This is a genomic window from Novosphingobium resinovorum (assembly GCF_001742225.1).
In the GTDB taxonomy this organism is placed as follows: domain Bacteria; phylum Pseudomonadota; class Alphaproteobacteria; order Sphingomonadales; family Sphingomonadaceae; genus Novosphingobium; species Novosphingobium resinovorum_A.
In genome coordinates this window covers 460,089-575,431 of sequence record NZ_CP017076.1, presented here as the reverse complement: position 1 = coordinate 575,431, position 115,343 = coordinate 460,089, and the positions used below count along the sequence as shown (strand labels likewise).

Sequence of the window (115,343 nt, the reverse complement as noted above, 5' to 3'; positions counted from 1 at the left end):
GTCGCCCGCCGCGCGGGGGTCGGCAAGGTAACGGTGTCGAGGCTTCTCAATTCCCCCTCGACAGTTGCGCCCGCCACGCGCGAGGCGATCAGGCGGGCGATCGAGGAACTGGGCTATCTGCCTTCCAGCGCAGCCCGGGCGCTTGCATCGAAGCGTAGCCACCTGATCGGAGCCGTAGTGCCCACGCTCGACAATCCGATCTTTGCCAATTGCCTGGACGGCTTGCAGAAGGAGGTGGCGGCCGCCGGATCGACGCTGCTGCTCGCGACCAGTAATTATGACGGTCTGCGGGAAGCGGAAGCGGCGCGGATACTCATCGAACGCGGCGCCGAGGCGATCATGCTCGTCGGTGCCGCGCGCGATCCTGCCCTTTATGCGTTGCTCGACCAGCAGGGCGTACCCTATTGCCTGACCTGGACCGCTGATCCGGATATCGACGCAAGCTGGGTCGGTTTCGACAATGCGGCGGCCAGCACCTCGGTCATCCGATATCTGTTCGAATTGGGCCATCGCCGTTTTGGCGCGATCGCCGGCGTTACCGCAGGTAACGATCGCGCCTTCGCCCGACTGCAGGCCCTCGTCGATTTCACGGCCGCGCATGGCTGTACGCTGGCCGTGAGCGAACAGCGCTATACGGTCGATCGCGGAGCGGTTGGCCTTTCCGAAATCCTCGCGGACCAGCCGACCGCGATCATTTGCGCCAACGACATTCTGGCGATCGGCGCGATGGCGGAGGCGCAACGGCTGGGATTTCGGGTTCCGGACGATATCTCGATCGCCGGCTTCGACGACATGGAAATCGCCGCCTGCATGAACCCGCCGCTGACGACGGTGCGGGTGAATGCCTCGGAAATAGGGCGGGCGGCCGCGCAAGCCCTGCTCGGCCAGATTGGCGGCGAGAGCAGATCCATGAAGCTGGTCGAAACCAACCTGATCGTCAGGGCATCTTCGGCGGCTCCACGCAGTTTACCGGATACGACGCTGGCATAGTCGCGCTCGAATATCCTGCCCGCCTTGCCCGAGCGGCTCTCCAACGCGGCCCGGCGGGAACTGGAAACATTGGGCGTCCGCGTGCTGACCGAGGTTCCCGTTACCGAAGTGACCGCCGATGCACCAAGAGCGGCGAACATATCCCGGCAGACCTCATGGTGTGGGGCGGCGGGGGTTCGCGCCACGCCGATCGCCGGCAAGCTCGGCACGTTGGAACTGACGCGCACGGGCCAGATCCTCACTACCCCTACGCTGCGGTCGGTCTCGGACCCGCGCGTTTTCGCGATCGGCGACTGTGCATCCTGCACGCTGCCGGGAAGCGAACGTCCTGGCTTCGGCCATTTTCCTGCCTCAAGCCTGAGGGGTAAATAGCGCCTTCAGGTCAGGGCGCTGGGCGTAGAAGGCCGCCAGTCGCTCTGCCCGACGGCCGGGTGTTCTGGCGGTGCCGATACGAAGGCCGAATAGCTTTAAAAGTCCACGCAGTTGGTTGGCCATGGATGTCCGCGCGGTGATGAGCTGGGCACGGATGCGCAGCTCGGCCCGGGCGATATGCGTGGCCAACGCCATCATGTGGACTCGTTTGAACCAGCCGGTGCGTGCCAACTGAGCAAGTCCCTCTGCGTCGTGGACATCGCCCTTGTTCACACGTGCAGATAGGACGCCCTTGGCGCGCCGCGCACATATACACTCCACCGCGACACCACGCTCGGCCAGTCCATGATAGAGAAAGGTCGATCGCGTTTCTGTTTCCAACACTACGCGCACGAGATCCGCGCAATGCCGGGGCAGCCACTTGGCCAAAACATCGGGATCGCTCGCGACAACATCGCATCGGAAAAACTTTACCATCGGCATCGACCACGCAGATATGCGTCGTCTTGTCACTCACGTCTAATCCTGCATCGACATCGGGCACCCTCCTGCATTGAAGCGCCAAGGCGACTTCGTACCATGCACGAGGGTGGCTACGTGAATTATGCGGTGTCCTATGATCCGGCGTTCGCTCCCCGTCAGTCACGCATCAGCCCCAGCGTCAGACAGCAGCCTGATCCCAAAGCCGCATCAACGACGTAATCGCTGCGTCAATCTGCGATAAAGGTACGCCATCTCTGGCTTCGACTGACATACCGCTCAGGAAGGTGCTAAACATCCGTGCCATTGCGGCCGTGTCAGTACTTGGTGACAACTCTCCGTTCGTTCTGGCTCTCTCGACATGCCGTTCGATCCCTTGGCGGTTGCGTTGACGCTCCTGTACCAGGATCGCCTCGACCTGCCGATTTTCTGGCGAGCAATTGTTGGCGCCAAGCATGATCAAGCAGCCTGGGGGATGCGACTGCGCCGTTTGCATAGCGGCCGATTTGCGCAATGCCGTCTCGATCGCATTGCGCGGGGCGAGCGTATCGTCCTTGAGGCTTGCGGTCACTTGACCATAGGATCCGATATAACGGTCCACGACATCCTGGAACAGCGCCTCCTTGGACGTGAAAGCCGCATAGAAGCTGGCCGACGATAGCCCCCCCATGCTGGACCTGAGCTGCGACAAGGATGTCGGCTCATAACCTTGGGCCCAGAAAAGCGTCATGGCCGCATCGATGGCGCCGTCTCGGTCAAAAGTGCGTGGGCGTCCTGTGCGCGGCATGCCATCCTCATTTATGGACTGATCAATCTATAAATCATTGCCATTCGGCTGTCACCTGCGTAGTTGTGGATCGATCAATCCATAAGTGTGAAGGTTTCCATGCCGAACGAAGAATGCAACCGGGCAAGTGATCCCATGCCAGTTTCCGCACTTCTCGCGCTTGCGATGACTGGCTTCATCTGCATCGCCACCGAAACCTTGCCGGCTGGACTGCTGCCGCAAATATCCTCGAGCATGGACATTTCATCAGCGCTCGCGGGACAAACTGTTACCGCTTATGCCGTCGGTTCGCTGATCGCTGCCATTCCGCTCAGCATTGCGACGCAGGGGTGGCGGCGGCGCAGCGTGTTGTTGCTGACGATTGTCGGTTTCCTCGTCTTCAATTCGATCACTGCACTCTCGCACGACGTTGTGCTCACGATGGCCGCCCGCTTCATGGCCGGCATGTCGGCGGGGTTGGCCTGGAGCCTGCTGGCGGGATATGCGCGCCGGATGGTTGCACCCGAACAACAGGGCCGAGCGATGGCGATTGCCATGGTTGGAACGCCTGTAGCCTTGTCACTCGGTGTTCCCTTCGGAACTTGGCTGGGTGCCGCAGTCGGCTGGCGTTCTGCTTTTGGTGTGATGTCACTGCTGACGATCGTGCTGATCTTGTGGGTGCTGGCGAAGGTTCCCGATTATCCCGGTCAGGCCCGCAGTGCGCGAATGCCGCTTTACCGCGTTCTCACGACACCGGGGGTCCGTCCCGTCCTGGGCGTCGTCGTCAGCTGGATGCTCGCACACAACATCCTTTATACCTACGTGGCGCCGTTCGTGACGCCTGCTGGCCTGGCAGACCGTGTGGATCTCGTCCTGCTCACATTTGGCATGACCGCGTTGGCCGGAATATGGGTGACCGGGAAGCTGGTGGACCATTTCCTGCGGTCGACCGTGCTGGCGAGTCTTGCTTTGTTTGCACTGGTCACGGTGACACTTGTGCTGGGCGCTAGGTCCGTCATCGTCATCTACGCCTGCACTGCGATCTGGGGGCTGACTTTTGGCGGCGCGGCAACTTTGCTCCAGACCGCCCTCGCAGATGCTGCCGGCGACAGCGCGGACACGGCTCTGTCGATGAATGTCGTTGCCTGGAACGGTGCGATCGCAGCGGGAGGCCTTGCTGGCGGTTTTATGCTTGAGACTTGGGGTGTCGCAGCATTTCCCTGGGCCATGCTCGCGTTGACATGCGTTGGCTTCGTGGTTGCATGGTCATCACGTGCGCACGGCTTTCCCACAGGAAGCCGCACGGGAGACATGACGGTCATAAGTCATTGATTTTATGCGTCTGCTTGGGTGGCGTGCCTCGACTTTCGGCCTCCCTTGCTTGAGCGAGCGAAGCTGCGGGAATGACAGCTTTCGCCTAGGTCGTGAACTGAATGGCCACTCTTGCCGTAACGGGCCATGTCGATACGCTGTACCTTCTGAAAGTCTGCGAAGACACGAGGAATCCTGACTGCACCGCTTTCAAGCGTGGTCCTCACAACCGACGGCGCATCGAAGTAGACGACCTCAATTTCGTGGTTAGCCATATTTTTCCATTGCGGATGAATTGGCCCGCGGGCGCCAAGTGGGTTGGCGAGCAGCAATCCTGTCAGGAGCGGAATGCGCACCCGCAAGGCAGGAACTGTCATAGAGCGATTGTGATTCCCCTCGGCGCTGCGCAGTTTAGGCAACCCTTAAACGAGGTGGAATCGCTCGTGCGCCCCGGCTGCTCCCAGAGGTAAGTTGTGATTTGCCAATGTTTGGCCATCGACCTTTATTGGGCGGCGGCCCTCGACCTATAAGGCGCATGACACAGGGAGCGCCCAGGCCGGTATGGTGCTTCGCAACCCGTGTATATTAGCTGGCACGCGAGGAACCTGTCGATGCGTATTCTCTTGGCCGAGGACGATCCCCAGGCGGCCGAATTTGTCGCGCGTGGGCTTCGCGATCTCGGTCATAGCGTCACCGTGGCCGCAGACGGCCGTGATGCGCTCCAGATAACCCAGTTGCACGACCACGATGTCCTCGTGCTGGATAGGATGATGCCCGTACATGACGGGATACAGGTCTTGCGAGCCTTGCGTAGCGCGCAGGTGCATGTTCCCGTGCTGCTGCTTACCGCACTGGGCCGCATAGAAGACCGGGTCGAAGGACTGGAAGCGGGCGCGGATGACTATCTTGTCAAGCCGTTCGCGTTTGCGGAACTGGCTGCGCGCGTCCAGGCGCTGGGTCGCCGCAGTTCAAACGCCGGTGGTAGCACGACCCAACTCATGTGGGGGGTACTTCGGATGGATTTGCTCAGGCGCGAGGTGACTTGCGGCGGCGAGCGGATAGCGCTCCAACCACGCGAATTCGCCCTGCTTGAAGAACTGATACGGGGTGGTGGCAAGACCATTACCCGGACCATGCTGCTGGAAACGGTCTGGGAATTCCATTTCGACCCGCGAACCAACATTGTCGAGACGCACATGAGCCGGCTGCGCGGCAAACTTGCGGAAGGCGGCGCGAAAGACATCATCGAGACCGTTCGCGGAGTCGGCTACCGGATGCGCGCGGTGTGATCCGCTTGCACAAGAGCGCGACACTGCGCATGGCGCTCGCCTACACAGCCTGTCTCACCCTGGGTGTCATGGGGCTGTGGGGCGGCGCCTTCTGGACCATGCGCCACGCCTTTCAGCAACAGCTCGACGTGGATCTCGACGACGAGGCCGACCGTCTCCTTGCCGAATTCCGCAAGGGCAGCACACCGGCGCTGGTCGGAGCGGTCGGCTCCCGCGTTCGGCTGAACACCAGCGACGAGTGAGAACGGCGGAGCAATATTCGGCCACGCTAGCGGCGGGATAGTCCTGCTGCGGGCGGCGTAAAAGTCGTCCACCTTGAAGCCTTTCTGCCAAGTCAGGGAGGTGTGGGGATCTACAGCGTGGAACTTTATCTTCAGGTCCGTTTGGCTTGCGCGGATGGCATGAGCCAACGGGCGGCGGCGAAGCGTTTCAATGTGTCGCGCGATACGGTGCGCAAGATGCTGTCGTTTTCATCGCCGCCGGGTTACCGGCGTCAGTCTGCACCGCAGCGCCCGAAGCTGGACGGGTTTGTGGGGATCATCGATGGATGGCTTGAGGGGGATCGCGGTGTCCCGCGCAAGCAGCGCCATACGGCGAAGCGGGTATTCGACCGTTTGCGCACCGAACATGGTTTTACCGGCGGCTATACGATCATCAAGGATTACATCCGGGAGCGCGAGCAACGCAGCCGGGAGATGTTCGTGCCGCTGGCGCACCCGGCGGGAGATGCGCAGGCCGATTTCGGGGAAGCGCTGGTGGAGATCGGCGGGGTGGAGCAAAAGGCTTACTTCTTCGCGCTCGATCTGCCGCACAGTGATGCCTGCTATGTGCGAGCCTATCCGGCGGCGGTGGCGGAGGCCTGGGTGGACGGACATGTCCATGCCTTCGCGTTCTTCGGCGCGGTGCCGCGCTCGATCGTCTATGACAACGATCGCTGCCTGGTGGCGAAGATCCTGCCAGACGGCACGCGCAAGCGTGCCACGCTGTTCAGCGCTTTCCTGTCGCATTACGTGATCCGCGACCGCTATGCCCGCCCGGGCAAGGGGAACGAGAAAGGCAATGTGGAAGGGCTGGTTGGTTACTGCCGCCGCAATTTCATGGTGCCGATCCCGAAGTTCCCGACCTGGGAGGCGTTCAACCTGTGGCTGGAGGAGCAATGCCGCAGGCGCCAGCAGGACAAGGTGCGCGGGGAGAGCGAGACGATCGGTGAGCGCTTGCAGCGCGATTTGGCGGCGATGCAGCCTCTGCCCGCTACACCCTTCGAGGCCTGCGATCAGACCGGGGGGCGGGTCTCCTCGCAATCCCTGGTGCGCTACAGGACCAACGATTATTCGGTTCCGGTGGCCTGGGGCCATCAGGAAGTCTGGATCAGGGCCTATGTCGATGCGGTGGTGATCGGATGCCGCAGCGAGGTCATCGCCCGTCACCCGCGTTGCCATGCCCGCGAGGAGGTTATCTTCGACCCGCTCCATTATCTCCCGCTGATTGAGCAGAAGATCAACGCATTCGACCAGGCGGCCCCTTTGCAGGGCTGGGACCTGCCCGAAGCGTTCGGGACGCTCCAGCGGTTGATGGAAGGGCGCATGCACAAACATGGCAGGCGCGAATATGTACAGGTGCTGCGCCTGCTGGAAACGTTCACCATCGCCGATCTCCAGGCGGCGGTGGAACAGGCCATCGACCTTGGCGCCATCGGCTTCGATGCCGTCAGGCACCTGGTCCTGTGCCGGGTCGAACGCGTGCCGCCCAGGCTGGACCTGGACGTCTATCCCTTCCTGCCACGCACGACGGTCGAGAAGACCTTTGCCAGAGCCTATATGAGCCTGCTGTCCGACAGGCAGGAGGCCGCATGAGCGATCAGGCACCGGAGATTCTTCTCGCTCACCATCTCAAGGCACTCAAGCTGCCTACGTGCCTGCGAGAGCATCACAAGCTCGCCCGGCAATGTGCCGCTGAAGGCGTCGATCATATCCGCTTCCTCGCCCGTCTCGTCGAGATGGAGATGATCGACAGGGAGCGTCGTATGGTCGAGCGGCGCATCAAGGCCGCGCGCTTCCCCGCCGTCAAAAGCCTCGACAGCTTCGACTTCGCCGCTATCCCCAGGCTCAACAAGATGCAGGTGCTCGAGATGGCGCGCTGCGAGTGGATCGAGCGGCGTGAGAACGCCATCGCTCTGGGGCCATCGGGCACCGGCAAGACGCACGTAGCTTTGGGGCTCGGGCTGGCAGCATGCCAGAAAGGACTGTCGGTGGGCTTCACCACTGCGGCGGCGCTGGTCAGCGAGATGATGGAGGCGCGCGACGAGCGGCGTCTCCTGCGCTTCCAGAAGCAGATGGCCGGATACAAGCTGCTCATCATTGACGAACTGGGCTTCGTACCGCTCTCCAAGACCGGTGCCGAACTGTTGTTCGAGCTGATCTCCCAGCGCTATGAGCGCGGCTCCACCTTGATCACCAGCAACCTGCCCTTCGACGAATGGACTGAAACCTTCGGATCCGAGCGCCTCACAGGCGCGCTCCTCGATCGTCTGACCCATCACGTCAGCATCCTCGAGATGAACGGCGAAAGCTATCGCCTCGCTCACAGCCGGGCCCGAAAGGCCAAAACCAGACCCTGAAAATCAAGCCAATGCCGGGGGGAGTGGCCTTCGGGCTACGCCCTCACGCCACTCCCCCCGGCATGTAACACCGTGGCCTGGTTTTACGCCGCCGAATGGCCGACTTTTGCTCCGCCGTTGACAGCCGTCCTCGCAGAATGATGGTTTCGATTAGTTTCGATTAGTTGCGTTTGAAGTTTCGTTGCGCTACCCGTCGAGACGAAAGGAAGCGATGTGAAAGCGATTCGAGATATCGTGCTGCGGCACAAGGCGGGCGAACGCATCGGCGTGACTTCGGTATGCTGCGCGCACCCGCTGGCGATCGAAGCGGCGCTGCGCCACGCGCTGGCGACCGGCCAGGACATCCTCCTCGTCGAGGCGACCTGTAACCAGGTGAACCAGGACGGCGGCTATACCGGCATGACCCCCGCCGATTACCGCGACTTCGTGCGCGCCATCGCGCAACGCGTCGGCTTCCCGGTCGAACGGCTGGCGCTGGGCGGCGATCACCTCGGCCCCAATCCCTGGACCGCGCTGCCTGCGGCCGAGGCGATGGACCGGGCGGAAGTGATGGTCGCGGCTTACGTGCGCGCCGGGTTCGGCAAGATCCATCTCGACTGCTCGATGAGCTGCGCCGACGATCCGGTGCCGCTGCCCGAACGGACCATCGCCGAACGTGCGGCGCGCCTGTGCCGGGCCGCCGAAGATGCCTTCGAGGTCATGGCCGCGGACGCGCCGGTCTATGTGATCGGCACCGAGGTTCCCGTGCCGGGCGGCGCGGCGGAAGACCTCGACGAACTGGCCGTCACTGATCCGGCCGACGCCATCGCCACGGTCGAGATGCACCGCGCACTGTTCGCCGAGGCGGGGCTGTCCGCTGCATGGGACCGCGTGATCGCCACCGTCGTCCAGCCGGGCGTCGAGTTCGATCACGACAAGGTCGTCGATTACCGTCCCGAGCGCGCCACCGGACTGAGCCGCGCGATCGAGCCGGTCGCGGGGCTGGTCTACGAAGCGCATTCGACCGATTATCAGACCGCCGAGGCGCTTGCCGCGCTGGTGCGCGATCATTTCGCGGTGCTCAAGGTCGGCCCCGGCGTGACATTCGCGCTGCGTGAGGCGCTCTGGGCGCTCGATGCGATCGAGGCGGAAACCGTACCGGCTCCTCGCCGTGCGGGGCTTCGCGAAGTCGCGCTGGAGCGCATGCGCGCCGAGCCGGGTAACTGGCGCAAGTATTACCATGCGCAAGGGGCGGCGCTGAGCCTGCAGCTGCAGTACAGCCTTTCCGACCGCATCCGCTACTACTGGCCCGACGCGCGCATCGTCGCCGCGCAGGAGCAGTTGTTCGCCAACTTGCGCGACATGGTGCCCTCGCTGCCGCTGGTCAGCCAGCACTTGCCGCTTGCCTATGCGGCGGTGCGCGCCGGGACCGCGTCGCTCGATCCCGCAGACCTTGTCATGGCGCATATCGCCGCCACTCTCGACGCCTATCATGGAGCTTGCCACCCCGATGCCTGACGCCCTGCTGGTTCCCGGAACGCCGGGCAACGACGCCGAACCCTGGACCCGCCGGGAGATCGCGCAGCAGCCCGAAACGCTGCGCGCGACACAAGCGATCCTGAGCGCGAACAAGGCCGCGATCGAAGCCTTCACCGGCCCGATCCTGGCCAACCCTCATGCGCGCATCGTGCTGACAGGAGCAGGCACCTCGGCCTTCATCGGCGAGTGTCTGGCTCCGTGGCTCTCGGGCCTGCTCGGCCGTTCGGTGGAGGCGATCGCGACGACCGACATCGTCAGTTCGCCCGCGCTTTACCTGCGCCGCGAGGTGCCGACGCTGCTCGTCTCGTTCGGGCGCTCGGGCAGTAGCCCGGAAAGCGTGGCCGCCGTCGATCTGGTCGACGCGCATGTCGATCGGGCCTATCACCTCGTCATCACCTGCAATGCCGAGGGTGAACTGGCGCGGCGCAGTGGTGGCAACACCCATGTCGTCGTGCTGCCCGAGGCGACGCACGACCGGGGCTTTGCGATGACGTCCAGCTTCAGCGCGATGATGTTCGCCGCGCTCTCGATCCTGAGCGGGATCGCGGCGCTGGACGGCCGCATCGAGGCGATCGCCTCCGCCGTGGCCGCCACTCATGCGCAGAGCAGGCCGGTGGTGGAGAAGCTCGCCGCGCGCGGTTTCAAGCGGGTCGTCTACCTCGGCAGCGGCCCGTTCAAGGGACTGGCGCGCGAGGCGGCGCTCAAGCTGATGGAACTGAGCGACGGCGCGGTAGTGACGGCGTTCGACACTGCGCTGGGCTTCCGCCACGGCCCCAAGACGATCATCGATGCGCAGACGCTGGCGGTGGTCTTCGTCTCCAACGATCCGCTGACCCGGCTTTACGACCTTGACATCATCGCCGAGCTGAAGGCTGACGGGCACAGCGGCGCGGTGGTCGTGGTCTCGGCCGACCCGGATGACCACGCCGACGTATCGGTTCCCGGCCTGCTGGGCGCGGCGGATGCGGACCTGCTGTTCCCGTTCATCGTTCCCGCGCAGCTTTTCGGCCTTGCCGTTTCGATCGAACTGGGCCTCACGCCTGATCGCCCGAACGCCAGCGGCACCGTCAACCGCGTTGTCCAGGGCGTGCGGATACACGCGCAACCAGTATGAGCGGCGGCGTCTTCCTCGGCGTTGATGGCGGCGGCACCAAGACCGAGTTCGTTTGTATCGACGGCGGCGGAGAGGTGCTCGCCACCGCTCTGACGGGCACGACCTATCATCTCCAGGTCGGCTTCGACGAAGTGGTGCGGCGGCTCGAAACCGGCGCCGCGCAAGTCTGCGCGGCGATCGGCATCACGCCGCAGGGCATCGACCATGCGTTCTTCGGCCTGCCTGCCTATGGCGAGGACCGTGACATCGATCCGCGCATCCACGCGGCATGCGGCGCGGTGCTGGGCCATGATCGCTACGATGTCGGCAACGACATGGTCTGCGGTTGGGCCGGATCGCTGGGCGGCGAGGACGGCATCAACATCGTCGCCGGGACCGGCTCGATCGGCTATGGCGAACGGCAGGGCAAGGCTGCCCGCGCCGGTGGCTGGGGCGAAGTCTTCAGCGATGAGGGATCGGCCTACTGGATCGCCATCAAGGGGCTTGCGCTGTTCACCCGCATGAGCGACGGACGCACTCCGCGCGGGCCGCTCCACGAAACGCTCCGCACAGTGCTGTCGCTCGAGGACGACCTCGACGTGTGCGGGCGAATCATGGGGCCGCCAGGCATGGGGCGTAGCGAGATCGCGGGTTTGGCCGGACTGGTCTCCGATGCCGCCATGGCCGGGGACGAGGCGGCGGGGGCCATCCTCGACGAAGCGGCGCGCGAACTGGGGGACATGGCCCTGGCACTGCGCGCGGCGCTTGGATTTGCGGAAGGCACGGCTGTCCCGCTATCGTGGTCGGGCGGCGTGCTGAGCCGTGAAGCCCGGGTCCGCGAAGAGTTCCTCCGCATCGCAAGCGCCCATGGCTTTTCCCTGCACGAGCCGATGTTCTCGCCCGGCTATGGTTCTGCTCTTTATGCCAAAAACCTGGGGCTTCGAAACGCAAGCCGATAGGGTGTTGCAGGGACTGCGATGTCCCCCAAAAAAAGCGGCGGGCCTTGGCCCGCCGCATGATCCTCTGGAGGGAGGTTGAACCGTCAGAACTGGGTGCGCTTGGTGTAGCCGTTGTCGACCACGATGTTGGCGCCGGTCATCGCCTTGCATGCGGGCGAGACGACGAAAGCCACCGCCTTGGCGAGTTCCTCGCCGGTGGTGAACCGGCCCGAGGGCATGTTGGCGAGCGTGGCGTTGTAGAAGTCCGGCATGGCGGCTTGGATCTTGGGCCAGGGGCCGTCCTCGGTCATGACCGGGCCCGGGGTGATGCAGTTCACGCGGATGCCTTCGCCCGCCAGCGCCTGCGCCAGTGACGAGGAATAGTTCATCACGGCGGCCTTGAGGGCGTTGTAGGGCTGGACGCCCATGAATTCCTCGACCGCGCCGGTCGAGCTGAAGCACACGATCGCGGCGTTGTCCGACTTGGCAAGGTGCGGGCGGGCCGCCGCGATGCCGCGCCGCATCGGCAGGATGTCGGCCTGGATCACGGCTTCCCACGCGGCGTCGGTGTCTTCGCCGAGGTTGGTGGACGTGAAGCTGATGAAGATGTCGCAGCCGCCGAGCGCCTCAGCCGCCTTGTCGACGAAGGCGGGGACGGCATCGACCTGCGTGACGTCAAGCGCCTCGCCGTAGGTCTTCACGCCTGAAGCGGCGACCTCCGACAGCACGTTGTCCACCTTGTCCTGCGAGCGGCCGCAGATGGCGATGTCGCAGCCTTCGGCCGACAGCACATGCGCGACTACGCGGCCGATGCCGCCGTTCGCGCCCACGAGGATGGCCTTGAGGCCCTTCAGTCCGAGATCCATGTTTTGCGCTCCTCTGCCACGCGCGTGGTTTCTTGTCAGATGCCGTGGTGTCGCCGCTCGGGCGCGGCATGGCCACTATTTCTTTGGTCAGGAATGACCGCAGCCCCGCCGTGCTAGCGCGGGGGCCGCAACAATTCGACGGGAGAGTGTCATGAAGCGCCTCGAAGGAAAGCGCGCCGTTGTCCTCGGCGCCAGCAGCCCCGACAACATGGGCCAGCATATCGCCCGGCGCCTGATGGACGAGGGCGCCAGCGTGCTCGTTTCCGGCCGCAAGGAAGACGTGCTGGCCGATTTCGCCGCGCAGCATGACTGCAAGTGGAGCGCCTGCGACCTGACCGAAAAGGCCAGCGTCGATGCTCTGGCGGACAGCGCCGCGCAGCAGCTTGGCGGCATCGACATTGCGGTGAATGCCACCGGCTGGGGGCTCCTGAAGGGCTTCCTCGAAACCACGCATGACGAACTGATGGCGATGACGATGCTGCAGTATGTCGGGCCTTTCCACTTCTACCAGGCGATGGTGGGCAAGATGGCGCGCAGCAAGGGCGGGCGCGGGGGCTCGCTGATCCAGATCAGCTCCGCGACGGCGACGATCATGCTCAACGACCACGCCGCCTACATGGGCACCAAGGCGGGTGCCGACCACGTGATCCGCTGTGTGGCGCACGAGTTCGGGGCGGAAGGCGTGCGCGCGAATTCGATCTCGCCGGGGTTGACCGACACGCCGATGACTTCGGACGCCAAGCAGGTGCCGGGCCTGTTCGACGCCTTCCTTGCGGGCTATCCGCTCGGCCGGATCGGCACCAGCGACGACATCGCGGCGGCCGTCGTCTGGCTCTCCAGCGACGAGTGCTTCATGACTGGCGAGAACCTGCAGGTAAATGGCGGCTTGACGCTGCGCCGCAACCCGATGAAGAGCGAAATCGACGCGGCCGTCGCAGCCGCCATGGCTGCGGGCTGAGAGTTTCCTGGGGAGGAAGGGCCGGCGGCGGTATCCAAGGATGCCGTCGCCAGTTCCGGTTCCTATTCCTCCTCGAGCTTGCTCGGGGAGGGGGACCGCCGCGAAGCGGTGGTGGAGGGGGAGAGTCCGGAAAATTCCCCTTCCGTCAGCCCTGACGGGCTGCCACCTCCCCGAGACAAGCTCGGGGAGGAATTAGGGCACCAGCGCCTTCACATCCGCGCGGAGCAGGTCCTTGCGCACTTTGCCGGAAGCCGTGCGCGGGAAATCCTCGCGGAATTCGAACCTCTCGGGAATTTTCTGCTTCGCCAGCCCGCTGTCGGCGATGTGTGCGGCGAGCGCCTGCGGGCTCGGCGCCTCGCCATCGGCGATGACGTAGGCGCAGACGCCTTCGCCCAGGCGCTCGTGCGGCATGGCGACGACGGCCGCCTCGCGCACGGCGGGGTGGGCGTGCAGGACGTCCTCGATCTCCTTGGCAGAGATGTTCTCGCCGCCCCGGATGATGAGGTCCTTCTTGCGGCCGGTGATGGTGATCGCGCCGTCTTCGCTCCGCACGCCGAGGTCGCCGGTGCGGAAGAAGCCATCCGTGGTGATCGCCTCGCGGGTCTGCGCCTCGTCGGCATAGCCCAGCATCATGCCGGGGCCGCGCGCGAGGATTTCGCCTTCCCAGCCGTCGGGCAGGTCGCGGTCCTCGTGATCGACGATGCGCACCTCGTAATCGACAATGGCGCCGTCGGTCGTCGCGGCCAGCGCCTCGACGTTGGGCCAGCCGAACGTCACCAGCGGCACTTCGGAGGCGCCGAAGACGCGGAAGGCGCGGCAGTGGTCGAACGCGGCATTGGCGGCGGGGATCAAGTCCGCCGGAACCGCCGCGCCGCCGCAGGCGAAGAAGCGGAAGCTGGGCAGGCGATTGCCGCTCGCACGCGCGGCGGCCGCCAGCTCGACGAGGAACGGCGTGGCGGCGACGGTGCCGACCGCCTGATGCTGGTCGATCAGGGCGAGTGCCTGCTCCGCGTTCCAGCTTTCCATCAGCACCGTGCGGATTCCGCAGATGAACGGCGCCTCCAGCCCGTTGGCATAGCCCGAGACATGCGTGACGGGGGAGGGCATCAGCGTCGCCTCGCCTTCGGTCAGGCCCCAGTAGTGCCCGCTCTCGCGCAGGATGCGGGCGATCGAGACGTGGCTGTGCAGCACGCCCTTCGGCCGTCCCGTGGTGCCCGAGGTGTAGAGCACCATCTTCACGCCCAGCGGATCGACTTTTGGCCGCGCGAAGGAGAGGGCGCGCCCTTCCTCGATCAGCGCTGCGTAATCGTCCGAACCTTCGCCGCGCACGGTGAAGACATGAGCCAGGTCCGGCAGCACGCCTGCGAGTCGCCGCGCCATCGCCGCATAGTCGAACTTGCGGAACGAAGAGGCGACGAAGAACGCCCGCGCGCCGCAGTCCGCCAGCATCAACGAGACTTCATGGTCGCGGTAGATCGGCACGATCGGGTTGACGACGAGGCCCGACATCGCGGCGGCCAGGTTGATCACCATCGCCTCGCGCCAGTTGGGCACCTGGAAGGCGATGACGTCTCCCGGCCGCAGGCCGCGCGCATGCATCGCGGCGCTCAACGCCTCGGCATCGGCTACGGCCTGCGCGCGGGTGACGGTCACGTCGCCTTCGATCAGGCACACGAAGCCGGGGTCGGCCTCGGCCAGCGCGCTCGCCTGCTCGGCGATCGTGCGTTCGTCCCACAAGTCCGTTCCGGCGTAAGCAGCCAGATGCGGCGGTGGGGTTTCAAGCCATGCCCACGGGGGGCTCTTCCTCTCCATCATGATCCCCTGAGTGCCGCACTGTGCGCCCCCCTGTCGCCTATCACCTTGCGCAGCTTGTGGCGACCGGGCGGCTCGCGCAGGATCGACGTATAAATTACCGGGAGAAGACCGTGGAACGCGTAAAGCGCATTGGTGACGTGGCCGAGATCATGCTCGACTACGTGGCGAACAAGAAGACCTTCCAGACGGCGCGGCCGCTGCGCGTGCCCACCGGCAGCTATACCGACAAGGACCAGTTCAAGGCCGAGCTGGAGCTGGTCTTCAAGCGCGTGCCGCTGATGCTGGCCTTCACCGCCGAACTGCCGAATCCCGGCGACTACAAGGCGATGGACGCGGTCGGTTCGCCCGTGCTCATCAACCGCGACAAGCAGGGCAAGGTCCGCGCCTTCCTCAACGTCTGCTCGCATCGCGGCGCCCCGGTCGCGCCGGACGGCAAGGGCAACTGCTCGCGCTTCACCTGCAAGTACCACTCCTGGACCTATGGCGCCGACGGCAAGCTGATCGGCATTTCTGAGCCGGGCACCTTTGGCGAGGTGGACAAGGGCGCGATGGGCCTGCGCGAACTGCCGTGCGAGGAACGCGGCGGCATGATCTTCGTGTGCCTGACGCCCAACGCGCCGATGGACCTCGATCACTATTTCAAGGACTTCCTCGAGGATTTCGACGCGCTCGACTTCGCGAACTGGACGTACCTCGGCAATCGCACGATCCACGGGGCGAACTGGAAGATCGCCTTCGACGGCTATCTGGAGGGCTACCACTTCAAGTCGCTGCACCCCGAGACGATTTTCCCGCGCACGCCGTCGAACTGCACGCATTACGAGGGCTTCGGGCCGAACATCCGCATCGGCTTCCCGCAGCATTCGATCGCCGAGCAGCTCAGGGACGTGCCCCGCGAGGAATGGGGCAACCGCGAGAACTACGGCTACGATTTCGTGCGCATCTTCTTCCCCAACGTCTCGATCTTCATCGCGCCGGAGATCACGCAAGTCGCGCAGCTGTTCCCCGGACCGACGCCCGCCGAGAACCGCACCGTGCTGAACTACCTGCGTCGCAATCCGGTCAAGGATGAGGCGGACCGCGAGGCGGTGGAAGCGGCGATGAACTTCTTCCGCGATGTTACGTATGAGGAAGACTATGTGATCGGCCTTGAGATCCAGAAGGGCCTCGAATCGGGCGCGCATGACGACCTGACGTTTGGCAAGAACGAACGGGGGAACCAGTACTTCCATGAGTGGCTGAACTGGTATCTGGCGGATGATGCCTCCTTGCCCGAACCGGTGATGTGATACGCGCCCACCCCTGTCCCCTCCCGCAAGCGGGAGGGGGATGATAGACCTGCGCCTAGCCCTCCCGCTCGCGGGAGGGCCGGGAGGCTTGAGAGCGCAGCGAACTAGCCGGACGGGGTGGGTTTGGGAGAGAAAACAATGCATAAACTATCCCTCGCCTCCGGCGTCCTGCCCGAATTCGGCGCCGTGGACGTGATCGAGGCAGGTGCCGCTGCCGGGTTCGACGCGGTCGGCCTCTGGGTCGATCCGCTGGAATGGACCGCGCAGCATACCCGCGATGCGCGCGCAGCATTGCAGCGCACCGGCCTGCCGGTGCTCGACGTCGAGGTCGTGTGGATCCGCCCCGACACCACGCTCGACGATCACCGCAAGGTGCTGGAGGTTGGCGCGCAGCTCGGCGCGGCGAACGTGCTTTGCGTATCCTCGCACGAGGAGGGCGAGACGATCGAGCGCCTCTCCGCCCTGTGCCGCCATGCCGAGGGATCGGGAATGCGCGTGGCGCTGGAATTCGGCATATTCACCGAGGTGAAGACCCTGAGCCAGGCGCTCGGCATTCTCGACCGGGTGGGGCATCCCTTGCGCGCGGTGCTGGTCGATCCGATCCACGTCGACCGCTCCGGCACGACGGTCGGGCAGATCGCTGCCATCGATCCGGCGCTGCTGCCTTACGCCCAGTTCTGCGACGCGCGGGCCGAACGGCCCGATCCGGCGAACTTCGACGCGGTCATCACCGATGCCATCGATCTCCGCGAACAGCCGGGCGAGGGCGCGTTGCCGCTGGCGGCGATGCTGCAGGCCTTGCCGCAAGGCATTCCGCTGTCGCTGGAACTGCGCTCGGCTGCGCTACGCGAGGCGTTCTCGCACCCGGCGCTGCGGGCGAAGGCGGTGCTTGACGGGATGCGCGAGTGGATGGGCGTGCTGGCATGACGGTGACCGTGATCACGCTCCTCAAGCGCCGCGAAGGCATGAGCGTCGAGGACTTCCGCGCCTACTACGAAAGCAGCCACCGCGTGATCGGCGAGCAGGTGCTGGCGGGCTACGCCACGCGCTACGTGCGCCGGTTTCTTTCGCCGATGGACGGGACGGACCAGCCGTTCGATCACGACGTGGTGATGGAAATCGACTTCCCCGACGCGGCGACGCGCGATGCCTGCTTTGCTGCGCTGGGCGATCCGCAGGTCGCCGCGATGATCGCCGAGGACGAGGAAAACCTGTTCGACCGCAGCCGTGTCCGCGCCTTCACCGTGACCGAGAGTGCATCGGTGATGCCGCCGGTCGGGTAGCTCGGTAGGGGCGGGCCGTCAGGCGGGCCGCAGGGTGCGGACCTGATCTTCCAGCATCTTGAGCATGTGCGGCACCATCGCCTCGGCGAGCGCGCCGGTCATCAGGCCGGTCGCCATACCCTCGATGAGCGTCTGCGACAGGGCCATGGCCTGCGCGAAATGCTCGGGCTCGGACTGCCATTCGGGGAAGAGGGCGATCGCCTCGGCATTGAAACGCTCGCGGTATTCGACCTGCAGCGGGCGCATGATCTGGGCAAGATCGGCATCGGTGCGCGCGGCCATCGCCAGTTCCTGGAAGGCGACGAAGGCGGGCTTCTGAACCTGCTTCCAGTACGCCGTCACCATCGTCGCGGGTTCATGCTCGGTGATTTCGGACGAGCGGCGGAAGGCCCGCAGGCGTCGCTCATGGAGTTCGACGATGGTGGCGCGGATCAGCGTCGCGCTGTTCTCGAAATGGTGGAGCATCGCCCCGCGCGACAGTCCGGCTTCCACCGCGACCAGCGGCGTTGTCGTCCCGGAATAGCCGACCTTGACGAGGCACTGGATCGTCGCCTCGATCAGCCGTCCGCGCGTCTGCGCGCTCTTGATCGACTGGCGGGTGGGCGCGCTTTCGGCGGTCTTGCGGACTGGGGCGCGCTCGGGGCGCTTGCGGGCGGGGCTGGCGGCCAAACTGATTTTCCGTGTGCAATTGCGAAGAGATTGCGCTCCTCCTGCCTTGTCCGGGATGGATCGGGCAACAGGAAAGATGCAAACCCGCATGCGATTTCATGCAAATGCGCTGCGACATGGTAGCGTAGCATGACCGTCGTAAGCGCTCGGCGACCCATTCGAAGGTGCGCATCCATGATCCGTCTGCTGTCTGTCCTTCCCCTTTTTGCCTCGGCGGCGGTACTCGCCGATGCGGCACCCGTGGCGATGCGGATGGCCGCGCCCGAGGCGCATCAGGGCGCCGCATCGGACGGCACGTTCGTCTACGCGATCGACAACGACCGCATCGGCAAATACCGCCTCTCGGACGAAAAAAAGGTGGACCAGTGGCAGGGCGAGCGCCGCCTGTTCCCCCACATGAACAGCTGCACGGTCGTTCAGACGAAGCTCTACTGCGCCGCCTCCAACTACCCGGCGGTGCCGCAGACCAGCGCGATCGAGATCTTCGACACCCGCCCGCTGCGCCATTCCGGCACCATCAGCCTCGGTTTCGGCCCGGGATCGCTGACCGTGATCGACCGGCACGACGGCAAGTGGTGGGCGGTCTTCGCGAACTACGAGGGCAAGGGTGGCGAGCCGGGGCGCGACTATCGCTACACCGTGCTGGCGCGGATGGACGAACAGTTCCGCATCGAGCAGACCTGGGCCTTCCCGGAGGAGGTTCTCGCCCGCATGGCGCCCAAGAGCTGCTCCGGCATGAGCTGGGGCGCGGACGGGCTGATCTACGTGACCGGCCACGATCGCCCCGAGCTCTACGCCTTGCGCCTGCCGGAAGCCGGCTCGCGCCTCGAACTGGTAGAGACCTTCGCCATCGCCACGCCGGGGCAGGCGATCGACTGGGATCCGAAGGCGAAGCGCCGGCTCTGGTCGATTGCCCGCGACCGCAGCGAGATGGTCGCCAGTGACATCCCCGAGGTCGCTTCGAAGCGCTGAGGTTTCTTCGCCAGTCGGACACTGGCGCGCTACTCGTGGGACATGGGCCTCAAGCCGCGATCAATCTTCCGGTCATGATCATCCAGCCCATTCAGGAAGCCGTCGTCAGCACCTTCGACATCGAACGCCTGGCGGCGCCTTTAATGCAGGTGTGCGGCTATGACCGCGTCGACTTGCCCGATGCTCCGCCTTCCCAGTTCGCGGCATGGCATGTTCCGCAACAGTGCACGCGGATCGAGCAGGCGCTGTTCGTGCCGCAGAACACCGTATCCGGGCGCGGCGCGCTCAGGCTGGTGCGCTTCCACGGGGTGGAGCAGAAGGTCATGCGTTCCAGCCAGCGGACCTGGGACACCGGCGGCATCTTCGACGTCGATATGTTCTCGGCCGACGTCGATAAGGTCTATCGCGGGCTGCAACGCCACGGCTGGACGGCGTTCGGTGAGCCGGTGGACTACAGCGAGGCGCACTTCTCGGTCCGGCAGGTCGTGGCGATCGGCCCGGACGGATTGAACCTCGCGGTAATCCAGCGCTATTCGCCCGAAGTGCCGGGGCTCGATCCTTCGGGCAGGCTTTCGCCGGTGTTCAATTCGACGCAGATGGTGGCGGATATCGAAGGCGCCATCGCGTTCTACGTGGACGTGTTGGGCTGGCACAAGGACCTCGACTTCATGGTCGAGGGCGTGGCCGAGCCGGGTGCCGATGTGCTCGGCCTGCCGCTGCCCGCCGCGATCGGGGCGCAGCGCCGGGTGGTGATCTTCAACCCGCCGGGCCCGTCGGTAGGCGGAGTCGAGTTGATCCACAACGCCGCGATGTACGGCCGCCGCTGCGACGCCGACTGCGCGGCGCCCAATGTCGGCATCCTGTGCCTGCGCTTTGAGGTGGACGATGCCCATGCCTATGCCGCCGCGATCGCCGGCCGGGGCGGGTCACTCCATATCGAGCCAGCGGCGTTCGTGATCGCGCCTTACGGAACCGTCACGCTGTTCGCGGTCCGCTCTCCCGAAGGCGCGATCGTCGAATTCTTCAGCCACGGGGGCTGACAGTGCTGCGGCGTCATTGTGACGATTGATATTATAAATACGTTCTCTTATGCAGTTGCCCATGAAGAGGCCCGGCAAGGATACGATCTCGACGGAAGACGGGCGCTATGCGACGTCTACCCGTTCCAATGCAGGAGCGATTGCCGTGGTTCTGGTGCCTTGCGTGATTTGCGCGGTGATCTGGTGACAAGCGCCTTCATCGCCGTGGACTGGGGCACGACCAATCGCCGCGCCTATGTGATCGAGGGGGGTGAGATCGTCGCCGCCGAGCGGGACGACAAGGGCATACTCTCGGTCCCGGAGGGTGGTTTTCCTGCTGCCGTCGCGGACTTGCGCGCACGGCACGGCGGGTTGCCGATGCTGCTGGCGGGCATGGTCGGCTCCAACCGTGGCTGGCATGACGCGGGCTACGTCGCCGCGCCTGCCGGAATCGCCGAGCTTGCGGCGGGGCTTGTCTCGCCGGTCGAGGGCGTCGCCATAGTCCCCGGCGTCTGCCGCGACAGGAATGGCCGACAGGACGTGATGCGCGGCGAGGAAGTTCAGCTTCTCGGCGCCGTTGCGGCAGGGCTGGCGCCTGCCGAGGCTCTGCTGTGCCAGCCCGGAACCCACGCCAAATGGGCGGTCATGCGGGGCGGCGCGCTGGCCGACTTCACCACCGCCATGACGGGCGAGATGTTCGCCATGCTCAAGGCCCATTCGCTGATCGGCAGCGAGATGACCGGAGAAGTCGATGCCGACGCGGAGTTCCGCAAGGGCGTCGAGGCCAGCGCCGACGGTGACCTGCTCGCTGCGCTGTTCGGCGTGCGCGCGGCCTCGGTACTGGGTGCGCGGGCTCCCGGCACGGCGGCGGCCTATGTCAGCGGCCTGCTGCTCGGCACCGACTGCCGCGCCCGGATCAAGCCGGGGGAGACCGTCTACCTCCTCGCGGATGGGCTGCTCGCGCGGCTCTATTCCGCCGCCATTTCAATCGCCGGGGGAGAGGCAGTCGTCGTCGACAGTCACGCTGCCTTCATCGCCGGCATCACCCGCATCCGGGATATGACTCCATGATCGACCTTGCCACCGCGCTTGCGCAGCTTCCCCTCGTCGCGATCCTGCGCGGCATTCGCTCCGACGAAATCGAGGCCGCCGCCGACGTTCTGGTCGAGGCGGGCTTCCGCCTGATCGAAGTGCCGCTCAATTCGCCCGATCCGCTCGTCACCATCGAGAAGCTGGCGCGGCGCGTCGGCGACCGGGCGATCGTCGGCGCGGGCACGGTGCTGACGGTCGGGCAGGTCGCCGAGGTGCAGGACGCGGGCGGCGCGATGATCGTCTCGCCCAATACCGACGTCGCCGTGATCGCCGAGAGCGCCCGTCGCGGCCTCGTCTCGCTGCCGGGCTACTTCACGCCGAGCGAGGCGTTCGCGGCGCTCGCGGCGGGGGCAAGCGGCCTCAAGCTGTTTCCGGCCGAGGCCGCCAGCCCCGCGGTGGTCAAGGCCCAGCGTGCCGTGCTCCCCAAGGACGTGCCGCTGCTGGCGGTGGGCGGCATCTCGCCGACCAATATGGAGCCCTGGCGCCAGGCGGGCGCGGACGGCTTCGGCCTTGGCTCGGCGCTCTACAAGGTTGGCATGAGCACCGCCGAGATCGCCGCGAACGCCCGGGCCTTCGCACGGGCGTGGGCGGAGATGGAGAGCCGCGCGTAATCCGGGGTCAGGCCGTCTCCAACAGCGGCGCGCGCCGGTAGAACGCGAGGTCCTGCATTTCGTAGGCCGCCGGGGTGTCCGCCGTGCGCGCGTCGTGGAGCCGTTTCCAGTGCGCGAAGAGGCCCATGATGTGCGGCGGGTCGCCGTGGATCTCGGTGAAGCCGCCGTTCAGCGCACGGGTATCGAAGTAGGCCGCGTTGACCTCGTCCGCCCATAGTTCGGTGGCCAGCGGATAGCCCATGTCGATCCAGCGCTGCCGTTCGCCCGCGAAGTCCGAGACCAGGTAGGCGATGTGGTGGAAGCCTTCCTCGCCTTTCGCGAACATGTCGCGGTAGATCGAGGGCTTGTCGTCGTGCTGCTCGATGAACTGGATCATCATGTCGCCGAGATAGCCGAAGGCATAGGAAACGTCCGCTTCCTCGGTGGTGCCGCGATAAGTGAACTCGTCGCAGTGGTGGTGGCGGACCATGCAGAACGGCCCGGCGCCGAAGGCGTCGGACCACTTCTGCGCGGCCTCGTCGATGCTGTTCACGAACCAGGCTTGCTGGAACAATGCGCGCTTCATGGCCTCTCCTCTTTCCCGTGGTGCCGTAGACCGGCAACCACAGGGTCGAGGAGTCCCCGCCCGGCCGCAACCGGGCAAAAGGGGAGGTCGGGCCAGAACTAGAACAGACCCGGCACCTCGCGCTGCGGGGTGCTGGGCCGCGCCGGGGCGAGGATGTCCCGCTTTTCGGACGTGTCCGGCGTCACCGCCATGCGTGCCATGCTCTGGCCGATGATCGGCGTGCAGCTCTGGCCGGACAGGAACTGTAGCGCCACGCGGGTCGAATCCTCGCGCGGGTCGCCCATGTCGTAGCTGATGTCGTCGTTGCTGGTGCAGGTGCTCTTCATGCGGTCGGCCAGACCGTTGAAATAGTCGCCTTCGCCCGCGCTGTTCTGCGTCTTGAGCGCCACGATGCGCAGGCGGTCGTCGCATGAGGGCCGGTCGATCGCGATCTGTCCCACCGGCTTGCCGTAGGTATTCGCGCCGATCAGCGCCACGTCGGCATTGAGGTAGGGAAGGAAGCTGTTGATCACCAGCTCACTCGCCGAGGCGGTGCCGCCCGAGGTGATGAAGGCGATCTTCGTCGGCGCGACCGATTCGGCCTGCGCCGCGAAGTAGGCCGTGGTGTTTTCGGCGGACTTTTCCGGCCGGAAGACGGTGTGGGAGAAGACGTCCGACGCGGTGCGGTTGGCGCCCATCAGGTTGCCCATCAGCTCGGCCACGGAGATCAGCCCGCCGCCGTTGTAGCGCAAGTCCACCACCAGCTGCGTCACGCCCGCCGCACGGAAGGCGGCGAAAGCGGTGCGCATCTGCGGCTCGGCGGTGGAGATGAAGGTGCGCAAGTTGAGATAGCCGACCTTGCGCCCGCCCTGGTCGATGACCTTGTAGCCGTAAGTGCTGGACACCGGCTGCAGCGCGAAGTCGCGCTTGGCGACGGTGATGTTGCGCGTTCCGCTGGCGTCGCTGATCTGGAGCACGCGGGTAACGCCCGCCTCGTCCGGGCCGAGCGCATCGGCGACCGCGTTGACGCCGCCTGCCACCCAAAGCGACTGCACGGTCTGCAGGTTGCCCGAACTGGTGCCGATGGCGAGGATTTCGGTGCCGCGCCGCATCCCGGCAGTCGCCCCCGGACCGGTTTCGAACGCCTCGATCACGAACAGGCGGCGGGCGGCGGAATTGACGCCCAGGCGGACGCCGAGCCCGGCCGAGGAGCCCTGCTCGTAATAGGCGTTCTCTTCCGCGATCGAGGTGCGATAGGTGAAGAAGCGGTCCCGGTTCTGGGCGCGGGCATTGGCGGTCAGCGAATCGATGTAGTCGTCGAGCGTGGTGTAGGCTGCGGGATTGGCATTCGCGGGCAGGGTCTCGGGGAAGAGATACCATTCGCGCAGCTGCGCTTCCGCCCAGTCCTGCCGTTCGCGCAGCGAGCACCCGGCCACCGGCGTGGGTGTCGAAGTGGGGGCAGGGGTCGGCGTTGGCGTCGGCGTGGAACCGCCTTCGCTCCCGCCGCTTCCGCCGCCGCCACATGAAGTCACCAGCAGAGCCAGCACGCACGCGCATGCCGTCCACGTCTTGTTCGATCGCACCAGTAGTCCCCCGTTCGAAGAGCGTGGCAGTCGCAACCACGCCCTAAGCCATTGTAGAGGCGGTATTACACAAGTGCGTCTTTGGTCAGGTTAAATATTTGTCACGGGATTGTTTTTTGGAGAATTACGGCATGAAGAACCCGCCGTTGACGTCCAGCACCGTCCCCGTGACGAAGGCGGCACGCTCGGAGATCAGGTACTCCACGCCCGCGACGATGTCGTCGGTCTCGCCCAGACGGCCGACGGGGATGTCGTCGGTGTATGTGCCCTTGTCGCCGAAGCCTTCGCTTTGCGGGGTGACGATGCGGCCCGGCGCGATGCAGTTTGCGGTGATGCCGTGGGCGCCGACCTGCCCGGCGAGTACGCGGGTAAAGCCGATCACGCCTGCCTTGGTCGCGCCGTAGTGCGCGCCCGACAGGCGCGAGCGCATGCGGCCGCCTTGCGAGGAGAAGTTGACGATACGGCCCCATCCGCGCGGCTTCATCACCGGCAGCACGGCCCGGCACATCAGGAAAGTGCCGGTGAGATTGACCGCGATCACGCGGTGCCATTCGTCGATATCGGTCTCCTCGACAGGCAGCGAGCGGCCGCCGTGACTGGGACTGATCCCGGCATTGTTGACCAACACGTCGACATGGCCCCACTCGGCGGCGATGCGCCCCACGCAGTCCTCGACGCTGGCCGGGTCGGCCACGTCGCAGCGCAGGGCGAGGCTGCCGGGCAGGGCATCGGCGACGGCATCGAGGCCCTTGACGTCGAGCAGCGCCAGCCGGTGCCCCGTTTGCGCCAGCCTCTCGGCGACGGCGCGGCCTATGCCTTGCGCGGCGCCGGTGACAACGGCGACCCTGGCTTCATTCATGTCATGCTCTCCCGGGAAAATCGCGGGCCTGACCCGCGTGATAGTGGCGATGCTGCACTGCAAGGGCTTGCGCCGGGGGCAGCAAGATGGTCATGATCGGCGCGGCGGGCCATGGGGCCTTGCCGAAGCAGCGCGGCCGGGACAGGAGGGTAACGCCATGCACGACACCATCCGATCCGATCCCAATGACACCGCAGCCAGCGAGACCGGAACTGCGCCGGAGCGCGGGCGTCGCCGCCACGTCACTTCCGCCGCGACGCGGATCAAGATCATCGAGGCCGCCGAGAAGCTCTTCGCCGATCGCGGGATCGACGGCGTCGCCCTGCGCGAGATCGCGGCGGCGGCAGGGCAGGGCAACAATACCGCCGTCCAGTACCACTTCGGCACCAAGGAAGCGCTGGTCTACGCGATCTTCGACTACCGCACCGAGATGTTCGAGCCGCTGCGCGCCGCCATGCTCGACCGCGCCGAGGAAGCGGGGCTGCTCGGCGATGCGCGCACGCTGCTGGAGATCATGTGCCTGCCGCACCTGACGATCAGCGACGAGAACGGGCGGCATCCGTACTCCGCCTTCCTCGCCCAGTACCTCACCCGCACCCGTGCGGAAGGCATTCCGCACCCTTACGACGATCCTGAGGTTCCTGTGCCCGCGCTGCGCCGGGTGCGCCGGCTGATCGTCGAGCGCGTGAACTACGTGCCGCCGGTGGAGCTGCGTTTGCGCGTGGGGCTGTGCAAGCTGATGTTCCTCAACATGCTGATGCGGCGGGACAGCGGCTTTCCGCACTTCGATCAGGGCATCACGCTCGATGCGCTGGTGGACGATACCATGGTGCAGATGACCGTCGCGCTGACCGCGCCTTACAACCATCGTCATGCGCCGCTGTTCGCCGACATGATCAAGGCCGACTGACCTTCACGTTCGTCCGTTGAGCCCGCCTCCTCATGTCCGTCATTGCGAGCGCAGCGAAGCAATCCAGGGCGGTGTAAAGCTGCCCTGGATTGCTTCGCTGCGCTCGCAATGAGGATGAAAGGTGACGTGCTGCCAAGGAGGTTTGAAGCCATCCGGTCTTACGCCGCCTCGTCCAGCATCCGGCGATACGTGGGCAGGGCGCGGGCGATGAACACCGTCGATGCTGCCGCCGCGACGGCGCAGGTGATGGCGAGAGAGTCGCCCACGCGGCCCTCGTCGCCGAAGACATGGTCGGTGATGAGCGCGACGAACGTAGGTGCCAGCGCCAGCCCGGCCACGCTGACGACGAAGACGTAGATGGACGAGGCGATGCCGCGCATCCGGTTGGGCGTCACCAGCTGCAGCGCGGAGGACGAAAGCGCCTGCGGCAAGCTGTAGAGCACGCTCGCCGCCGTCGCGATGGCAAAGGCGGTCCAGTAATCGGTGGCGGCCATGAGCGCGAGGCTGAGCGGCACCATCGCGACCGAGGCGCCCAGCGCGACCAGAAGCAGGTTGTCGCGCCGTCCCATGCGCTCCACCGCGCGGGCCACCCAGGGGCTGACCAGCACGCTGAGCGATCCGGTGATGAGCACGGCAATGCCGTACTGCACACCCACTTGCGCGGCGGAGACGCCGAACTTGCGGATCAGCACCGTCGGCATCCACGCGGGGAAGGCGTAGAGCGGGATGATGAACAGCGGCATGCCCAGGTAGAAATTGCCGTAGAACCCGCGCCAGCGCCGGAACGTCGCCCAGATTTCTGCCGACGACATCGTCTGTACCTCGGCACTTGCGGTAGAGGCGCGGCGGGCGGGTTCCTTCACGAAGACCAGCAGCAGCGCGATCAGCACGCCGGGCAGGCCCGCGCAGAAGAAGACCAGCTGCCACGGCTTCATCGCGCCCAGCAGCGGGATCGCAGACAAGTCCCAGCCTTCCGCGCCCTGCAGCAGCAATCCGCCGAAGATCAGCGCGAGTCCCCCGCCAAGATACGGCCCCATCATGTAGACGCTGAACGCGCGCGGGATCAGGCGCGGCGGGAAGGCGTCGGCGATGATCGACCATGCGGCCGGGGTCAGGCAGGCTTCCGCTCCGCCGACGCCGAAGCGGGCGAGGAACAGCTGCCAGTAGCTGTGCGCAAGTCCGCAGGCGCTGGTGCCGATACTCCACAAGGCGATGCCGAACATCAGCACGCCCTTGCGACTGCCGACATCGGCGATGCGTCCGAACACCGGGCTCATGACGACGTAGGCCGATGTGAAGGCGAGGCCCTGCAGCAGGCTGAGGCGGGTATCGTCGAGCCCGAACTCGGCCTTGATCGGGCCGACCAGCAGGTTGAGAACCTGCCGGTCGATGAAACTGGCGGTGTAGGCCAGGGTGAGGACGAAGATCAGATACCAGCCCGCCCGCGATCCCCCCTGCGGTTCGGGGGCGGCCTCCGGGTAATCGGCGCCGGCTTCGCGGATGGGCGTCACGACCGTCACTTTGCGAGGCCGGCCGGGTCGATCTTGCGTTCCGGCGTGAAGCCGCGCAGCAGTTCGAATTTCTGGACCTTGGTGGCGCTCATCGGCCAGCTTTCGACGAACCGGACGTAGCGCGGGATCTTGTAGCTGGCGATCCGGCCTGCGCAGTGGCGCGCGACGTCCTCTTCGCTCAAGGCTTCGCCGGGGTTGAGTTCGATGAAGGCGGCGGCGACTTCCATCAACCGTTCGTCCGGCACGCCGACGACTTGCGCCATGCGGATCGCCGGGTGCGTAGCGAGGAAGCTCTCCAGTTCGACGGCGGCCACGTTCTCGCCGCCGATCTTGAGCATGTCTTTCAGGCGTCCCTCGTAGACCACGCGCCCCATCGCGCCGATCCGGCCAAGGTCGCCGGTATGGAGCCAGCCCCCGGCGTCGACGGCGGCGGCGGTGGCCTCGGCGTCGTCGAAGTAGCCCGCGAAGACGCCGAAGCCGCGCATGCGGATCTCTCCGGGCTCGCCGTCGGGGACGATCCGGTCGTCCGCGCCGAAGATCGCCAGTTCCATGCCTTCGCAGATTGGGCCGGAGGTTTCGAACAGGACGTCGTCGGGGTCGTCGATCTCGCTGTAGCAGGGGACGCCGGTGCCTTCGGTCAGGCCGTAGCTGTTGACGTACTTCGCGCCCGGAAACAGCGTTCCGTAGCGGCGCATGAGGTCGACCGGGCCGACCACGTGGTTGATCCGCAGATCGGACTGGTCGTAGCGGTCGAACTGCGGATGCGTCACCAGCGCCGAGATGATCGTCGGGAAGCCCGCGTACTGCACGGTCGGCCGCCGCTCGATCAGCAGGTCCATCGCCTCGTCGGCGGAGAAGTGCCCCATGCCGATGAAGCAGGCGCCCGTCGCCCGGCACCCGGCCATCGGCAGGATCGTCGACATGTGGAACAGCGGCAGCGGGTCCCAGACCCGGTCCTGCTCCGTCAGCCGGAAACGCCCCGCCATCGCGGTGCCCATCCGGCTGAGCGACCCGTGCGTGAGCATGCAGGCCTTGGGGCGCGAGGTGGTGCCCGAACTGAAGATGATGAGGCCCACGTCGTCAGGCTCGACCGCCTCCGCCCGCTCCATCACGGCGTCGGCGCCGACGCCCTCGGCGGCGGCTTCCAGCATGGCGAGGCCGGGCCAGTTGCCGGGGCGCTCGTCACCCAGTTCGATCACGCCGCGCAGCGCCGGTGCGGCTGCGACCGACAGTTCGCCCCCGCTCCATCCGGCCAGCTCGGGAAAGACCTCCCCCAGCATCGGCCGGTAGTCGCAGTGCCGCCAGGCATGGCCGCCCACGAACAGCAGGCTGATCTGCGACTTGGGGATGACGTAGGCGAGGTCGTCCGCCCGATACCGCGCATTGAGCAGCACCGCGCAGCCGCCCACCATCTCGATCGCATAGTACAGGACCAAGTAGTCCCAGCAGTTGGGCGCCAGCACGCCGACATGGTCCCCCGGCTTCACCCCCAGCCCGACCAACGACCGCGCCCGCTCGACGACTTGCGCGAAGAGTTCGGCATAAGTCGCCTCCCGCCCGTCGTAGACAAGCGCGGGACGGTCGGCGAACCGGTCGGCGGCACGGGCAAGCGTGCCGCCGACCGTCAGCGCCTGCAGCGCCGAAGAACCGTGAAGATCGAGAAGGTCGGGTTGGGGCAAGGCTGTCTCCGTGAATATGATCGGCCGCCGCTCAGGGCATGCGCCAGGTCAGCTGCAGCGCGATCGTGCGCGGCATGGCGCCGAACCCGGCCTGGTCGGCGATGCGGTTGGCGTTGGTCCCGGTGCCGAGCCCCGAGCCGGAGGCGTCGGTGACGCCGGTGACGACGAAGCGGTTGGTCAGGTTCTTGCCCAGCAGCGCCAGTTCCCAACGCTCGTCGGCGGTGCGGATGTGGATCTGCGCGTCGAGGTTGATGTACGATCCCTGGCGCGACAGCGGCGAGCCGAAGGCCGAGGTCAGATAGCTGGAGCTGTAGCGGCTATCGACCCCAAACCCGGCGGTCAGCCCGTCGCTGATGTCGGTGTCGTACTTCATCCCCAGCGTCGCGGTCCAGCGCGGCGCGGCGAAAGTGGACACGCCGTCGAGGTTCTGGCCTGGCGTGCCCGGCCGCGCCGGAGTCGTGCCGGTCGCGGGCACCGGTGGCACCAGCAGGCCGGGCGTGCAGCCGTTCGCCAGCGACTGGCCGCCGTAGCACGGCGCGATGCCGTCCCCGTAATTCGCCTTGTTGTAGTTGATCGATCCGTTCAGCCCGAACCCGCGAAGACCGCGCGGCGCATAGTCGAACTCCACCTCGACGCCGCGCGTGCGTGCCGAACCGGCGTTGACCGAGTTGTAGCTGAGCGCCGCCGAGTCCAGATAGGTCACCTGAAGGTCGGTGTACCTGAAGGTATAGAGGCTGACGTTGAAGCGCAGCTGGCGGTCGAACAGCATCGTCTTGATGCCTGCCTCGAAGCCCTTGCCCTTCTCCGGATCGAAGGTGAAGAAGTCCGCCTCGGTGCGCGGCGTCAGGATCGAGCTGTTGGAGAAGCCGCCCGACTTGTAGGCCGTCTTGAAGGCACCGTAGACGTTGATGTCCGGCGTCACCTTCCACGCCACCGTCGCTTCGGGCGACCAGTTGGTGAACGTCTGGTTGGCCGCGAGGCGCCGGGTCACGTCGTAGTTGACGCCCGCGAAGCGCGGATTGGCGTAAGGCTGGAAGAACGTGCTGTCCTTGGTCTCGTGGATGTAGCGCACGCCGCCGGTCACCTCGATCTCGGGGATGACCTTCCAGATCAGCTGGCCGTAGCCCGACAGGGTTTCGCCGTCGGTCGTCGATTCCTTGGCATACTGGACGTAGCGATAGCCCTCGGGCGCGGCGCTGTTCTCGGCATTGGCGTTGATGACGACCTGGTCGAAGGTGCGCTTCGTGTTCTGGTAATAGCCACCGACGAGGAAGTTGAGCGGGCCGTCGAACTGCGAAAGCACGCGCAATTCCTGGCTGAACGCCTTCCACCGGCTGACTTCGCCGCCCCAGATGTTGACCGTGGGCGACGACTGGTAATCGATGTCCGCGGTCCAGTGGTTGCGGTTGAAATTGTAGTTGGTGACCGAGGTTACCGCGAGGTCGCCTAGCTGGTAGTCGATGTTGCCGGTGACGCCCCACGAACGGTAGTCGTTGAAGTTGTGGTCCTTCACCAGCGCGGTCTGGTCCGCGATGTCCTTGGGCAGATCGTTCATGCGGTTGTAGAAGCCGGGCGTGCAGGCGACGCCGGGCGTCGTCGTGCTGGTGCCGCCGTCGCAGGCGAACACGTTGTAGTTCCACGCGCCGCCGTAAGTCCTGTTCCAGCCGTAGTTGGCCTTGACCGTGGCGGTCAGGTCATCGGTGGGCTCCCAGCGCAGGGTGCCGCGGACCAGGATGTCGCGCTCGCGCGGGCCGGCCTTGCTGGGCAGGGCGGTGTGCGCGGTGTTGGGGGCCACCGTGGTTGCGGTCGGCGTGTCGCGGGTGTTGTAGGTGATCGGCCCGGCGCGGTTGTCGAACAGCGATCCGAAGTCCTTCGATCCGCGTACGGCAAGGCGGAAGCCCGCCGTATCGCCGATCGGGCCGGAGACGAAGCCTTCGGCGTAGACCTTCTGCGCGTTGAATTCGTAGCCGGTGCGCATCTGCGCCGTGAAGTGGTCGGTCGGGTTGGCGGTGGTGATCGAGATCACGCCTGCCGTCGCGTTCTTGCCGAAGAACAGCGATTGGGGGCCTTTGAGGATTTCCATCGAGGCGAGATCGAAGAACCCCTCGTTGATGGTGCGGCCCTGGCCGTAATAGACGCCGTCGACGATGACCGCGACCGACTGCTCGACGCCGATCGACAGCGAGTTGGAGCCGATGCCGCGCAAGGTCAGCTGCGCGCCGGAGCCCGAGACATTGCGCCCGATTACCAGCTGCGGCGTGGCGGCGGCGATGCGTTCCAGGCTGGTGAGGTCGCGGCGCGCGATATCCTGTGCCGAGATGACGGTGACGGCCACCGGCACCTCCTGCGCCGATTCCGCACGGCGGCGGGCGGTGACGACGATATCGTTCATCGCGGTGGGCGCGGTCTCGCTCTGCGGCGCCGAAGCATCCTGCGCGGCGTTTTGGGCGGTATCCTGCGCTAGCGCGGTCTGTGCCCCGCCGGTGATGCACAGCAGCGCGGTGCCCGCCAGCAAGGCGCCACGGCACGACTTTTGGTTCATCGATTCGATCATTTCAGGTTCCCCTCGACCATGCTTGTTTTCGCGTTTGCGCGTGGTTCGAGCCGCAGTTGTATCGTTAAATTTGGTGCGACGGACTTAACTTATCGTGGTTTGAAATTAAGGCAACTGCCTTTTTAAATCATGCGAATTTTGCAGCAGGTACGGGTTTTGGTGCCTGCGATAGAGGCTGTCCAAGCGCGGCTTACGTGCTCGCGGGATGCCACTGGGGCGGCGTTAGGGTATCGCTAGGTGCCGTTAAGTACCGTTTGGGTGCCTCTCCCTAGCCGCCGTCATTACGAGCGTAGCAAAGCCATCCAGGGTCGTTTGCACCGCTCCGGATGGCTTCGCGACGCTCGCAATGGCGAGGTGGTTTTTCCGGTCAGGTCGTGTGTTGGGCCGAGCGTTGCCGCGCCCATTCGCGGCCCTCGTCGCTCGCCACCCACTGCACCGCATTGCCGACCAGTTGCCGGTAATGCGGGTTCTCGTAAGTCTGCGCGCTGTCCCCTGGCTGGATATAGACGAGCGGCGAATTTCCCGCCGGCTTTGCCCATGCCAGCAGCGGATTGAGCGGCGCGGGACGCCACGGTTCCCCTTCGCCGTCACCAAGCCGCTGGACGGCGCGGCGCGCCGAATGGAACCGCTCGGGCGCCACTTCGTCGTCGAGGTAGAGCAGGGGGTGGATCGCCGGATCGTCGAAGACCTGCTGGAGGTACAACTCGTCGACAAGATCGATCCGCCCCGGCAATCCGGCCGTGACCGGGTGCTCCGGATCGGCGATCCTCGCGGCATAGGCCACGTCGCCGAGGTAGCCGGAATCGGCACGCGGCGCGCCGTCGATCACGGCGTGGCGATAGAGGAACTGCCCCCCGATCGCCTCGGCATAGCGCGGCCAGGCGGGCCACCCGGCAATGGCGTGATGGAGCACGACCATGCCTTTGCCTTCGGCCATAAGTCCCTCGAAACCCTGTATAAAATGCGCAGGGGGTGCGATGAATCCGGGCCGCTCTGCTGCCGGGGCGCGAAAGTCCAGACCCGGCATGTCGTAGAACAACAGCGCGTCGTAGCGCCGCATCTGCTCGGGATTGAGCAGCACGGCGGCGGCGGGCTGGTCCACGAAAGTCGGCTCGCAGCCGATGGCGCGCAGCATCGCCTCCAGCCCATCGCGCGAGAAGGCATGGCCCTTCACGACGACGAACAGTTCGATGCGGTCTTGCTTGCGGGTCATCGGCGCGCGCGGAACCGGATCGGCAGTTCGCGCAAGGGCAGCGTCAGGAAGTTGGCGCGGTGGATCGGCTCGGTCAGCGGGCGCGCCAGTTCGATGTCGTCCAGCCGTTCGAGGATGGCGGTGACGCCGATGGCGATCTCCTGCCGTGCCAGCACGGCGCCGACGCAGAAGTGCGTGCCCGCGCCGAACGCCAGGTGCGTGCCGGCGTTGCTGCGCTCCATGTCGAACATGTGCGGGCAGGCGAACTTGGCGGCATCGCGGTTGGCGGCGCCGTAGCGGACGATCACCACCGAGTCCTTCGGGATCACCGTGCCGCTCAGTTCCACGTCACGCGTGGTGCGGCGGCGCAGGCCCTGCGTGGGGCTCTCGAAGCGGATGACTTCCTCGACGAAGTTCTTGATCCGCTTGGGATCTTCGCGCAGCCGCGCCATCTGGTCGGGGTGGTTGAGCAATTGCATCATGGCGTGCCCGATGGCAGTCATCGTCGATTCAAAGCCGCCGCCGATGAGCTGGCTCATCACGCTCTGCAGCTCCGCCATCGACAACGGCTCCTCGGTATCCGCATGGGCGGTGGCGAGCGCGGAAATCCAGTCCCCGGTTGGCCGCGCCCGGCGCTCCTCGAACAGCGTGGCAAGGTGGTGCTGCGCCTCCAGTTCGATGTCGGCGTTGCGCAGCAATTGCTCCTCGCTCATCACGTAGGATGCCGGGGCGAGCATGGCATCGGCCCACTTCTTGAACGTCGTGACTTGATCGGAAGGCAGGCCCATCTCCTCGGCGAGAATCGTGCCGGGCAGCAACATCGCGTATTCGCTGATGAATTCGCACTCACCGCGCGCTGCGAAGGTGTCGATCAGGCCATGCGCGACCTCCTCAATGTGCGGCGTCATCTCCCGCACGCGCCCGACGGTGAACACACGGTCCACCAGCTTGCGGTAGCGCCCATGGTCCGGCGCATCGGTGCGTTGCAGGGTGGAAATATGCGGCCAGCCCTTGCTCTCCATATAGGCGCGCAGCCTTTCGGCATTCTCCGGTCCTTGCAACGAAGCGCGGTCCACCTTGTTGGAAAACGTCACCGGATCGGTCAGCACGGCCCGCAGATCGGCATAGCGCGAGACGATATAGAACCCCGTCTCCGGCATCCGGTAGATCCCCGGCGCGTCCTGCATCGCCTCGTACATCGCAAAGGGATCGCTCTGCGTCATCGGATCAAGCAGGCTGAATCCCTCAAGCAGCTCCGCCGCGCCAAGATCGGCCATCAGAATCTCTCCAAATTATCGTTTTTGCAATATTAGATCATATGACTTAAAAATAAAGAGCAAATGATCTGGGTGCCTTCACGGCTCGCCCTTGGCTTTTGCTGAGCTGGCCCGGTCGTTGATGTAGGCGCGGATCGCTTCCGCATCCGTAGGCGTCAGGTACTGGCGGAACGAGACCATGCCCTGATCCGCGAGCACACCGTCGATCACGACCTGGCGGAACACGCCCGCATCGGCGATGGCGCCGGACCGTCGCAAGTCGGGAAGCACGCCCGAGGACAGCCCTTCCGAGCCGTGACATACCGCGCAAGTGCTGCCGAACAGGCTCGCCCCGCTAGCCACCTGCTGCGGCGCGAAGCGTTCGGCTGAAGGGGCGAAGGGCGCAGGAGGCGCCTTGTCTCGGGCAGGCAGGCGGGCATTGCCATCGATCCGAAAAGTGAGGATGCGTCCCGGAAGGCGCTGCTGAGGCGCCGCGTAGCTCGGCATGGCAAGGTTGTAGGCCCCCCCCTTGCCGGACATGACGGCGACATACTGCCTGCCGTTGACCGCGTAGGACAACGGCCCCGCCATGATCGGTTGCTGCGCGTCGAACTGCCACCGCTGCTCGCCGCTCCGTGCGTCGTAGGCGTGGAACAGGCCCTCAGCGTCGCCCTGGAACACGAGGTCGCCGCCCGTCGCCAGCACGCCGCCGTTCCATGGCCCCTTGTAAGGCACACGCCACATTTCCTTGCGTGCAACCGGGTCCCAGGCGATCAGGCGGCCCTCGAAGGACTGAAGCATCGCCTCGATCGCGGCCTTTTCCTGCGGCAGCTTGCCTGGTTCCGCGAGGCCCATGTTGAGCAGGCCGGGGCGATACTTGAACGCGCCGTCAGGAGTGTAGATCGAGGGAATCTGCTGCGCCGGAATGTAGACGAGACCTGTCCGGGGCGAGAACGCCATCGGATGCCAGTTGTGCGCCCCCCATGGCCCTGAGGTGGCGATGAAGCTGCCGGATTTGTCATATCGGGCCTTGGGATCGATCACCGGACGGCCGGTCTTCAGGTCCACGCGATCGGCCCAGTTCACCGGCACGAACTTGTCGGCGGAGAGCGGCTTTCCGGTCTCCCGGTCGATCACGTAGAAGAAGCCGTTCTTCGGAGCGTGGAGGATCACCTTGCGCGCGCGACCGCCGATGGTGAGGTCTGCGAGCGTCATCTGCTGGGTGGAAGTGAAGTCCCACTGATCCCCCGGCGTCTCCTGATAGTGCCAGAGGTAGCGCCCGGTATCGGGATCGAGGGCTAGGATGGAGCCGATGAACAGGTTGTCGCCCTTGCCGGCGGAGCGGATGCCCCGGTTCCACGGCCCGCCATTGCCGACCCCGACGTAAAGGCGGTTCATCTTCTCGTCGTAGACGATCGAGTCCCAAGCCGTACCGCCGCCGCCGATCTTCCACCAGTCTCCCGCCCAGGTCGGCAGGGCGAGGCGTTCGAGCGCGTCGTCGGAGGCAGCGCCGTCCTTCTCGCCCGGCTTGCCCGGCACGGTGTAGAAACGCCACGCGAGGCGGCCGGTCTTCTCGTCGTAGGCCGAGATATAGCCGCGCATGCCCTGGTCCGCGCCGCCGAAGCCGATGAAGACCTTGCCGCGCGCCACGCGCGGCGCCCCGGAGATCGCCATGGGCTTCTTCGGATCGGTCGTCTGCACGCGCCAGAGCTGCCTGCCGGTGTTCGCGTCGAGCGCGATCAGGCGGCCGTCGACGGTGCCGAAGAACAGGCGCCCGTCGCTGTACGCAGCGCCGCGATTGACCACGTCGCAGCAGGCGTGGATCGCAGTGGTGCCCGGGACTTTTGGGTCGAACTCCCAAAGCTGCCTGCCCGTTTCGGCATCTAGCGCAACCACCTTGCTCCATGCCGTCGTCGCATACATCACGCCGTCGACCACCAGCGGAGTGCCTTCCTGCCCCCGGAAGGTGTCGAGGTCGGCGTACCACGCAAGGCCGAGCTTGCCCGCATTCACTCCGTCGATCTGGGTCAGGGGCGAAAAGCGCGTTTCGTCATACGTGCGCCCGTGGCTCAGCCAGTTGGCGTCCTCAGCCTTGGAGGCGGCCGCCAGCAGGCGCGCGTCGCTCTTGTTCACGTCCTCGCGCTCGGCCCGGCAGGATGCCAACGCGAGGGCACACAAGACCAGTGCGCCGACGTTGCGGCGCGATGCTGCGATCCCGATCGTCACGTTCAACCCTTGAGATAGACGAAGACCGACTTCGTTTCCTGATAGGCACGGATGCCGTCTTCGGCGTTCTCGCGGCCCCAGCCGGATTCCTTGTAGCCGCCAAAGGGCATCGCCGGGTGCATCATGCCGTAGCCGTTGATCCACACGTTGCCTGCCTGCAGCCGCGCGGCAGTGAGGTGAGCCTTGTTGACGTCCGTGGTGTAGATACCGGCACCGAGGCCGTAACGGGTGTCGTTCGCGGCGCGCACCAGATCGTCGATGTCGTCCACCGGCGTCGCGACAAGGACCGGGCCGAAGATCTCCTCGCGCACGATGCGCATATCGGCATTGACGTTGGCGAACACGGTGGGCTCGATGTAGTAGCCCTGGCTGTCCACCGCGCTGCCGCCGGTGACGACTTCGGCGCCTTCCTGAACGCCGGTCTCCAGATAGCGCGAGACCTTGTCGCGCTGGCCTTCGGAGATCAGCGGGCCGATGGCGTTGGCGGGGTCGAAGCCGTGGCCGATCCTGAGGCCCTTGGCGAAATCGGAAATGCCTGCGACGACCTTGTCATAGGACTTCTTCTGCACGAACAGGCGCGATCCCGCGAAGCAAACCTGCCCGGTATTGGCGAAGATGCCCATCGCGGCGCCGGGGATGGTCACTTCGGGATCGGCGTCGTCGAAAACGATGACCGGCGACTTGCCGCCCAGCTCCAGCGTCACGCGCTTGAGCGTCTCGGCAGCGGACTGGACGATCTTCTTGCCGGTCGCGGTCGAGCCGGTGAAGCTGATCTTGTCGACCTCCGGATGATCCACCAGAGCTTGCCCGGCGGTGGCGCCGAAACCCGGGACGATGTTGACCACACCTGCCGGAATGCCCGCTTCGACCATGAGGTTGGCGGCATAAAGCGCGGACAGCGGGGTCAGTTCGGCGGGCTTGACCACGACCGAGCAACCCGCCGCCAGCGCGGGCGAGAGCTTGATCATCATCACCCCGATCGGCCCGTTCCACGGGATGATCGTGCCCACCACGCCCACCGGCTCGACGCTGGTGTAGGCGTGCATTTTCAGCGTGTCGCTGGCGATCGCAGGGGAGGCGTTTCGGCCTCCCAGCTTGGTGATCATTCCCGCGTAGTACTTGAGGCCCTGAACCACGCTGCCGACCATCCATTCGGCGAAGGCGATGGGCATGCCGTTGTCGATCACCTCGATCTCGGCGATGGTGCGTGCATCCCGCTCGAACAGTTCGGCGAGCTTCCACATAATGTTGGCGCGCTTTTCGGGCGGCAGTCCGTGCCAGCGGCGTTCGTCGAAGGCGCGGCGCGCGGCCTGCACGGCGCGGTCGATGTCCTGCGCCTCACCTTCCGCCACATGGGCGACGACCTCGCCCGTTGCCGGGTTGCGCACTTCGAAGGTCTTGCCGGAAGCGGCGTCATGCCACTCGTTGTCGATGAACAGGCGGTGCTGCCCGCGCACATGGGCAAGGACGGTTTCGTTGGGGTCGTGGAGGGCCATGACTGTTCTCCCGTAAGTCTTTGAGTTTAAAAGCGGACCGTGCCCTGCAGCAGCACTTCACGCGGGCGGCCGATACTGACCCACACGGCGTCCGGCGTGCCGAAGGGCTTCTCGGCGCCCGCGACGCCGTAGTATTTGTCGGTCAGGTTGCGGCCGATGAGCGCCAGTTCCCAGCTGTCGTCGGCGGCGTGGAGGCGGGCGGTGGCGTTGAGCGTCGCGAAGCCCTTCTGGTATCCGACGGGGTTCTGGTTCTCGAGCAGCCAGTATCCGCTGGTGTAGCGTGCGTCTGCCATCAGTCCGAGGCCCAGCGCATCGCCAAGCGGCAGGTCGTAAGCCACGCCGCCGGTCAGGTTCCACGACGGCGCGCGGACGAGGTGCGTGCCCGAAAGGTCCTGGATGGTCCCGTCGCAGCCTTGCGCGGCAGTCTGGCCCGCGTAGCAGGGGGCGGCATCGAAGTTCAGATACTTCGCGTCGTTGTAGCCCACTGCGCCCCGCAGGGTGAAGTCGGGCGTCACCGCGAAAGAGGCGTCGGCCTCCACACCGCTGGTCCGCGCCGAGGCGGCGTTGCGGATGGTGAACGAAGGCGGCGAGGGGTTGAACGAGGTGAGTTGCAGGCCCTTGAAGGTATAGCGATAGGCGGTGAGGTTCAGCAGCAGGCGGCGACCCAGCAGTTCGCCCTTGAATCCCACCTCGCCGCCGTTCGCCTTCTCCGGCGCGAAGTCGAGGTCGGCGACGGTCTGCCCGGCCGACAGGATCGAGGGGTTGGAGAAGCCGCCCGACTTGTAGCCGGTCTTGTAGGCGCCGTAGAGCGTCGTGTTCGGGCTTGGCCGCCAGGTCAGTGTGGCTTCGGGCGAAATCTGCTCGTCGGCGAAGCGGCCGCTGGTGAACACGCCTTCGGTGGCGGTGATGCCCAGCGGGACGAAGTTCTGGTTCACGAAGCCGTTGCCCTGCGTGGTGCGCTTCGTCTCGCGCGTCCAGCGGGCGCCGCCGGCCAGTTCGACGGTATCGGTCACGTCCCAGATGAGCTGGGCGAAGGCGGAATAGGTCTTGCCCTTGTTGAAGGTCAGGAACTGCCAGTTGTTGTACTGGCCGTTGCGCGGATCCGGCCCGACATTGGCGAGCATCCCGTTGCCGCGCGTATCCCGCTTGGAGCTTTCGAAGAACACGCCGGCCGCGAAGTTGAGTGCACCGTCGAAGCTGGAATTGACGCGCAGTTCCTGTGTGAAGGCCTGTGAGGCGTCCTTGTTCGCCCCCCACACTACGGGCGAGGAATCGAACGAGAAATTGTCGAAGGTGTCGTTCGAGTAGCGCCAGAAGCCCGTGACCGAGGCGAAGGCCAGGGTATCGGTACGGTAATTCATCGTCAGCGAGCTGAGCACCGATTCGTACTTGGTGCGCGGCACGCCGCCGTTGGACTTGGGATAGCCTGCGGCGATTTCCGGGTTCATCGCGCCCAACGTGCGCTTGCCGTTCAGTTTGCAGTCGCTGTACGGGTCCTGCACGTAAGTGCCGCTCAACACGTCGAGCGTGCGTGAATTGCCGTTGCAGAGCAGTTCCGTGCCGGCGGTCTCGCCGTTGTCGCGCATACGGTCGCCGAACAGCTTGAACGTGGCGTCGAAGTCGTTGGTCGGCTTCCATTCGAGGGTCAGGCGGCCAAGCACCTCGCGAGTGCCGGGATCGCGGCCATGCGCTGCGCCGACACCGGGGAAGTCGGGCGCGCTGGGTACGGCGAGCGGTCCCGCAACGTTCCTGATGTAGCCATCCATCTTGCTGCCGCGTGCGGCAATGCGGAAGCCCAGGGTGTCGGTGATGGGGCCGGAGATGCCGCCTTCGACGAAGCGCTCGCGTGCGCGGAACTCGTAGCCTGCACGGCCATAGCCCTCAAGCGTCGGCGTCGCACCTTTGGTGCGGAGTGAGACGACGCCGCCTGGGCTGTTCTTGCCGAAGAACAACGCCTGAGGCCCTTTCAGCACTTCGACCTGCTGGATGTCGAAGAAGCTCTGGGCGACGAGGCGGCCACGGCTGATCTGGATGCCGTCGATGTTGAGCGAGACGGTCTGGTCGATGCCCGCATCGAGCGCCGAGGAGCCAAGGCCGCGGATCGTGAAGCTGGCGCCGGCGCCGCCGCCACCGGTCTTGGCGAGGATGACTTGCGGGATCATCTGGCCGATCTTCTGCAGGTCGGTCGCACCGCTGCGCTCCAGCTGCACCGCGCTCACCGCCGAGATGGCGACGGGCACGTCGAGAAGCGTCTCCTCGCGGCGACGGGCGGTGACGATGATGTCGCCTTCTGCGGCGATCTTCGATCCGCCTTGCTCCTGCGCGACCGCTTCAGTCGGCGCCGTGGCGGCAATGCCCAGCACCAGCGGCAGGGCGCAACTCCATTTCCAATCGTGACCTCGGTTCATCCGGCCTCTCCCCCAGTTTCCTCTTTCCCTGCCAGACGCGGCTGTTTTCCTGCGCTGTGCGACGCTCGCCTTGCGTGTCGTCGCAATCCGGTGCGGTGACTGGATGCGGGCTGAAGGTAGGGGGCGAAGAAAGTTCAGATCAACGCTGCATTTAAAGGGCGATCCGATGAGTTCGATTTTTTAACGAATATATCTAATTATGTATTGAAATGATTTTGATTATGTTGAAAATAATTCACGTCTTTATCGATAGTATCAAAAATGAAATGTTAATATCCGTGAAAATAATCGATAAAACAGATGTCTTTTTCGTGCATATGAGGGCGAATTGATCGTTGCAGGGTTCGTATTGCTTTGGTGATAACTGATATCGGTAATTTTTAGGCCGGAACGCCGAGCAGGGCGAACTGCTCTTCAAGAAATCGCTTTTGCCGCCGGGGCGACCAGCTGCGCGGTTCGAACAGAGCCTGCGTGGCTACTCCGACAAGCAGCGTGATGATCTGGCGGCTCGCCTTTCGGGCGCGGTCCCTTGCCATTCCGTGCTCTCGATGCAGCAGTTCGGCGAAGTCGCGCGAGGCGATCCGGACCTGTTCGCGTTCTTCGCGTGCCAGTTCGTCGTCGGTGCACGCGACGTGATATTGGGCGAGGTAGATGTGCCAGTCTTCCCGGCTTTCGCGATCAATCGGCATCTGCGCCAGCGCGCAGGCGAGGGGGCTCCCGCCGCTGCTTTCGTAGGCGCGGCGGATGCGGGCCTGCGTTCGCAGGATGGTGGTCCGATAGACCGCGATCCACAGTTCGCGGCGATCGGCGAAGTGATGGTTGATGGTCGTGGTGCTGCAATTCATAGCACTGGCCAGACGGCGCAATGAAAGGCCTTCCAGCCCGGAGTCGCAGACGAGGCGGATCGCCGCCTCGGCGATCTCCTGGCGCATCACCGCACGCTCCGCGCGTGAGGGTTCCGGCCGATGAATGACCCACGCGGGAAGCGAGGCATTCCAGACGGTCAAAGGGTCACGGGGATCAATCGTCAAAGACATGGCCGTTCAGCTTCCTCGCCCAGAGTCAGTGGCCGTTCTTGTGCGGCCTTGATCGACCGGTCGAAGGTTTTCCCTCGTCCCGGCAGTGATGAAGTTCATGGTTCTGTCGAAATAAGCAAGGGGGATTAATGATAGGTCGCGATAAAGCGTTTCAAGGTATCTTCGGGGTGCGATCAGAGCCGGAATATGGCCGAACTTGGTACTCCTTTCGAAAAATTCAATAAGGCGATTGCCTTAATTAAATGCGATGAATAAGCTCGTTTCAGGAGAAGGATACAAGGAGACGGATTGTGCGCAGGCTCGAAGGGCGCGTGGCGATCGTGACGGGAGGGGCGTCCGGTATCGGCCTCGCATGCGTAAACCGGCTGACTGAGGAGGGCGCGCTTGTCGTCTCGACCGACTTGCAGCTTCCAACCGGGGGCGACCATATCGCCGCGCTGCATCTGGTCCATGACGTCAGGACGGAAGACCAATGGATTGATGTAGTCGGGACTACGATCCAGCGCTTCGGGCGGCTTGATATCCTCGTCAATAATGCCGGCATAACCAGCACCGAGCCGATCGAGGACGTTTCTCTGGAAAACTGGGAGAACATCCTGGCGGTGAACCTCACGGGGACGATGCTGGGATGCAAGCATGCCATCCGGGCCATGCGCGAGAATCCCGGTGGACCGCGCGGATCGATCGTCAACATATCGTCGATGGCGGGATTTGTCGGGTTGGCGCAGTCGGCCGGATATAATGCCACGAAGGGCGGAGTCAGGCTGCTGACGAAGTCGGTCGCGGTACGCTGTGCCGGCGAATATCGCAACATCCGCTGCAATTCCCTGCATCCCGGCGCCATCGACACGCCGATCCATGAGCGGCGCCTCTCGTCCGCCCCGGACCGGGACGTGGCGCGCGCGGCAATGGATGCGTTGCAGCCCGTCGGCAGGATGGGGACCGCCGAGGAAATGGCCGCCTGCGTTGCCTTCCTTGCGAGCGATGACGCGAGTTTCGTGACCGGCATCGAACTCGTCGCCGATGGCGGATGGCTGGCGGACGGCGGGACGACGCGTCTGCCGCCCACCGTGACGACCACTCGCACGGCTGACGGGGCCGCGACATGAGCGCCGTCGACGTCCTGTTCTCGCCCGGTCGCATCGGCGGTCTGGAGATTCCCAACCGAATCGCGATGGCGCCGATGACGCGCGAGTTTTCGCACGGAGGCGTTCCCGGTCCTGACGTTGCGGCATACTATGCGCGCCGGGCCGCAGGCGGGTGCGGCCTGATCATCACGGAGGGCATGGCGGTCAATGCGGCCGGAGCGCATGACGGACCCATCCCGCTTTTCTATCAGCCGCAGACGCTCGCCGCCTGCCGCGCGATCGTCGATGGTGTCCACCGCGCCGGTGCGCGCATCATGCCGCAGCTTTGGCACGTCGGCGTTCAGGATTCTCCGACCGAGGTGAACCCGCAGACCGTGAAGCAGCGCCCGCCCCGTGTCGGTCCTTCGGGCCTGCTGGGAACCGGAGAGGTCGGCGGCGAAGTCCTTGATGAGCGAGGCATCGCCGATACCATCGCCGATTTTGCGCGTGCGGCGCAGGCAGCGCGGGAAATCGGTTTCGACGGCATCGAGATTCACGGCGCGCATGGCTACCTGCCGGATCAGTTCCTCTGGTCTCGCACCAACCGGCGCCGTGATGGATACGGCGGCGATGCACGGGAGCGAACGCGTTTCGTGGTAGAACTGATCCGTGCTTGCAAGGCCGCTGCCGGGCCTGACTTCCCTATCGTGCTGCGCATGTCGCAATGGAAGAGTTTCGATTACGCGGCGCGGCTTGCTGAAACACCGTCGCAGCTCGAGGCCATTTTCCTGCCGATCGCCGAAGCGGGAGTCGACGCCTTCCACTGTTCGACCCGGCGCTTCTGGGAGCCTGCGTTTGCCGAAAGCGACCTGACTTTGGCGGGCTGGATGCGCAAGATCACCGGATCGCCGACGATTGCCGTTGGCTCGGTCACGCTGGAAAACGACTTCAAGCATGACCGGAGCGAGGCGACCGGCGGCATAGCCGAAAGCGCGCCGAGGACGCGCGATGTTGAGGCGGTCGCATCCTTCATCGAGCGAGGAGAGTTCGACATGATCGCGGTCGGTCGAGCCATGATCGCCAACCCCGACTGGGCGGCGCTGGTACGCAGCCGCGAAACGCACAAGCTGCGCTCGTTTCGGCGTGAGCAATTGGCTGCGCTGGATTGAGCAACTGCCCGGAGATATGTGGCCTGTCGGGCTCGACGATATCACGGTCGCTTGCGCGGATGCGTGCAATCACGCCTAGAGCCGGTCGAACACCGATCCCATGCGCGGACTGAACAGGCGCTCGTAGGTCTTGAGCAGGTGCGTGTCCGTCATCGCCGCGACATGATCGCAGATGACGCGTGCATCGCCTCCCGCAGCATCCAGACGGCCGAGTGCATCGCGTGGTAGCAGCCGGGCCGGATCGGCGCTCAGCGCCTCGAACACGGCGACGACCATGGCCTGTCCCTTGAATTCGAGCTGCTGCACTTCGGGGCTGGTGATCACCTCGCGCACCACGAAGTTCTGCAGGGCATCGAGAAACGCGCGGCGCGGCCCCTTCAGTGCCACGCGCCAGCGCAGCAGCGGTTCGCGGAAACCCTTGACCTCGAGGTATTGTGCGCCGGTCAGGAAATGGTGCACAAGGCGGCTGATATAGCGCTTGCGCGTATTCGCGTCGCCGAACAGGTCATCGACCATGCGCGAGAATACGTCGTTTTCGCTTTCGCCCGGGTATTTCGCCTTGAGAGCGTCGAGGAACGAGGCGCACTTGCCGTCGATCGCGGCGGCAAAGGCGTCCTTGGTGACCAGGCCGATCGAGATCGCATCCTCGAGGTCGTGGACCCCATAGGCGATGTCGTCGGCGACATCCATGATCGTGCAATCGAGCGACTTGTGAAGGGTGCGCGCATGCTTGCCTTCGGGGCGTTCCAGCGCCTGGAACTTGTCCCGATCGGAGGCGGAAACGGGTGCGAGGATCCAGTCGACGACGTCCTGTTCGCTGTCGAAATGGCACTTGGGCGGCTTGCACGAACGCGCGTCGAGAACCCGGATGGTGGTGGTTCCGGCGAGCAGCGAGGGAACGAGCGCCGGATTGCGGGCCGCCGACCATGCCACCGGATACTTGAGCACGCCCAGCATCGTGCGTCGGCACAAGTTGGCGCCAGCGTTGGCGGAGAAGGATTCGAGCCGCGCGAGAATGCGCAGGGTCTGCCCGTTGCCCTCGAAGCCGCCCGCATCGCGCATGCAGTAGTTGAGCGCTACCTCGCCGCCGTGGCCGAACGGGGGGTGGCCGAAATCGTGGGTGCAGCCGATCGCATGGATCAGGCTGCGGTCGGGCAGGAGGCCGGTGGCGACGTGGTCAGGGAAGGACTTGGCCAGTTGCCGTGCAAGCCCCCCGGCGATCTGCGCGACCTCGAGCGAATGGGTCAGGCGGGTCCGGTAGAAGTCGCTGTCCCCGAGGTTGAGGATCTGCGTCTTGCCCTGCAGCCGCCGGAACGAGGCGGAGTGAATGACCCGCGCATAGTCGATATCGCCATCTTCCCGGGCGTCTTCGGCCTGCGGGTTCCAGTTCTCGCGTCGGGCGTGCCAGCTCATGGGCAAGCTATTCCAGCTGGGGCAGGGATCGGCAAGGGTTATGCCGCCCACGCGGAAGGATCGTCCTCCCTCGCGACGAGGGCGAGGCCGTGGGCGATCGAGGTCAGTTCCCCGCCCGACATCAGCTTGCCCTCGCCGAACCGGCTGGAGAACACCGACCGCACAGCCGGAACCAGCGAAGTGCCGCCGGTCAGAAACACGCGGTCGATGTCGCTCTCGCCCAAGCCTGCCGTTTCGAGAGCCTGATCCACTGCCCCGGCCATCCGCGCGACGTCTTCGGCGATCCAGTCCTCGAACTCGGCACGGGTGACGCTGGCCTGCACTTCCACGCCTGCGCCGGAGAACCGGAATTCGGCGCGGTCCTCGCTGGAGAGCGCGCGCTTGAGGCAGCCGACGGCATCGTAGAGGGGAAAGCCCAGTTCGTTCTCGATCATCGCGATCATCCGGCCGATCGCGGCCGGGTCCACCGCGCTGCGGCGCAGGCGATCGAGTTCGTCCAGCGTGCGCCGGTTGCGCATCAAGGCGAGCTTGGACCAGTCGGCAAAGTCGGCGAAGTAGCCGCCGGGAATGTCCAGCACCTTGTCGAACGAGCGATACTGCCCGCCCTTGCCCAGTTGCGGCAGGACGAGCCGGTCGACGATGCGCTGGTCGAAACGGTCGCCCGCGATGCCGACGCCCGCATGGCCCAGCGGCACGCAGCGCTGGGCGGCGCCTGGCTCGCGGACCTGCACGACCGAGAAGTCGCTGGTGCCGCCGCCGAAGTCGGCGACCAGCAGGGTAGCCGCCTCGTCCAGTCGGGAGGCATAGCTGAACGCGGCGGCAAGCGGTTCGTAGACGTAGTGGATTTCGCTAGCGAAGCCTCCGAACATCGCGTCGTAGCGCTGCCGGGCCAGCCCCTCGTCGGCGCGCGCACCGGCGTAATGGACGGGACGCCCGATGACCGCACGATCGAGCCGGTCGAGTTCGCCGCCGGCGTGGGCAGCGAACTTCTGCAGGAACATACGGCCGAGGTCCTCGAACCGGTAGCGCTTGGTGAAGACCGAAGCGCTGTCGAACGCGGGACTGGCGGCGACCGACTTGAAGGACTGCAGGAAGCGGCTGTCGCTGGGGTATTCGAGGTATTCGTGGATGGCGTGCGGCCCCGCCTCCACCGCGAGCCCGCCGGGCACGCCTTCCTCCTGCCAGAAGCACAAGGCGGAGCGGAACACCTCGCCGCTGCCCTCGGGGCCGTCCAGCGCGACGAGGCGCGGCTGCGGCTCGGCATCGAGGGAAAGGGCGGCGACGCTGTTGGTGGTGCCGAAATCGATGCCCGCGCCAATGCGCTTGCGAGCGAGGTTCATGGTCGTTGCATGGCCCGATGATGGGAGAGGGACGCGGCCCACGCTCGTGCCCTCGCCCGCAGGGCAGCGTCAAGGGCCTGCCGCCGCGCCGGACGAATTAATCCGCCGCGAACCGGCTGTTGGCGTAAACCGGGTCGCTCCTGCCCCATTCGCCGATGGGCCTCAGGCTGGCATGCATCCCTTCGTCGCGGATTTCGTTCGAAGGCCGGGGGTCGTTCCAGTCAGTGATGACCTGCCGGCGCAGGATGCGCCACTCTCCTTCGCGACGCTCGAGGCGGTCGAGATAGCGGCCGGCCATTACGAACATCGCGTTGTCCGGGTCCAGTCCATGACCGGCAAGGCGGCCTAAGTAGCGGCTTCCGAGCAGGGCCTCGATCATCCCGGCCCGAACCCGGCAGGCGGAATAGAGATAGCTCTCGGCAACGGCGAAATCGCCGGACACCTCGATGTGGATGTTGAGCAGGCAATGCGTGCCCATGGCGAAGTACTGCGTGATCTCGCCGATGATGAAGGGCACGAACTCGCTGGCACGGCCTACATAGATGCCGTGGATGTCCTCGCCATCGGGCCAGTACACGGTCTTCATGAGGGCGAGGTCGGCGCGGTCGAGGGCGCGGCAGTAGCGCGTCAGAACGGCTTCCACGTCGCGCGCCGCGACGAGTTCGGCAAGCCGTTCGCGGGCGGAGAGGGCGGGGCTCACGGGCGGTTGGCCCAGACCGGGTCGCCCGGGCCGCGTTCGCCGAGGGGGCGCAGGGTGGCGAACATGCCCTGATCAAGAATCTCGTTGGAGGGGTGGTTGTCGTTCCAGTCCATCACGACCTTGCGGTGCAGGATGCGCCATTCTCCCGCGCGCCGCTCGAACTGGTCAAGATAGCGCCCACCGAAGTAGAAGGTGTGGTGCGCCGGATCGAGACCTTGCCCCGCGAACATTCGCATGTAGCGCGAACCGAAGATTTCCTGCGCCTTGCTTTCCCGTACCTTGTGATAGGCGAAGAGATAGGTTTCGGTCGCGGCGCGGTCACCCGCGATCTCCATGTGCACGTTCATGAGGCCGTGCATGGTGACCTCGAACCACTCCTGGATTTCGCGCACGATGAAGTCCGCGAAGTCGGCCGCATTGCCGTCGAAGACGCCGTGGCTGTCGGTGCCGTCGGGCCAATAGACGCTGCGCATGAGGTCCACGTCGCAGCGGTCCAGTGCGCGGGAATAGCGGGTGAGAACGGCATAAATGTCGCGTCGCGCGACGAGATCCTCAATCTCGGCATCGGTGACCATAGGGCCTCTCCTATAGTGGTCGGCAGCATGCTTTGGACGCCGATCCATGTGGTCGAGGATAAGGTTTCGATAAAATAAAACAATCGTGATTGTTTATATAATTGCATGGCCGGCAACCAAGGCCCGGCGGAATGTAAGCCCGATCTTAACCATAGATTATGGAATATCGCCTAGTCGCGCCTCTGGATGGGAGGCCGCTTGTGCGTGTCTCGGGACTCAGGGGGAAGATTTCTATGGTTCGTATGGTCAGTCACGTTGCGCTGGTCTGTGCGGCTGTCATGAGCACGCCGGTCATGGCGCAAGAGCAGGCTCCCGGTGCGGCGGATGCCGATGGCGACATCATCGTCACCGCCCGCAAGCGCGAGGAACGCGCGGTCGATGTGCCAATCGCGGTCACCGCGGTCAGCGGCGCGGCGCTGGAGAAGCGCGGCGCGGCCAATCTGGCGGACTTCCTGCAGGAAGCACCCGGTGTCGGCATCTATGACGGTGGTTCGGCGCTGGGCACCAAGATCACGATCCGCGGCATCTCGACCTCGCTGGGTGCCAACGAGAACGGATACTACCTCGATGACCTGCCGTTCACCGGCGTCACCGTGCCGCTCAGCCCGGACGTGCGCGCCTGGGATCTCGACCGCGTCGAAATCCTGCGCGGGCCGCAGGGGACGCTGTTTGGCGAGGGTTCGATGGGCGGCACCGTGCGCATCCTGACGCGCGGCGCTGACCTCGACCAGTGGGAAGCCAAGGGTCTGGGTATGGTCTCGGACACGCGCGGAGGCGGCACCAACGGGGGGGCTAAGGGTGCCTTCAATGCACCTATCGTGCCCGGAGTGCTCGCCGTTCGCGTCGCAGGCACCCATGAACGCTACCAGGGCTGGGTGGACAACAGCAGCACCGGCGCAACCAACGTCAACGACCAGACCTACGACACCTTCCGTGCGAGGCTGCGCTTCGATCCCGTCGACCGCCTGTCGATCACCGGCAGCTACTGGTGGTCGAAGTCGGACTTCCCGGCGGGCGGATCGAGCGCACGCGACGACGATCAGCAGACGCGCGGCACGGTGCCCTACAGCAAGAGCCGGATGGAGCTTTATGGCGCCACCGCCCGTTATGATCTCGGCGGGGCGGAGCTGTTCTACTCCTACACGCACAGCGACTTCGGGGTGCCGCAGAGCGGCATGTCCTCGATCGGCAGCATCGAGACGAACATCGACATCGCACTCGACGCTCACGAACTGCGCCTTGCCTCGACCGGCGACGGCCCGCTCAAGTGGACCGTGGGCGCCTATGCGCGCGATTCCCAGCGCAACGACACCGTCAAGTTCCCCGCACGCGGCATCGACAACGACGCGCAGATCAACTCGCGCGCCCGCGCCCTGTTCGGCGAGGCGACTTACACGCTGCCCGGCGTGCCCGTCGATCTGACCGCCGGCCTGCGCTACTTCGAGGACCGACTGCGCGGCTTCGAGGCGAATTCCGGCGTCGTTACCGACCAGCCGGGTGACACCTACAAGTCGTGGAACCCGCGTTTCTCGGTGGCTTGGCATCCGGTGGAGAACACCACGATCTATGCCAGCGCCGCCAAGGGCTTCCGCTCGGGCCAGTTGCAGCCGACGGTGCCGCTGATCCTCGGTCCGATCTACGGCGTCGAACTGCCCGCGGCACTGAGCCAGGATTCGATCTGGACCTATGAAGTGGGCGCCAAGGCCGAGCTGTGGGAGCGCAAGCTCTCGATTGAGGCTGCGGTATTCTACAGCGACTGGAAGGACGTGGCGGTCCGCATCCCGATCCCGGGAACGTCCTTCAACGGACTGGTCAATTCCAACGGCACCCACACCAAGGGCGCCGAACTGAGCCTCGTCGCGCAGCCGGTCTCGGGCCTGACGCTCTCGGCGGGCGGCGCATACGTCGATGCCGAGTACACCGACGCGGTAGCGGGCACGGCCATCGTCAAGGGTTCGGCCGTGGACGACGTGGCGAAGTTCACCGCCAACGCCTCGATCGACTATGCGGCTGCGATCACCGACACCGTGCAGGCGTTCGGCCGGGTGGGCTGGCAGCACAGCTCGCCGCGCCGCAATTCGTCCTACGCCGCGTTCCTGCCGGGCGACACGATCGACCGCGTGGACGCGCGGATTGGCGTCGAGTTCGCGCAGCTGACCATCGCCCTGTTCGCCGACAACCTGACCGACGAGAACGGCGCCACCAGCTTCCGTCAGGTGCAGCAGATCGGTCCGACGAGCTTCGACATCACCTCGAACCGCCTGCGCCCGCGCACGCTGGGCGTGGAAGCCAGCTTCCGCTTCGGCGGCCCGGCGCGCTGATGCCTAACCGCCCCGCCGCGAGTCGATCGCGGCGGGGCACTCTTGCGATGCGCGAAGCCTGCGATATATGGTTCATATACGAATCATATATGGAACTTCCCGATGGGCATCGTGAGCATCGATGACGACCTGCACGAGCAGGTCCGCCGCGCGAGCAAGGTTTCCTGCCGCTCGATCAACGCGCAGGCCGCGTACTGGATCAAGGTCGGCATGCTGTGCGAGACCAATCCCGGCCTCAGCTTCGCCCAGATCATGGAGCGGGAACTCAGCTCGGCCGGGGTCCTGCCGCCGACGCTGGCCCAATCTTCACCGTTGAGGATTGAGGCGGCGTGACCAAGACTCCCGAAGAACTGGCGCTGATGGCGCAGGCGGGGCGGCTGCTGGCCTCGGTTTTCGAGATGCTCGACACCGTGCCGCTCATCGGCAAGTCGACGCTCGATATAGATACCCTCGTCGAGCGGTTCATCGTCGATGATCTCAAGTCGCGCCCTGCCAGCAAGGGGCAGTACGGTTACGGCTTCGTGCTCAATTCCTCGGTCAACGACGTCGTCTGCCATGGTGTGCCGTCGTCGTCGGACGTGCTGCGCGACGGAGACATCGTCAATTTCGACATCACGCTGGAGAAGGACGGTTTCATCGCCGATTCCAGCAAGACCTACATGGTTGGCAATGTCGATCCGGCAGCGCGCAGGCTGGTCCAGGTCACTTACGAGGCCCTGTGGATAGGCATCCGCACCGTCCGTCCGGGCGCAAGGCTGGGCGATATCGGCGCGGCGATCGAGAAGCACGCCAAGCGCCACGGCTATTCGATCGTGCGCGAATACTGCGGCCACGGCATCGGCCGCGAGATGCACGAGGACCCGCAGATCCTCCACTTCGGCAGGCCGAACACCGGGATGATGCTGCGCGAGGGTATGGTCTTCACCATCGAGCCGATGCTCAATCGCGGACGCCGCAGCGTCTGGACGGAAGACGACGGCTGGACGGTGCGGACGAAGGACGGCTCGCTGTCCGCCCAGTTCGAACATACCGTCGCCGTCACCGCCACCGGCGTATCGGTGCTGACGCTACGCTCGGACGAGCGCGAGATGGTGCGGCGCAGGAAGGCCGCCTGAACTTTTCACCAACCTCGTCATTGCGAGCGTAGCGGAGCAATCCAGGGCGGTTTACGCGGCTCTGGATTGCTTCGCTACGCTCGCAATGACGAGGTGATGGTCCGGAGTTATTCCTCCGGCTTCACCCCGTGGCGTTCGAGGAAGCCGAAGATGCTGTTCCACAGGTGCACGCTGATGCGCGGGCCGCGCACGGCGTGGGTCTGGCCAGGATAGAGCATCATCTCGAACGGCGTCGCCTCACCCTGCATCTTCGCGATGAGGGTGGTGCTGTTCTCGAACACCACGTTGTCGTCCGACATGCCGTGGATCAGCAGCAACGGATCGGCGATCTTGCCCGCATCGTCCAGCGTGTCGGCCTTGCGATAGGCATCGGCGACCTTGCGCGGATCGCCCATGTAGCGCTCGGTGTAATGGGTGTCGTAGAGTTCCCACTTCGTCACCGGCGCGCCGGAGATGCCCGCCGCGTAGAGGCCCGGATCGGCCTCCAGCATCTTGAGCGTCATGTAGCCGCCGTAGGACCAGCCGTAAGTCGCGATCTTGGCCGGGTCCACGAAGTCCAGAGTCTTAAGGTACTCGGCCCCGGCACGCTGGTCCTGCACCTCCACCGTGCCCATGGCCTGATGGATCTGCGATTCGAATGCGACACCGCGATTGGCGCTGCCGCGGTTGTCGATCTCGAAGTAGATGTAGCCCTTGTCGACGATCGCCTGCGCCAGCGCGCCCTTCCATCCGCGCGTCACCGTCTGGACGTGCGGGCCGCCGTAATGCTCGAAGAACACCGGGTAGCGCTTGCCGGGCTTGAGCGGCGGGGTGATCATCATCCAGTGCAGGTCGGAGCCGTCCGCTGCCTTGATCGTGCCGAACGTCGTCGGTCTATGGCTGGCCATGTAGGGGCCATAGGGATGCGTGGCATCCAGCTTGTTCTCCTCCACCCAGGCAAGGCGCTTGCCGTTCTCGTCCGCGATGTAAGTCTGCGAGGGCTGGGTGGTCGAAGACCGGGTTATGAGCACCGTCGATCCGTCCCGGCTTCCTGAAGCGGCATTGGCCCAACCTGCCTCGGTCAACTGCTTCGGCGTGCCGGGCTTCGCGAGGTCGATAGCATACAGCTGCGGTGCCAGCACGTCGTCGCGGTTGCCGAGGAACAGCACACGGCCTTTCGCCTCGTCCACGGAGACGAGCTTGGTCACCATCCACTTGCCCGAAGTCAGCTGCTGCCACTTGCCGTTCCGGAAATGGTAGAGGTGCCCGTAGCCGTCGCGCTCCGACCACCAGACGAGGCTGCCATCCTTCAGGAAGCGATAGTTGTCGGTCAGATTGACCCAGCTGCCCTTGGCCGCCTCTTCGGTGAACAGGACGCGGCTCTTCCCAGTCGCGGGATCGACCGCCAGCATGTCGAGGCGGGTCTGCTCGCGGTTCTGGCGCTGGACGTAGAGCGTGCGCCCGTCCCGCGCCCAGTTGACGCGGGTGAGGTAGATGTCGCGGTCGGGGCCGAGGTCCACTTCGACACGGCCGCTGCCGTCCGGCTTCATCACATGGAGCGAGACGAGGGCATTGGGCGTGCCCGCCGCCGGGTAGCGCTGCTGGTAAGTGTGCGTGCCCTCGGCGCCGATCGCGGTGCGGGTGACCACGCCGACCGGCGCCTCGTCATAGCGCTCGACGGCGATGAGCCTGTCGTCGGGCGCCCACCAGTAGCCGTCCATGCGCGCCATTTCTTCCTGCGCGACGAACTCGGCCTCGCCCCAGTGGACGGTGTCGGCGGTTTCCTTCGGGGTGATCGGCTTGTGCTCGGTCCCGCCGAGCGGGCCGACGTAGAGCCGCCCGTCGCGCACGAACGAGACGTAGGCGCCCCTCGGACTCAGCGCGGCGTTCAGCTCGTCTTCGGGAGAGTCGGTCAGGCGGCGCACGGACCCGTCGATCCCGGCGAGGTAGAGGTCGCCGTCGAGCGGGACCAGCACGGCTTCGCCGCCCTCGGTCCACTCGTAGGAGATGATGCCCTTGAGACTGCCGACGCGCTGGCGTTCGCGCTGCATCTTCTCCGCCTCGCTCAGCGCGCGGCCGGAGCCGAGCTTGAGGGAATCGACGAGCATGCGCCATTCGCCATTGCGGCGGTCGTAGGCCCACAGGTCGTAGCGGTCCTTGTCCTCGGTGCGGCCGCGCAGCAGCGTGATGTAGCGTCCGTCCGGAGAGACCTTGACCGCGCGCGGCTGCGGTCCATCCAGCGAGGGGCTGGCGAAGACGCGGTCGAAGGTCAGGTCTGGTACGGTTTCGGGCATGGCGGAAGCGCTCCGTTCGGCGGGGGCAGCGAAGGCGGGAAGGGCGGCAGAAGGCAGCGCGGCGAGGATGCAGGCGCTCAGCAGACGGGCTCTGTTCATGTCCCATGTCCTAATGACAGGTCCGTGCAAGGGAAAGCCATTGGCGCTGCCCCTGGCATTTCTTATGTGGAGCGTCATGCGCTTACCGGTCGGCGGGGAGACCACAGTTTGAAGAAGATGTTGGCGGCGGGCCTGTCGATGGGGCTGCTTGCGCTGGCCTGTGCCGGAAGCGCGCGTGCGCAGGACGATGCATGGGCACCGCGCGCCCGCGCGGCTGCGTCCTATCTCGACGGGCAGTGGGGCAAGCCGGACGGCTGGGCGCAGAGCGAGGCGTGGCAACGCTTCGTGATCGTCGATGCCCTGCTTGACCATGCGCGCCGCACCGGGGACGATCGCTGGAACGCGCGCGTTTCTGCAGCAGTGCGTAATCGCTCCGGGCTCTATCTCAACGACGACGACTTGTGGGCGGTGATCGCCAACGTTCACGCTTGGCAGGTCGATCGCGATCCCGAATTGCTCGACTATGCCAGCACGACCTATCGGCGCATCGTCACCAGCTATTGGGACGATCGCTGCGGCGGAGGTATCTGGTGGGACCGCAAGCGGACGTACAAGAACGCGATCACCAACGAACTCCTGCTCTACGCCTCGACGCAGCTTTACCTTGCGACCGGCGAGGCGAGCTATCGCGACTGGGCCTTGCGGACATGGACGTGGTTCGAAGGATCGACGATGATCGACGGCGATGGGCTGGTGAACGACGGCCTCGATGCCGCCTGCCACAACAATGGCCAGCCGCGCTTCACCTATAATCAGGGCGTGCTGCTGGGTGGCCTGAGCGACCTCACCCGCATCACCGGCGATGCACAGTATCGCGCGCTGGCGGTCAGGACGGCGCTCGCGGCGACCCGCAAGCTGTCCAACCCCGGGGGCATCCTGCGTGAGCCGGTGCCCTCGATCGGTGCGGACGGGCGGATGTTCAAGGGCGTGTTCGCCTTTCATCTTGGGCACTTGCTTGACGATATGACGAATGAGCCTGAACGCGCGGAACTTGCCGCCTGGGCCGATCGCAACGCCGAAGTAGTCTGGACCCTGAGCGATGGCGGCACCCGGGCCGTCGCAGGCGATTGGTCGGAGGCATCGTCCCCGACGGACGCGGCGGCGCAGACCTCGGGCCTTGCGATGCTGCTTGCTGCATCGGGGGCAAAGCGTGAAGCACCGCCAAGGCAACTGGGCGCGGATCGCTAATTCTATCGCCGTCATTCGCGCGACAGCGGGAACCCATCTCCTGCGGTTTCCTGTTGCGCCCTCATCAGATGGGTCCCCGCCTTCGCGGGGATGACGATGATTGTTTCAATCGGCCACGTTCACGCTGGACTGAACGCCGGCGCAGCAGCGGTCAGACCAGCACTTCAGCGGTCTGGCGCCCGGCTTCCCCGAAGATGCGCAAGTAGCGTTCGATCTCCGCCGGGGTCCCGGTCGCCTTGGCGGGATTGTCGGAGAGCTTGACGGCCGGACGGCCGTTGGCTTCCACCACCTTGCAGACCAGCGAGATCGGATCGAGATCGTCCGTCGCGAAGGGCGCGCAGCCGCGGAAGTCGTTGGTCAGGTTGGTGCCCCAGCCGAAGCTCATCCGTACTCGGCCGTGGAAGTGGCGATAGGTCGCCTCGATGCTGTCGATATCCATGCCGTCGGAGAAGATCAGCAGCTTGGTCCGGGGATCGCGGCCCTTGTCCTGCCACCAGCGGATGATCTGCTCGCCTCCTTCGATCGGCGGGGCACTGTCGGGGCGGAAACCGGTCCAGTCCGCGACCCACTCGGGCGCATGGCGGAGGAACGACGCGGTCCCGAACGCATCCGGCAGGGCGATGAGCAGGTTGCCACCGTAGTGCGCCTGCCAGTCCTCGAGCACGCGGTACGGGGCACTGGCAACCGCTTCTTCCCCGTCGGCGAGGGCGGCGTAGACCATCGGCAGTTCATGCGCGTTGGTGCCGATCGCCTCGAGGTCCGCGTCCATTGCCAGCAGGACGTTGGAGGAGCCGATGAAGCGCTCGCCCAGTCCTTCCTTCAGGGCCTCGACGCACCAGCGCTGCCACAGGAAACCGTGGCGCCGCCGCGTGCCGAAGTCCGAGATGACGAGGTCGGGCAGGGCTGAGAGCCGCTCGACCTTTTCCCACAACTTGGCCTTGGCACGGGCATAGAGCACATCCAGTTCGAACCGGCCGCGCCCTTTCATGCCCGCGCGCGAGCGCAGTTCATTGATGATCGCGAGCGCCGGGATTTCCCACATCATCGTGTGCGTCCAGGGGCCGTGGAATCGCAGTTCGTACTGGCCGTCGCGCCGGTGAAGCTCGTACTCCGGCAGGCGGAACTCGCCCAGCCACGCGATGAATTCCGGGCTGAACATCTGTCTGCGCCCGTAGAAGCTGTTGCCCGCCAGCCAGATCAGTTCCTTCTTTCCGAACCGCAGCGAGCGCGCATGGTCCAGTTGCGCGCGCAGTTCCGCCTCGTCGATGATATCGGCGAGACGCACGCTGCGGGTGCGGTTGATCAGTTCGAAGGTCGCGTTCACTTGCGGGTGAAGCTGCCGGATCATCTGGAGCATCAGCAGCTTGTAGAAATCGGTGTCGAGCAGGCTGCGCACGATCGGGTCGAGCCGCCAGTTATGGTTGTAGGTGCGCGTGGCGATGTCGGTGAAAACCATGGTGGACCTGCTCAGGCGTTGGGGATGATCGGACGGAAACGGAAGAGTTCGGCGGGGCGGAACGAGGCCCCGGTCTCGCGCTCGCCGGTCGGCTCAAGCCAGCCCCGGTCGAGCATGCGGCGGCGGAAGGCCGACTTGTTGAGCGACTGGCCGAGGATCGCTTCATGCACGTCCTGCAGGGCGCGCAGGGTGAACCGCTCGGGCAGGAGCGCGAAGGCGAGGGAGGAGTAGTCGATCTTGCCCCGCAGCCGCTGCATCGCGACGCCGAGGATTTCAGCGTGGTCGAAAGCCAGCGACAGGCGGCCGTGCTTGCCCGCAGCCTGCGCCTTGCCGTCGCCCGGCATAGTGATCCGCGCCAGCGACAACGCGGGATCGGCCTCCAGCGCGGCAGCGAAGCGATCCGCCGGAAGCAGGGCGAAATAGGCCACGCTTATCACCCGCATGCGCGGATCGCGTTCGAGGGCTCCGAAAGTGTAGAGCTGCTCGACATAGGCGCCGTCCATGTGCGCCTTGTCGGCGAGCACCCGGCGCGCGGCCGAGTCCAGATCCTCATCGACCGAAACGAACCCGCCGGGCAGCGCCCAACTGCCTGCATGAGGGTGCTCATCGCGTCGGACCAGCAGGGCCGCCGGGGCTCCATCGACTATCGACATGAGCACGAGATCGACGGCGACCGAGGGGCGATCGTAGCCTTGGGCATCGTAACCCGCCAGAAATTCGGCCTCATCCTGGAGCACGTCCTGAACCCTTATGCGCAAGATGCGCTTTACTTATGTTCACAGTGAGTATATGTCAAGCGCATCAGCAGTACCCGGAGGGTCCGATGAGCGGTTTCGTGATTGTCGTGGACATGCAGCATGATTTCGTGCGGAGTTCCGGGGCGCTTCCGGTCCCCGATGCCGAGGCGATCGTCGCGCCGATGCAGGATTGGCTGGCCTCGCTCGACCCGCGCGAGGTGGCAGGCGTGCTCATGACGTTCGATACCCATGTCGTTGCGGAATATGTTGGCTCTGCAGAGGCGGAACAGTTCCCCATTCATTGCCAGAAGGGCACCGCAGGCTGGGTAAGCGTGCTCGACGTAGCCGCAATAGATTCTGCCATCCCGTTGTACACACTGGAAAAGGGTGTGTTCGACATGTGGCAGCAAGCGGACCTGCGCATCCGCTCCGGTCAGGGCGAGGAGTTCGAGCGGGATGCGTTCTTCCGCGATCTCGCCGGCCGAGGAATCGACTGCGTGACTGTGGTGGGAGTGGCCGCTGACTTCTGCGTGCGCTGGGCCGTGGAGGGTCTGCTCACGCGCGGTTTCAAGGTCGAGATGCCCGCTTCGCTGACGCGCGGGATCGGCAAGGATGCCCATGTCGTGGCGCAGGAACTTGGCCATGAGGATCGCCTGTGCCTGGCCGGATGAGCAACTGTTGCACCGATAGATAAATCCTCACTGTCCGGCGGTTTGCCGTCCAGTGGATAATCACCGTCGCTTTCGTGATCTCGCCTTCCGATGGGGTAAGGGTCGGTACGCCCCCATCTGAGGAACTACCATGACGCGACTTGACCAGCCCGGAACGGACAGGGCCATCGGCCCCGCCGTCGCCTGGGTCACCGTCGGCACGCTCTTTCTGGCGCAGATCGTGTCCACCATCGATCGCGGGATGCTGGCTCTGGTGATCGATCCGGTTCGCCGCGATCTTTCGATCAGCGAGATGCAGTTCGCGCTGCTGCAGGGGTTCGCGTTCTCCATCTTCTACGTCACCGTCGGACTGCCGCTGGGCGCCGTGGCGGACGTGGTGAACCGGCGCCGCCTGCTTATCGGCGGGATCGTGATCTGGAGCGCGGCGACGATCGCGGGTGGTTTTGCGCAGGGGTTCGGATCGATGTTCGCCTCGCGTCTGTTCATCGGCGTCGGCGAGGCGGTGCTGGGGCCTTGCGCGGTGACGATGATCAGTGACCTGTTTCCGCCTCACCGGCGCGGACGGCCCATGGCGCTTTACGTCTTCGGCAGCATGATCGCCTACGGCCTCGGCTCGCTGGTCAGCGGGGTGATCCTGGACCTGGCCCCCAAGGGCGTGTTCGCGGGCCTGCCGATCATCGGTGAACTCGCCCCGTGGCGCATCGCCTTCGCGCTTGTGGGAGCGTCCGGCCTGCTGATCGTGATTCTGCTGTTCCTGCTGCGCGAACCCGCACGCCGCAGCGATGCCGTCACCGGGTCGGAGCCGAAGCTCTCCTTCGCCGAGGGGCTCGGCCTGCTGGCGGCGCAGCGCGGGGTGTTCCTGCCGCTTTACGGATCGCTGGCGCTTTATGCGATGGGCGGTTCGGTGGCGACGGGATGGGGCGCCGTGTTCCTCACGCGCGCTTTCGGGTATCACGTCGGCGCGGCCGGAAAGGGCCTCGGCACCAGCCAGATCGCATGGTCGGTCGCCGGAGCGCTCGTCGCCAGCGTCGTCGTCGACCGTGTCGGCGCGCGCTCGGGAGCGCGTGGGCGGACGCGGCTTGCCGGAGCCCTGTCGCTGCTCGGCATTCCTTCGTGCCTGCCGCTGCTGTCCGGCAGCGCTCCGCTGGCCATGGTCATGCTGGGCGAGATCATGCTGGTCAGCGCCATTTACGGAACCACGATGCTGTCGGTGATCTCGGAGATCACGCCCACCAAGGTGCGCGGTTTCGCGGTTGCGCTCTATGCCTTCGTCATGACGATCATCGGCGCCTCGCTCGGCCCGCTGGCCGTGGCGTGGCTGACCGAGTCCGTGTTCGCCTCCCCGGCGGCGGTGGGTCGATCCATGGCGATCGTCGGGCTTTGTGCCTTCATCGCGGCGTCGCTGCTCGCTTTCCGCGCGGCTTCGCGCATCACCTCCGACCAACGGAACTGACCATGTCCAAAATCCTGCGCGGCTATGCGCCGAGCCGCTTCGGCCAACTCCACTATCGCATCGCAAAGTGCGACACCCCTGACGCCCTGCCGCCGCTGCTGTGCCTCCACCAGACGCCTAGCAACAGCGGCGACTGGCTACCGGTGATGGAGCCCTTGTCGGCCAAGCGCACCGTGATCGCCGTCGATACGCCGGGCTACGGCATGAGCGATTCCCCGCCCGAGCCGGTCACCATCGAGGATTTCGCCGAAATCATGGCGCAGTTCATGACCGACCTCGCGGCCGGGGGCGTGATCCAGGCCGGTCAGTTCGACGTCATGGGCTTTCACACCGGCTCGATCATCGCCACGCAGCTTGCCCGCAGTCTGCCGGAGCGGGTTCGCCGCGCAGTGGTCTTCGGCCTTGCCGCCTTTCCGGCCGAGCAGCGCGAAGCCAAGCTCGCCAACCTGCTCACGGCGTTCCCGCCCCCGGGTCCGGACTTGGCGCATGTCGAAAAGCTCTGGGCGATCATCGGCGAACTGAGCGACCCGCGCATCTCTTACGAAGAGCGTCACATCAGCATGGCCGAGTGCCTGCGCCTCGGCGGGCGGATGCCATGGGGCTATATCTCGGTCTATCGCTTCGACTTCCTCGGCGCGATGGCCGAAGTGGCGCAGCCGGTGCTGGTGATGAACCCCGAGGATGACTTGTGGGAGCCCACGCTTGCCAACTCGCACCACTATCCCAACGCCCGCCGCGTCGATCTCCTCGGGGTGAAGCATGGCGTGCTCAAGCTGGAAAACGCGCGCGTCGTCGGCGAGATCGACGCTCACCTGAGCTGATTACTTGAGCCGGGCGGCGGACATGCCACATTGTCCGCCGATTAGGTCGCCAAGGCAAAGGAAAACCCGTGAACCTCGTGCAGCTCAAGCGAATGATCGCGATCTACGAGAGCGGGAGCCTGCGCAAGGCGTCGAAGATGGTCGGCATCACGCAGCCCGCACTGACGCTCAGCATCCGCCAGCTGGAGGAGGAGTTCAACACCAGCCTCTTCGAGCGCGGCCCCAACGGCGTGCGCCCGACCGAGATGTGCGAGAAGCTGGTCCAGCGCGCGCGCCTCATGCTGATGGAGGAGCAGCGCATTCTCCACGACCTCGCGACCGCCAACCGCGTGCCCAAGGTGGCGGTGGGGGTGCATCCGATCATCATGAACGATACTATGAGCCGCGCCATGCGCCAGTTCGTCGAGCAGGCGGGCCACGTGGATATGTGGGTGCGCGAAGGCTACACGACGCAGCTGCTGGACCTGCTGTCATCAGGCGATCTCGACTTCGCGTTCTGCGGATTGCCTGAAGGTTACGCCGACGATGCGCTGGAATTCGAGCCGCTGTTCAAGCGCGAATATGCCGTCGTCGCCGCGCCGGACCACCCGGTTTTCGCTCTGACGGAGGACGATTTCGCCAGGGGCACCGACTTCGTCTGGGCGCATGTCAGCGCCTACGAGACGGCCGATCCGATCGACAACGACGACGTCGTGAACATGCTGCGCCGGTTCGGCTACGGACCTCAGAGCAAGTCGGTGAAAGCCTCGTCCACGACTTTCGTGAAGGCCATGATCCTGCACTCGGGCATGATCGGCATGGTCGCGTGCGAGGCTGTCGCCGACGAACTGGCGAGCGGCACTTTGAAGCGTCTGGCGGGCTCGGAAATTCCGGCGCCCGCCTTCGGCTTCATTACTCTCAAGGATCGCTACGAGACCCGCACCGTCCGGCTGCTCAAGGCGACCATCCGGCAATGGTGCGCTCGCAAGCCGAACTGAGCGCCAGTCACGTCTCGTCGAGGAAGGCCTTCAGCACACGGGCCGTGGCAGGCGGATTGTCCTGCATCACGAAGGCGCCCGAGTTCTCGACTATCATGGTCTTGCCGCGCTTCAGTTCGGCTTCCGCGGCGCTGCGGAACTTGAGGTAGGCCTTGTCGAACTGGCCGTAGACCAGCAGCGTCGGGGCTTCGATCCGGTTCATGGTTCCGGCGATCTCGGTGATCGCGACACCGCGTTCGGAAGGCTGGATCCACTTGCCCGCCGACTTGCGGCTGAGGATGCCCTCGGCATTGATCGGGCCGGTATTGATGATGCCGAAGGTCTTTGACAGCAGTTCCGGCGGCGTCGGAACCGGGTCGCCATTCTTGTCGAACAGGGTGCCCTGCTTGTCGTCCACCGCAACCTTGATCTCGGCCAGTGAGCGGCGATGGCCGAGAGCACAGGAGACGAGCGCGAGCTTGCCCACCCGCTCCGGCCAGAATGCGGCGAGCGGCACGGCGAGGCAGCCGCCGAGCGAGGTGCCTATCAGGTCCACCTTGTCGAAGCCGAGTTCGTCGAAAGCACCGACCAGCAGCGCGGCCGTCTCGCCAAGACTCTGGATGTAGGGCGCCGGGCCGTCCCAGCGCGAGCCGCCGTGACCGGGAAGGTCGAAGGCATAGACCTGCCGCCCCTCGGCCAGCATCGGCGCGACATGGCGCCAGTCGGACAGCCAGCCACCCAGCTTGTGCAGCAGCACCACCGGCAGCTTGCCTACAACCGGCTCTCCGATCACGGCATAGTGCAGCACGCCGCCCGCACGGCGCAGTTCGCCGAAGCGGGTCCACTGGCCTTTCGGGGGCGTCGGCAGGCTGGCAGCTTTCTGCGCGGCGAGGGCGGGAAACGCGCTGACTGCTCCGGCCAGACCTATACCCCGGGCAACATCACGACGGCTCAACATGGTCCTATTCCTCTTCGAAAGTGGCTGTAGCGGTCAGGCCCACATGCGGGGTTCGCACCCCAGCGCGGGATTGGCGACGAAGGCATTTTCCGGGCGCGGCAGGCCGAGGTTCTCGCGCAGGGTATCGCCTTCGTACTCGGCGCGGAACAGGCCGCGCTTCTGAAGGATGGGGATGACCTGGTCGACGAAATCCTCCAGCACGCCGGGCTGGTAGTTGGGCGAGAGCGAGAACCCGTCCGCAGCGCCCGCGCGGAACCAGTTCTCGCACAAGTCCGCCACCTGCTCGGGCGTGCCGGTATAGGAGAAGCTGGCGCGCGAGACGACGACGCGCCGGGCAAGCAGCCCGATCGGCAGGTCTTCCTCGCGGGCCATGCGGATGATCGACTGCTGCACCCACTTGCCGCCGTTGGTCTCGGGCAGGTCGGGCAAGCGATCATTGACCGAGAGGTGCGAGAGATCGACGCCGAGTTGCAGGCTGAGGGTGCGAAGGGCCAGAGCCTCGGGCACGAGGTCAAGCAGTTCCTCGTCGGCTCGGCGGGCCTCCGCCTCGCTGGCGCGGACCATCAACTGGACCGAGGGGATGATCTTCACGTGATCCGGGTTGCGGCCGAAGGCGGCGGCGCGGGCGCGCATGTCGTCGCGGAACTCCTTCGCGACTTCCACTGAACTGGCGGCGGTGAAGATCATGTCCGCGGTGCGCGCGGCCAGCGCGCGGCCGGGGCCGGAGCCGCCCGCCTGCACGATGATCGGGTGCCCTTGCGGCGGGCGGGCGACATTGAGCGGACCGGCGACGGAGAAGTGCTCGCCCTTGTGACCCAGTTCGTGGACCTTGGCGGGGTCGAAGTAGCGCGCCGCGTCGCGGTCGCGCAGGATCGCGCCGTCCTCCCAGCTGTCCCAGAGGTTCTTGGCTACGTCCACGAACTCCTCGGCGCGGGCGTAGCGGGCGTCGTGGTCCATGTTCAGGTCGCGCCCGAAGTTGCGCGCTTCGCCGTCGCTGGCGGAGGTGACGACGTTCCAGCCCGCGCGGCCCTTCGAGATATGGTCGAGCGAGGCAAAGCGGCGGGCGATCGCGTAAGGCTCGTTGTACGTGGTCGAGGCGGTGGCGATCAGGCCGATGTGCTTCGTGACGACGGCCAGCGCGGCGAGCAGCGTGGTCGGCTCCAGCTTGCCCGCGTAATCGGTAGCGGCGAAGGCGTCCTTGCCGGAAATGCTCGGAAAGCCTTGGGAATCGCCTGAGAAGTAGCAGTGCATCTTCCCGCGCTCGGCCGTCTGGGCGAGGTGAGCGAAGTGGGCGAAGTCGTGCTGGTCTACGGCAGGCGCGCCGGGCCAACGCCATCCGCCGGGGTGCGCGCCGCTGTTGTGGATGAAGGTGGCCAAAATCATCTGGTTGGGGTCGGGCATGGTACGGGCTCCGGAGAGATCACAAGTGGCTGGCGCCGATGACGCGCGCCAGTTCGCCATCCGCCGGGGCGGAGCGATAGGCGCGCGCGGCGGCCGCGAAACAGGCCGCCGCCAGCACGAGGCAGGGCAGGACGACGAGGACGAACGAGGCGGCGATGCGAGATGGATCGCCGAGCACCTTCTCCGAGACGAAGGCGATGGCGAACGGCCCTCCGGCGCCTGCGGGCAAGGCCGCGACGACGCTGAGGAAGGCGTAGGAGAAGCCGCGCATGTCGTTGGGCACGATCTCCTGCACGGTCGCGTTCATCGCGACGTTGAGCATCGGCGTGGTCAGGCTGATCGTGGCGAGCGCCGCAATGGCAAGGCCAAGGCCTGGCGCATAGCCCGCGAACGCGGTGGGCAGGGCGACCAGCGGCAGCACCGCCATCAGCCCGATGCGCCCGGCCTTGCGGGTGTCGGCCGCGAAGCCGCCGAGCAGGTAGCCGGAGACCCCAGCGATAAGCATGCCGAGGCCGAGCAGGTTGGCGATCTGGGGTAGCGTCAGCCCATAAGTGCGCATCAGCAGCGGCGCGGTCCATGAGGTCACACCGACGAAGGCGAGGTAATAGAGGCAGAAACCCGCAAACAGCGGCACGACCAGCTTCCGCTGGCGGCCGAGATAGGCCAGCTTCTCACCCACCCGCGCGGGCGCTTTTGCCTCAGCGGTAAGGCCGCGCCGGACGGGCTCGCGAATGGTCAGGAAGGCGAGGCCCACGGCCGGGCCGACGATGCCGCAGAGCAGGAACGCGCTGCGCCACGGGACGACGAGGCCATAGCCCGGCAGCGCGATATGCACCTGCGCTGCAAGGATCGCGCCCGGGATCACCGAGGACAGCGCGGTGCCGATCGTCGCGCCGATGAGGTAGGCGCTCAGCGCCCGGCCGCGCCGGTCGGGCGGGAACATGTCGGCGATCAGCGACATGGCGGCAGGCGCGACCGCCGCTTCGCCAAGGCCGACGAGGGCCCGAAACACGAAGAACGTCTCGAAATTCGGCGCGAGGCCGCCGAGCGCGGTGGACACACTCCAGACGATGATCGCGCCGCCCAGCACGCGCTTGCGTACATGTCGGTCCACCAGAGAGCCCAGCCACAGCCCGCACACTCCGCTCAGCAGCGAATAGGCGAGGCCCATGAGCAGACCCATGCGGATGTCGTCGATGCCGAGGTCGGCCTTGATCGGCTCGGCCAGCACGCCGACGATGGCCTTGTCAATGCTATAGAAATTGGCCGCGAGGAAAAGCAGCAGCATCGGCCAGAGCGTCTGGCGGAGCGGAGGGAAGGGCGCCGGGGTGTCAGTCGACACGAACGGTGCGCCCGTCGATGCAGGCCATCAGGCGGCCGTCGGCATCGTTGAGGATCTCGACCGTGTCGCCGTCGAGGTAGATGATGTCCTCGAAGTGGAACTTGCCGATCTCCGGGCCGATCCAGGGCAGGTCGCAGCTCAGGACCATGCGGTCTACTAGTTCGAAACTGTGCATGCCTCCGCCCGGATGCGGGTGATCGGTGTGCTCCAGCCCGACCGAGTGGAGGCCGCAGGCGCGGAACTCGGGGTTGCCGTGGGCCTGGATCGAGGCGACGACGGCCTTCTCCACGTCGCTGGAGAGGCGACCGGCGCGGAACTCCGGCAGCGCCGCCTGCCAGCCAAGCCGCGTAGCATTGTAGCGCTTGAGCTGTTCGGGCGAGGGCTCGCCGATGACTGCGGTGCGGCCGATGTCGCTGGTGTAGTGCGAGAACTCGGCGGTGGCATCGAAAGTCACCATGTCGCCCTGCTGCAGTTCGGCATTCTTGGGCAAGCGCCCGAAGCCGGGGCGGTAGGGCGTGATGAGCAGGAACACCGGGCGGCCGCCCGCCAGCGCGGCGGCGGACCAGAACACCCGCTCCGCCTCGGCGCAGGTGGCCCCGGCGGCAAGCGCCTCGGCCGAGAGCTGGAGCGACAGTTCGGTCTTGCGGGCGGCGGCGCGCATGTTGGCCATCTCAGCGGGCGTCTTGACCATGCGCATGTCGCGCAGGAGATCGCGCGCCGGGACGACGTCGATGGTGCCGCCGAGCAGTTCGTTGACGTCGAGGCCGAGGCCGCGATCCTCGAACGCCACGCGCGAGCGGTCGAGGCCGAGTTCGCGCAAGTATTGCGCTACCGCTTCCTGATGGTTCTGCGGCAGGCCCTCAGCGGTCAGCGCGGCCTGCACGCCGCCCGCGCCGATGCCGGGCTTGCGGGCGTAGCCGCGCACCGCCATCCACGTGCCCTGCCCTTGCTGGGGCTGGCCCATGTCGACCTCGAGGGTCAGCACGGCGGCATCGAGCGCATGGTCGCGCGGCAGGATCGCCAGCGCGAGATCGCCGAAGCCCCAACTTGCGTCGGTCGCCCAGCTGGAGAGGTAGTAGGTATTGATCGGGGTCGAGGCGACGACGACCGCGATGTCCTCGCAGTCCATCAGGGTGTCGGCGCGGTCTCGATTGATGAGCATCAGGTCAGTTCCGTCTGGAGGTATCAGGCGACAGGCGCGGAGCGGCGGCCACGCACGAGGCGGCCGGGCAGGGCACCCGTGGGGGTATCGTCGCGGGCGGTGACGACGCCGGAGAGGATCGTCGCGGCGTAGCCGCTCGCCCCTTGCGTCAGGCGGCGGCCACCGGCGGGAAGGTCGAAGCTGGCGCGCGGCGGGGCGAGGCGCAGGCGGTCGTAGTCGATGACGTTGAGGTCCGCCTTGTAGCCCGGCGCGATGATCCCGCGATCGCCGAAACCGCCGACATGGGCGGTGTGGCCGGTCATCAGGCGAACCGCTTCGGGGATCGACAAGCGCTCGCCCACGCGGTCGCGGGTCCAGTAAGTGAGGAGGAACGTCTGCATGCTGCCGTCGCAGATCGCACCGACATGCGCACCGCCGTCGCCGAGGCCGAGCACGGTGTCCTCGCGCCGCAGCATGTGGTGGACGACGTCGAGGTTGTAGTGCGTGTAGTTGCGCGCCGGGAAGTAGAGGATGGCCTGGCCATCCTCCTCCAGCAGGGCGTCGTAGGCGACTTCGTGGACGCTGCAGCCGCGCTGGGCGGCGATAATGTCGAAGCGGGCGCTTTCGGGCGGGGCATAGTCGGGGTTCTCGCCCATGGCATAACACTGGGAGACTTCGCGCATGAACGCGGGATACGTCTTTGGGTCGAGCGGCAGGCCCATTTCCGAGAGGATCGCGGCTTTTATCTCGGGCTTGCGCATTTCCAGCGCGCGGGCGACGAGGGGCAGGTGCTCGATGGCGTCGTAAGTCGGGCAGCCCCGGAAGGGATTGAGCGACAACTGGTGGCCGAACAGGACGCCGACCGGGCGGCCGACGACCTGTCCATAGATGTCGATCCCCTGCGCCCGGCTCGCGGCGCAGGCGTCGGCGATCTCGCGCCAGCGATCGGGCGCTTCGTTGTACTGCAGGAGCGGGAAGGTCACCGTCTGGCCCGAAGCCTCCGCCACGCGCGAGAGCATGCGGAATTCGGACGAGAAGCCGTTGCCGGTGTCGAATTCGGAAGCCGACATGAACAAGTGGCGGCCAAATGGCTTCATGGCCATGGCGATGGTGAGCAGTTCGTCCTCGCTCGCGGTGGTGACCGGGAGCTGGTCGCCGCTCGCGGTGCGGTGGCCGATGACGCGGGTGGTGGAGAACCCGAAGGCGCCTGCCTGCAGCCCTTCGCGGACGATGGCGGCCATGGCCTGCATGTCGGTGCCGGTGGCGGGTTCACGCTCGATGGCGCGCTGGCCCATGACGTGGACGCGCACCGGAATGTGCGGGACGGCGACGGCGAAGTCGGCATCCATGGGGCGCTGCTCGATGGCGTCCATGTATTCCGGGAAGCTCTCCCAGTTCCACGGCAGGCCCTCGGCCATGACGATGCCGGGAATGTCCTCGACGCCTTCCATGACGTCGATCATCTGCTCGCGCATGTCGGGTCGGCAGGGGGCGAAGCCGACGCCGCAGTTACCCATGAGCACGCTCGTCACGCCGTGATTGGTCGATGGCGAGAACTGCGTGTCCCAGGTGACCTGGGCGTCGTAATGGGTGTGGATGTCGACGAAGCCGGGCGTGACCAGCTTGCCGCGCGCGTCGATCTCCTCGCGCCCGGAGCCGGAGATGGCCACTGTCGCGACAATCTTGCCGCCGCGCACCGCGACGTCGCCTTCGAAAAGATCGGCTCCGGTGCCGTCGGCGACAGTGCCGCCGCGAATGACCAGATCGTATTCGCTCATCGTCGTATCCATCTGCTCGAGTTGAAATACCGTGTGCAGCGGGGTGCAGGCAGCACCTCGCCGCACATCGGCACTCGTCAGAACTTCACGGTTGATCGCACACCGAACGTGCGCAGGTCGCGCAGCGCCACCGCGACGCCCGAGAACGGCGAAAGGTAGGAGTTGGTGCGCTCCAGCAGGGTGAAGTCGATGGCAGCCGGATAAGCCTTGTTGTTGAACAGGTTGGTCACGAAACCTTCGAACGTGAAGCGATCGTTCGCGAAGCCTGCGCGCAAGTTCACCTGCGTCATGTCCGGCGTCTTCGTCAGGTTGGAAGCATTGGTGTAGACCCCCGACTTGTAGGTGAAGTCGGCGCGGGCGAAGGCCTCCACGTCACCGCGCAGCGGCATCGTGTAGTTGGCCGAGACCGAGCCCGACCAGCGCGACGCCAGCGGATTGTGGTTGCCGCTAAAGTCGGTGATGCCGGTAAGGGCGGTCACCGTGGGCGCGCTCAGCTTGCGGATGTCGCTTTCGTTGTACGAACCGTTGGCCGAGAGGGTCAGGTGGTCGGTCGCCGCGAAGGAGAAGTCGCCTTCGAGGCCGTACATCTTGACCTTGCCGGTGTTGAGCTGGGCCTGGATGTTGTAAACCACGCTCGTCGTCGGATCGACGAGGGTGATGACGTTGGCGTTCAGCTGGTCCTTCCAGATGCCGTAGTAGGCGGCAACGGCGTAGCGCACGCGGTTGTTGAACGCCTTGCCCTTGGCGCCGATCTCGAAATTGTCGAGCTTTTCCGGTTTCACCGCGATGCGCAGGCCCGCGTCCGCCGCCAGAACCTGTGCCGCCGGGCTCAGGTTGGAGAGGAACACGGTGTTGAATGCCGCCGGGTTCACGCCCTTCGAGTACGAGGCATAGACCATCATGTCCGGTGTCACGTCGTAGTTGACGATCACGCGCGGGGTGAAATTTTTGTAGGTCTGCTTGGCGAGAACCGAGCCTTCCTCGTAGAAGCCCGGCGTCGCGAAGGCGGCCGAGGCGATGGTCTGGCCGCCCGGGCGGGCATAGGCATACATCGTGTCGATCTGGTAGCGGCCGTCGAAGTTGATGCTCAGTTCCGGCGTGATCTTGTAGCCGAGGCCGAAGAAGGCGCCGAAGGTGCGGTTGCGGGTCTTGCCCGAGACGACGCTGAACTGGCTGGTGCCGAGCGCGCCGTTGTTGCCGCCGCCGCCGCCCTGGAACGTCGCGTTCAGATAGCTGCCGCCGAGCGTGGCGGTGAACGGCCCGCCATCATCATAACTTGCACGAAGTTCCTGCGAGAAGTCCTTGCTTTTGGCTTCGACGAGGTAGGGATAGTCGAAGTAGCTCGGTGCTCCGGGCGCCGTGCCGACCGCGTTGGTCGAATTCGGCGCAGTGGTGTTGTAATAGAGGTCGAGGTCCGACAACTGGCTGCGGCGCTCGTTGTTGTAGCCGGTGAGCGAGGACAGAGTGATGCCGCTGCCGACCTCCCAGTCGACGTTGAAGTGCAGGTGATAGAAGCGGCTGCGCAGGCCATAGCCCTGCACGCCGTCCTCAGGGTTGATCAGGCGGCCCTTAGGGTTGGCGAGGAAGTCCTTGATGAAGGGCGTGTTCACCGTGTTCATCGAAGGCGCGCCGGCGGGCAGGCCGGGCAGGGTGCCACAGAAGTAGCGGTTGGCGCCAAAGGCGCAGTTCGAGGAATCCGGCACGATCAACGCGCCGTTCGAAGGGTTGGTGACGGCGTGCGCCGCCAGCAGGCCGGTCGCGTTCGGACCGTCATTGTTCTTCGAGATCATCGCGAAGGCCTTCGCCTTCAGGTTCGAGGAAGGGGTGAACTCCATCGCCAGCGTCGCGGCGCGGGTGCGCTGGTCGCCGAGCGTCTGGCCGGGCACGCCCTGGTTTTTCCACGAACCGCCCTTGGCCATTTCCTGCACGGTCGCGCGGAAGCCGACGAGGCCCTCGATCAACGGCGCGCCGATGGAGGCCTGGATGTCATGGTTGTTGCGCGTGCCGACCATGCCCGAGAAGCTGCCTTCGAGGCGGTCGGGCGTGGACTTGGTCACGACGTTGACGGCACCGGCGAAAGTCTGGCGGCCGAAGTAGGCGCTCTGCGGGCCTTTCAGCACTTCGATACGCTCGGGATCGGAGATCGTCTGGATCGCGGTGGCGGTCGAGACCGGCACGCCGTCGATGAACATCGAGGCGGTCTGGACCGAAGCGCTGGAGGGCGTGAAGCCGCGGATGATGACCTGCTGGAACGAGCGGTCGTTGCGGCCCGAAGAGCTCGACACGATCTTCATGCTGGGCGTGAAGGAGGCAAGGTCGGTGACCGACTGCACGCCGCGCTTTTGCATGTCCTCGCCCGTCAGGGCGGTGACCGAGATCGGGGTCTTGAGAATGTCCTCGCCGCGCTTGCGGGCAGTCACGACGATGTCGCCGGGCGCACTCGCAGTCGTATCGGCGCCGGATGCCTGCGCATTGGCGTTGGTCGAAAGGCCCAACGCGACGATCATCGACGTGCAGGACAAAAGAACGGCGCGATTCAGCGCCGACGTGCTGGTCATGATTGCTTTCCCCATTTCGATCCCTGACCATTATTGGTCTGAGTTTTGAGATCGTTCTTCCTGCGTGAAACTTTTATCGTGTTTCTTTATTAAGCATTGCATCGAGCACTGGACGGCTTGCTGTCATCAAATCGCCGCTTGATAAGTGCAAGGTAACATCGGTTTTTTCCGCTTCGGAAATCAGAACCCCTTATCACCTCCAAGGAATCCTGATTGGCGTGGGCGGCCAAGTCGTGCTCGTTATCCGCACATGTCAGGGGGCAAGGGTGGCTTCGGCCGCCGTTCCCGACGAGGGTGATCCCCGACAGGCTCAATTCTTCGACGCGAGGCGCCAAAGACGTCATGAAACTGCTTGCGTTCCTGATGCAGACCGGTGGCCATATCGCCGGTTGGCGTCACTCCCGCGCCGCCGACAATGCGCTGTGCGACGCCGACTATTTTCGCGCACTTGGCCGCACTGCGGAGAAGGGGCTGTTCGACGGCGTCTTCCTGGCCGACTACCTCGGCTATCATCCGGTCCGGGGCGCTTCGGTCTTCGCCGGGCTGGAGACGCCCAAGCTGGACCCGCTCGTGGTGCTGGCGACGATCGCGGCGGAAACACGGCACCTCGGCCTGATCGGCACGGCGTCTACCACGTACAACCATCCCTACGATCTGGCCCGCCGCTTCGCCTCGCTCGATCACATGAGCCGTGGCCGCGCGGGCTGGAACATCGTGACCTCCACCATGGAGAACGAGGCGCACAACTATGGTTTCGACAGCCATCTCGCACATGGCGATCGCTACGCCCGCGCGGAGGAGTTCGTGGCGGTTGCGCGCAAGCTGTGGGACAGCTGGCAGGAAGGCGCCGTCGTCGCCGACAAGGCGAGCGGGCGCTACACCGACCCTTCGCGTATCAGCGCCGTCGATCACGAGGGCACGAACTTCAGGGTCGCCGGGCCGCTGACCGTACCGCGTCCGCCGCAGGGTCACCCGGTCCTGGTGCAGGCGGGGGCCTCGGCCACCGGCCAGCGCTTCGCCGCAGCGACCGCCGAAGTCATCTTCACCTCGCACCCAACGATCGAGACGGCGAAGGCCTTCCGCTCCGCGATGCACGCGCAACTGGCCGGGTTCGGCCGCACGCCGGACGGTCTCAAGATCATGCCTGCGGTCACCCCGGTCATAGGACGTACCCTTGCCGAAGCCGAAGATCTCAAGCACGAACTGGACGACCTGATCCCGGCCGAGATCGCCATCTCCAAGCTCGAAGGGCTGCTCGGCAATATCGACCTGTCGCAGGCAGACCCCGACGGTCCGCTGCCGCCGCTGCCGGAAACGGCGCTGGCTGGCCAGAACTCGACGCGGGACCGCGTGCTCGAACTGGCGGAGCGCGAGGGCCTGCCGGTGCGCGAGCTGGCGCGCAGGGTCGCGGCCGGTCGGACCGGGCACACCATCGTCGGCACCGCCGAGGACGTGGCCGGGACGCTTATAGAGTGGGAGAAGCAGGGCGCCGCCGACGGCTTCGTCATCTCCGCACCGTTCCTGCCGGGCGGGCTGGAGGACTTCGTCGATCACGTCGTCCCGATCCTTCAGGATCGTGGCCATTTCCGCAGGGAATACGAAGGCGCGACCTTGCGCGAGAACCTGGGTCTCACCGTTCCCGTCAATGCCTTCGACCTCGATCCCGGCCTGAGGTCCCGTCCCGAAATCTGGTGAGCCGTAAAACCCCGTCCTGCGCGCGGCACGTCGGCTGACGACGCCGCGCCTTTATCCGTGCCTCAAGGAAACGACTGTCCCATGCCCGCGCTTGCGCCCCTGATGAACCGTGCCGTCGCCGAACGTGTGCTCACCGAGAGCGGCGTGTCGGCGCTGGTTCTGTCCGACCCGACGAACATCTACCACGCGACCGGCTTCTGGCCGCAGATGGTGCTGATGGGCCAGTCGGGCGCGGTCCTGGCGGTCGTCCCGGCGGCGGCCGATCAGCCGGTGATCCTGATCACCAGCCAGTTCATCCATTATCTCCACGACGTCGAAGACCCGGCCGAGGACGGCCCGCTCGACATCTTCCTCTATACCGCGCCCGAGGGACTGGAGGGCGACGCTGCAGCGCCGATTTTCCTCGACGAACCGCCGGGCGGGCGCGCCGATCCGCTGGACATGATCAGCCGGACTGCAACACTGGGCGTGCTCTCGCGCAGGCCCGCCTATCCCGATGCCGCGTCGGCCCTGAGAGCGGCGGTGGCCGCTTATGGGACGAGCTTTGCCGTCGATACATTGAATGCGGCGGCGGCTCTGGGGCTGAGCGGCAAGTGCTTCCCCGCAGAGCCGCTGCTTCGCAGCATCCGCATGATCAAGTCGCCGGTCGAGATCGCGCTCATGCGCCATGCCGCCGCCAACAATGCCGAAGCCGCCCGCGCGGCGATCCTGTCGATGCGAGCGGGATCGACGTACGAGGAGCTGCGGCTCGCCTTCTTCGCCGAGACCGGGCGGCGCGGCGGCATACCCCTCTTCGTCTCGACCGACAGCATGGCCATGCGGCGACGGGACGGCGTGATCAGGGACGGACGCAGCTTCCAGATCGATGCGGTCAGCCACTACGCCGGATATCACGGCGATTTCGGGCGGACGGTATTCGTCGGCACGCCCGATCCCATCGTCATGCGGATGGTGGAGGCGGCTGTCTGCGCCAACGATGCCATCGCCCGTGAACTGCGCCCCGGACTTCACTACTCCGATATCCGCCGGATCGGGCATGATGCGGTGGCACGCGGCGGCTACGATGTGGCCGTCTCCTGCGCCACGCACAGCGTCGGCTTGTTCCATACCGACGAGGCGTTCAAGGGCGGTGCGCTCAACTTCGAGAAGGGCGACCACCGTGTCGAGGCAAACATGGTCGTCAGCGTCGATTGCCCCGTGCTGCACCTCGACGCCACCGGGAACGTGCACCTCGAGGACTTGTGGCTGATCACCGAAGACGGCTGCGAACCGTTGAACGACCGCAGCGAGCCTTTCCTTATGATATAGCTATATATCTTTATTTTCAACATGATAAGATAATTACGTCAGGTTGCTTATAGCATTGCAGCGTATATCTCAAAATGTTAGCATAAATTTACCATATCTATATGAAAAATCATGTTTTTATATGCAATTCAGTTTTGAAATCCCCTGTCTGTGAATATGTCGAGCGCGGGGGGTGGCTGTTCAGGCCTGCAGGTTGTCCACGACCGCACCGAACTCGGTCGAGGTTACGCGGTTCCGGCCTTGCTGCTTGCTTAGGTAGAGTTGGCGGTCCGCCTCCTTCATCCACATCTCGGGGGTCATGTCCGGCAGGCAGCGGGCACTGGCGACGCCAATGCTGACGGTAATGAACGGGCTGATCTGCGAACGTTCGTGCGGGATGTTGAGGGACTGCACATGCAGGCTGATTTCCTGCGCCACCAGCGCCGCGCCTTCGGGATCGGCACCGGGGAGAATGCAGGCGAACTCCTCGCCGCCGTAGCGAGCGGGAAGGTCGGACGCGCGCTTGACGGCACGGGTAAGCGCCGCGCCGACCATAACGATGCAGCGATCTCCGGCCGGGTGACCATACGTATCGTTGAACTGCTTGAAGAAATCGATGTCGATCATGATGACCGTCAGCCAGTCGCCGGTACGGCCGAGGCGCCCCACCTCGGACTTGAGCGCCTGCTCCATCTGGCGGCGGTTGCTGAGCCCGGTGAGGGCATCGGTCACCGCCATGCTGGCCAACTGGTCACGCAGGCGCTTGAGTTCGATGTGGTTGCCGACCCGGGCGCGCAGGATCGCGGGCTGGATCGGCTTTGTCACATAGTCGATCGCGCCCAGCGACAGGCCGCGCATCTCGTGGTCGGTATCGCCAAGTCCCGTTGTGAAGATCACGGGAATATCAGCGAGTTGTGGGTCATCCTTAATCTGACGACATACTTCGAAGCCGTCGATCCCGGGCATCAGCACGTCGAGCAAGATGAGGTCGGGCGGCGTGGCCCGAGCCGTATCCAGCGCCTGCTGGCCGGAAGTGGAGAACAGGACTTCGTAGTCGTCCTCCAGCACCGCATTCATGATCTCGATATTCGAGACCTCGTCGTCGACGATGAGGATCGTGCCCCTGCTCATGCCGCTGCTCCTGCCTGGTCGACTGTCTCGGCGGCGGCTTCTTCCGCGTCGAGGAGGTCGATTGCCGTATCGTAGTCGAGTTTCTCAAGGGCGCGATTTACCGGGTGTGCCGCGCGCTCGTCGTCGTTGAGGCCGATCGCGGCGGCGTAGCGCCCGAAGCTGGCCCTCGCGCCGAGGCTGCGGCGACGCAGCAGGCCACGCAATTCGTCGCGTGCCGCCGCCGCTGCGCTCATGTCGCGATCCCCCTCGGTCGCCGGGGCGGCTGCCGTGCGGTTCGCAGTGAGGCTGCGCGCGGCGGCGACGGCCGGAGCCAGCAGCGTCTCGAGGTCGACGATCGCGGACTGCGCCTGCAGCGCATCCCCATCGGCGAGCATCCGCTCGATCTCTGCCGCCGAGCGTTGGATGTCCGGCAGTTCCAGCGAACCTGCCACGCCCTTGAGGCTGTGCGCAAGGCGGCGCGCGTCGGCGAGCAGGCCGCCAGCGATATGGGTGCGCAGGTCCTGCCCGACGTTCGCATAAGTCTCGCCGAAGGTGATGATGAGCTTGCGCAGGAGCGAGGCCTTGCCGTTCACCCGCAGCAGGGCCGCGCGCAAGTCGAACGGCAGCAGGGTCTCTGGCAGGACGACGTCCTGTACGGGAGCTTGCGCCGCCACGACGACCGGAGCGGGTGTCGCCACCGGCATTCCGGTGGCGACCGGCCTCAGCCAACGCTCGAGCGTGCGCATCAGCATGGCCGGATCGACGGGCTTGGAGATATGATCGTTCATCCCCGCGTTGAGGCAGCGCTGGCGCTCTTCCTCGTGCGCGTGGGCGGTCATGGCGATGATCGGCAGGCGGTCTGCGGACCATGTCTCGCGGATCAGGCGGGTTGCGGCAATGCCGTCCATTTCCGGCATCTGCACGTCCATGAGGACGGCCGCGTAGTTTCCGTTGGCGGCTTGCACGCGGTCGCAGCCGATGCGGCCGTTTTCCGCCTGGTCCACCACCAGACCGGCCTGCGTAAGCAGTTCGATGGCGATTTCGCGGTTGATCTCGTTGTCCTCGACCAGCAGCACGCGCGCGCCCTGGAACTGGGCCGCCACGCTTGGTGCATCTTCCGGAGTGGCATCGCCGGCCGGTCCGGCATCTTGCGAGGCCACCTCGATGATCGTCTCCAGCAGCGCGCGGGGTGCGATCGGCTTGGTCAGGACCGCGGCGACGTGGGCGGGGGTGCCGCCGGGCAGCAGGCTGTCGGCGCCGTAAGCGGTGACGATGAGGGTGCGGGGCAGCGGCGCGGCATGATCCATCGCCTGCATCGCCTCGACCGTCTGGAGGCCGTTCATGCCGGGCATCTTCCAGTCCAGCAGAACGAGGTCGTAGGCATGGCCGGCCTCGTCCGCGCCGCGGATGGCGCTGAGTGCTTCGTCACCCGACGCGACGAGATCGAGCGGGATTTCCCAGCCTGCGAAGATGTCCTGAAGGACCTGACGCGATGCCGAGTTGTCGTCGGCAGCGAGCACGCGCAGGGCGCGGATCTGCGGAGGCACGGCCGGCTCAAGCGCGGCGGTCTCATCCTCGCGCGCCATCTGCATGCGGGCAACGAAGGTGCTGCCTTGTCCGGGCGCGCTCTCGACGCGGATCGAGCCACCCATCTGCTCCACGATCTGGCGGCAGATCGCGAGGCCGAGGCCGGTGCCGCCGAAGCGCCGGGTGGTCGAGCTGTCCGCCTGCGAGAAGGACTGGAACAGCGCCGCCTGCTGCTCGGCGTTCATGCCGATGCCGGTATCGCGTACCTGCAGTTCGACGGTGAACTGGTCGTCGACTTCCGCGACGATGTCGAGGCCGACGGTGACGCTGCCGTTTTCGGAGAACTTGACAGCATTGCTGACGAGATTGAGCAGCACCTGGTTGAAGCGCAGTTCGTCGCCCATCAGGCGATGGGGCAGGGCGCGGGAAATCTCGGACGTCACGCGGACCCGCTTGGCCTCGGCATCCCCTGCGACCAGCTGCAGCTGGTTGGCGACCGCGTTGCGCACGTCGAAGGGGTTGGCCTCCAGCGTCAGCTTGCCAGCTTCGTTCTTCGAGAAGTCGAGGATGTCGTTGATCAGGCGCAGCAGCGACATGCCCGCCTGCCCGATCTTGGAGACGTAGTCCTTCTGCTTGGGGTCGAGGTCGGTTCGGCCGATCAGGTGGCAGAAGCCGAGGATCGCGTTCATCGGCGTGCGGATTTCATGGCTCATGTTGGCCAGGAACATGCTCTTGGCGCGGCTCGCCTCTTCCGCTTCGCGGGTGCGTTCGCGCAGGGCGAAGGATTCCACCAGCTGGTCGCTCAGCAGCACCAGCACGCTCGCCTGGAAGGTGACGATGACGGCATGGAGCAGCACGCGGCCGAGGTTGCCCCCGCCCGCGAAAACGACCGAGGGCAGCAGGTAGAGCAGCAACAGGTGATGCAGCGCCACGGCGGTCGCGGCGACCAGAACGGCGCGGCGATCGCACCAGCCGATGGTCAGCGTCAGCATGGCGAAGAAGTACATGTGCATGTCCATCTGCCACGGATGGCCGCGCAGCAGGACGAGCAGGATCGCCGGTTCCGCCATCAGCGCCACGGCGGAGAGGTAGCGCGTCGCGGGCGCGATGCCGTGCCGCAGCCACATCACGTGGTAGCTGCCCGCCACCAGGGTGCCGGCCAGCGCGGCGGCGAGCGCATTGTGGCTCGTCAGCAGCGCCACCACGGCGAAGAGGGGCACGTGCGCCCAGAATAGCCAGAGGAGCAGGCGCCCGGACTTGCGGCGCAGTTGGTCGAGTTCGACGTTCAAGAGGTCTGCTCCTGCGAAGAAGGGGCGCCGCATCCCGCGACGGCCGGAACGGAAACAGCGAGCCACGCGCCCGCCTTGCGAAGCGACGCGGCGAAGTGGGCCTGGGAAGACCCGGCTATCACGACATTGGGCAGCGAACTGGTGGCTGCGAGGCGGCCGCCGGTCCGGGTGACGAGATTGACGCTATCGACCAAGGAGGAGGTCGGCGCCATGACCACGAGGTATTGGCCCGACTGCGTGCCCGAAAGCAGCCAGCCAGCCGTCAGTCCGACGAGCCCCGCGGCGAGCAGTCCGGCAGCGGGTAAGAAGTCGCGCAGGCCACCTTGCGGGGAAGGGCCTTTCCGCGACGCGCAAGCACGCGACTCCGCCCGACGATGTATTGTCCAAGAAATCATGCCCACCGCCTACGAGACTATGGCTATTTTTGGTTAAAGAGGTGCAGGATTCCCGTTCGATCCGGCACATTTCACTATTGTAACCGTCCGCCGGCCAGTGTGATTCCTCGCCCGCGTGGATGCGCGGCCATCAGGACCGCCGCCGCATCGCTCGGTACGGCACGGGAATAGAAGAAACCCTGACCCAGCGTACACCCAAGCGCCATCAGCTTGCGTGCCTGTCCGGCCGTCTCGATCCCTTCGGCGATGACACGGATTCCGAGCTTCGTCGCGATGTCGATTATCCCCTCGACGATGATCTGGCTGGGGGCATGCGAAACGATGCGATCGACGAAGGACTTGTCGATCTTGATGTAGTCCACCGGCACGCTCATCAGGTGCGTGAGCGAGGCGTAGCCGGTGCCGAAATCGTCGAGGGCCACCTTCAGCCCCTTGGCGCGCAGGGCTTCCACCGATTTCCGCACGACGCCCGCCTCGTCCATGTAGACGGATTCGGTCACTTCCAGACTGACGTGGCTCAGCGGCACCCCTTCGCGTTCGAAGGTATTGCTCAGCAGACCGTAGATCGAGGCGCCGTGGAAGTCGGCGGACGAGACGTTGATGCTGACTTGCGGGACAGCGATCCCCGCCGCAAGCCATTCACGGATATCGCGCGCGACCGATGCCATCATGCGCTGGGTGAGAGTGCGTGCGATGTGGGAATCGGTCGTCGCTTCGTGGAACGAGGCGGCGGGCACGGCCTGTTCGCCGATGCGCATGCGGGACAGCGCCTCGAGGCCGACGACCTCGCCGCTGCGTATATCGACGACGGGTTGGTAGTGCGCCTCTATCCGGTTCTCGCGCAGGGCTGCGTTAACGTCGCGGATCGCGGTGAGACGCCGGGTCATCCGCGTTCCGATGCCCGGCCAGTAGCGCACGAAGCCGCCGCGCCCCGTCTCCTTGGCGTGATAGAGTGCGAAGTCGGCGTTCTGGCGCACCTGCTCGGCCGTGGTGTCGGCCAGCGAGCACTCGGCGAGGCCAATCGTGGCCCCCGGGGACACGACGTTGCCCCCGCAATTGGCGGTCGAGGAGATTTCGTCCAGATATGTCTGCGCCGTGCGTTCGAGATCGCGCAGCGCCGCCTCGCTCTCTACCACGATCGCGAATTCGTCTCCGCCGATGCGGTAGGCGCGGTCGGGGAAGGCGGCGATGGTCAGGCGGTCGGCAACTTGCCGGAGCAGGAGATCGCCCGCGCGGTGTCCGAAGGTGTCGTTGACGAACTTGAGGTTGTCGAGGTCGAGCAGGAACAGCGCCCAGCTACCCGGCCTGGCGGCATCGAGGTGGTGCAGGGCGGCATTGAAGGCTCCGCGATTGGCGAGGCCGGTGAGCGCGTCGGTATTGGCGCGCCGCTCGTATTCGACCACGCGCCGGTGCCGGTCGAGCGCGATCGCGCATACGTGGACGCAGCGCTCGACGATCTCGCGCTCGAGCTGCGACGGGCCGCGTTTCTCGCGGTAGTAGAAAGCGAAGGTGGCGACGGCGCGGCGGCGGGCGTCGAATATCGGGTGCGACCAGCAGGCCTTGATGCCCAGCGGCAGGACAAGGTGCTTGAAGTCCGCCCAGCGTGGATCGTTGGCGATGTCGGCGGTGGTGATCTCCTGCCCGCGATGGGCCGCGGTGCCGCAGGTGCCGACTTCGGGGCCGATGCCGAGTCCCTCGATGGCCGCGCAGAAGCTTTGCGGAAGACTGGGGGCGGCGAGCGTGTGAAGGCGGCCCAGCTGGTCCACCGTAACGACCGAACAGACTACGTCGGGAACGAGGCGCTCGACTTCGAGGCACAGCCGCAAGGCTGTGTCCGCCAGTGTCTCGCCTTTGGCGATCATCTCGAGGATCGTATTCTGTAACTCGGTCATCGGCTCCCAGCCCGGTCAGCCGGGAGTCAGTCTGGCCGACAATGGTTAATTATTTTGCCATAGTCCTGCGGGGCCGTGCACGGGTCGCCTTCGTTCCGGCGCGGGTTCGACGCGCTTCGTCCTGCAGGCTCCACCCGGCAAGGATATCGCGCCGGATAGCGTCGATGCCTGTGGTCTCGCGCCAGGTCATACCGATATCGCGCGCCTTCGCGCCGGGGCCGTGGGAGCCGGTCTCCCAGAAGCGGGAGTCCTGCGGTCGGAACACCCCGGTCATGGTGCCGTCGCGGGCGGTGCCGTTCATCGTCGTCCAGTGGTCCGGGTGGATATGCCGGTCCATGAAGCAGTCGATGAAGATCGCCTGTCCGACGGCCGCAGGGTCGGCATAGCGCCCGTCGGCGAAGCGCGTTGTCGGATGCCACGGCCGCGCGAGCGCTACGGCGCCGTCGGGCACCCCGGCCTCGCGGGTCAGGCGCGAGCGGTAGACGATGATGCCGTGCGCCTGCGACAACTGGGTCGATGGCGCGGCGATGAAGGACTGGAACTCGCCCGGAACATAAGGCTCACTGCGCGGACGGGAGCGGATCTCGCTGTCCTCGATCAGCAGTTGCCCGTTGCCGAAGATGAAGTCGATGTTGCCCGCCACCAGGCTGCGGCGCACCAGCGCCCGGCCGCCGTTGGTGAACAGCGTATCCTGATAGCCGAGAATTGCCGTGCGATCGACGAGCACGCGGTCGCTGTGCACGTCGAGGAGCAAAGCGACGGCCTGCGGGTTGGCGATGCGCTCCGCGCTGCCCTGCGGGTGGTGGTCGTTGGCGAGGTAATCGAAGGTGTTCTCAATGGTCAGGTCGCGGATCACGACGTCCTTTGCGTCCACCATCAGCGTCGCCGAGCCGGGCGTGCCCCAGCCGTCGCGGTGCCAGCCTTTCGCGGTTTGCGCTACGGCGCCGAAGTGCACACGCGTGCGCTGCGCGCCGCTGCCGATCAGGCGGAGGCGGCTCCGGGAAATCACCGGCTTTTCGGCATAGTCGCCCGGCGCCACGCGGATCGTGATCCAGTTTTCGGAACCGTCGCGCGTTGCCGCGTCGAGCGCACGTTGGATCGACGTGTAGCACGGCGCCGCGCCGTCCCCGCACGACGGCCGCACGACGTACTCGGTCGGCGCCGCCATCGCGGTTCCGGTGGACAGCATCGCTGCCAGTGTGAACGCAAGTCTGCCGATCATTCAGGTGCGCTCCCTCGCGCCGGTTCAAGGGTTTTGAGGAAGCCGTCGATCTGCTCCGCGACGCGGGGCAGCCACGGTTCGAACAGCCAGAAGTCGTGCGGCGCATTCTCGAAGGCGAAGAAGCGATGGGCGATGCCGTGGCGTTCGAGCGCGGCGAGCACCGTGGTCTTGCCTTCGGTGAAGCGCGGGATGCCGCTGCTGACGATAAGCGTCGGCGGTGACTGTGCGCCGACATGGCTGGCGGCGCTCGCGTCCTTCCAGCGTGCGGCGGCGTGCTCGTAGGAACCGCCAAGCCAGCGCGCGGCGGGCGATGCCTCCCCGGCGGCATTCTCGAACTGCAGCGCTTGCGGGGTGGTGAAGTCCAGCACGCCGTCGAGGTCGATCAGCGCGGCGGCGGTGCGCTCCGTGCCCGAGCCGAACAGGCCCGAAGGTCCGGCATAAGCGAGCAGCGAGGCCATCTGTCCGCCGGACGACGCGCCGCCCACAGCGATGCGGGCGGGATCAACGTCGAATTCGGCAGCATGCGCGCGTGTCCATGCCAGTGCGTCGCCGATGTCAATCATCCCCGCCGGATAGGCCGCCTCGACCGATAGACGGAACTCCGGCAGGAACACGGTGTATCCGCGCTGGGCAAGGAGGTTCGCCAGAGCGTAGAAATGCGTCTTCGCCCCGGCGCGCCAGCCTCCGCCGTGGACGAGCAGGATGCCCTGCCGGTTGGCTCCCGCCGAGGGGCGGAACACGTCGATATGAAGGTCGCGGGTGCCGGTGTTCTTGTAGGGCCGGTCGAACAGCACCGACTGGCCCGCTTTCCACGTCACGGCGGGCCAGGCGATCCCGGGAAACTTGTCCCGGTACTGTGCGAAGCGCTGGCCGATCGTGTAGCTGTCATCCACCTCGCGTGCCGGGGCATGGCCCGGCAGCAGCATGGCGGCGAGGGCCAGCGCACATGCGAACTTGCTTGAAGCCGGCACTCTATATCACTCCCGAAAAACGAAAAAGAGGACCGCCGCCCGAGGGGTATTGGGCAGCGGTCCTTCCAGGTATCAGAACTGGTAGCGGGCGCCCACGAACCACTGCGCGCCGGTCTTGGAGAATTCGCGCACCAGATACTGAGTTCCGTCGCCGGTGCCGTAGATGCGCTCCCGTTCGTTAGTGATGTTGATCCCCTGGAGGTTGACGCTGATCTGCTTGGTCAGGTTGTAGTAGGCCGAGAAGTCCACTTGCGTCGGCCCGTACTTGCGTTCCTGCACGTGGCCGTTGCCGCCCGGTTGGCTCAGCAGATAGTCGTCGCGCTTGTTGATCGAGAGGCGAAGGCCAAGGTCACCGGTGTCATAATAGGCCGTGAAATTGTAGGAGTTGGGCGACAACCCCGTGGAATCGCGGGCAGAGACATGGGTGTAGTTCGATGCGATGCCGAAGTACGAAAGCGCACCCGGCAGGAAGGTGAACGGCACGTTGAGCGTCGCCTCCAGCCCCTTCACGCTGTTCCCGTCCGATGAGTTCACGGTGCTGTAGAATGTGTACTGCGCGGTCGCCGGGTCCGCCTGGTACGAAGCGTCGTAGCGCGGATCGGCGTAGATCGCGGCCCAGTATTCCTGCGGGACCGACTGCTGCACCACCGAGGTCGTCAGCGAGCTGATGATGTTCTTCTTGAACACGCCTACCGAGAACAGGCCGCCCTTGCTGAAGTACCACTCGAAGCCGAGGTCGAAGTCGTTCGACAGGTAGGGCTTGAGCGCGGGATTGCCGAGGTTGCTCACCGTGCGCGTGGTGTACTCGAACACGGGCGCGGCGATGTTGAGCGAGGCGAGGCCCGGCCGCGTCATCGAGCGGGCATAGGCGAAGCGCGCAACGAGGTCGGGCGTGATGTTCAGCGCCGCGTTGAACGAGGGCAGGAAGTTGTCGTAATGCCGCTTCACGTCGACCGGCGATCCGGAGATCACCGCGCTCGATTCCACGTCCGTCCGCACCCAGCGCGCGCCGCCGTCGAGGCGCAGGGTCATCGAACCGATGTCGATCTCGCCCGTCACTTCGCCGTAGCCGCCGGTGGTCTTTTCAACCACTTCCCAGCCCGCCGCGACATTGGTGGTGTAGTTGCCCGAGAAAAGGCCCGACGATCCGATCGCGTCGAAGTCCATCACCGCGAACGTCGGCAGGCCCCCGGAAACCACGCCGCTGCCGAAGTGGCTGTACGGGAAGGCGGTCATGTAGCTGGACGGATCGAAGGTGGGCAGCTCGCCCTGAGCCTCTGAATAACGCACGAGGCGGCGGTTGTAGGCGAAGCCCGCCTGCGCGGTGAAGCGGCCCTTGGTGAAGGTGGCGTTGGTCTTGGCCGTGAAGTTGTCCTTCACGACGTTGTTCAGGCGGTTGGCGGGGGTCGTCGCGTTGATGAAGTTGGTGGCATCGTTCGGGTCGTAATCACCGTAATCGACTTTGGCCACGTCCTTGCTGCCCGAATAGTCGTAGGCATAGTAGTGCGGCACCGAGCGGGCGTAGAAGCGCAGCTCGGTGCGGTCGGCGGTGTCGCGCGCCTTGCCGACCATGGCGTCGATCTTGAGGTTGCTCGTCACTTCGTAATCGCCCGAGAACACGAACTGGCGGAACTTGGAGGTCGAGGTCTGGTGGCGGCTTTCGTACCACGATGTCACGTCGTCGAAGGCGGCGGCGACCAGCTGCTTGCCGTCAGGCGCTACGGTGAACGACAGCGGGGTCTGGCCGACGAAGTTGCCCGGGGTGCCGTGGGTCAGCAGCCACTCCATCGAGTTGTAGCTGTAGCGGTCGTTGTCGAGCTGCGAATAGAGCGCGTCCAGACTGAGCGTCAGTCCGTCGATAGGCTTGGCCTGGATCGAGCCGGTCAGGCCGAGGCGCTTCTGGTCGTTACCGAAGAAGTCCGCACGCGGCAGGCGCGGCGCCCACAGGCAGTCGAGGCGGTCGGCGGCGCCGCAATCCTCGGGCGTGCCGGTGACGGTCGGGTTGGTGTCCGCCCAGCTGTCGCCGTTCACGTAAGGCGAAGTCCAGCGCACGCTGGAGAAGCCTTCCTGATAGACCGTGCGCTTGGAATAGGCGGCGGAGAACAGCACGCCGATCTTGTCGTCGGCGAAGGTGTCGGAAATCATCACGGTGGCGCGCGGATCGACCTTGCGCGTCATCGTGTTGTACCCGCCCTGCGCCGATCCGACGACATGGAAGCCCTTGAAGTCGAAGGGCTTGGCCGAATAGAGATCGACGGTACCGGCGATGCCGCCTTCTTCGATCGAGGCGCGCTGGGTCTTCTGCACGTCGATGCGGTTGAACAGTTCGGACGCGAAGACGTGGAAGTCGAAAGCGCGGCCGGCATTGATGGTGAAGCCGCCGGAATCGAGGCCGTCGCTGCTGGCAGGCACTTCCATGCCATTCAGCGTCGTGCGTGTGAAGTCGGGCGAAAAGCCGCGCAGGGTGATGTTGCGGCCTTCACCCCCTTCGCGGGAGATCGCGACGCCGGGCAGGCGCTGGATCGATTCCGAGAGGTTGAGGTCGGGCATCTTGGCCATGTCCTCGGCCATGATGCTCTCGGTGAGGTTCACCGCGCGGCGCTTCAGGTCCTGCGCCTTGGCGAGGCTGCCGCGAAAGCCGGTGACGAGGATTTCGGAGTTCGCAGCCGGTTCCTCATCCGCCGCCGCGGCCTCTGCCGCCGGGGATGCGGCCTGTGCGGCGGCGACGGGTGCCTGTACGCTCGGGGCCGAGGTCAGGCTGGTCTGCGTCAGGGTGCGCGGCGACATCGGAGGCGTGGCGCGGGCGACGATGGCATAAGAACCCGGCCCGGTGCGGCGGGCGGTGAGACCGGTCCCCGCCAGCAGGCGGTTCAGTGCATCGTCCACGCTCATCTCGCCGCGCACGGCATTGGTGCGTACGGCATGCGTCAGGCGGCGCGCCGCGATGATCTGGATGTCGCCCTGTCGGCCAAGCTGGCTGATCGCGGTTTCGGCAGGCTGCGCCTCGATCGCGAACTGCCGCGTCTGCGCTGCCGCCTGAACCGGCGAGGCTACTATGCACATGATCGCAGATGATGCGAACAAGGCACTCCGAATGTCCGAAGTATTCATTATCCCTCCCAATGTCCCGATCCGTCAGGTTTCTTTTCACCTGTGCTCTTTAAGAGTCTCCGGAGCGGATATTCCTTCTCGTCATCTCAAAAAAATTTATCATTCGATCCGAATGAGGTTCGGATTGCTGGTGTCGAGCGACACGCCGAGGCTGGCCTTCACCGCTTCGGCGAAGCCTTCAGGGTCGTTGACGCGGAACAGGCCGTCGAACTCCTCGCGGGCGACGCGCGGGTCGGCGATGATGATCTGGCGCTGGTTGTAGCGGTTGAACTCGTCTGCCGCGTCATAGAGCGTGCGCCCGTTGAGATCGATCATGCCGCCGCGCCATGCCAGCGCCCGGTCGACGGAAGAGGAAATGCCGGTCTCGTAGTCGATCACCGCATGGGCGCTTAGCATCGCGCGGTCCCCGGCCTCCAACTTCATGCGCAGGCTCTGGTCGCCGTCCGCCCAGGTTTCCACGATGCCCTCGGTGACGAGGATCTCCACCCCGGTTTCACGCCGCCGCACCGAGAAGGCCGTTCCCACGGCGCGCACGCGGACGTTCCCGGCGGCGACGACGAAGGGGCGCTGCGCGTCCTTGGCGACCTCGAACCATGCCTCACCCTGTGCAAGCTGCACCTCGCGCAGCTTGGTCGCCATGCTGACGGTCAGTTCGCTGCCCGAATTCATCGTCATCACCGAGCCGTCCGGCAGCGGCAGGCGCCGGATCTCGCCGAGCTTCGTCGTATAAGCTGCCGGGCTTTGGCTCCAGCGCAGCCCGACGAAGGCGAGCGCAGCCGATGCAGCCAGCCCCGCCAGCACGCCGCGACGACCCCAGCCCGAGGGCGCGGGCTCTTCCTCCTCGACCGGGACAGCCGGTGCCTCGACCTCGGGGGTCAGCGCCAGCCACTGTGCCTGTACCTGCAGCAGCAGGCCCTGACGCAGCGGGTCTTCGGCCAGCCATGCCTGAAGTTCGCTCTCGTCGGCCTCGGTCCAGCCGTCGGCGTCCATGCGCGCCACGAACCGCGCCGCCTCGTCGCGAGCCTGATCGCCTGCGAGCGTCACCATGACCGCGCCCCCCGGCGATCGGCGCCGAGCATGCGGTTCTCGCTCTGCGCCTCGGCCTGCGTCCAGGCGTCGCGGACGGCGCGCACGCCGGTCCAGACCTGCTTCTCCACCGCCTTCTCGGTCATGCCGAGATGGGCGGCGATTTCCTTCTGGGACCAGCCTTCGATCTTGCGCAGTTCCACCACGCGGCGGCAGCGTTCCGGCAGGCGGCCGATGATGGCCAGGACCCGCTCGTAGCTGATGCGGCTCGCGGCCTGTTCCTCGGGCGAGGGGGTTTCGTCCTGCCATGTCTCGATCTCGCTCACGGCCTCCAGCACCACGACCTGCTGGCGCTTGAGACGGCGCAGCAACAGGTTGCGGGTGATCGAGAACATGTAGGCCAGCGGCCGGTCGATGTGGTCGACCGAGGGCAGCATCGCGATCCGGCAGTAGGCTTCCTGCATAACCTCGTCCACGTCCTCCGGCGAGAGGCGCGACCGGGCCAGCCAGCGGCGGACCCGCGCCTCATGGGGCACGATCTCGCGCGCGACCCAGAGGGCCGTCCCGCGTCGCCGCGCAAGTTCCTTGTCTGCCTCCCCTGGCGTGGCACCCTCCCTCAGGCATTCGGATTTCCCGTTTGCCATGAAAGAGACACGGCGCGGAAAATTCCTTCCGCGCGGGCGCAGATTTTTTCAGGAGAGGAAGCGGACCAGCAACACTGGGCCTGCGGTGGTGACCGGAGCATCGATCCGGGCACAGTCGAGATAGCCGAGATCGGTGTCGTCGAGTGTTTGCGCTTCAAGTGCGAGGAGGAACGTCGTGCCTGCGGGGGTGACCATTGCGTCGGGGGGCAGGCGCTGCATCTCGCAATTGTAAGTGCCGCGCCGGACCATGGCGTTGAGGTCGAGCACTGCCCCGCCCAGCGGGACGCCCTCGACGCTCGCAGCGCCGTCGAAAGGGAAGGGCGCGCTGACGGGGTCGAGTACTGCGTCGACGGCTCCGGATAAATGCAAGGTGCCTTCGAGCACCGCCAGCGTTCGGTCGATGCCCTCGAATGACGAGAACGGTCCGGCCTGTTCGACGCGCGCCATGCTGAGCCGCCACAGGAAATCGCCCATCCCCGCGCCGGGCGGGCAGACGGCGATCTCGCGCGTGGTGCCGCCGCCGTTCTTCCATGGAACCTCCGGGCAGTCGGCGGCGCGGATGATGCGGGTGATGGCCATGGGCGGATACTCACGAAAATACATTCGTCATTGCGAGGAGGCGAAGCCGACGACGCAATCCAGGGCGGTTTGCGCGGCCCTGGATTGCGTCGCTACGCTCGCAATGACGAGCAGGGGAGAGGATTACGGGATGCCCGGCAGGTCCAGCCCCTTCTCCGCCGCGCAGTCCCGCGCGATCTCGTAGCCCGCATCGGCGTGGCGCATGACGCCGGTGGCCGGGTCGTTCCACAGCACGCGCTCAAGCCGCGCCGCCGCCTCGGGCGTGCCGTCGGCCACGATCACCATGCCCGAATGCTGCGAGAAGCCCATGCCGACGCCGCCGCCGTGGTGCAGCGACACCCATGTCGCGCCGCTGGCGGTGTTGAGCAGGGCGTTGAGCAGCGGCCAGTCCGAAACCGCGTCCGAGCCGTCCTGCATCGCCTCGGTCTCACGGTTGGGCGAGGCGACCGAGCCACTGTCGAGGTGGTCGCGGCCGATCACGACCGGGGCCTTCAGCTCGCCCTTCGCGACCATCTCGTTGAAGGCAAGGCCGAGGCGGTGGCGATCACCGAGACCCACCCAGCAGATGCGCGCCGGAAGGCCCTGGAAGTGGATTTTCTCGCGCGCCATGTCGAGCCAGTTGTGCAGGTGCACGTTGTCCGGCAGCAGTTCCTTCACCTTGGCGTCGGTCTTGTAGATATCCTCCGGATCGCCCGAAAGCGCCGCCCAGCGGAACGGTCCGACGCCCTGGCAGAACAGCGGACGGATATAGGCGGGAACGAAGCCGGGGAAGTCAAAGGCGTTCGCCACACCCTCGTCCAGCGCGACCTGGCGGATGTTATTGCCGTAGTCGGTGGTGGGAACCCCGGCCGCCTGGAAATCGAGCATCGCGCGCACATGCTGCGCCATCGACGCCTTGGCGGCCTTGGCGACCGCTTCGGGTTCGCGCTCGCGGCGCTCCATCCATTCGGCGACGGTCCAGCCTGCGGGGAGGTAGCCGTTGATCGGATCGTGGGCGCTGGTCTGGTCGGTCAGCAGGTCGGGGCGAATGCCGCGCGCGTAGATTTCGGGCAGCAGCTCGGCGGCATTGCCCAGCAGGCCGACCGAGACGGGCTTTCCGTTCGCCTTCGCCTGCTCGATGATGGCCATGGCCTCTTCGATGGTGGCGGCGGACTTGTCGAGATAGCCGGTGCGCAGGCGCATCTCGATCCGGCTGGGCTGGCACTCGATGGCAAGGCACGATGCGCCCGCCATGACGGCTGCGAGCGGCTGCGCGCCGCCCATGCCGCCAAGGCCCGCCGTCAGCAGCCATTTGCCCGAAAGGTCGCCGCCATGGTGCTGGCGGCCCATCTCCACAAACGTCTCGTACGTGCCCTGAACGATGCCCTGCGTGCCGATGTAGATCCACGAACCGGCGGTCATCTGCCCGTACATGGCAAGGCCGCGCTTATCGAGTTCGTTGAAATGCTCCCAGTTCGCCCAGTGCGGCACGAGGTTGGAGTTGGCGATCAGCACGCGCGGCGCATCGGCATGGGTGCGGAACACGCCGACCGGCTTGCCCGATTGCACCAGCAGCGTTTCGTTGTCATCAAGGCGCTGGAGCGTCTCGACGATCCGGTCGTAGCTCTCCCAGTCGCGCGCGGCGCGGCCGATGCCGCCGTAGACCACCAGCTCCTCCGGACGTTCGGCGACGTCCGGGTGGAGGTTGTTCATCAGCATGCGCAAAGGCGCTTCGGTTAGCCAGCTTTTCGCGGAAAGCTGCGTGCCGGTGGCGGGCTTGATGACGCGGGTATTGTCGATACGGGTCATGTCAGGATTCCTGAAGAGCGAAGGCGCGGGCAGCCTTCATGATCTGGGAAAGCGTCTCGGTGATCGCGGCGGCGCGCGCCGGATCGAAGGCGGGGGGCCAGTTGGCCTCGCCGAGCATCTCGGGTTCGTCCATGTAGCCGCGAATGGCGAGTTCCATCTGGATGGCGTGGACGCCATTGTCGGGCTGGCCGTAATGCCGGGTGGTCCAGCCGCCCCGGAAGCGGCCGTTGAAGACGTGGCTCTCGCCCGATTGGGCGCAGATGCCTTCGACGGCGGCCGCCAGCGCGGGATCGCAGGTCTTGCCGCCGTTGGTGCCGATGTTGAACTGCGGCAGTTCGCCGTCGAACAGGCGCGGCACATGGCTGCGGATCGAGTGTGCGTCGTAGAGCACCACGCGGTCATGGACGGCGCGCAGTCGGTCGATCTGGGCCTGCAGCGCGGCATGGTACGGATCGAACCAGAGCGCGCGGCGGCGGGCGATCTCGGCCTCGCCGGGCGCTTCGCCTGAATAGAGCGGCTCGCCGTCGAAGGTCGTGGTCGGGCACAGTTCGGTCGTCGCCTGCCCCGGATAGAGCGAGGCGCCCGAAGGATCGCGGTTGAGGTCGATCACGCTGCGCGAGATGCACGTGCTGACAAGGGTTGCGCCAAGATCGGCGGCAAAGGCGTAGAGTTCGTCCACCCACCAGTCGGCATCGCGCCGCGCCAGCCACTCGGACGCGAAGAGGTGTCCCACGTCGGCAAGCTGGGTGCCGACGTGGGGGAAGGCGACGATGAGGGGGGCGTCGCCTTCAGTGATCTTGAGCCAGTCGCTCACGCTACACCGGGGAGGCTGTCACCTGCGGAGGCAAGCAGCGCGCCCGAACGGATCAGCAGGTTGGCCGCCTCCATGTCGGGGTGGAAATGGCGGTCGTCCTCCAGCGTCGGCACCTTGTCACGCAGGGTCGCGCGGGCAGATTCGAGCGTAGCGCTGGACGCGAGTGGGGCATGGAAATCCACCCCTTGCGCGGCGGCGAGCAGTTCGATGCCCAGTACCCCCGTCGCGTTGTCGGCCATGTCGAGCAGGCGGCGCGCGCCGTGGGCGGCCATCGAGACGTGGTCTTCCTGATTGGCCGAGGTCGGGATCGAGTCCACGCTGGCCGGATAGGCGCGCTGCTTGTTCTCGCTGACGAGCGCGGCAGCGGTCACCTGCGGGATCATGAACCCCGAATTGAGGCCGGGGCGCGGCGTCAGGAAGGCGGGCAGGCCGGACAACGCGGGGTCCACCAGCATGGCGATGCGGCGCTCGGCGATCGAGCCGATCTCGCAGATGGCCATGGCGATCATGTCGGCGGCGAAGGCGACCGGCTCGGCATGGAAGTTGCCGCCCGAAAGCGCCTCGTCGGTCTCCGGGAAGATCAGCGGGTTGTCGGAAACGCCGTTGGCCTCGATCTCCAGCGTGGTCGCGGCCTGGCGCAGAATGTCGAGCGCGGCGCCCATGACCTGCGGCTGGCAGCGCAGGCAGTAGGGATCCTGCACGCGCGCATCGTTCTCCAGATGGCTGGCGCGAATGGCGCTGCCGGTCATCAGGCCGCGCAGGGCATCGGCGACCTCGATTTGACCCCGATGACGCCTTAGCGTGTGGATGCGCGGGTCGAACGGGGTGTCGGAGCCCTTGGCCGCCTCGGTCGAGAGCGCGCCGGTGACGAGCGCGGAGCGGAACAGCAGTTCGGCCTCGAACAGCCCGGCCAGTGCGTTGGCGGTCGAGAACTGGGTGCCGTTGAGCAGCGCCAGGCCCTCTTTAGGCCCCAGTTGAGTGCTGGTGAGTGCCGCTCTGTGCAGCGCCTCGGCGGCGGGCAGGCGTTCGCCTTCGTAGAAGATCTCGCCCACGCCGATCATCGTCGCGGTCATGTGGGAAAGGGGGGCAAGGTCTCCGCTCGCACCGACCGAGCCCTGGCATGGCACCACCGGGGTCAGCCCCTTGACCAGCATCGCCTCCAGCAGCGCCACCGTCTCGGGGCGCACGCCCGATGCGCCTTGCGCCAGGCTGGCGAGCTTCAGCGCCATCATCAGCCGGATCACCGGCACCGGCGAAGGCGCACCCGTGCCCGCTGCGTGGCTCAGCACGATGTTGCGCTGGAGCGTCGCGAGGTCCTCGTCCCCGATCCGCACGCTGGCGAGCTTACCGAAGCCGGTGTTGATGCCGTAGACCGGCGCGCCCTTCGCCAGAATGCGCGCAACGGCGGCGGCGCTTTCCGCCACGCGCGGCGCGCAGGCCGGGTCGAGCGTGACGGCGGCGCCGCGATAGACCGCGCGCCAGTCCGCCAGCGGGACACTACCAGGTGTGAGCAGGACAGGATTCATTGACCACTCCAGATGCGGGCATGGAGCGGATTGAACCCCATGCGATAAACCAGCTGCGCGGGACGTTCGACGTCCCAGATGGCGAGATCGCAGCGCTTGCCCGCCTCCAGCGTGCCGCGATCCGCAAGCCCGAGGGCGCGCGCGGCATTGCGAGTGACGCCTGCAAGGCATTCAGGCACGGTGAGGCGGAACAGCGTCGCGCCCATGTTCATCGTCAGCAGCAGCGAGGTGAGCGGCGACGTGCCGGGGTTGCAGTCGGTCGCCAGTGCGATGGGCACCCCGGCGGAGCGCAGGCCCGCGACCGGCGGCAGCTTAGTCTCGCGCACGAAATAGTACGCGCCCGGCAGCAAGGTGGCGACGGTGCCTGATGCGGCCATGGCGGCGATCCCGGCCTCGTCGAGATGTTCGAGGTGATCGGCGGACAACGCCCCGTGCCGCGCCGCCAGCGCCGCGCCGTGGAGGTTGGAAAGCTGCTCGGCATGAAGCTTCACCGGTAGGACGTGGCGCGCGGCGGCGGCGAACATGCGCTCCGTCTGCGCCGGGGTGAAGCCGATGCTCTCGCAGAAGGCGTCCACCGCATCGGCAAGGCCGAGCGCGGCGACCTCGGGCAGCACTTCGTCGCAGAGCAGGGCGATGTAGCCGTCCGCGTCGTCCGCGAACTCGGGCGGCAGGGCATGCGCGCCGAGGAAAGTGGTGGCGATGGACACCGCGCGTTCTTCACCCAGACGGCGGGCGGCGCGCAGCATGCGGATCTCGCTGTCGCGGTCGAGGCCGTAGCCGGACTTGACCTCCACCGTGGTCGCGCCTTCCGCGATCAGCGCATCGAGGCGGGGCAGGGCGGCGGCGACGAGTTCGTCCTCGCTCGCGGCCCGGGTGGCGCGCATGGTGGAGACGATACCGCCCCCGGCCCGCGCGATCTCCTCGTAGGAGGCGCCGCCCAGGCGCATCTCGAACTCGGCCGCGCGGTCACCGCCGTGGATCAGGTGGGTGTGGCAGTCGATCAGGCCCGGGGTGATCCAGCGGCCTTTGCAGTCGACGATCCGCTTCGCATGGAGGGCCGGAGCCTCCGCAGCAGGCCCGGCGTAAGCGATCATGCCGTCCTTTGCCGCGATCACGCCATGGTCCACCGCGCCCATGCCTTCACCTGCCATAGTGGCGAGCCGGGCGCCTTTCCAGACGGTGTCGTACAGCATGATTCCGTGGCCCTCGTTTGCCTCGCCCATTGTGATTGCACCGTTCGAAATTAATGTATAGACAAAAAATCGAAGCAAGGAGCAGATTCATGTCGGCAAGGTCGGATGGGCGGCACAGGTCATTGTTTTTCGAGCATTGTCTGCTGCCCGAAGGCTGGGCGCGGAATGTCCGCGTTACGCTGGAGCAGGGGCGGATCGCCGCTGTCGATGCAGGTGCGGAACCCTCGCCTGGAGACGAGCGCCACCCTTGCGCGCTGCCCGGAATGCCCAACCTGCACAGCCATGCCTTCCAGCGCGGCATGGCGGGCCTTGCCGAGCAGCGCGGCCCTGCGAACGACAGCTTCTGGACCTGGCGCGAGATCATGTACCGCTTCGTCCAGCGCATGACCCCGGACGACGTGCGCGCCATCGCCGCGATGGCCTATGTCGAGATGCTGGAAGGCGGCTTCACCCGCGTCGGCGAGTTCCATTACCTCCACCACGACCGCGAGGGCGGCGCCTTCGCCGACGTCGCGCAGATGAGCGCGGCGGTGCTGGCGGCGGCCGGGGACACCGGCATCGGCATGACGCTGCTGCCGGTGCTCTACAGCTACGCCGGGTTCGGCGCGCAGCCGCCAGCCCCTACGCAGGCGCGCTTCGTCAACGATCTGGACCGCTACGCACGATTGTTCGAAGGCGCTCAGGCCCATGCTCGCGCGCTGCCTGATGCCGTGGTCGGTGTGGCGCCGCATTCCCTGCGCGCCGTTTCGCCCGATCAGCTGCGCGATCTCGAACCGCTGGCGAAAGCCCGACCGGTCCACATCCACATCGCCGAGCAGGTGAAAGAAGTGGACGACTGCCTCGCATGGAGCGGTCGGCGCCCAGTCGAATGGCTGCTGAACAATGCCGAAGTGGACGCGCGCTGGTGCCTCGTCCATGCCACGCACATGACGGAAAGCGAAACCGTTGCCGCGGCGCGTAGCGGTGCGGTGGCAGGGCTATGCCCGATCACCGAGGCGAACCTCGGAGACGGGCTGTTCCCGGTGGAAGCGTTCCTGCAGGCGGGTGGCCGCTATGGCATCGGCAGCGATTCCAACGTGCTGATCGACGCGGCCGAGGAACTGCGCCTGCTCGAATACGGCCAGCGCCTGACGCGCCGCGCGCGCAACGTAATGGCCCGGGAAAGCGGCCGCTCCACCGGCGCGGATCTTTACGCAGGCGCGCTGACGGGCGGGGCGGCGGCATTGGGCGTCGAGGGCGGCATCGCGGTCGGCCTGCCTGCCGACATCGTCAGCCTGAACCTCGATCATCCGGCGATGGTGCACCGGGCGGGCGATGCGATAACCGACAGCTTCGTCTTCGCCTCCGGGCGCTCGGCCATTGACTGCGTGTGGCGCCATGGCGACAAGCTGGTGAGCGAAGGGCGCCACCATGTCCGCGACCGGGTGGTCCGCGACTATGCCAAGGTACTGGAGACACTGATCGCGTGAGAATGCCCCTTCACGAACGCATTCGATCGGATTTCGAGGGCCGCATCCTCGGCGGCGAACTGGCTCCCGGTGACCGCCTGCCGATCGAGCAGGAGCTGATGCAGGAATACGGCTGCTCGCGCATGACCGTGAACAAGGCGCTCTCGGCGCTCGTCGCGGCGGGGCTGATCGACCGGCGCAAGCGGGCGGGGACGTTCGTGGCGCGTCCGAAGGTCCATTCAATGGTGCTCGACGTGCCCGACATCGCCGCGCAAGTGCGCGAGCGCGGGCAGGACTATGCTTTCCAGCCCATCCGCCGCCGGGTCCGGGCAGCGGGCGATGACGAGGAGGAAGTGCTGCTCGCGGGCGGCGGGGAACTGGTCCACATCGATGGCCTGCACCTCGTCGATGGCGCGCCGCTTGGCGTGGAGTTCCGCCTGGTAAGCGCTCTGGCCGTGCCGGAGATCGTTGGCGCCGACCTCGACGCGGTTCCTCCGGGGACGTGGCTCCTGCGGCACGTGCCCTGGACCGAGGCGGAGACGCGCATCTCGGCCGTCGGCGCGCAAGTCGAGGAAGCGGAATGGCTGGGCGTGGCGGTCGGAACGCCGTGTCTGTGCGTCGAGCGCCGGACGTGGCGCGGCTCGGAGCGGATTACTTACGTGCGCCAGCTGTTCCTCGGCGATGCCTACGACATGGTGGCGCGCTTCGGCCCGGTGGCGCCATTCGGCGGTATGCCGCGGGAAGGTATGAAAGTTTGAATGGATGGGGAGCGGACCTGTCCGGATAAAGTTCAGGGTGACGGCGGATTTGGGTGATGGGGTGGACGCCCCCCGACGGCATCGATGTGCCATAGTGGAGGTGTTGAACACCACTTGAGGAGGCGTCCGTGTCGGAAGTTACCACAATCGGTTTGGATATCGCCAAGAATGTTTTCCATGCGCATGGTGCGGATGCGCGTGGGCGAGCGTTGTTCAGTCGCAAAATCAGCCGCACCAAGCTGCTGGAATTCTTTGCCCAGCATCCGCGGTGCACGGTGGCGCTCGAGGCTTGCGGAGGCGCGCATCACTGGGGCCGCGAACTCACGGGGCTAGGGCATGACGTGAAGCTCATTGCGCCAACTTACGTGAAGCCGTTCGTGAAGCGGCATAAAAATGATGCGATAGATGCCGAGGCGATCTGCGAGGCGGCACAGCGGCCAAACATGCGGTTTGTGGCGATCAAAAGCGAAGAGCAACAGGCATCCGGGCTGGTGTTCCGGACCCGCGATTTGCTGGTGCGTCAGCGTACGCAACTGATCAATGCGATCCGAGGGCACCTCACTGAGTATGGCTGGGTGGCGCCAAAGGGGCCGTCGCACGTTGCGATGCTTGGTGACCTGCTCGAAGACGAGATTGGCTCTTCGCTTCCTGAGGCAGCCAAGGCGATGTTTCGCACGATGCTAGATCTTTTGGAGGAACTGAACGACAGGATCGGTGATCTCGACAAAGAGATCGCACGGCGAGCACGCGAGGATGCGATCGCGCGACAGCTCATGACGATCCCTGGCGTGGGCCCGATCACGGCCACCGCTATCGCGGCGCTGGCCCCGCCGGCCGAGACCTTTGCAAAGGGGCGCGACTTTGCCGCCTGGCTCGGTCTCGCACCTCGGCAATTGTCGACGGGAGGCAAACAGAAGCTGGGCTCGATCACGAAGATGGGCGAGCGAACACTCAGGCGGCTACTCATCATCGGTAGCAGCGCTGTCGTGCTACAGGCGAGCAAACGAGGCGCTCCGGCAGGATCATGGCTCGAACAGATGCTGGCCAGGAAGCCGCGCATGTTGGTGACCGTCGCGCTTGCCAACAAGACTGCGCGGATCATCTGGGCGTTGCTCATGAGCGAAGAGGATTACAGAGTTCCGGTCGCAACTGCGGCGTAAGCCACAGCGGACCAGGGGTCGTCGGAGGACGTAGTCGGTCGAAGGAGGGTATGGCACAACAGTCGGCGAGACGGGGCTGGAAGAACCAGTGCTAACCACCGTGCCACATGCACGCTTAGGGTGAAGTGGTTCCAGTCCGCGAACTCCCATACGGGCCCGCAGCCTCCGGTGCTGCATCAGAGGCCGGACAGATGGCAGCATCCGACTACGTGCCTATTCTCCCGAATACCGCTTGCGTTCGTGCGGGCGTCCACAGATGGGTAGCGGACCGAAGGATTGCTAGCGTTCCTCGTTCTTTCGCTATGGGGCTAATCGAATGGCCATCGAGAAGTCGAAAATTTTGAAGATGGGCATCCCTCTCGCCGGGTCCACATTTATTTTAGCTCTTGAATGCTTTCGCTACGGGCTCTCATGGCGCATCCTTGCTACACTAGGAGTCTTTGTTGGCAGCTACTTCCTCGCCTCAATTATTCTTGGTCGGAAAGCCAATCGACTATGACGGCCTGACACAGGCCCTTGCGGCTATCGTGGTCACGAACGGGCTCGTCCACACAGGGGCGCGGGCGGTCAGGCAGCCTTTCTTCGCGGGCGGGCGGAAACGGACAAGCGGGAATGGAGCGCGGCCCCCGGCCCCTAAAGGACCGAAAGGGGTGGAAAGCAGCCATGGCGCGACATATGGTTTATGAATGATACAGGATCGTAAGCGCAGTCCCTACGTCAAAGCATGTGTGTTCATGCTTTACCTGATCGTTGCCCTGTTTGTGATCATGTGGGTTTTGCCATCGGCTTTAACGAACCTCGGCGTTCCATCCGACTTGGTTATGTGGATCGAATTCGCCTTTGGGCTGCTATGGTTCGTCGTCGGGGGTGTGAGATCATTCATGATCGCCTGCCCGAATTGCGGGAGATCACGGGACTGTCAGGAATTCCGTGTGTGGGCGGGCGGTTGAACATTACGCTGCCATGGCCTTGATGAAGCGTTCTCCGAACAGCACGGCGAACTGGGCCTTGGCCATGGACCACTCACGTGGCGGCATTTTCCACTCTTTCTCGGATCGGTTCAAGATCAGATAGAGCAGCTTGGTCGCTGAATCGTCGCTGGGAAAGTGCCCCCTGGCCCTGACCGCCCGTCGAAGCTGGGCATTCAACGCCTCGATGGCGTTTGTCGTATAAACGATGCGGCGGACCTCGTCGGGGAAGGCAAAGAACGGGATAACCTCGGCCCATGCACGGCGCCAGCTCTGGCCGATCGCAGGATAGCGCCGACCCCATTCGCCGGCCTCGAAGGCTGTCAGGGCCTCCTCGGCAGCGATGGCATCGGTGGCGCGGTAGACGGTCTTCAGTGCACCAGCGAGCGCCTTGCGGTCCTTCCACGACACGAAGTCCATCGAGTTGCGCAGCAGGTGGACGATGCAGGTCTGGACGATCGTCTCTGGGAACACGGCGGTGATGGCCTCTGGAAAGCCCTTCAGGCCGTCTACGACGGCCAGCATGATGTCCTCAACACCGCGGTTCCTCAGCTCGTTCATCACCCGCAGCCAGAATTTGGCGCCCTCGTTCTGCTCGATCCACAGGCCCAGGACGACCTTGCCGCCATCGGCACGCACGCCTAGCGCGATGTGGATAGCCTTGTTGCGGACCAGACCTTCGTCACGGATCTTGACCCGGATCGCGTCGAAGAAAACCAGCGGATAGGCCGGATCGAGCGGTCGGGCCTGCCAGGCGGCGACCTCTTCGAGCACGGCGTCGGTCACCGTCGAGATCAGGTCCGGCGAGACGTCGATACCGTACAGATCGCGCAAGTGCCCGACGATCTCCCGTGTGCTCATGCCGCGCGCATACATCGAGACGATCTTGTCGTCGAAGCCCGGAAACCGGCGCTGGTACTTGGCGATCAGTTGCGGATCAAAGCTGGCCTGACGATCGCGCGGCACCTCGATCTCGATCTTGCCGGTGTCCGTCACCACCGTCTTGCGGCCATAGCCATTGCGGCTGTTCCCGACCTGCGAGGCATCGCCAAGGTGGTAATCCATCTCGGCGTTGAGCGCCCGTTCGGCCAGCGCCTTCTTCAATGAATCCAGCAGGCCGCCCTGCTGGAGCGCACTGGCCGCATCGCTGCCGGCCAAGAGTTGATCGAGTAAATCAGCCGGGATCGCCGGCTCCTTGCGTCGAGGCATACAGGGTCTCCTTCTTACCCATTATGCCCGCTCACACACGGAATTCCTGACAGTCCCGAGATCACTCTTCATTCGTCACGGTTTTATCAGCGTACTGTGGCCTCCGAAGCGTTGCAGCAAGTGTGATCTGAACTTGATTGAAGGTGACGCATGACTGCTATGGGGCGCTTCCGGAAAGTCCGCTTTCCTACAAACATCGCTGTCCGATACCTTGCGGGCTATGACCGGCTCGTCCATCTCTATCCGCAAAAGGTTACACTGCAAGGCTACACATCGTCTTCGCAAGGTGACACATCGCGCGCCAAAGGTGTCACCTTGCCCCCTTCAAGGTGACATTTTCTGACACAAGGTGACACGTTTTCTCTGGACGGTGTAAACCGTGTAAACCCTGTCACCTTGTGAGAAAGGCCATGGTGGACGATCGATCGGGAAGGAGCGCTATTTTCGCGCGCGCCGCGGACGCATGGCGTCGCGCATCGCGAAGCTGGAGTTGATGCGGGTGACGCCCGGAAGTCGCGACAGGACCTCCCCGTGGATCGCCTCATAGGCGGCAACGCTTTCCGTGCGCAGCCGCAGCCAGTAATCGACGTTGCCCGTCATCAGGAAGCATTCGCGCACTTCGGGACACTGCCGCACCGCGTTTTCGAAACGCGACAGGTAATCCTCGGTCTGGCGGTCCAGCGTGACCTGCACGACGATATCGACCCCGCGCTCGTCATCGTCTTCCGGCCCGGTGAGCACGGTGTAGCCGCGAATGACGCCGCGGTCCTCGAGCAGGCGGATACGGCGCAGGCACGCGGACGGCGAAAGGCCGACTTCCTCGGCGATCTCGGAATTGGGCCGCCTGCCGTCGAGACGCAACAGGCGGATGATCGCGCGATCCACGGGGTCGGAGGTCACTGGCATGATCTTGTGATTTGTCCGCATTATCGTGTGCAAGGCCACATAATGTGGCACAATATACATACATTCGGCAGCCTATTCGCTTCGTTATGCGATACGATGCATTAATCGGATCGCCAAGGGGGCTTCGTGATCACCGCTGCACGCCTGACCATCGACCTGGAGGCTCTGGCCGCCAACTACCGCCTGATCCGCGACCGCGTCGTGCCTGCGCAGACGGGCGGGGTGGTCAAGGCGGACGGCTATGGCCTCGGCGCGGTGACGGTCGCGCGCACGCTGATGGCCGAAGGTTGCCGCCATCTCTTCGTCGCCCTGTTCAGCGAGGCGGAAGCGCTGATGCCGCAACTGGAGAGCGGGGCCGAAGTCTACGTCCTCAACGGCCTTCTTCCCGGACTGGAACCGCGGTGTGCCGGGCTTGGCGCGATCCCGGTGCTCAATTCGCTGGACCAGGTCTCGCGCTGGTCGGCGCAGGCGCGTCAGAGTGGCCTGGCATTGCCTGCGGTCCTTCAGATCGACACGGGCATGTCGCGCATGGGCCTGCCGCCCGAGGAGGTGGAGCACCTGATCGCCACGCCGGCTTTGCTCGACGGTATCGAACTGCGCTTCCTGATCAGTCATCTGGCCTGCGCCGACGATCCGGAAGATCCGGCGAATGCGGCGCAGGAAGCGCTTTTCAACACCATCGCCGCGCGGTTCCCGCAGGTGCCTCGGGCGCTCGACAACAGCGGGGGAACGTTCCATCGACGCGGGCATTTCGACCTCGTGCGCGCAGGTATCGCCCTTTACGGCGGCAATCCCGGGACCGGGCCGAACCCGATGCAGCCGGTCGTAGGGCTGGAGGCGCCGATCGCGCAGTTGCGTACGATCCCTGCGGGAACCGGTGTCGGCTACGGCCTGACATTCCATGCCGCACGAGAGACGCGGATCGCGACGATCCCAGTCGGCTATGCCGACGGCTGGCCGCGCTGCCTCGGCAATCGGGGCGCGGCCTACGTCGCCGGAGTGCGGGCACCGATCGTCGGGCGGGTCTCGATGGACAGCATCACGCTCGACGTCACCGACGTGCCTGCCGGGCATTTGTATCCCGGCGCTCCAGTCGAACTGATCGGCCCGAACCAGAGCTTAGACCAGGTCGCGGCCGATGCCGGGACCATCTCCTACGAAATCCTGACCCAGCTCAGCCGCCGCTACGACCGGGATTATCTTCCGGTTCGTGCGCCCGCCCTCGACCGGAGCACCATCGCATGAAGATCGCCATTCTCGGCAGCGGCGTTATCGGCGTCACCTCGGCATGGTATCTGGCCAAGGCGGGCCATGAAGTCACCGTGATCGACCGGCAGGATGGCCCCGCGCTGGAGACCAGCTTCGCCAATGCCGGGGAGATTTCGCCGGGCTATGCCTCGCCTTGGGCTGCTCCTGGCATTCCGATGAAGGCGGTCAAGTGGCTGATGATGAAGCATGCGCCGCTGATCCTGCGGCCCCATGCCGACATGGCCATGCTGCGCTGGCTCGTCGCCATGCTGGGCAACTGCAACGCGCGCGACTACGCGATCAACAAGAGCCGCATGGTGCGCCTCGCCGAATTCAGCCGCGACTGCCTGATCGCGCTGCGCGGGGAAACCGGCATCCGCTACGACGAGCGCAGCCGGGGCACCTTGCAGCTCTTCCGCGAGCAGAAGCAGCTCGACGGCATCGGCAAGGACATCGCCGTGCTGCAAGCTGATGGCGTGCCTTTCGAGGTGCTCGACCGCGCAGGCTGCATTGCCGCCGAGCCGGGTCTTGCGGCCAGCACGGCGCCGATCGTGGGAGGGCTGCGGCTGCCGAACGACGAGACGGGCGATTGCTTCAAGTTCACCAATGCGCTGGCGGCGATGGCGGCAGCGAAGGGCGTCGAATTCCGCAATGGAATCAACATCCAGCGGCTGATCGAGGAGGGTGGCCGGATCGTCCGGGTGGAGACGGACAAGGGCAGCGTCTCCGCCGACGTGTTCCTTGTCGCGATGGGCAGTTTCTCGCCCCAGTTGGTGGCGCCGCTGAGCATTCGTCTGCCGGTCTATCCGGTCAAGGGCTATTCGCTGACGGTGCCGATCGTCGATGAGGCGCGGGCACCGGTCTCGACCCTGCTGGACGAGAGCTACAAGGTTGCGATCACCCGCCTCGGAGATCGTATCCGTGTCGGCGGAATGGCGGAAATCTCGGGATTTTCTCGCGACCTGCCGCCCGAGCGGCGCGCCACGCTGGAGCATTCGGCGGGCTCGCTGTTCCCCGGCGGCGGCGATCTGGAGGCGGCGAGCTTCTGGTGCGGACTGCGCCCGATGACGCCTGACAGCACCCCGGTGATCGGACCGACGCGCGTTTCCAACCTGTTCCTCAACACTGGACACGGCACGCTGGGCTGGACGATGGCCTGCGGTTCGGCGCATGTCATCACCGACCTCATCGGCGGTCGTCGTCCCGCGATAGAGGCTTCCGATCTCGCCATCAGTCGCTACTGAGCGGCACATAAACCGACATAGACCGACAGGGAACGACCACGCATGACCATAACCCGCATCGATCAGGGCACTCGCATGAGCGAAGCGGTGGTCCATGGCGACACCATCTACCTCGCCGGCCAGATCGGCAATCCGGGTGAGAGCGTCGCCGAGCAGACCCGCGTTGCGCTCGCCGAGATCGATGCCTTGCTCGCCCGGACCGGTAGCGACCGCGACCACTTGCTCTCGGCCACGATCTGGCTCGCCGACATGGCCGACTTCGCGGAAATGAACGCGGCCTGGGACGCATGGATCGCCGGGCACCCCGCACCCGCCCGCGCGACCGGCGAGGCGAAGCTGTTCGAGCCCGGCTACAAGGTCGAGATCATCATGATCGCCGCCAAGGCGTAACCGCGCCGCGCATGAGCGCCTGTCAGGGCAGGCGCCTCAGCGTGGCGAGATCGATGGCGTCGCCCATCGCCTTCAGCCCGGCGTCGTTGGGGTGGAGGTGGTCGCCCGGATCGAATTCGGGCCGCAGGTCGGCGGGCGCGGCGGGGTTGCGTACCGCAGCCTCGAAATCCACGATCCCGTCGAAGACCTTGCCGCTGCGGATCGCGGCGTTGACCGACTGGCGCACCCGCTCCTTCACCGGCGACATGTACCCGGCGCGCAGAGCGGGCGTCATCGTGCCGCCGATCACCTTGATCCCCAGTGCATGCGCACGCTCGACGAATTGGCGGTAGCCGTAGAGCAACTGCTCCGCCGTCACCGCATCGGGGCCGGTTTCCGTCCCTGCGCCGATGTCGTTGATGCCTTCGAGGAAGATCACGTGAGTGACGTTCGGCACGCTCGCCACGTCGCGCCAGAAGCGGTCGAGTGCGGACGTCGCGCGGCCCGCTTTCAGCACCCGGTTGCCGCTGATCCCCATGTTGACGACACCGCAGCGCTGGACGGCGGGAAGGGCGGCGAGGCGCTCGGCCAGGCGCCCCGGCCATCCGCGCGTCTGGGGTGACAGGCCGAGAAACCCGTCGGTGATCGAATCCCCGAATGCGACCACGGTGCAGGGTGTCTGCGCAGAACGCACCGATACCAGCGAGAGATAGGGCCGTACCTTGATCGGGGTGAAGGTCGCCCCCGGCGTCGCGGGCGCGAAGGCCATCTCCATGCCGAGATTGGTGCGCCCGGGCCGCGACGGGGTGGAGAACGTTACGCTGACGATCACGTCCTGCGCATTGTGGAACGGCGCGAGGATCGGGTCGCTGATCACCGTCCCGCCTTTGGACAGTGCCACGGCGGGGAGCCCGGAGAACCGGATCGGATGCACCGGGTTGGTCCCGATTTCCGTGCCCACCGGCCCGGAAGGGCTGGCGATCGTCACCGCGCCTATGGCGAGCGGCTTGTCACCTTCGGCATTGCTGAAAGTGAGCTGCATCGCGTCGCCCGCCTGCGTCAGCCGCACGCGGTAGCGATAGGTCCCGGCGGGCTGCTCGGGTTCGTTCGCGCCGCTGTCGGCGGGGGCATAGCCCCATGCGCCCGCCCACTTCGGGGCTGCATGGGCAGGGGTGGAAATCAGGGTAGCGCCGCAGAGGGCGGCCAGAAACGTCGCGGTCTTCATGCCGCCTCTCTTGTCGGACCGGTGCGCCGCTTGTCCAGTCCTGTTTCATCGCATTGCAAGTGGATGAGCGAGGTGGCTGCGCCACCTCGCTCGCCTGGTTCAGAACCGCTTGGTCACTTCCACCATGACCGTACGAGGCAGGGTGCCGAAGCCCAGCTGGTCGGCCTTCACGCCCGCCGCAGTGCCGGTGCCGCCGCCGGTCGAGGGGCCATCGACCACGCCGGTGACGTAAAAACGGTTGGTCAGGTTCTTGCCGATCAGGGCGATCTGCCAGTTGTCGTCCTCGGCGCCGAAGCGCACGCCGGCATCGAGCGTCACGTACTTGCTCTGGCGCGACAGCGGGTTGCCGAAGCCGGAAGCGAGATAGCTGGCCGAGTACTTGCTATCGACGTTGAAGCCCAGCTTGTTGGCCGATCCGATCGAGACTTCGTAGCCGATGCCGAGGTTGCCGGTCCAGCGCGGGGCCACCGAAAGCGGTGCGCCGGTCAGGCTCTGGCGGCTGTTGCCCGACAGGTTGCAGCCTTCCGCCGGGGTCTGGCCTGCATAGCACGGTGCCAGCGGGAAGTCGGTGTAGGTCGCCTTGTCGTAGTTGATCGAGCCATGGATATCGAGCCCGGCGATGCCGTTGGGCGCGAACTCGAACTCGGCCTCGATGCCCTTGGTGCGCGCGTCGGCGGTAAGGGTCTGGAATGCGAAGATCGGCGAGTTGAAGAAGTCCACCTGCAGGTTGCGGTACTTGTAGGTGAACGCCGTGACGTTGAAGCGCAGCTGGCGATCGAGCAGGGTGGACTTGAAGCCAATTTCGAAGCCTTCCGCCTTCTCCGGATCGAAGGTGAGGTCGGCGGTGGGATCGCTCGAGAACTTCGAGTTGATGCCGCCGTTGGAGAAGCCGCCGGACTTGTAGGCGGTCTTGTAGGCGCCGTAGACCATGAGGTCGGGCGTCGGCTTCCAGGTCAGCGTGGCTTCCGGCGACCAGTTGGTGAAGTGCTGGCGCGCGGTCACGACGCCAAGGCCGTCGGGGTCGTTCTGATCGCGGAAGATGCCGAGGACCAGCGGGTTGTTGTAAGGCTGCGTGAAGAAGCTGTTCTTCGTCTCGTCAGTGTAGCGCACGCCGCCCGCGAGTTCGAGGTCGGGCAGGATCTTGTAGGTCATCTGGCCGAAGACGGCCATCGTCTCGCCCTTGGTGAAGCTGCTCTTCGCGGTGGTGACGTATTCGTAGCCCTCGGGCGCATCCGAATTGGAGACGCCGCCAGTCAGCACGAACTGGTCGAAGTCACGCCGCGTCTTCTGGTAGAGCATGCCGACCATCATGTTGAACGGCCCGTCGAACTGGGTCAGCGCGCGCAGTTCCTGGCTGAACGCCTTCCACGAGGAGTTCTCGGTCGCCCAGGTCGGGCCGATGCCGTTCTCGCTGCCGCCCGACTGGAAGTCGCAGGCGCAAGCCCAGCGGTTGTTGTTCCACTGGTAGTTGGTGACGGAAGACAGCTGCAGCTGGTCCGCATCGTACGTCAGGTTAAGCGTGCCGCCCGCCGAACGGTACTTGTTGTAGAGCGAGCCGTCCTTCTTCGCGTAGGGATAGGTCGCGGCGATGTCGGCGGGCATGTTGTTCTGGTGGGTGACGAAGTCCTTGCCGCAGGCATAGCCGTTGAGCTGCGAGGTATCGCCGTCGCCGCACCGGTAGGCCACGTAGTTCCACGAGGAGTTGTTGACCGTGCTCTGGTCGAAGCTGCCCTTGAGGGTGGCGGTGAAGCGGTCGGTCGGTTCCCACTTCAGGGTGGCGCGGGTGAGGAATTCCTCTTCGCCCGGCGCCTTGCGTGCGGCAGGCTGGGCGACATGGGTGGTCGCATCGCCGGTGCCGCCTGCGAGGATGCTGGCGGAGTCGATCTCGGTGTAGTTGATGGGATCGGCGACGTTGCGATAATAGCCGCCGTCCATCTTGGTATAGCGCGCGGCCAGACGGAAGCCGAGGGTGTCGCTGATCGGGCCGGAAAGGTAGCCTTCCAGGCGGTACTGCTGGCTCTTGATCTCGTAGCCGCCCTTGACCATGCCCTCGAACTTGTCGGTCGGGTCGGCAGTGGTGATCGAGATCACGCCTGCCGTCGCATTCTTGCCGAAGAACAGCGCCTGCGGGCCTTTCAGGACCTCGACGCGGGCGAGGTCGAAGAAGCCTTCGTTGATGACGCGGCCCTGCCCATAATAGGCGCCATCGACGACGACCGCGACCGACTGCTCGATGCCGATCGAGGTCGAGGACGAACCGATGCCGCGCAAGGTGAGCTGCGCGCCCGAACCGTTCGAGGCGCGGCCGACGCTGAACTGCGGGGCGATCGCGGTGATCTTCTCGACGCTGGTGACATCGCGCGTGGCGATCTGCTCGGCGGAGATGGCGGTGACGGCAACGGGCACGTCCTGCACGGATTCCTGCCGCTTGCGCGCGGTGACGATGATCTCGTTGAGGCCGCCCTTCTGCTGGGCCGCGTCATCCTGAGGAGCGGCAGCCGGTGCCTCTGCAGACGTATCCTGGGCCATGGCCGGAGACGCCACCATCGTCAGCGCCGTGGAGACGAGCAGGACGGATTTGGGGACTCGCATTTCAGAAACCTCCCGTTTTGTAATCGTTCTTGGCTGCTGGTTAGACCCGTCGCGGTTGGGGGGCGTCCTGTGCAAACGGATAGCCCTATCAGTTTGGACAGGTGGCCTCGGCGGGGCTGCGCGCGAGGGTCGGGCAGAGGAGACCTGAATTGACGCGCTGCCGTTTCTGGCGACTGGATCGCCACCCCGAAGGAAATACCGATTTCGCCCGTTTCCTGAGCTTGCAGGAAGAAGACTGCGCGCCGCTGGCCGATGGCGAAGTGCGTATTGCCACCGAGTGGCTTTCGATGGACGCGGGCACGCGCATGTGGATGAGCCCGCGCACCGACGGCTATCAGCCGCCGCTGCCGCTGGGATCGAAGATGGTCGGCCTCGTGCTCGGCCGCGTGATCGAGAGTGCGGACGCGGGCTATCCGGTCGGCGCGCTGGTGCGCGGCTTCGGGCAGTGGGCGGACGTCGCCACCGTGGTCCCGGCGCTGACCGGGCTGGAAGTGGTGGACGAGACGGTCGCCGATCCGCGCCAGCATTTCGGCGCGCTCGGCATGAATGCCTGGACGGCCTATGTCGGCGTCAAGGAAGTCGCGTCGGTGAAGCCGGGTGAGTGGCTGGTCGTCTCGGCGGCGGCCGGAGCTACGGGAAGCCTCGCCTGTCAGGTCGGCCGGAACCTCGGGGCGAAAGTCGTCGGTATTGCGGGCGGGGCGGACAAGTGCCGCTACCTGACCGAAGAGGTCGGTGTCGACATGGCGATCGACTACCGCAATGAGGACGTCGACGCGCGATTGGCCGAAGTGCCGGGCGGGGTGAACGCCTTCTTCGACAACGTGGGCGGGCCGATCCTCGACGCGGTGCTCGGCAACATGGCGCATTACGGGCGCGTCGCAGTGTGCGGAATGGTCGCGGGCTACGACACCGATGCGCCGATGCCGGGACCGGCGAAGTTCGATCAGGTGCTGATGCGGCGCCTGCGGATCGAGGGCTTCTTCATCCCCGACTTCCTCCATCGCGGCGCCGAATTCATGCCGCAACTGCGCGAATGGCTCGATGCCGGGAAACTGGCGGTGCGCTTCGACGAGACCGCCGGGCTGGAGAATGTCCTCACCGCTTACGAACGGATGCTGACCGGCAAGAACATCGGCAAGGTGGTCGTGAAGCTCTGATGCCGACGATCCGTCATCGCGCTCCGATCCAGTGCCTGGTCGCCGTACGCGGGCATCCGTTCGATCGTACTGCCTTTGATGCGCTGTTCCAGTCGATGGAGGGTATCAGCGCGACGATGGTGGACCAGCCCGCAGCGGCCAAGCTTATGAACACTGACGGGATGCGCGGCTTCGATGCGCTGGTGCTCTACGATATGCCGGGCCTCGATTTCGAGGTAGAGGTGGGAGCGCCGCTGCATCTTGATCCGCCACCGGGACTGGCTGACGGCTTTCGCGCGTTGCTGGAGGAGGGCAAGGGCGTCGTCGCGCTGCACCACGCGCTGGCGGGCTGGCCGACTTGGGACGAATATCACGAATGGCTGGGCGGGCGGTTCCTCTACCATCCGGGCACGGTGCGCGGACGACCGGTGCTCGATAGCGGCTATGCGCACGGCGTAACATACGATGCGGTGGTTCTGGCGGAGCACCCGGTGACGGCCGGCCTGCCACCGCGCTTCACGTTGACCGACGAGACCTACCTTGCGGAGATCTTCGCAGAGGATGTGACACCTTTGCTGCGGGCAGACATTCCCTTCACGCGCGAGCAGTTCTTCTCCGCCGAACTGGCGGTCCGGGGACGCATGTACGACCGCGAGGACTGGGACCATCCGCCGGGCAGCGATCTGATCGGCTGGACGCGTGAGGTGGGACGCAGCAGGCTGGTCTACCTCCAGCCGGGTGACGGGCCATCGGCTTACGACGATGTGAATTACCGGCGGCTGGTGGAGAACGCGATCCGCTGGGTCGCGTGAGCGTTCAGTCGTTCGCGGTGAGCCGATCCAGCCAGGCGCGGGCCTGCTTGGGCTCGCCCACGGCCTGCGAGTCCACCGGGCCGCGCTGGCGCAGGAATTCCTGGTGGAGTTCGAAAGGCTCCATGAACAGCTGTTCGCGCGCGGTGTCGATCTCTTCGGCGAGTTCGGTCAGTTCGGCGATCGTCGGAGCTACGGCTGCGCGTGCAGCGCGGTCGGCATTGTGGTCGAACAGGCCCCACTTGCCTGCCGCACAGACCTTGAGCGCGGCGATCAGCGCCTCGCGGTAATCGACCTCGAGGTCGGCGCGGCGGGTGTCGAGGCGTTCGAGACGGTCTGCTTTGGCCATCCGGCGGCGGTAGAACGGGGCAGCGCGGACTGCAAGTGCCGCAATCCTCCCCATCGCTGCGCGACAGGGAGGATCAGGAGCGATCACATCGCGGTCACGCCGCCGTCCACGGTGAATTCGCAACCGGTGACGTAGTTCGCCTCGTCGCTGGCGAGGAACAGGTTCATGTTGGCGATGTCGACGGGGCTGCCCATGCGCTTCATCGGAATGCCGGAGACAATCTCCTTGAAGCCCTCGGGGTTATCCTGGCGGGCGACGTCCTGCATGGCGGTCTCGATCATGCCGGGATGGACCGAGTTGCAGCGGATGCCCTCGGCAGCGCATTCCAGCGCCACGACCTTGGAGAACAGGCGCACACCGCCCTTGGCCGCGCCGTAGGCTCCGCACATCGGCACGCCGACCAGCCCGCCGATCGAGGAAAGGTTCACGATCGAGCCGCCGTGGCCGACCTTGCGCATCAGCGCCACCGCGCGCTGGGTGCCGAGGAACACGCTGTCGAGGTTGACCTTGTTCTGCTTCTCCCAGTCGGCGAGGGAGAGTTCCTGCAGCGGCTTGAGAATGGCGATCCCTGCGTTGTTCACCAGCACGTCGAGACGCCCGTGGCCCTGCTCGATCGCAGAGATGGTGTCATCCCACGAGGCTTCGCTGGTCACGTCCTGTGCCAGTGCCTCGGCCTGGCCGCCTGCCTCACGGATCGACGCGGCGACGCCTTCGGCGTCTTCCAGCCTGAGATCGGTGACGTAGACGAAGGCACCTTCCTCCGCGAAGCGCTGCGCGGTGGCGGCGCCGAGGCCCCGGGCGTTGCCCGCGCCGGTTACCAGAGTGATCTTGCCTTCGAGACGGCCCATTTCATGTACTCCTTCTTCAAAGTGAAGGGTGCCCGGCGCCGCCCCCAAGGGACTGACGCCGGACACCCCATTTCCCCCGCTGGGGTAACAGGTCAGAATTTCACGCCGACGGTGGCTCCGTACGTGCGCGGTTCCAGTGCCATGCCGAACGAGAACAACCCGGCCACGGTGAACGCGTGCGTCGTGGTCTTCTCGTTGGCGAGGTTGCGGCCGAAGACGCGGAAGTAGGCTTCCTTGTCGCCGACATCGAAGTTGAAGGTCAGGCTGGCATCGACGAGGTCCTGCGTGGTGGTACGCACGCGGGCATCGTTGCCATTGACCGTCACGCCGGTCACGTCGCCGCTGCCGTCGAGCGTCGGCGTCAGGGATTGTTGCGAGATCTGCTCGTCATAAGGGCTGATGTGACGCCACCCGGCGGTGGCGACGACCTTGCCGAAGCTGGTCGGGATCTCGTAGTCGGCATTGACCGAGCCGGTGAACTTGGGCGCATAGATCAGGCGGTTGGCGGAGTAGTTGAACGGAACCAGTCCGGCGCCGCAGCTGTTGGCCGCCGCCGTGCCCCCCGCATAGGCGCCGCAGGTCACGAAGTTGCGGAAGTGCGACTTCATGTAGGCAGTCGAGGCGGTGATCTTGAACTGCGGGGTGATGCGCAGGGTGGCGTCGGCCTCGATGCCCTTGATGATCGCGCCGCCCGGCACGTTGCCGGTGATCGTCTGGTTGCCGAGCGGGCCGCCGGGAACCGTCAGGTTCTGCTGCATGTCCTTGTAGTCGGACACGTAGCCCGCAACGTTGAATTCCAGCTTGCGATCGAACGCCGAGAGCTTGGCGCCCACTTCGTAGGCGTCCACGGTCTCGGGCTGGAACGGGGTGCTCGCGGTGGCGGCGGTGGCCGCGCGGGGGCTGAAGCCACCCGAACGATAGCCGCGCGACCAGCTGGCATAGAGCATCACGTCGCTGCTGGGGCGATAGTCGATGCCGACCTTGGGCGTGAACTTGGTGAAGTTCGCGTCCCCGGAACCGATCAGGCCCGCCGTGGCGAAGCTGTTGGTCAGCTTCTTGTTGTCATGGCTCCAGCGACCGCCGAAGGACAGGCGCCACTTGTCGGCGAAGGCCCAGTTGAAGTCGCCGAAGAAGGCGTAGCTGGTGGTCTTGCCGACGTTGGTCTGGGCGTTGGTATCGAACTCCATCGGCGGAATGCTCGGATCGAAGCCGAAGAAGCGCGTCCACTGCGTCAGGCTGTACTTCGAATGGAAGTAGTACCCGCCGACAACGTAGTCGAACCCGGTGAACAGGTTGCCTGCAGCGCGCAGTTCCTGGCTCCACTGCGTGTACTTCTGGCGGCGATCGACGTAGTAGAGATCGCTCGACGACCCGTCGAAGTCCTGGGTCTGCGCTTCCTTGCTGTGCCGCCAGCCGGTGATCGAGCTGAGCTTGATGCCGCCCAGATCATAGTTCATCTGCAGCGTGGCGTTGGGCGCCTTGTAGGTGCTCTTGGCGGGCAGGGTGAACACCGTATAGAGGTCGGTAGTGTTGTTGCGGCCGCATTCGTTGGCGGGGATCAACCCGCAGAACAGTTCGGTGCTGTTGGTCAGGTTGCTGACCACCGGCTCGAAGCTCTGCACCACGTTCTCGACCGAAAGCTGGGCGTCGAAGCCCGATCCGGCAGGCTCGAACAGCAGGCTGGCGCCGTAGCTGTCGGCCTTGCTGCCGCCCGCGCGGGTGTTGCGGATGGCATTGCGGTAGAAGCCGTCGGACTCGTTGTGGAAGTACCAGCCCTTGATGCCCCAGGTCTCGCCGTCGCCATAGTTGACGATGGCCTTGCCGGCCCAGGTGTTCCAGCGGCCGTAGGTGAATTCGGCCTTGCCGCCGGGCTCCATGGTGGGCTTGGTGCGGGTGATGTTGATGACGCCGCCGATGGTGTTGGCGCCGAACAGCGTGCCCTGCGGCCCGCGCAGCACTTCGATCTGGGCGATGTCGAAGGCGTCCTGCAACTGGCCGGTGTTGGTGCCGATCGTCACCCCGTCCACCACGACGCCGACGGTCGGGGTCTGCGACTTCTCGATGTCGGCATAAGTCAGGCCGCGGATCGAGATGTTGGCCGCCTGCGCGCCTGAATTCTGCTGGGTGATGAGCAGGCCCGGCGCGGCGCCCTGCAGGTCGCCGATGTTGGCCGAGGCCTTGTTCTCAAGCATCGCCGCGCTGACGGCGGTGATCGCGATCGGGGTTTCCTGCAGCGTTTCCGAGCGGCGGCGGGCCGAGACGATGATCTCGTTCGGATCGACCACGGCGGTGTCGGCCGCCTGCGGGGCGGCGTCCTGCGCGAAGGCGGGTGCCGAAATACAGGTCAGTGCGCTGGATGCGAGTGCGAGCTTGATGAGCGCGGTGTTCCGCGCTCCGCGAACATGTGCGGATGCCATCAGTTTATCCTCCCGGTGCGGCCGCGATTCTGTGAGGCCGTCTTCCGGTGGTCACTATGCATCGGATCGTTTCGCGCCCTACCTGTCGATTTGCACAGGTGCAGGTTTGCGTCCGAAATCGGACCACTCGCATAAATAGAGGAGATCGATGCCATGGCCGAGAACCGGCGATTCCTGCTTGCGCGCAGGCCGGAAGGGGAACCCGTTCCCGAAGACTTCATGCTGGTGACCGAACCTGTCCCCGCGCCGCCGCCCGGCGGTATCGTGGTGCGCAACCATTACGCCTCTCTCGATCCGGCCCAGCGCGGATGGATGGACGATACGGAAAGCTACATGCCGCCGATCCCGCTCGGCGATCCGGTGCGCGCAACGACGGTGGGCGTGGTCCATGCCTCGGACAACCCGGACTTCGCGGTCGGCCAATGGGTCATGGGGCTCAACGCACTGGAGGACTACTCCGTCGCCATGCCCGGCGGCTTCACGATGCCGATCGATGTAGAGGCCGTGGCGTCGCCGTCGAACTTCCTGTCCGCACTCGGCGCGGTCGGGCTCACGGCCTACTTTGGGCTGACGGAAGTGGCAAAGCCCCGGCCGGGTGAGACTCTGCTGGTCTCGGGCGCGGCAGGCGCCGTAGGCTCGGCCGTCGGCCAGATCGGCAGGATCATGGGCTGCCGCGTGGTCGGCATCGCAGGTGGTGCGGAAAAGTGCCGCCGCCTGATCGACGACTACGGCTTCGACGCCGCCATCGACTATAAGGGCAAGGACCACGCGAGCCTCGTCTCCGAGATCGCGGCGGCCGCTCCCGACGGCGTCAACGTGGTGTTCGAGAACGTCGGCGGCCCGGTGCTGGAGGCGGAAGTCTTCACCCTTGCGCATCACGCCCGGATCGTCCTGTGCGGCCTCATCGCCGAATACAACACGCCCGAAAAGCTGGGCCTGCGCAACTTGTGGCAGATCCTGGCCCGGCGCGCGACGATCCACGGGTTCCTGATCGCCGACTACGCGCACCGCTTCGCTGAAGGCGGCGCGCAGATGGCGCAATGGTTGGCAGAAGGAAAACTGCGCGCCGACGAGGACGTGCAGGAAGGGCTCGAGAACGCCTACCCGGCCTTCATGCGGCTGTTCTCCGGCGCGAATACCGGCAAACTGGTGTTGAAGATCGCATGAGCGCGGGCAGGCTGGCGGGCCGCAGGGCCATCGTTACCGGAGCAGGCTCGGGCATCGGTGCGGCCGTCGCCGCGCGGCTGGCGGCGGACGGGGCGCAAGTCTTCACCGCCGACATCCAGGGCGAGGTGGACTTCATCGCGGACCTTACCGAAGCGGATGCCAATGCGCGGCTGGTCGCCGCCGCGATAGAGCGGATGGGCGGGCTGGATACGGTTGTCCCCTGCGCCGGGATCAGCGCCTTCCATCCTCTGGAGGGGCATGACGACGCGTACTTCCAGCGCGTGCTCGACGTGAACCTCGTCGCCGTGTTCCGTCTGGTGCGCGAGGCTACTCCGCACCTGAAAGCACACGGGGCAGGGCGCATCGTCACGATCGGCTCGACCACCTCGACATATGGGGATGAGGGCCTGTGTGCCTATTCGGCATCCAAGCACGCAGTGCTGGGCTTCACCAAGTCCGTCGCAGCGGAGCTGGGGCCTTTCGGCGTCACCGCCACGTGCGTCCAGCCCGGCGCCATCGACACGCCGATGACGGCTCCCGCTTTTGATCAGATGCCGGAATACCGTACCTTCTGGGAAGGCAAGGCCCCGCTGCGCCGCCTCGGGCAAGCCGGGGACATCGCCGATGTCGTGGCCTTCCTGTGCAGCGAGGACGCGCGGTTCGTTTCCGGCCATGGCCTGTGGGTGGATGGTGGCGCGATGGTGCGGCATTGATCGCCAAAGGTGGGGACGGAGCAAGACCCAAAGCCGATCGGGACCTGGCGAGATAAATCCGCCGCAATCCCTCCCGCCGTATGTTCGCGGGTTGGTCCGGCACGCCGAGCCGACGGCGCTGCGATCGGTCGATAAAAGGTCAGCGCGGCGCGTTCCTGCACAACCTGCTGCGAAGCATGTCCCGCGCTTGGACAAGAATGGCAGGGTCCTGCCATATGTATGAACCGACATAGGTCACGACCCCTGAGGGCAATGCGAAGGCTATGATCCCCAGTGGCGATATGGACGCTTCGCTCGTCCGCACACATGCAAGTATCAGCACAACCATGAGTGCGCTGCTGGTCAGCGCGGGCCTAAGGCTTGCGAAAACGTCGCGAAACGGAATTTCCAGGCGTTTGCGCAGCAAATAGAGGCCATAAGGCAGAACGAGATAGCCACGAACCACTCCCGTCATCAACATGGCCTGCCACCCCCAGTCGTGGACCGCTGCCGCGGCCGCCAGACCAAGCACGATCTGCGTGGAGGTCCATGCCAGAACGGTCCGGGATTCTCCTGCCGAGGCGATGGCCGCCACGACAAGGGTGTTCATCTGCGAAGGAACTACGGCGCACGCGAAAATCCGGATCGCGTCGGCCACGGGTTCCCATCCCGGACCGAAGACAAGGTCCACGACCTGACGTGACAGAGCCAGCGTGCCGAAGAAGGCGGGGAACATGACGAACGCCGACAACCGGCTCATGCGCAGATACGTCGTTCGCATGGCCTGAAGATCGTGTGCCGTTCGCGCCAGAACGGGCAGGGCGATCTGCTGGAACGGCGCATAAGTAACCTGGTTCAACACCTCGACGATGCGTGATCCGGCCCGAATGAATGCAACGGCCGCCGGGCCGACGAGAATGCCGGATATGACCTCGGCGCTGCGGATGTTGATCTGGTTGAGCGTGCCGGCGATGCCCAGATGAACCCCGAAGCGCATCATATCGCGGCAGGCGGCGCATTTAAACCTCGGCCTTGGCATCCAGCCGGTACTTATCCACGCACTGACAGCCATGGCGGCAGAAGCACCGATCCGTTGTCCGACAAGAGCCCACGCGCCAAATCCGGCCAAGGCAAGGGGCAACCCGACCAGCGCGCCCGCCAAAGAAGCGGCAAGGCTTCTTGCAGCCACGGAGCGGAAGCGCAGTTCACGCTGCAGGCGCGCGGTGTGTATGGTTCCGAGCGGGGTGATCGCGAAGATCGATGCGAGCGCAGCGACGATGGGGGCGAGTTCGGGCTGGTCGAATAATCGTGCGAGCAGCGGGGCGGCGGCGACAGTAACGACGCAGCATAGAAGTCCGCATGCCAGGTTGGCCCAGAACGCGGTGTCGGCGTCTTCTTCGGTAAGTGAGCGGCGCTGAACCACTGCTTCATTCATGCCGATGGTGCTGAGCGTCAGCAACAAGTCGATGACGAGGGCCGCCATCGCGACAAGCCCGAATGCAGGTGCTCCCAGCAAACGTGCCAAAATGGCAAAGGTCAGGAACGACAACGCTTGCGTCCCGAGGCTTGAAGCCGTGGACCAGAACAGCGGCTTCGCGACGTCAGGCGAAATTCTGTTCATGATCGGTTTCGGACTTTTGGATCGGCGTCCAGGTCGGGGCGATTGTCCTCCAGCCACGCGATGAACGCGGCATGGCAGACTTGTGGAGAAAAGTGCGTTCTGGCCGCCGATAATGCAGCGGTGCCCAGAGCCAGACGGTGTTGTTCATCCTCAAGCGACAATACCGCTTCGGCGAATGCTTGCGCTTCGTCCGCAACACGTATGACGGGCCGGCATTCGTGCTCCACACCTTGCAAAGTCACGCTGGTAGCAACCACGGCCTTGCCTTGCGCCATCGCTTCGACGAGCTTGATCTTCAGTCCCGACCCAAATGTCAGCGGCGAGATCACGACTGCCGCCGCCGCGTAGATCGAGGCAAGATCGTCAATTATTCCGTGGAACCTGACCCCTTCTGGTGCTCTTCCAGGAAAGGCGAGGGCCACCGATCCGACGACATCCAGCGTTGTCTCCGGAGACCTTGATCGGACGGTTGGCCAGACGTTTTCGAAGAACCATTCGAGACAGACGACATTGGGCGCGGTGTTGCTTCCCACGAAGAGGAGGCGTCCGGTCGCTCCTGGCTGCGCGGCCTCGACGGGACGGACTGCCATTGGCGCCAGTATCGATCTGGCCGCGGGCACATGTTCGGATACGAAGCCGGCCTCGTCGGCCTGGATCGCCAGGACTGCGTCGGCGCGGCGCAATAGTGCAATTTCCTGATCGCGATCGAGGTGACATACTGAATCGCGGCCGCCGGATGCGATTTTGCGGCGATGGAACAAGTCGTGCATCACGATTGCGCCGGGCAGGTCGGGCAGGAGGTCGAGAGCTTCCGCCTGAAAAGCATAGTCGGCGATGACAAGGTCCGCGCGCGCTCTGGCGTGCCTGATCACGAACGACCGGTCGGAATTTCGCCACGCGGCCGCTATGGAATATGGGCGTGGTCGATCTTTCAGCCATGTTGCGGTCAGTCCCGCACGCCGAAACCATCGGATCATGATGGCGAGAATGGCATCGCGAAAAACGCCGGGATCGAGTGATATGACCCATGATCCCAATTTCAGCACGCTGCGGATTTCATGCGAGTGAAACACACTCATTTCAGGCCGTAAGCGCATGACCGGCCATCGTCCCATAAGATCTGGAGACGGCTGCAACAGGTGAGGCGTAAACCCGGCACCTTTGGCCGCGTCAGCGAGATCCAGCAGATACGCGCTGCTGCCGTTCGTGCGGCCGATGATCCTTTGCCGACTTATGAAGAAAATATCGCCTTTTGAAGGCATACGATTTCGGTAAGAGTTATCTTTATTGATGAAATTTCCGGAAAATGAGATAAAATCCAGAAAAAATTTTTTCGGGTGCAGAAAAAATGCTAATGATGTTTGCGCGCTGGA

94 protein-coding genes (2 of these 94 cut by a window edge) are annotated in these 115,343 nt (G+C 65.5%); 41 read left to right on the top strand and 53 right to left on the bottom strand.

Annotated elements, in window-relative coordinates; translation table 11 throughout:
• Positions 1–990: the 3' portion of a LacI family DNA-binding transcriptional regulator gene (locus BES08_RS20120; RefSeq protein ID WP_036530830.1), read on the top strand. The gene continues 42 nt to the left of window position 1, outside the view; the window shows 990 of its 1,032 coding nt (coding positions 43–1,032); the start codon falls outside the window, past its left edge; it ends in the stop codon at positions 988–990.
• 12 nt (positions 991–1,002) lie between these two features.
• Entirely contained in the window at positions 1,003–1,362 is a 360-nt protein-coding gene (locus BES08_RS34740; protein WP_081799253.1) for an FAD-dependent oxidoreductase, read from the top strand.
• Here the strand turns inward: BES08_RS34740 and BES08_RS20115 are convergent.
• Positions 1,342–1,839 carry an IS110 family transposase gene (locus BES08_RS20115; RefSeq protein ID WP_051587237.1) on the bottom strand — a complete coding sequence of 166 codons (498 nt, stop codon included), beginning with the start codon at positions 1,837–1,839 and terminating at the stop codon, positions 1,342–1,344. The genes BES08_RS34740 and BES08_RS20115 overlap by 21 nt on opposite strands.
• Positions 1,840–2,023: 184 nt before the next feature.
• Complete coding sequence (locus BES08_RS20110; RefSeq protein ID WP_036530832.1) at positions 2,024–2,629, bottom strand: TetR/AcrR family transcriptional regulator; 606 nt, start codon at positions 2,627–2,629, stop codon at positions 2,024–2,026.
• A gap of 99 nt (positions 2,630–2,728) precedes the next feature.
• Here BES08_RS20110 and BES08_RS20105 point away from each other — a divergent pair, with 99 nt between their 5' ends.
• From BES08_RS20105 to BES08_RS20070, 8 genes are all read left to right on the top strand, one after another.
• Positions 2,729–3,940, top strand: coding sequence for an MFS transporter (locus BES08_RS20105; protein WP_036530836.1), 1,212 nt, complete (start codon positions 2,729–2,731; stop codon positions 3,938–3,940).
• A 590-nt stretch (positions 3,941–4,530) separates the two neighbouring features.
• On the top strand, positions 4,531–5,208 hold the full coding sequence (locus BES08_RS20100; RefSeq protein WP_036530850.1) for a response regulator transcription factor: 678 nt from the start codon (positions 4,531–4,533) through the stop codon (positions 5,206–5,208).
• 29 nt (positions 5,209–5,237) lie between these two features.
• Positions 5,238–5,450 (top strand): hypothetical protein, encoded by a 213-nt coding sequence (locus BES08_RS20095; protein WP_156799940.1) that lies wholly within the window; start codon positions 5,238–5,240, stop codon positions 5,448–5,450.
• Between the two features lie 117 nt (positions 5,451–5,567).
• On the top strand, positions 5,568–7,061 hold the full coding sequence (istA, locus tag BES08_RS20090) for an IS21 family transposase (protein ID WP_081799279.1): 1,494 nt from the start codon (positions 5,568–5,570) through the stop codon (positions 7,059–7,061).
• On the top strand, positions 7,058–7,825 hold the full coding sequence (gene istB / locus BES08_RS20085; protein WP_036531279.1) for an IS21-like element ISSsp5 family helper ATPase IstB: 768 nt from the start codon (positions 7,058–7,060) through the stop codon (positions 7,823–7,825). Before istA ends, istB begins: the two co-directional genes overlap by 4 nt.
• Before the next feature lie 213 nt (positions 7,826–8,038).
• The gene (locus BES08_RS20080; RefSeq protein WP_036528554.1) at positions 8,039–9,322 is read left to right on the top strand and encodes a D-tagatose-bisphosphate aldolase, class II, non-catalytic subunit; all 1,284 of its coding nucleotides are present in this window, start codon (positions 8,039–8,041) and stop codon (positions 9,320–9,322) included.
• Positions 9,315–10,457 carry an SIS domain-containing protein gene (locus BES08_RS20075; RefSeq protein ID WP_036528592.1) on the top strand — a complete coding sequence of 381 codons (1,143 nt, stop codon included), beginning with the start codon at positions 9,315–9,317 and terminating at the stop codon, positions 10,455–10,457. The genes BES08_RS20080 and BES08_RS20075 overlap by 8 nt, the downstream gene beginning before the upstream one ends.
• Positions 10,454–11,395 (top strand): N-acetylglucosamine kinase, encoded by a 942-nt coding sequence (locus BES08_RS20070; RefSeq protein ID WP_036528552.1) that lies wholly within the window; start codon positions 10,454–10,456, stop codon positions 11,393–11,395. The genes BES08_RS20075 and BES08_RS20070 overlap by 4 nt, the downstream gene beginning before the upstream one ends.
• Before the next feature lie 83 nt (positions 11,396–11,478).
• Here the strand turns inward: BES08_RS20070 and BES08_RS20065 are convergent, their stop codons facing one another.
• Entirely contained in the window at positions 11,479–12,240 is a 762-nt protein-coding gene (locus BES08_RS20065; protein WP_036528551.1) for an SDR family NAD(P)-dependent oxidoreductase, read from the bottom strand.
• A 151-nt stretch (positions 12,241–12,391) separates the two neighbouring features.
• Between BES08_RS20065 and BES08_RS20060 the strand changes: the two genes are divergently transcribed.
• Positions 12,392–13,198 (top strand): SDR family NAD(P)-dependent oxidoreductase, encoded by an 807-nt coding sequence (locus BES08_RS20060; RefSeq protein WP_036528550.1) that lies wholly within the window; start codon positions 12,392–12,394, stop codon positions 13,196–13,198.
• Between the two features lie 192 nt (positions 13,199–13,390).
• Here the strand turns inward: BES08_RS20060 and BES08_RS20055 are convergent, their stop codons facing one another.
• Positions 13,391–15,013 carry an AMP-binding protein gene (locus tag BES08_RS20055; protein ID WP_036528549.1) on the bottom strand — a complete coding sequence of 541 codons (1,623 nt, stop codon included), beginning with the start codon at positions 15,011–15,013 and terminating at the stop codon, positions 13,391–13,393.
• Positions 15,014–15,123: 110 nt separating this feature from the next.
• Here BES08_RS20055 and BES08_RS20050 point away from each other — a divergent pair, with 110 nt between their 5' ends.
• From BES08_RS20050 to BES08_RS20040, 3 genes are all read left to right on the top strand, one after another.
• Positions 15,124–16,302, top strand: a complete 1,179-nt coding sequence (locus BES08_RS20050) for an aromatic ring-hydroxylating oxygenase subunit alpha (RefSeq protein WP_036528548.1) — start codon at positions 15,124–15,126, stop codon at positions 16,300–16,302.
• A 138-nt stretch (positions 16,303–16,440) separates the two neighbouring features.
• The gene (locus tag BES08_RS20045; RefSeq protein WP_036528547.1) at positions 16,441–17,229 is read left to right on the top strand and encodes a sugar phosphate isomerase/epimerase family protein; all 789 of its coding nucleotides are present in this window, start codon (positions 16,441–16,443) and stop codon (positions 17,227–17,229) included.
• Positions 17,226–17,585, top strand: coding sequence for an EthD domain-containing protein (locus BES08_RS20040; protein WP_036528546.1), 360 nt, complete (start codon positions 17,226–17,228; stop codon positions 17,583–17,585). The genes BES08_RS20045 and BES08_RS20040 overlap by 4 nt, the downstream gene beginning before the upstream one ends.
• An 18-nt stretch (positions 17,586–17,603) precedes the next feature.
• Here BES08_RS20040 and BES08_RS20035 read toward each other — a convergent pair whose 3' ends face one another.
• Positions 17,604–18,254 carry a TetR/AcrR family transcriptional regulator gene (locus tag BES08_RS20035; RefSeq protein WP_051587072.1) on the bottom strand — a complete coding sequence of 217 codons (651 nt, stop codon included), beginning with the start codon at positions 18,252–18,254 and terminating at the stop codon, positions 17,604–17,606.
• A gap of 174 nt (positions 18,255–18,428) precedes the next feature.
• Between BES08_RS20035 and BES08_RS20030 the strand changes: the two genes are divergently transcribed.
• From BES08_RS20030 to BES08_RS20015, 4 genes are all read left to right on the top strand, one after another.
• Positions 18,429–19,226: a hypothetical protein gene (locus tag BES08_RS20030; RefSeq protein ID WP_036528545.1), complete on the top strand. Its 798-nt coding sequence runs from the start codon at positions 18,429–18,431 to the stop codon at positions 19,224–19,226.
• A 74-nt stretch (positions 19,227–19,300) separates the two neighbouring features.
• Positions 19,301–20,266 carry a VOC family protein gene (locus BES08_RS20025; protein ID WP_036528544.1) on the top strand — a complete coding sequence of 322 codons (966 nt, stop codon included), beginning with the start codon at positions 19,301–19,303 and terminating at the stop codon, positions 20,264–20,266.
• A gap of 183 nt (positions 20,267–20,449) precedes the next feature.
• Positions 20,450–21,316 carry a 2-dehydro-3-deoxygalactonokinase gene (locus BES08_RS20020; protein WP_197524486.1) on the top strand — a complete coding sequence of 289 codons (867 nt, stop codon included), beginning with the start codon at positions 20,450–20,452 and terminating at the stop codon, positions 21,314–21,316.
• Positions 21,313–21,948, top strand: a complete 636-nt coding sequence (locus BES08_RS20015) for a 2-dehydro-3-deoxy-6-phosphogalactonate aldolase (protein WP_036528543.1) — start codon at positions 21,313–21,315, stop codon at positions 21,946–21,948. Before BES08_RS20020 ends, BES08_RS20015 begins: the two co-directional genes overlap by 4 nt.
• A gap of 7 nt (positions 21,949–21,955) precedes the next feature.
• Here BES08_RS20015 and BES08_RS20010 read toward each other — a convergent pair whose 3' ends face one another.
• From BES08_RS20010 to BES08_RS20000, 3 genes are all read right to left on the bottom strand, one after another.
• Positions 21,956–22,513: a VOC family protein gene (locus BES08_RS20010; RefSeq protein WP_036528541.1), complete on the bottom strand. Its 558-nt coding sequence runs from the start codon at positions 22,511–22,513 to the stop codon at positions 21,956–21,958.
• Positions 22,514–22,611: 98 nt separating this feature from the next.
• Positions 22,612–24,078, bottom strand: a complete 1,467-nt coding sequence (locus tag BES08_RS20005; RefSeq protein ID WP_413783102.1) for a S41 family peptidase — start codon at positions 24,076–24,078, stop codon at positions 22,612–22,614.
• A 121-nt stretch (positions 24,079–24,199) separates the two neighbouring features.
• Complete coding sequence (locus BES08_RS20000) at positions 24,200–24,934, bottom strand: SDR family NAD(P)-dependent oxidoreductase (RefSeq protein ID WP_008830242.1); 735 nt, start codon at positions 24,932–24,934, stop codon at positions 24,200–24,202.
• A gap of 157 nt (positions 24,935–25,091) precedes the next feature.
• Here BES08_RS20000 and BES08_RS19995 point away from each other — a divergent pair, with 157 nt between their 5' ends.
• Positions 25,092–25,844, top strand: coding sequence for a TetR/AcrR family transcriptional regulator (locus tag BES08_RS19995; RefSeq protein ID WP_008830241.1), 753 nt, complete (start codon positions 25,092–25,094; stop codon positions 25,842–25,844).
• A 158-nt stretch (positions 25,845–26,002) separates the two neighbouring features.
• On the opposite strand, the gene BES08_RS33715 is transcribed toward BES08_RS19995, so the two are convergent.
• The 9 genes from BES08_RS33715 to BES08_RS19950 all read right to left on the bottom strand — a co-directional run bounded on the left by BES08_RS33715 (position 26,003) and on the right by BES08_RS19950 (position 41,203).
• Positions 26,003–27,355, bottom strand: a complete 1,353-nt coding sequence (locus BES08_RS33715) for a spinster family MFS transporter (RefSeq protein ID WP_162177418.1) — start codon at positions 27,353–27,355, stop codon at positions 26,003–26,005.
• A 5-nt stretch (positions 27,356–27,360) separates the two neighbouring features.
• Positions 27,361–29,034, bottom strand: a complete 1,674-nt coding sequence (locus BES08_RS19985) for an AMP-binding protein (protein ID WP_051587070.1) — start codon at positions 29,032–29,034, stop codon at positions 27,361–27,363.
• A gap of 31 nt (positions 29,035–29,065) precedes the next feature.
• Complete coding sequence (locus BES08_RS19980) at positions 29,066–31,588, bottom strand: TonB-dependent receptor (RefSeq protein ID WP_069709401.1); 2,523 nt, start codon at positions 31,586–31,588, stop codon at positions 29,066–29,068.
• Between the two features lie 367 nt (positions 31,589–31,955).
• Positions 31,956–32,801 (bottom strand): ThuA domain-containing protein, encoded by an 846-nt coding sequence (locus BES08_RS19975; protein ID WP_036528537.1) that lies wholly within the window; start codon positions 32,799–32,801, stop codon positions 31,956–31,958.
• On the bottom strand, positions 32,798–34,057 hold the full coding sequence (locus BES08_RS19970) for a cytochrome P450 (RefSeq protein WP_036528535.1): 1,260 nt from the start codon (positions 34,055–34,057) through the stop codon (positions 32,798–32,800). The genes BES08_RS19975 and BES08_RS19970 overlap by 4 nt, the downstream gene beginning before the upstream one ends.
• A gap of 78 nt (positions 34,058–34,135) precedes the next feature.
• On the bottom strand, positions 34,136–36,262 hold the full coding sequence (locus tag BES08_RS19965; protein WP_036528533.1) for a PQQ-dependent dehydrogenase, methanol/ethanol family: 2,127 nt from the start codon (positions 36,260–36,262) through the stop codon (positions 34,136–34,138).
• Positions 36,263–36,264: 2 nt separating this feature from the next.
• On the bottom strand, positions 36,265–37,758 hold the full coding sequence (locus tag BES08_RS19960) for an aldehyde dehydrogenase family protein (RefSeq protein ID WP_036528531.1): 1,494 nt from the start codon (positions 37,756–37,758) through the stop codon (positions 36,265–36,267).
• 26 nt (positions 37,759–37,784) lie between these two features.
• Positions 37,785–40,166 carry a TonB-dependent receptor gene (locus BES08_RS19955; RefSeq protein WP_008830233.1) on the bottom strand — a complete coding sequence of 794 codons (2,382 nt, stop codon included), beginning with the start codon at positions 40,164–40,166 and terminating at the stop codon, positions 37,785–37,787.
• Positions 40,167–40,546: 380 nt separating this feature from the next.
• The gene (locus BES08_RS19950; RefSeq protein ID WP_081799153.1) at positions 40,547–41,203 is read right to left on the bottom strand and encodes a TetR/AcrR family transcriptional regulator; all 657 of its coding nucleotides are present in this window, start codon (positions 41,201–41,203) and stop codon (positions 40,547–40,549) included.
• Between the two features lie 290 nt (positions 41,204–41,493).
• Here BES08_RS19950 and BES08_RS19945 point away from each other — a divergent pair, with 290 nt between their 5' ends.
• Positions 41,494–42,312, top strand: coding sequence for an SDR family NAD(P)-dependent oxidoreductase (locus tag BES08_RS19945; protein ID WP_008830231.1), 819 nt, complete (start codon positions 41,494–41,496; stop codon positions 42,310–42,312).
• Entirely contained in the window at positions 42,309–43,439 is a 1,131-nt protein-coding gene (locus BES08_RS19940) for an oxidoreductase (protein ID WP_036528527.1), read from the top strand. Before BES08_RS19945 ends, BES08_RS19940 begins: the two co-directional genes overlap by 4 nt.
• 75 nt (positions 43,440–43,514) lie before the next feature.
• On the opposite strand, the gene BES08_RS19935 is transcribed toward BES08_RS19940, so the two are convergent.
• The 4 genes from BES08_RS19935 to BES08_RS19920 all read right to left on the bottom strand — a co-directional run bounded on the left by BES08_RS19935 (position 43,515) and on the right by BES08_RS19920 (position 47,467).
• Positions 43,515–44,852, bottom strand: coding sequence for an anti-phage deoxyguanosine triphosphatase (locus BES08_RS19935; RefSeq protein WP_036528525.1), 1,338 nt, complete (start codon positions 44,850–44,852; stop codon positions 43,515–43,517).
• A 38-nt stretch (positions 44,853–44,890) separates the two neighbouring features.
• On the bottom strand, positions 44,891–46,192 hold the full coding sequence (locus BES08_RS19930; protein ID WP_069709400.1) for an Hsp70 family protein: 1,302 nt from the start codon (positions 46,190–46,192) through the stop codon (positions 44,891–44,893).
• A gap of 97 nt (positions 46,193–46,289) precedes the next feature.
• Positions 46,290–46,892, bottom strand: coding sequence for a nuclear transport factor 2 family protein (locus tag BES08_RS19925; RefSeq protein WP_036528521.1), 603 nt, complete (start codon positions 46,890–46,892; stop codon positions 46,290–46,292).
• Positions 46,889–47,467, bottom strand: a complete 579-nt coding sequence (locus tag BES08_RS19920) for a nuclear transport factor 2 family protein (protein WP_036528519.1) — start codon at positions 47,465–47,467, stop codon at positions 46,889–46,891. The genes BES08_RS19925 and BES08_RS19920 overlap by 4 nt, the downstream gene beginning before the upstream one ends.
• A gap of 233 nt (positions 47,468–47,700) precedes the next feature.
• On the opposite strand from BES08_RS19920, the gene BES08_RS19915 reads away from it, so the two are divergent.
• From BES08_RS19915 to map, 3 genes are all read left to right on the top strand, one after another.
• Positions 47,701–49,788, top strand: a complete 2,088-nt coding sequence (locus BES08_RS19915) for a TonB-dependent receptor (protein ID WP_036528517.1) — start codon at positions 47,701–47,703, stop codon at positions 49,786–49,788.
• A gap of 102 nt (positions 49,789–49,890) precedes the next feature.
• Positions 49,891–50,121 (top strand): ParD-like family protein, encoded by a 231-nt coding sequence (locus BES08_RS19910; protein WP_036528515.1) that lies wholly within the window; start codon positions 49,891–49,893, stop codon positions 50,119–50,121.
• The gene (gene map, locus BES08_RS19905; RefSeq protein ID WP_069709399.1) at positions 50,118–50,903 is read left to right on the top strand and encodes a type I methionyl aminopeptidase; all 786 of its coding nucleotides are present in this window, start codon (positions 50,118–50,120) and stop codon (positions 50,901–50,903) included. The genes BES08_RS19910 and map overlap by 4 nt, the downstream gene beginning before the upstream one ends.
• A gap of 107 nt (positions 50,904–51,010) precedes the next feature.
• Here map and BES08_RS19900 read toward each other — a convergent pair whose 3' ends face one another.
• A complete protein-coding gene (locus tag BES08_RS19900) occupies positions 51,011–53,275 on the bottom strand; it encodes a S9 family peptidase (RefSeq protein WP_069709398.1) in 2,265 nt (754 codons plus the stop codon).
• 117 nt (positions 53,276–53,392) lie between these two features.
• On the opposite strand from BES08_RS19900, the gene BES08_RS19895 reads away from it, so the two are divergent.
• Entirely contained in the window at positions 53,393–54,463 is a 1,071-nt protein-coding gene (locus BES08_RS19895) for a glycoside hydrolase family 76 protein (RefSeq protein ID WP_069709397.1), read from the top strand.
• A gap of 151 nt (positions 54,464–54,614) precedes the next feature.
• Here BES08_RS19895 and pncB read toward each other — a convergent pair whose 3' ends face one another.
• Together pncB and BES08_RS19885 are read right to left on the bottom strand one after the other, a co-directional pair.
• Positions 54,615–55,919 (bottom strand): nicotinate phosphoribosyltransferase, encoded by a 1,305-nt coding sequence (pncB, locus tag BES08_RS19890; RefSeq protein WP_008829288.1) that lies wholly within the window; start codon positions 55,917–55,919, stop codon positions 54,615–54,617.
• Positions 55,920–55,930: 11 nt separating this feature from the next.
• Positions 55,931–56,656, bottom strand: a complete 726-nt coding sequence (locus tag BES08_RS19885; protein WP_008829289.1) for an NUDIX hydrolase — start codon at positions 56,654–56,656, stop codon at positions 55,931–55,933.
• 86 nt (positions 56,657–56,742) lie between these two features.
• Here BES08_RS19885 and BES08_RS19880 point away from each other — a divergent pair, with 86 nt between their 5' ends.
• The 4 genes from BES08_RS19880 (at position 56,743) to BES08_RS19865 (ending at position 60,578) form a co-directional block, all read left to right on the top strand.
• Positions 56,743–57,327 carry a cysteine hydrolase family protein gene (locus BES08_RS19880; RefSeq protein WP_008829290.1) on the top strand — a complete coding sequence of 195 codons (585 nt, stop codon included), beginning with the start codon at positions 56,743–56,745 and terminating at the stop codon, positions 57,325–57,327.
• Between the two features lie 130 nt (positions 57,328–57,457).
• The gene (locus BES08_RS19875; RefSeq protein WP_069709396.1) at positions 57,458–58,780 is read left to right on the top strand and encodes an MFS transporter; all 1,323 of its coding nucleotides are present in this window, start codon (positions 57,458–57,460) and stop codon (positions 58,778–58,780) included.
• A gap of 2 nt (positions 58,781–58,782) precedes the next feature.
• Complete coding sequence (locus BES08_RS19870) at positions 58,783–59,601, top strand: alpha/beta fold hydrolase (protein WP_069709395.1); 819 nt, start codon at positions 58,783–58,785, stop codon at positions 59,599–59,601.
• 68 nt (positions 59,602–59,669) lie between these two features.
• Positions 59,670–60,578 carry a LysR family transcriptional regulator gene (locus tag BES08_RS19865; RefSeq protein ID WP_069709394.1) on the top strand — a complete coding sequence of 303 codons (909 nt, stop codon included), beginning with the start codon at positions 59,670–59,672 and terminating at the stop codon, positions 60,576–60,578.
• A 7-nt stretch (positions 60,579–60,585) separates the two neighbouring features.
• Here BES08_RS19865 and BES08_RS19860 read toward each other — a convergent pair whose 3' ends face one another.
• The 6 genes from BES08_RS19860 to BES08_RS19835 all read right to left on the bottom strand — a co-directional run bounded on the left by BES08_RS19860 (position 60,586) and on the right by BES08_RS19835 (position 69,735).
• Complete coding sequence (locus BES08_RS19860; protein WP_069709393.1) at positions 60,586–61,515, bottom strand: alpha/beta fold hydrolase; 930 nt, start codon at positions 61,513–61,515, stop codon at positions 60,586–60,588.
• Positions 61,516–61,548: 33 nt separating this feature from the next.
• Positions 61,549–62,916, bottom strand: a complete 1,368-nt coding sequence (locus tag BES08_RS19855; protein WP_069709392.1) for an LLM class flavin-dependent oxidoreductase — start codon at positions 62,914–62,916, stop codon at positions 61,549–61,551.
• A gap of 19 nt (positions 62,917–62,935) precedes the next feature.
• Positions 62,936–64,258, bottom strand: coding sequence for an MFS transporter (locus BES08_RS19850; protein WP_008829296.1), 1,323 nt, complete (start codon positions 64,256–64,258; stop codon positions 62,936–62,938).
• The gene (locus BES08_RS19845) at positions 64,248–65,420 is read right to left on the bottom strand and encodes a M24 family metallopeptidase (protein ID WP_069709391.1); all 1,173 of its coding nucleotides are present in this window, start codon (positions 65,418–65,420) and stop codon (positions 64,248–64,250) included. Before BES08_RS19845 ends, BES08_RS19850 begins: the two co-directional genes overlap by 11 nt.
• Positions 65,421–65,443: 23 nt before the next feature.
• A complete protein-coding gene (locus tag BES08_RS19840) occupies positions 65,444–67,177 on the bottom strand; it encodes an N-acyl-D-amino-acid deacylase family protein (RefSeq protein ID WP_069709567.1) in 1,734 nt (577 codons plus the stop codon).
• 77 nt (positions 67,178–67,254) lie between these two features.
• Positions 67,255–69,735, bottom strand: a complete 2,481-nt coding sequence (locus tag BES08_RS19835) for a TonB-dependent receptor (RefSeq protein ID WP_069709566.1) — start codon at positions 69,733–69,735, stop codon at positions 67,255–67,257.
• Positions 69,736–70,077: 342 nt separating this feature from the next.
• On the opposite strand from BES08_RS19835, the gene BES08_RS19830 reads away from it, so the two are divergent.
• Complete coding sequence (locus BES08_RS19830; protein ID WP_069709390.1) at positions 70,078–71,430, top strand: LLM class flavin-dependent oxidoreductase; 1,353 nt, start codon at positions 70,078–70,080, stop codon at positions 71,428–71,430.
• A gap of 81 nt (positions 71,431–71,511) precedes the next feature.
• Positions 71,512–72,738 (top strand): M24 family metallopeptidase, encoded by a 1,227-nt coding sequence (locus BES08_RS19825; protein ID WP_069709389.1) that lies wholly within the window; start codon positions 71,512–71,514, stop codon positions 72,736–72,738.
• Between the two features lie 180 nt (positions 72,739–72,918).
• Here the strand turns inward: BES08_RS19825 and BES08_RS19820 are convergent, their stop codons facing one another.
• The 14 genes from BES08_RS19820 to hutI form a co-directional block, all read right to left on the bottom strand.
• A complete protein-coding gene (locus BES08_RS19820; RefSeq protein WP_008829302.1) occupies positions 72,919–73,848 on the bottom strand; it encodes a diguanylate cyclase in 930 nt (309 codons plus the stop codon).
• The gene (locus BES08_RS19815) at positions 73,845–76,643 is read right to left on the bottom strand and encodes a response regulator (protein WP_008829303.1); all 2,799 of its coding nucleotides are present in this window, start codon (positions 76,641–76,643) and stop codon (positions 73,845–73,847) included. Before BES08_RS19815 ends, BES08_RS19820 begins: the two co-directional genes overlap by 4 nt.
• Positions 76,640–77,038: a hypothetical protein gene (locus tag BES08_RS33710; RefSeq protein ID WP_155986493.1), complete on the bottom strand. Its 399-nt coding sequence runs from the start codon at positions 77,036–77,038 to the stop codon at positions 76,640–76,642. Before BES08_RS33710 ends, BES08_RS19815 begins: the two co-directional genes overlap by 4 nt.
• Positions 77,039–77,112: 74 nt before the next feature.
• A complete protein-coding gene (locus BES08_RS19805; protein ID WP_008829305.1) occupies positions 77,113–78,930 on the bottom strand; it encodes a putative bifunctional diguanylate cyclase/phosphodiesterase in 1,818 nt (605 codons plus the stop codon).
• 49 nt (positions 78,931–78,979) lie between these two features.
• Positions 78,980–80,152, bottom strand: a complete 1,173-nt coding sequence (locus tag BES08_RS19800) for a pectinesterase family protein (RefSeq protein WP_008829306.1) — start codon at positions 80,150–80,152, stop codon at positions 78,980–78,982.
• On the bottom strand, positions 80,149–81,123 hold the full coding sequence (locus BES08_RS19795; protein WP_008829307.1) for an alpha/beta hydrolase: 975 nt from the start codon (positions 81,121–81,123) through the stop codon (positions 80,149–80,151). Before BES08_RS19795 ends, BES08_RS19800 begins: the two co-directional genes overlap by 4 nt.
• A gap of 72 nt (positions 81,124–81,195) precedes the next feature.
• Positions 81,196–84,234 (bottom strand): TonB-dependent receptor, encoded by a 3,039-nt coding sequence (locus BES08_RS19790; protein WP_008829308.1) that lies wholly within the window; start codon positions 84,232–84,234, stop codon positions 81,196–81,198.
• Between the two features lie 99 nt (positions 84,235–84,333).
• Positions 84,334–85,281: a FecR family protein gene (locus BES08_RS19785; protein WP_036530874.1), complete on the bottom strand. Its 948-nt coding sequence runs from the start codon at positions 85,279–85,281 to the stop codon at positions 84,334–84,336.
• Positions 85,275–85,904, bottom strand: coding sequence for an RNA polymerase sigma factor (locus tag BES08_RS19780; RefSeq protein WP_008829310.1), 630 nt, complete (start codon positions 85,902–85,904; stop codon positions 85,275–85,277). Before BES08_RS19780 ends, BES08_RS19785 begins: the two co-directional genes overlap by 7 nt.
• Positions 85,905–85,952: 48 nt before the next feature.
• Positions 85,953–86,483 (bottom strand): HutD/Ves family protein, encoded by a 531-nt coding sequence (locus BES08_RS19775; RefSeq protein ID WP_008829311.1) that lies wholly within the window; start codon positions 86,481–86,483, stop codon positions 85,953–85,955.
• A gap of 123 nt (positions 86,484–86,606) precedes the next feature.
• Positions 86,607–88,271 (bottom strand): urocanate hydratase, encoded by a 1,665-nt coding sequence (hutU, locus tag BES08_RS19770; RefSeq protein ID WP_069709388.1) that lies wholly within the window; start codon positions 88,269–88,271, stop codon positions 86,607–86,609.
• A gap of 1 nt (position 88,272) precedes the next feature.
• Positions 88,273–89,085: an N-formylglutamate deformylase gene (gene hutG, locus BES08_RS19765; protein WP_008829313.1), complete on the bottom strand. Its 813-nt coding sequence runs from the start codon at positions 89,083–89,085 to the stop codon at positions 88,273–88,275.
• Positions 89,082–90,611 (bottom strand): histidine ammonia-lyase, encoded by a 1,530-nt coding sequence (gene hutH / locus BES08_RS19760; RefSeq protein ID WP_069709387.1) that lies wholly within the window; start codon positions 90,609–90,611, stop codon positions 89,082–89,084. Before hutH ends, hutG begins: the two co-directional genes overlap by 4 nt.
• Entirely contained in the window at positions 90,608–91,804 is a 1,197-nt protein-coding gene (gene hutI / locus BES08_RS19755; RefSeq protein WP_008829315.1) for an imidazolonepropionase, read from the bottom strand. Before hutI ends, hutH begins: the two co-directional genes overlap by 4 nt.
• Before the next feature lie 89 nt (positions 91,805–91,893).
• On the opposite strand from hutI, the gene BES08_RS19750 reads away from it, so the two are divergent.
• The 3 genes from BES08_RS19750 to BES08_RS19740 all read left to right on the top strand — a co-directional run bounded on the left by BES08_RS19750 (position 91,894) and on the right by BES08_RS19740 (position 95,170).
• Positions 91,894–93,273 (top strand): formimidoylglutamate deiminase, encoded by a 1,380-nt coding sequence (locus BES08_RS19750; protein WP_069709386.1) that lies wholly within the window; start codon positions 91,894–91,896, stop codon positions 93,271–93,273.
• 2 nt (positions 93,274–93,275) lie between these two features.
• The gene (hutC, locus tag BES08_RS19745) at positions 93,276–94,010 is read left to right on the top strand and encodes a histidine utilization transcriptional repressor HutC (protein ID WP_008833402.1); all 735 of its coding nucleotides are present in this window, start codon (positions 93,276–93,278) and stop codon (positions 94,008–94,010) included.
• 128 nt (positions 94,011–94,138) lie between these two features.
• Positions 94,139–95,170: an IS110 family RNA-guided transposase gene (locus BES08_RS19740; RefSeq protein ID WP_069709385.1), complete on the top strand. Its 1,032-nt coding sequence runs from the start codon at positions 94,139–94,141 to the stop codon at positions 95,168–95,170.
• Positions 95,171–96,123: 953 nt separating this feature from the next.
• On the opposite strand, the gene BES08_RS19730 is transcribed toward BES08_RS19740, so the two are convergent.
• Positions 96,124–97,347 carry an IS256 family transposase gene (locus tag BES08_RS19730; protein ID WP_069709383.1) on the bottom strand — a complete coding sequence of 408 codons (1,224 nt, stop codon included), beginning with the start codon at positions 97,345–97,347 and terminating at the stop codon, positions 96,124–96,126.
• A gap of 438 nt (positions 97,348–97,785) precedes the next feature.
• A complete protein-coding gene (locus tag BES08_RS19725; RefSeq protein WP_036525294.1) occupies positions 97,786–98,253 on the bottom strand; it encodes an Lrp/AsnC family transcriptional regulator in 468 nt (155 codons plus the stop codon).
• Positions 98,254–98,379: 126 nt separating this feature from the next.
• On the opposite strand from BES08_RS19725, the gene alr reads away from it, so the two are divergent.
• From alr to BES08_RS19710, 3 genes are read left to right on the top strand one after another with little or no spacing between them, the layout of a single operon-like run.
• A complete protein-coding gene (gene alr / locus BES08_RS19720) occupies positions 98,380–99,498 on the top strand; it encodes an alanine racemase (protein WP_008828690.1) in 1,119 nt (372 codons plus the stop codon).
• Positions 99,495–100,745 (top strand): D-amino acid dehydrogenase, encoded by a 1,251-nt coding sequence (locus BES08_RS19715; RefSeq protein WP_008828689.1) that lies wholly within the window; start codon positions 99,495–99,497, stop codon positions 100,743–100,745. Before alr ends, BES08_RS19715 begins: the two co-directional genes overlap by 4 nt.
• 42 nt (positions 100,746–100,787) lie before the next feature.
• The gene (locus BES08_RS19710; protein ID WP_008828688.1) at positions 100,788–101,135 is read left to right on the top strand and encodes a RidA family protein; all 348 of its coding nucleotides are present in this window, start codon (positions 100,788–100,790) and stop codon (positions 101,133–101,135) included.
• A gap of 22 nt (positions 101,136–101,157) precedes the next feature.
• Here BES08_RS19710 and BES08_RS19705 read toward each other — a convergent pair whose 3' ends face one another.
• Positions 101,158–102,339 carry an SGNH/GDSL hydrolase family protein gene (locus BES08_RS19705; RefSeq protein WP_008828687.1) on the bottom strand — a complete coding sequence of 394 codons (1,182 nt, stop codon included), beginning with the start codon at positions 102,337–102,339 and terminating at the stop codon, positions 101,158–101,160.
• Between the two features lie 99 nt (positions 102,340–102,438).
• Positions 102,439–104,931, bottom strand: coding sequence for a TonB-dependent receptor (locus BES08_RS19700; RefSeq protein ID WP_036524978.1), 2,493 nt, complete (start codon positions 104,929–104,931; stop codon positions 102,439–102,441).
• A gap of 149 nt (positions 104,932–105,080) precedes the next feature.
• On the opposite strand from BES08_RS19700, the gene BES08_RS19695 reads away from it, so the two are divergent.
• Together BES08_RS19695 and BES08_RS19690 are read left to right on the top strand one after the other, a co-directional pair.
• Positions 105,081–106,088 carry an NADP-dependent oxidoreductase gene (locus tag BES08_RS19695; RefSeq protein WP_008828685.1) on the top strand — a complete coding sequence of 336 codons (1,008 nt, stop codon included), beginning with the start codon at positions 105,081–105,083 and terminating at the stop codon, positions 106,086–106,088.
• Positions 106,088–106,879: a ThuA domain-containing protein gene (locus BES08_RS19690; protein WP_008828684.1), complete on the top strand. Its 792-nt coding sequence runs from the start codon at positions 106,088–106,090 to the stop codon at positions 106,877–106,879. Before BES08_RS19695 ends, BES08_RS19690 begins: the two co-directional genes overlap by 1 nt.
• Positions 106,880–106,883: 4 nt before the next feature.
• Here the strand turns inward: BES08_RS19690 and BES08_RS19685 are convergent, their stop codons facing one another.
• From BES08_RS19685 to BES08_RS19675, 3 genes are all read right to left on the bottom strand, one after another.
• Entirely contained in the window at positions 106,884–107,225 is a 342-nt protein-coding gene (locus BES08_RS19685; RefSeq protein ID WP_036524981.1) for a hypothetical protein, read from the bottom strand.
• Positions 107,226–107,308: 83 nt separating this feature from the next.
• Positions 107,309–108,073, bottom strand: a complete 765-nt coding sequence (locus tag BES08_RS19680; protein WP_008828682.1) for an SDR family NAD(P)-dependent oxidoreductase — start codon at positions 108,071–108,073, stop codon at positions 107,309–107,311.
• 92 nt (positions 108,074–108,165) lie between these two features.
• Positions 108,166–110,490, bottom strand: coding sequence for a TonB-dependent receptor (locus BES08_RS19675; RefSeq protein WP_036524984.1), 2,325 nt, complete (start codon positions 110,488–110,490; stop codon positions 108,166–108,168).
• A gap of 153 nt (positions 110,491–110,643) precedes the next feature.
• Here BES08_RS19675 and BES08_RS19670 point away from each other — a divergent pair, with 153 nt between their 5' ends.
• Together BES08_RS19670 and BES08_RS19665 are read left to right on the top strand one after the other, a co-directional pair.
• A complete protein-coding gene (locus tag BES08_RS19670) occupies positions 110,644–111,657 on the top strand; it encodes an NADP-dependent oxidoreductase (RefSeq protein ID WP_008831895.1) in 1,014 nt (337 codons plus the stop codon).
• Positions 111,654–112,370: an SDR family NAD(P)-dependent oxidoreductase gene (locus tag BES08_RS19665; RefSeq protein ID WP_008831894.1), complete on the top strand. Its 717-nt coding sequence runs from the start codon at positions 111,654–111,656 to the stop codon at positions 112,368–112,370. Before BES08_RS19670 ends, BES08_RS19665 begins: the two co-directional genes overlap by 4 nt.
• A 139-nt stretch (positions 112,371–112,509) precedes the next feature.
• Here the strand turns inward: BES08_RS19665 and BES08_RS19660 are convergent, their stop codons facing one another.
• Positions 112,510–113,970 (bottom strand): lipopolysaccharide biosynthesis protein, encoded by a 1,461-nt coding sequence (locus BES08_RS19660; protein WP_036524987.1) that lies wholly within the window; start codon positions 113,968–113,970, stop codon positions 112,510–112,512.
• Positions 113,967–115,343, bottom strand: partial view of a glycosyltransferase gene (locus BES08_RS31960; protein WP_081798956.1) — the 3' portion only. 18 nt of this gene lie beyond the right edge of the window; the window shows 1,377 of its 1,395 coding nt (coding positions 19–1,395); the start codon falls outside the window, past its right edge; it ends in the stop codon at positions 113,967–113,969. Before BES08_RS31960 ends, BES08_RS19660 begins: the two co-directional genes overlap by 4 nt.

Excerpts from the sequence above, each read along its gene's own strand:
- BES08_RS19995 (WP_008830241.1), top strand. The coding sequence starts at position 25,092 with ATGCACGACACCATCCGATCCGATCCCAATGACACCGCAGCCAGCGAG.
- BES08_RS20060 (WP_036528550.1), top strand. The coding sequence starts at position 12,392 with ATGAAGCGCCTCGAAGGAAAGCGCGCCGTTGTCCTCGGCGCCAGCAGC.
- BES08_RS19895 (WP_069709397.1), top strand. The coding sequence starts at position 53,393 with ATGTTGGCGGCGGGCCTGTCGATGGGGCTGCTTGCGCTGGCCTGTGCC.
- BES08_RS19915 (WP_036528517.1), top strand. The coding sequence starts at position 47,701 with ATGGTTCGTATGGTCAGTCACGTTGCGCTGGTCTGTGCGGCTGTCATG.
- BES08_RS19700 (WP_036524978.1), bottom strand. The coding sequence starts at position 104,931 with ATGCGAGTCCCCAAATCCGTCCTGCTCGTCTCCACGGCGCTGACGATG.
- BES08_RS19960 (WP_036528531.1), bottom strand. The coding sequence starts at position 37,758 with ATGGCCCTCCACGACCCCAACGAAACCGTCCTTGCCCATGTGCGCGGG.
- BES08_RS19670 (WP_008831895.1), top strand. The coding sequence starts at position 110,644 with ATGGCCGAGAACCGGCGATTCCTGCTTGCGCGCAGGCCGGAAGGGGAA.
- BES08_RS19875 (WP_069709396.1), top strand. The coding sequence starts at position 57,458 with ATGACGCGACTTGACCAGCCCGGAACGGACAGGGCCATCGGCCCCGCC.
- BES08_RS19775 (WP_008829311.1), bottom strand. The coding sequence starts at position 86,483 with ATGGCCATCACCCGCATCATCCGCGCCGCCGACTGCCCGGAGGTTCCA.
- BES08_RS19970 (WP_036528535.1), bottom strand. The coding sequence starts at position 34,057 with ATGGCCGATCTTGGCGCGGCGGAGCTGCTTGAGGGATTCAGCCTGCTT.
- BES08_RS19780 (WP_008829310.1), bottom strand. The coding sequence starts at position 85,904 with ATGGCAAACGGGAAATCCGAATGCCTGAGGGAGGGTGCCACGCCAGGG.
- BES08_RS19980 (WP_069709401.1), bottom strand. The coding sequence starts at position 31,588 with ATGATCGAATCGATGAACCAAAAGTCGTGCCGTGGCGCCTTGCTGGCG.
- BES08_RS19660 (WP_036524987.1), bottom strand. The coding sequence starts at position 113,970 with ATGAACAGAATTTCGCCTGACGTCGCGAAGCCGCTGTTCTGGTCCACG.
- BES08_RS19805 (WP_008829305.1), bottom strand. The coding sequence starts at position 78,930 with ATGACCGAGTTACAGAATACGATCCTCGAGATGATCGCCAAAGGCGAG.
- BES08_RS19975 (WP_036528537.1), bottom strand. The coding sequence starts at position 32,801 with ATGACCCGCAAGCAAGACCGCATCGAACTGTTCGTCGTCGTGAAGGGC.
- BES08_RS19705 (WP_008828687.1), bottom strand. The coding sequence starts at position 102,339 with ATGAAGACCGCGACGTTTCTGGCCGCCCTCTGCGGCGCTACCCTGATT.
- BES08_RS19840 (WP_069709567.1), bottom strand. The coding sequence starts at position 67,177 with ATGAGCGAATACGATCTGGTCATTCGCGGCGGCACTGTCGCCGACGGC.
- BES08_RS19935 (WP_036528525.1), bottom strand. The coding sequence starts at position 44,852 with ATGAGCTGGCACGCCCGACGCGAGAACTGGAACCCGCAGGCCGAAGAC.
- BES08_RS19790 (WP_008829308.1), bottom strand. The coding sequence starts at position 84,234 with ATGAATACTTCGGACATTCGGAGTGCCTTGTTCGCATCATCTGCGATC.
- hutC (WP_008833402.1), top strand. The coding sequence starts at position 93,276 with ATGCCCCTTCACGAACGCATTCGATCGGATTTCGAGGGCCGCATCCTC.
- BES08_RS20000 (WP_008830242.1), bottom strand. The coding sequence starts at position 24,934 with ATGAATGAAGCCAGGGTCGCCGTTGTCACCGGCGCCGCGCAAGGCATA.
- BES08_RS19825 (WP_069709389.1), top strand. The coding sequence starts at position 71,512 with ATGCCCGCGCTTGCGCCCCTGATGAACCGTGCCGTCGCCGAACGTGTG.
- BES08_RS19730 (WP_069709383.1), bottom strand. The coding sequence starts at position 97,347 with ATGCCTCGACGCAAGGAGCCGGCGATCCCGGCTGATTTACTCGATCAA.
- BES08_RS19680 (WP_008828682.1), bottom strand. The coding sequence starts at position 108,073 with ATGGGCCGTCTCGAAGGCAAGATCACTCTGGTAACCGGCGCGGGCAAC.
- BES08_RS20015 (WP_036528543.1), top strand. The coding sequence starts at position 21,313 with ATGATCGACCTTGCCACCGCGCTTGCGCAGCTTCCCCTCGTCGCGATC.
- BES08_RS19710 (WP_008828688.1), top strand. The coding sequence starts at position 100,788 with ATGACCATAACCCGCATCGATCAGGGCACTCGCATGAGCGAAGCGGTG.
- hutU (WP_069709388.1), bottom strand. The coding sequence starts at position 88,271 with ATGACCCGTATCGACAATACCCGCGTCATCAAGCCCGCCACCGGCACG.
- BES08_RS20110 (WP_036530832.1), bottom strand. The coding sequence starts at position 2,629 with ATGCCGCGCACAGGACGCCCACGCACTTTTGACCGAGACGGCGCCATC.
- pncB (WP_008829288.1), bottom strand. The coding sequence starts at position 55,919 with ATGGTTTTCACCGACATCGCCACGCGCACCTACAACCATAACTGGCGG.
- BES08_RS20070 (WP_036528552.1), top strand. The coding sequence starts at position 10,454 with ATGAGCGGCGGCGTCTTCCTCGGCGTTGATGGCGGCGGCACCAAGACC.
- BES08_RS19880 (WP_008829290.1), top strand. The coding sequence starts at position 56,743 with ATGAGCGGTTTCGTGATTGTCGTGGACATGCAGCATGATTTCGTGCGG.
- BES08_RS20115 (WP_051587237.1), bottom strand. The coding sequence starts at position 1,839 with ATGGTAAAGTTTTTCCGATGCGATGTTGTCGCGAGCGATCCCGATGTT.
- BES08_RS33710 (WP_155986493.1), bottom strand. The coding sequence starts at position 77,038 with ATGATTTCTTGGACAATACATCGTCGGGCGGAGTCGCGTGCTTGCGCG.
- BES08_RS19940 (WP_036528527.1), top strand. The coding sequence starts at position 42,309 with ATGAGCGCCGTCGACGTCCTGTTCTCGCCCGGTCGCATCGGCGGTCTG.
- BES08_RS19845 (WP_069709391.1), bottom strand. The coding sequence starts at position 65,420 with ATGCTCATCAATCGAGACCGCGCCGACACCCTGATGGACTGCGAGGAC.
- BES08_RS19910 (WP_036528515.1), top strand. The coding sequence starts at position 49,891 with ATGGGCATCGTGAGCATCGATGACGACCTGCACGAGCAGGTCCGCCGC.
- BES08_RS19690 (WP_008828684.1), top strand. The coding sequence starts at position 106,088 with ATGCCGACGATCCGTCATCGCGCTCCGATCCAGTGCCTGGTCGCCGTA.
- BES08_RS20075 (WP_036528592.1), top strand. The coding sequence starts at position 9,315 with ATGCCTGACGCCCTGCTGGTTCCCGGAACGCCGGGCAACGACGCCGAA.
- BES08_RS19830 (WP_069709390.1), top strand. The coding sequence starts at position 70,078 with ATGAAACTGCTTGCGTTCCTGATGCAGACCGGTGGCCATATCGCCGGT.
- BES08_RS19685 (WP_036524981.1), bottom strand. The coding sequence starts at position 107,225 with ATGGCCAAAGCAGACCGTCTCGAACGCCTCGACACCCGCCGCGCCGAC.
- BES08_RS20100 (WP_036530850.1), top strand. The coding sequence starts at position 4,531 with ATGCGTATTCTCTTGGCCGAGGACGATCCCCAGGCGGCCGAATTTGTC.
- BES08_RS19955 (WP_008830233.1), bottom strand. The coding sequence starts at position 40,166 with ATGAACCGAGGTCACGATTGGAAATGGAGTTGCGCCCTGCCGCTGGTG.
- BES08_RS19800 (WP_008829306.1), bottom strand. The coding sequence starts at position 80,152 with ATGATCGGCAGACTTGCGTTCACACTGGCAGCGATGCTGTCCACCGGA.
- BES08_RS20010 (WP_036528541.1), bottom strand. The coding sequence starts at position 22,513 with ATGAAGCGCGCATTGTTCCAGCAAGCCTGGTTCGTGAACAGCATCGAC.
- BES08_RS19950 (WP_081799153.1), bottom strand. The coding sequence starts at position 41,203 with ATGTCTTTGACGATTGATCCCCGTGACCCTTTGACCGTCTGGAATGCC.
- BES08_RS20030 (WP_036528545.1), top strand. The coding sequence starts at position 18,429 with ATGATCCGTCTGCTGTCTGTCCTTCCCCTTTTTGCCTCGGCGGCGGTA.
- BES08_RS19665 (WP_008831894.1), top strand. The coding sequence starts at position 111,654 with ATGAGCGCGGGCAGGCTGGCGGGCCGCAGGGCCATCGTTACCGGAGCA.
- BES08_RS20095 (WP_156799940.1), top strand. The coding sequence starts at position 5,238 with ATGGCGCTCGCCTACACAGCCTGTCTCACCCTGGGTGTCATGGGGCTG.
- BES08_RS19675 (WP_036524984.1), bottom strand. The coding sequence starts at position 110,490 with ATGGCATCCGCACATGTTCGCGGAGCGCGGAACACCGCGCTCATCAAG.
- BES08_RS19930 (WP_069709400.1), bottom strand. The coding sequence starts at position 46,192 with ATGAACCTCGCTCGCAAGCGCATTGGCGCGGGCATCGATTTCGGCACC.
- BES08_RS19900 (WP_069709398.1), bottom strand. The coding sequence starts at position 53,275 with ATGAACAGAGCCCGTCTGCTGAGCGCCTGCATCCTCGCCGCGCTGCCT.
- BES08_RS19750 (WP_069709386.1), top strand. The coding sequence starts at position 91,894 with ATGTCGGCAAGGTCGGATGGGCGGCACAGGTCATTGTTTTTCGAGCAT.
- BES08_RS20105 (WP_036530836.1), top strand. The coding sequence starts at position 2,729 with ATGCCGAACGAAGAATGCAACCGGGCAAGTGATCCCATGCCAGTTTCC.
- BES08_RS19715 (WP_008828689.1), top strand. The coding sequence starts at position 99,495 with ATGAAGATCGCCATTCTCGGCAGCGGCGTTATCGGCGTCACCTCGGCA.
- BES08_RS19835 (WP_069709566.1), bottom strand. The coding sequence starts at position 69,735 with ATGACCAGCACGTCGGCGCTGAATCGCGCCGTTCTTTTGTCCTGCACG.
- BES08_RS19855 (WP_069709392.1), bottom strand. The coding sequence starts at position 62,916 with ATGCCCGACCCCAACCAGATGATTTTGGCCACCTTCATCCACAACAGC.
- BES08_RS19820 (WP_008829302.1), bottom strand. The coding sequence starts at position 73,848 with ATGAGCAGGGGCACGATCCTCATCGTCGACGACGAGGTCTCGAATATC.
- hutH (WP_069709387.1), bottom strand. The coding sequence starts at position 90,611 with ATGAATCCTGTCCTGCTCACACCTGGTAGTGTCCCGCTGGCGGACTGG.
- BES08_RS19920 (WP_036528519.1), bottom strand. The coding sequence starts at position 47,467 with ATGGTCACCGATGCCGAGATTGAGGATCTCGTCGCGCGACGCGACATT.
- istB (WP_036531279.1), top strand. The coding sequence starts at position 7,058 with ATGAGCGATCAGGCACCGGAGATTCTTCTCGCTCACCATCTCAAGGCA.
- BES08_RS20040 (WP_036528546.1), top strand. The coding sequence starts at position 17,226 with ATGACGGTGACCGTGATCACGCTCCTCAAGCGCCGCGAAGGCATGAGC.
- BES08_RS20025 (WP_036528544.1), top strand. The coding sequence starts at position 19,301 with ATGATCATCCAGCCCATTCAGGAAGCCGTCGTCAGCACCTTCGACATC.
- BES08_RS20045 (WP_036528547.1), top strand. The coding sequence starts at position 16,441 with ATGCATAAACTATCCCTCGCCTCCGGCGTCCTGCCCGAATTCGGCGCC.
- BES08_RS20055 (WP_036528549.1), bottom strand. The coding sequence starts at position 15,013 with ATGATGGAGAGGAAGAGCCCCCCGTGGGCATGGCTTGAAACCCCACCG.
- BES08_RS19785 (WP_036530874.1), bottom strand. The coding sequence starts at position 85,281 with ATGGTGACGCTCGCAGGCGATCAGGCTCGCGACGAGGCGGCGCGGTTC.
- BES08_RS20065 (WP_036528551.1), bottom strand. The coding sequence starts at position 12,240 with ATGGATCTCGGACTGAAGGGCCTCAAGGCCATCCTCGTGGGCGCGAAC.
- hutI (WP_008829315.1), bottom strand. The coding sequence starts at position 91,804 with ATGCTGTACGACACCGTCTGGAAAGGCGCCCGGCTCGCCACTATGGCA.
- BES08_RS19860 (WP_069709393.1), bottom strand. The coding sequence starts at position 61,515 with ATGTTGAGCCGTCGTGATGTTGCCCGGGGTATAGGTCTGGCCGGAGCA.
- BES08_RS19870 (WP_069709395.1), top strand. The coding sequence starts at position 58,783 with ATGTCCAAAATCCTGCGCGGCTATGCGCCGAGCCGCTTCGGCCAACTC.
- BES08_RS19725 (WP_036525294.1), bottom strand. The coding sequence starts at position 98,253 with ATGCCAGTGACCTCCGACCCCGTGGATCGCGCGATCATCCGCCTGTTG.